The 114,094-nt window shown below is 42.3% G+C and carries 121 protein-coding genes, 4 tRNA genes and 7 pseudogenes (2 of these 132 cut by a window edge); 80 read left to right on the top strand and 52 right to left on the bottom strand.

The window, feature by feature from the left end:
* The 4 genes in view from fliI to fliF are tightly spaced (each overlapping or abutting the next) and all read right to left on the bottom strand, a layout consistent with a single transcriptional unit that may run on beyond the window.
* Positions 1-614, bottom strand: partial view of a flagellar protein export ATPase FliI gene (gene fliI / locus KZ793_RS05340; RefSeq protein ID WP_225814123.1) — the start only. 751 nt of this gene lie to the left of the window's left edge; 614 of the gene's 1,365 nt are visible here — the first part of the coding sequence; it begins with the start codon at positions 612-614; the stop codon falls past the left edge of the window.
* Positions 614-1,318, bottom strand: a complete 705-nt coding sequence (gene fliH, locus KZ793_RS05345) for a flagellar assembly protein FliH (protein ID WP_225814124.1) — start codon at positions 1,316-1,318, stop codon at positions 614-616. Before fliH ends, fliI begins: the two co-directional genes overlap by 1 nt.
* Positions 1,311-2,303: a flagellar motor switch protein FliG gene (gene fliG, locus KZ793_RS05350; protein WP_118984318.1), complete on the bottom strand. Its 993-nt coding sequence runs from the start codon at positions 2,301-2,303 to the stop codon at positions 1,311-1,313. The genes fliH and fliG overlap by 8 nt, the downstream gene beginning before the upstream one ends.
* Positions 2,300-4,003, bottom strand: coding sequence for a flagellar basal-body MS-ring/collar protein FliF (fliF, locus tag KZ793_RS05355; protein WP_225814125.1), 1,704 nt, complete (start codon positions 4,001-4,003; stop codon positions 2,300-2,302). Before fliF ends, fliG begins: the two co-directional genes overlap by 4 nt.
* A 284-nt stretch (positions 4,004-4,287) precedes the next feature.
* Between fliF and fliE the strand changes: the two genes are divergently transcribed.
* Positions 4,288-4,599: a flagellar hook-basal body complex protein FliE gene (gene fliE / locus KZ793_RS05360; protein WP_225814126.1), complete on the top strand. Its 312-nt coding sequence runs from the start codon at positions 4,288-4,290 to the stop codon at positions 4,597-4,599.
* Positions 4,600-5,110: 511 nt separating this feature from the next.
* Here fliE and fliT read toward each other — a convergent pair.
* From fliT to fliD, 3 genes are read right to left on the bottom strand one after another with little or no spacing between them, the layout of a single operon-like run.
* Entirely contained in the window at positions 5,111-5,485 is a 375-nt protein-coding gene (fliT, locus tag KZ793_RS05365) for a flagella biosynthesis regulatory protein FliT (protein WP_225814128.1), read from the bottom strand.
* Entirely contained in the window at positions 5,485-5,895 is a 411-nt protein-coding gene (gene fliS / locus KZ793_RS05370) for a flagellar export chaperone FliS (protein ID WP_118984314.1), read from the bottom strand. Before fliS ends, fliT begins: the two co-directional genes overlap by 1 nt.
* A 12-nt stretch (positions 5,896-5,907) precedes the next feature.
* On the bottom strand, positions 5,908-7,341 hold the full coding sequence (fliD, locus tag KZ793_RS05375) for a flagellar filament capping protein FliD (RefSeq protein ID WP_225814131.1): 1,434 nt from the start codon (positions 7,339-7,341) through the stop codon (positions 5,908-5,910).
* Between the two features lie 274 nt (positions 7,342-7,615).
* Here fliD and KZ793_RS05380 point away from each other — a divergent pair, with 274 nt between their 5' ends.
* The 3 genes from KZ793_RS05380 (at position 7,616) to fliZ (ending at position 10,223) form a co-directional block, all read left to right on the top strand.
* Positions 7,616-8,689: a FliC/FljB family flagellin gene (locus tag KZ793_RS05380; RefSeq protein ID WP_225814133.1), complete on the top strand. Its 1,074-nt coding sequence runs from the start codon at positions 7,616-7,618 to the stop codon at positions 8,687-8,689.
* Positions 8,690-8,936: 247 nt separating this feature from the next.
* Positions 8,937-9,659, top strand: coding sequence for an RNA polymerase sigma factor FliA (locus tag KZ793_RS05385; protein ID WP_036775524.1), 723 nt, complete (start codon positions 8,937-8,939; stop codon positions 9,657-9,659).
* 51 nt (positions 9,660-9,710) lie between these two features.
* Positions 9,711-10,223 (top strand): flagella biosynthesis regulatory protein FliZ, encoded by a 513-nt coding sequence (gene fliZ, locus KZ793_RS05390; RefSeq protein WP_011146218.1) that lies wholly within the window; start codon positions 9,711-9,713, stop codon positions 10,221-10,223.
* An 80-nt stretch (positions 10,224-10,303) separates the two neighbouring features.
* Here fliZ and putA read toward each other — a convergent pair whose 3' ends face one another.
* Entirely contained in the window at positions 10,304-14,284 is a 3,981-nt protein-coding gene (gene putA / locus KZ793_RS05395; RefSeq protein ID WP_225814135.1) for a trifunctional transcriptional regulator/proline dehydrogenase/L-glutamate gamma-semialdehyde dehydrogenase, read from the bottom strand.
* Positions 14,285-14,770: 486 nt separating this feature from the next.
* On the opposite strand from putA, the gene putP reads away from it, so the two are divergent.
* Positions 14,771-16,255 (top strand): sodium/proline symporter PutP, encoded by a 1,485-nt coding sequence (gene putP, locus KZ793_RS05400; RefSeq protein ID WP_225814137.1) that lies wholly within the window; start codon positions 14,771-14,773, stop codon positions 16,253-16,255.
* Positions 16,256-16,332: 77 nt separating this feature from the next.
* Here putP and KZ793_RS05405 read toward each other — a convergent pair whose 3' ends face one another.
* The 3 genes from KZ793_RS05405 to cycA form a co-directional block, all read right to left on the bottom strand.
* Complete coding sequence (locus KZ793_RS05405; RefSeq protein WP_225814354.1) at positions 16,333-16,545, bottom strand: hypothetical protein; 213 nt, start codon at positions 16,543-16,545, stop codon at positions 16,333-16,335.
* 3 nt (positions 16,546-16,548) lie between these two features.
* Complete coding sequence (locus KZ793_RS05410; protein ID WP_225814139.1) at positions 16,549-17,577, bottom strand: NAD(P)-dependent alcohol dehydrogenase; 1,029 nt, start codon at positions 17,575-17,577, stop codon at positions 16,549-16,551.
* 232 nt (positions 17,578-17,809) lie between these two features.
* The gene (cycA, locus tag KZ793_RS05415; protein ID WP_118984301.1) at positions 17,810-19,216 is read right to left on the bottom strand and encodes a D-serine/D-alanine/glycine transporter; all 1,407 of its coding nucleotides are present in this window, start codon (positions 19,214-19,216) and stop codon (positions 17,810-17,812) included.
* A gap of 255 nt (positions 19,217-19,471) precedes the next feature.
* On the opposite strand from cycA, the gene KZ793_RS05420 reads away from it, so the two are divergent.
* A tRNA-Lys gene (locus tag KZ793_RS05420) sits at positions 19,472-19,547 on the top strand.
* A 414-nt stretch (positions 19,548-19,961) separates the two neighbouring features.
* Here the strand turns inward: KZ793_RS05420 and KZ793_RS05425 are convergent.
* On the bottom strand, positions 19,962-20,516 hold the full coding sequence (locus KZ793_RS05425) for an Ail/Lom family outer membrane beta-barrel protein (protein ID WP_225814142.1): 555 nt from the start codon (positions 20,514-20,516) through the stop codon (positions 19,962-19,964).
* 503 nt (positions 20,517-21,019) lie between these two features.
* The gene (gene dsdC / locus KZ793_RS05430) at positions 21,020-21,958 is read right to left on the bottom strand and encodes a DNA-binding transcriptional regulator DsdC (protein WP_225814144.1); all 939 of its coding nucleotides are present in this window, start codon (positions 21,956-21,958) and stop codon (positions 21,020-21,022) included.
* 241 nt (positions 21,959-22,199) lie between these two features.
* Here dsdC and dsdX point away from each other — a divergent pair, with 241 nt between their 5' ends.
* Positions 22,200-23,537 carry a D-serine transporter DsdX gene (dsdX, locus tag KZ793_RS05435; protein WP_225814146.1) on the top strand — a complete coding sequence of 446 codons (1,338 nt, stop codon included), beginning with the start codon at positions 22,200-22,202 and terminating at the stop codon, positions 23,535-23,537.
* 432 nt (positions 23,538-23,969) lie between these two features.
* A complete protein-coding gene (locus KZ793_RS05440) occupies positions 23,970-25,301 on the top strand; it encodes a D-serine ammonia-lyase (protein ID WP_225814148.1) in 1,332 nt (443 codons plus the stop codon).
* 242 nt (positions 25,302-25,543) lie between these two features.
* Here KZ793_RS05440 and KZ793_RS05445 read toward each other — a convergent pair whose 3' ends face one another.
* On the bottom strand, positions 25,544-27,265 hold the full coding sequence (locus KZ793_RS05445; RefSeq protein WP_225814149.1) for a phospholipase D-like domain-containing protein: 1,722 nt from the start codon (positions 27,263-27,265) through the stop codon (positions 25,544-25,546).
* A gap of 411 nt (positions 27,266-27,676) precedes the next feature.
* Between KZ793_RS05445 and KZ793_RS05450 the strand changes: the two genes are divergently transcribed.
* The 5 genes from KZ793_RS05450 to KZ793_RS05470 all read left to right on the top strand — a co-directional run bounded on the left by KZ793_RS05450 (position 27,677) and on the right by KZ793_RS05470 (position 30,889).
* The gene (locus tag KZ793_RS05450; protein WP_118984295.1) at positions 27,677-27,913 is read left to right on the top strand and encodes a TA system antitoxin ParD family protein; all 237 of its coding nucleotides are present in this window, start codon (positions 27,677-27,679) and stop codon (positions 27,911-27,913) included.
* On the top strand, positions 27,882-28,211 hold the full coding sequence (locus KZ793_RS05455) for a type II toxin-antitoxin system RelE/ParE family toxin (RefSeq protein WP_225814150.1): 330 nt from the start codon (positions 27,882-27,884) through the stop codon (positions 28,209-28,211). The genes KZ793_RS05450 and KZ793_RS05455 overlap by 32 nt, the downstream gene beginning before the upstream one ends.
* 361 nt (positions 28,212-28,572) lie before the next feature.
* Complete coding sequence (locus tag KZ793_RS05460; protein WP_225814151.1) at positions 28,573-29,628, top strand: alkene reductase; 1,056 nt, start codon at positions 28,573-28,575, stop codon at positions 29,626-29,628.
* A 180-nt stretch (positions 29,629-29,808) separates the two neighbouring features.
* The gene (locus KZ793_RS05465) at positions 29,809-30,210 is read left to right on the top strand and encodes a nuclear transport factor 2 family protein (protein ID WP_225814152.1); all 402 of its coding nucleotides are present in this window, start codon (positions 29,809-29,811) and stop codon (positions 30,208-30,210) included.
* 205 nt (positions 30,211-30,415) lie between these two features.
* Positions 30,416-30,889: an Rrf2 family transcriptional regulator gene (locus tag KZ793_RS05470; protein ID WP_225814153.1), complete on the top strand. Its 474-nt coding sequence runs from the start codon at positions 30,416-30,418 to the stop codon at positions 30,887-30,889.
* A 62-nt stretch (positions 30,890-30,951) separates the two neighbouring features.
* Here the strand turns inward: KZ793_RS05470 and KZ793_RS05475 are convergent, their stop codons facing one another.
* Complete coding sequence (locus KZ793_RS05475; RefSeq protein ID WP_225814154.1) at positions 30,952-31,992, bottom strand: LacI family DNA-binding transcriptional regulator; 1,041 nt, start codon at positions 31,990-31,992, stop codon at positions 30,952-30,954.
* Between the two features lie 249 nt (positions 31,993-32,241).
* Here KZ793_RS05475 and KZ793_RS05480 point away from each other — a divergent pair, with 249 nt between their 5' ends.
* From KZ793_RS05480 to KZ793_RS05490, 3 genes are read left to right on the top strand one after another with little or no spacing between them, the layout of a single operon-like run.
* Positions 32,242-32,685, top strand: a complete 444-nt coding sequence (locus KZ793_RS05480; protein WP_225814155.1) for a PTS sugar transporter subunit IIA — start codon at positions 32,242-32,244, stop codon at positions 32,683-32,685.
* A gap of 29 nt (positions 32,686-32,714) precedes the next feature.
* Positions 32,715-33,002, top strand: coding sequence for a PTS sugar transporter subunit IIB (locus tag KZ793_RS05485; protein WP_225814156.1), 288 nt, complete (start codon positions 32,715-32,717; stop codon positions 33,000-33,002).
* 13 nt (positions 33,003-33,015) lie between these two features.
* A complete protein-coding gene (locus tag KZ793_RS05490) occupies positions 33,016-34,272 on the top strand; it encodes a PTS ascorbate transporter subunit IIC (protein ID WP_225814157.1) in 1,257 nt (418 codons plus the stop codon).
* Positions 34,273-34,590: 318 nt separating this feature from the next.
* Here KZ793_RS05490 and KZ793_RS05495 read toward each other — a convergent pair whose 3' ends face one another.
* The 4 genes and pseudogenes from KZ793_RS05495 to KZ793_RS05510 form a co-directional block, all read right to left on the bottom strand.
* Entirely contained in the window at positions 34,591-35,286 is a 696-nt protein-coding gene (locus tag KZ793_RS05495; RefSeq protein ID WP_225814159.1) for a helix-turn-helix transcriptional regulator, read from the bottom strand.
* Positions 35,287-35,341: 55 nt separating this feature from the next.
* Complete coding sequence (locus KZ793_RS05500) at positions 35,342-36,055, bottom strand: helix-turn-helix transcriptional regulator (protein WP_225814160.1); 714 nt, start codon at positions 36,053-36,055, stop codon at positions 35,342-35,344.
* Positions 36,056-36,109: 54 nt separating this feature from the next.
* Positions 36,110-36,475, bottom strand: coding sequence for a hypothetical protein (locus tag KZ793_RS05505; protein ID WP_225814162.1), 366 nt, complete (start codon positions 36,473-36,475; stop codon positions 36,110-36,112).
* Between the two features lie 462 nt (positions 36,476-36,937).
* Positions 36,938-37,072: pseudogene (locus KZ793_RS05510) on the bottom strand (MurR/RpiR family transcriptional regulator); the annotation flags it as partial.
* Between the two features lie 711 nt (positions 37,073-37,783).
* Here KZ793_RS05510 and KZ793_RS05515 point away from each other — a divergent pair.
* The gene (locus KZ793_RS05515) at positions 37,784-37,942 is read left to right on the top strand and encodes a hypothetical protein (protein ID WP_225814164.1); all 159 of its coding nucleotides are present in this window, start codon (positions 37,784-37,786) and stop codon (positions 37,940-37,942) included.
* 100 nt (positions 37,943-38,042) lie between these two features.
* The gene (locus KZ793_RS05520; RefSeq protein WP_225814166.1) at positions 38,043-38,663 is read left to right on the top strand and encodes a tyrosine-type DNA invertase; all 621 of its coding nucleotides are present in this window, start codon (positions 38,043-38,045) and stop codon (positions 38,661-38,663) included.
* A 72-nt stretch (positions 38,664-38,735) separates the two neighbouring features.
* On the opposite strand, the gene KZ793_RS05525 is transcribed toward KZ793_RS05520, so the two are convergent.
* Positions 38,736-39,014, bottom strand: a complete 279-nt coding sequence (locus tag KZ793_RS05525) for a hypothetical protein (protein ID WP_225814168.1) — start codon at positions 39,012-39,014, stop codon at positions 38,736-38,738.
* A 355-nt stretch (positions 39,015-39,369) separates the two neighbouring features.
* On the opposite strand from KZ793_RS05525, the gene fruB reads away from it, so the two are divergent.
* The 9 genes from fruB (at position 39,370) to KZ793_RS05570 (ending at position 48,848) form a co-directional block, all read left to right on the top strand.
* Positions 39,370-40,497: a fused PTS fructose transporter subunit IIA/HPr protein gene (gene fruB, locus KZ793_RS05530; protein ID WP_225814170.1), complete on the top strand. Its 1,128-nt coding sequence runs from the start codon at positions 39,370-39,372 to the stop codon at positions 40,495-40,497.
* Positions 40,498-40,569: 72 nt separating this feature from the next.
* Positions 40,570-42,237, top strand: a complete 1,668-nt coding sequence (fruA, locus tag KZ793_RS05535; RefSeq protein ID WP_225814342.1) for a PTS fructose transporter subunit IIBC — start codon at positions 40,570-40,572, stop codon at positions 42,235-42,237.
* A gap of 152 nt (positions 42,238-42,389) precedes the next feature.
* On the top strand, positions 42,390-43,295 hold the full coding sequence (gene yhfZ / locus KZ793_RS05540) for a GntR family transcriptional regulator YhfZ (RefSeq protein ID WP_225814172.1): 906 nt from the start codon (positions 42,390-42,392) through the stop codon (positions 43,293-43,295).
* Positions 43,296-43,319: 24 nt separating this feature from the next.
* Positions 43,320-43,679 carry a PRD domain-containing protein gene (locus tag KZ793_RS05545; RefSeq protein ID WP_225814173.1) on the top strand — a complete coding sequence of 120 codons (360 nt, stop codon included), beginning with the start codon at positions 43,320-43,322 and terminating at the stop codon, positions 43,677-43,679.
* Between the two features lie 115 nt (positions 43,680-43,794).
* On the top strand, positions 43,795-44,973 hold the full coding sequence (locus KZ793_RS05550) for a YhfX family PLP-dependent enzyme (RefSeq protein ID WP_225814175.1): 1,179 nt from the start codon (positions 43,795-43,797) through the stop codon (positions 44,971-44,973).
* A 43-nt stretch (positions 44,974-45,016) separates the two neighbouring features.
* Entirely contained in the window at positions 45,017-45,907 is an 891-nt protein-coding gene (locus KZ793_RS05555) for a phosphotriesterase-related protein (protein WP_225814177.1), read from the top strand.
* 11 nt (positions 45,908-45,918) lie between these two features.
* Positions 45,919-46,278 (top strand): DUF2620 domain-containing protein, encoded by a 360-nt coding sequence (locus KZ793_RS05560; RefSeq protein WP_118984277.1) that lies wholly within the window; start codon positions 45,919-45,921, stop codon positions 46,276-46,278.
* 10 nt (positions 46,279-46,288) lie between these two features.
* Positions 46,289-47,647 (top strand): YhfT family protein, encoded by a 1,359-nt coding sequence (locus KZ793_RS05565; RefSeq protein WP_225814179.1) that lies wholly within the window; start codon positions 46,289-46,291, stop codon positions 47,645-47,647.
* 88 nt (positions 47,648-47,735) lie between these two features.
* Positions 47,736-48,848 carry an aminotransferase class V-fold PLP-dependent enzyme gene (locus KZ793_RS05570; protein ID WP_397443577.1) on the top strand — a complete coding sequence of 371 codons (1,113 nt, stop codon included), beginning with the start codon at positions 47,736-47,738 and terminating at the stop codon, positions 48,846-48,848.
* Positions 48,849-49,194: 346 nt separating this feature from the next.
* On the opposite strand, the gene KZ793_RS05575 is transcribed toward KZ793_RS05570, so the two are convergent.
* The 9 genes from KZ793_RS05575 to KZ793_RS05615 form a co-directional block, all read right to left on the bottom strand.
* The gene (locus KZ793_RS05575; protein ID WP_225814181.1) at positions 49,195-49,890 is read right to left on the bottom strand and encodes a helix-turn-helix transcriptional regulator; all 696 of its coding nucleotides are present in this window, start codon (positions 49,888-49,890) and stop codon (positions 49,195-49,197) included.
* 147 nt (positions 49,891-50,037) lie between these two features.
* On the bottom strand, positions 50,038-50,709 hold the full coding sequence (locus tag KZ793_RS05580) for a LuxR C-terminal-related transcriptional regulator (protein ID WP_225814183.1): 672 nt from the start codon (positions 50,707-50,709) through the stop codon (positions 50,038-50,040).
* A 30-nt stretch (positions 50,710-50,739) separates the two neighbouring features.
* Entirely contained in the window at positions 50,740-51,420 is a 681-nt protein-coding gene (locus KZ793_RS05585; protein WP_225814186.1) for a helix-turn-helix transcriptional regulator, read from the bottom strand.
* Between the two features lie 29 nt (positions 51,421-51,449).
* The gene (locus KZ793_RS05590) at positions 51,450-52,130 is read right to left on the bottom strand and encodes a LuxR C-terminal-related transcriptional regulator (RefSeq protein ID WP_225814188.1); all 681 of its coding nucleotides are present in this window, start codon (positions 52,128-52,130) and stop codon (positions 51,450-51,452) included.
* Between the two features lie 29 nt (positions 52,131-52,159).
* Entirely contained in the window at positions 52,160-52,840 is a 681-nt protein-coding gene (locus tag KZ793_RS05595; RefSeq protein ID WP_225814190.1) for a helix-turn-helix transcriptional regulator, read from the bottom strand.
* Positions 52,841-52,869: 29 nt separating this feature from the next.
* A complete protein-coding gene (locus tag KZ793_RS05600) occupies positions 52,870-53,553 on the bottom strand; it encodes a helix-turn-helix transcriptional regulator (protein ID WP_225814192.1) in 684 nt (227 codons plus the stop codon).
* A gap of 29 nt (positions 53,554-53,582) precedes the next feature.
* On the bottom strand, positions 53,583-54,263 hold the full coding sequence (locus KZ793_RS05605) for a helix-turn-helix transcriptional regulator (RefSeq protein WP_225814193.1): 681 nt from the start codon (positions 54,261-54,263) through the stop codon (positions 53,583-53,585).
* A 55-nt stretch (positions 54,264-54,318) separates the two neighbouring features.
* Complete coding sequence (locus tag KZ793_RS05610) at positions 54,319-55,011, bottom strand: PAS domain-containing protein (protein ID WP_225814195.1); 693 nt, start codon at positions 55,009-55,011, stop codon at positions 54,319-54,321.
* A gap of 1,262 nt (positions 55,012-56,273) precedes the next feature.
* The gene (locus KZ793_RS05615) at positions 56,274-56,948 is read right to left on the bottom strand and encodes a PAS and helix-turn-helix domain-containing protein (protein WP_225814197.1); all 675 of its coding nucleotides are present in this window, start codon (positions 56,946-56,948) and stop codon (positions 56,274-56,276) included.
* Between the two features lie 1,120 nt (positions 56,949-58,068).
* On the opposite strand from KZ793_RS05615, the gene KZ793_RS05620 reads away from it, so the two are divergent.
* The 4 genes and pseudogenes from KZ793_RS05620 to KZ793_RS05635 all read left to right on the top strand — a co-directional run bounded on the left by KZ793_RS05620 (position 58,069) and on the right by KZ793_RS05635 (position 62,180).
* Positions 58,069-58,950, top strand: coding sequence for a phage tail protein (locus KZ793_RS05620; RefSeq protein ID WP_225814201.1), 882 nt, complete (start codon positions 58,069-58,071; stop codon positions 58,948-58,950).
* A gap of 675 nt (positions 58,951-59,625) precedes the next feature.
* Positions 59,626-60,255 (top strand): annotated as a pseudogene (locus KZ793_RS05625) (phage tail protein); the annotation flags it as partial.
* Positions 60,256-60,480: 225 nt separating this feature from the next.
* Positions 60,481-61,107, top strand: coding sequence for a tail fiber assembly protein (locus tag KZ793_RS05630; RefSeq protein WP_225814346.1), 627 nt, complete (start codon positions 60,481-60,483; stop codon positions 61,105-61,107).
* A 323-nt stretch (positions 61,108-61,430) separates the two neighbouring features.
* A complete protein-coding gene (locus KZ793_RS05635; protein WP_225814203.1) occupies positions 61,431-62,180 on the top strand; it encodes a phage tail protein in 750 nt (249 codons plus the stop codon).
* 281 nt (positions 62,181-62,461) lie between these two features.
* Here KZ793_RS05635 and KZ793_RS05640 read toward each other — a convergent pair.
* A pseudogene (locus KZ793_RS05640) lies at positions 62,462-63,515 on the bottom strand (phage major capsid protein).
* Between the two features lie 332 nt (positions 63,516-63,847).
* On the opposite strand from KZ793_RS05640, the gene KZ793_RS05645 reads away from it, so the two are divergent.
* Positions 63,848-66,334 (top strand): BsuBI/PstI family type II restriction endonuclease, encoded by a 2,487-nt coding sequence (locus KZ793_RS05645; protein WP_225814206.1) that lies wholly within the window; start codon positions 63,848-63,850, stop codon positions 66,332-66,334.
* 400 nt (positions 66,335-66,734) lie between these two features.
* On the opposite strand, the pseudogene KZ793_RS05650 reads toward KZ793_RS05645, so the two are convergent.
* From KZ793_RS05650 to KZ793_RS05670, 5 genes and pseudogenes are all read right to left on the bottom strand, one after another.
* A pseudogene (locus tag KZ793_RS05650) lies at positions 66,735-68,572 on the bottom strand (primase-like DNA-binding domain-containing protein); the annotation flags it as partial.
* Between the two features lie 223 nt (positions 68,573-68,795).
* On the bottom strand, positions 68,796-69,014 hold the full coding sequence (locus KZ793_RS05655) for a helix-turn-helix transcriptional regulator (RefSeq protein WP_225814208.1): 219 nt from the start codon (positions 69,012-69,014) through the stop codon (positions 68,796-68,798).
* Between the two features lie 164 nt (positions 69,015-69,178).
* The gene (locus KZ793_RS05660) at positions 69,179-69,562 is read right to left on the bottom strand and encodes a phage integrase (protein ID WP_225814209.1); all 384 of its coding nucleotides are present in this window, start codon (positions 69,560-69,562) and stop codon (positions 69,179-69,181) included.
* 6 nt (positions 69,563-69,568) lie between these two features.
* Positions 69,569-69,775: a hypothetical protein gene (locus KZ793_RS05665; protein WP_225814211.1), complete on the bottom strand. Its 207-nt coding sequence runs from the start codon at positions 69,773-69,775 to the stop codon at positions 69,569-69,571.
* 408 nt (positions 69,776-70,183) lie between these two features.
* The gene (locus KZ793_RS05670) at positions 70,184-70,525 is read right to left on the bottom strand and encodes a helix-turn-helix domain-containing protein (protein WP_225814213.1); all 342 of its coding nucleotides are present in this window, start codon (positions 70,523-70,525) and stop codon (positions 70,184-70,186) included.
* A gap of 53 nt (positions 70,526-70,578) precedes the next feature.
* Here KZ793_RS05670 and KZ793_RS05675 point away from each other — a divergent pair, with 53 nt between their 5' ends.
* The 10 genes from KZ793_RS05675 to KZ793_RS05720 all read left to right on the top strand — a co-directional run bounded on the left by KZ793_RS05675 (position 70,579) and on the right by KZ793_RS05720 (position 77,113).
* Complete coding sequence (locus KZ793_RS05675; protein ID WP_225814215.1) at positions 70,579-70,764, top strand: hypothetical protein; 186 nt, start codon at positions 70,579-70,581, stop codon at positions 70,762-70,764.
* Positions 70,765-70,771: 7 nt separating this feature from the next.
* Positions 70,772-70,975 (top strand): DNA-binding protein, encoded by a 204-nt coding sequence (locus KZ793_RS05680; protein ID WP_225814217.1) that lies wholly within the window; start codon positions 70,772-70,774, stop codon positions 70,973-70,975.
* Positions 70,976-71,296: 321 nt separating this feature from the next.
* Positions 71,297-71,656, top strand: a complete 360-nt coding sequence (locus tag KZ793_RS05685) for a DUF5347 family protein (RefSeq protein ID WP_225814219.1) — start codon at positions 71,297-71,299, stop codon at positions 71,654-71,656.
* A gap of 72 nt (positions 71,657-71,728) precedes the next feature.
* A complete protein-coding gene (locus KZ793_RS05690) occupies positions 71,729-71,923 on the top strand; it encodes a DUF2732 family protein (protein ID WP_225814221.1) in 195 nt (64 codons plus the stop codon).
* On the top strand, positions 71,916-72,137 hold the full coding sequence (locus tag KZ793_RS22645; RefSeq protein WP_225814223.1) for a TraR/DksA family transcriptional regulator: 222 nt from the start codon (positions 71,916-71,918) through the stop codon (positions 72,135-72,137). Before KZ793_RS05690 ends, KZ793_RS22645 begins: the two co-directional genes overlap by 8 nt.
* Positions 72,138-72,141: 4 nt before the next feature.
* Positions 72,142-72,957 (top strand): DNA adenine methylase, encoded by an 816-nt coding sequence (locus KZ793_RS05700; protein WP_317987443.1) that lies wholly within the window; start codon positions 72,142-72,144, stop codon positions 72,955-72,957.
* A complete protein-coding gene (locus KZ793_RS05705) occupies positions 72,954-75,089 on the top strand; it encodes a replication endonuclease (protein ID WP_397443578.1) in 2,136 nt (711 codons plus the stop codon). Before KZ793_RS05700 ends, KZ793_RS05705 begins: the two co-directional genes overlap by 4 nt.
* Positions 75,090-75,091: 2 nt before the next feature.
* Positions 75,092-76,201: a DNA cytosine methyltransferase gene (locus tag KZ793_RS05710; protein ID WP_450091397.1), complete on the top strand. Its 1,110-nt coding sequence runs from the start codon at positions 75,092-75,094 to the stop codon at positions 76,199-76,201.
* A 262-nt stretch (positions 76,202-76,463) separates the two neighbouring features.
* Complete coding sequence (locus KZ793_RS05715) at positions 76,464-76,799, top strand: type II toxin-antitoxin system RelE/ParE family toxin (RefSeq protein ID WP_015836364.1); 336 nt, start codon at positions 76,464-76,466, stop codon at positions 76,797-76,799.
* Positions 76,800-76,807: 8 nt separating this feature from the next.
* On the top strand, positions 76,808-77,113 hold the full coding sequence (locus KZ793_RS05720; protein WP_225814227.1) for a helix-turn-helix domain-containing protein: 306 nt from the start codon (positions 76,808-76,810) through the stop codon (positions 77,111-77,113).
* A 315-nt stretch (positions 77,114-77,428) separates the two neighbouring features.
* On the opposite strand, the gene KZ793_RS05725 is transcribed toward KZ793_RS05720, so the two are convergent.
* Both KZ793_RS05725 and KZ793_RS05730 read right to left on the bottom strand, forming a co-directional pair.
* Positions 77,429-78,475: a phage portal protein gene (locus KZ793_RS05725; RefSeq protein ID WP_225814229.1), complete on the bottom strand. Its 1,047-nt coding sequence runs from the start codon at positions 78,473-78,475 to the stop codon at positions 77,429-77,431.
* A pseudogene (locus tag KZ793_RS05730) lies at positions 78,475-79,686 on the bottom strand (terminase large subunit domain-containing protein); the annotation flags it as partial. The gene KZ793_RS05725 and the pseudogene KZ793_RS05730, both read right to left, overlap by 1 nt.
* Between KZ793_RS05730 and KZ793_RS05735 the strand changes: the two are divergent.
* The 16 genes from KZ793_RS05735 (at position 79,639) to KZ793_RS05805 (ending at position 88,712) form a co-directional block, all read left to right on the top strand.
* Positions 79,639-80,487 (top strand): phage major capsid protein, P2 family, encoded by an 849-nt coding sequence (locus KZ793_RS05735; protein WP_225814230.1) that lies wholly within the window; start codon positions 79,639-79,641, stop codon positions 80,485-80,487. The pseudogene KZ793_RS05730 and the gene KZ793_RS05735 sit on opposite strands and share 48 nt — an antisense overlap.
* Positions 80,480-81,145, top strand: coding sequence for a phage terminase small subunit (gene gpM, locus KZ793_RS05740; protein WP_225814231.1), 666 nt, complete (start codon positions 80,480-80,482; stop codon positions 81,143-81,145). Before KZ793_RS05735 ends, gpM begins: the two co-directional genes overlap by 8 nt.
* An 84-nt stretch (positions 81,146-81,229) precedes the next feature.
* Positions 81,230-81,694, top strand: a complete 465-nt coding sequence (locus KZ793_RS05745; RefSeq protein WP_015836357.1) for a head completion/stabilization protein — start codon at positions 81,230-81,232, stop codon at positions 81,692-81,694.
* The gene (locus tag KZ793_RS05750; protein WP_132345239.1) at positions 81,694-81,897 is read left to right on the top strand and encodes a tail protein X; all 204 of its coding nucleotides are present in this window, start codon (positions 81,694-81,696) and stop codon (positions 81,895-81,897) included. Before KZ793_RS05745 ends, KZ793_RS05750 begins: the two co-directional genes overlap by 1 nt.
* Positions 81,898-81,900: 3 nt before the next feature.
* Positions 81,901-82,224, top strand: coding sequence for a phage holin, lambda family (locus KZ793_RS05755; RefSeq protein WP_015836355.1), 324 nt, complete (start codon positions 81,901-81,903; stop codon positions 82,222-82,224).
* Entirely contained in the window at positions 82,217-82,612 is a 396-nt protein-coding gene (locus tag KZ793_RS05760) for a structural protein (protein ID WP_225814232.1), read from the top strand. The genes KZ793_RS05755 and KZ793_RS05760 overlap by 8 nt, the downstream gene beginning before the upstream one ends.
* Positions 82,609-82,989, top strand: a complete 381-nt coding sequence (locus tag KZ793_RS22650; RefSeq protein WP_317987444.1) for a hypothetical protein — start codon at positions 82,609-82,611, stop codon at positions 82,987-82,989. Before KZ793_RS05760 ends, KZ793_RS22650 begins: the two co-directional genes overlap by 4 nt.
* Positions 82,961-83,137: an Rz1-like lysis system protein LysC gene (gene lysC / locus KZ793_RS22655; protein WP_317987445.1), complete on the top strand. Its 177-nt coding sequence runs from the start codon at positions 82,961-82,963 to the stop codon at positions 83,135-83,137. Before KZ793_RS22650 ends, lysC begins: the two co-directional genes overlap by 29 nt.
* Entirely contained in the window at positions 83,130-83,546 is a 417-nt protein-coding gene (locus KZ793_RS05770) for a phage tail protein (RefSeq protein ID WP_225814234.1), read from the top strand. Before lysC ends, KZ793_RS05770 begins: the two co-directional genes overlap by 8 nt.
* Position 83,547: 1 nt before the next feature.
* Positions 83,548-84,213, top strand: a complete 666-nt coding sequence (locus KZ793_RS05775; protein ID WP_225814235.1) for a phage virion morphogenesis protein — start codon at positions 83,548-83,550, stop codon at positions 84,211-84,213.
* Between the two features lie 37 nt (positions 84,214-84,250).
* Entirely contained in the window at positions 84,251-84,889 is a 639-nt protein-coding gene (locus tag KZ793_RS05780; protein WP_225814236.1) for a phage baseplate assembly protein V, read from the top strand.
* On the top strand, positions 84,886-85,227 hold the full coding sequence (locus tag KZ793_RS05785) for a GPW/gp25 family protein (RefSeq protein WP_225814237.1): 342 nt from the start codon (positions 84,886-84,888) through the stop codon (positions 85,225-85,227). Before KZ793_RS05780 ends, KZ793_RS05785 begins: the two co-directional genes overlap by 4 nt.
* A 2-nt stretch (positions 85,228-85,229) precedes the next feature.
* Positions 85,230-86,138, top strand: coding sequence for a baseplate J/gp47 family protein (locus KZ793_RS05790; protein ID WP_225814239.1), 909 nt, complete (start codon positions 85,230-85,232; stop codon positions 86,136-86,138).
* Positions 86,131-86,739, top strand: a complete 609-nt coding sequence (locus KZ793_RS05795) for a phage tail protein I (RefSeq protein WP_225814241.1) — start codon at positions 86,131-86,133, stop codon at positions 86,737-86,739. The genes KZ793_RS05790 and KZ793_RS05795 overlap by 8 nt, the downstream gene beginning before the upstream one ends.
* Positions 86,736-88,259 carry a phage tail protein gene (locus KZ793_RS05800; RefSeq protein WP_225814243.1) on the top strand — a complete coding sequence of 508 codons (1,524 nt, stop codon included), beginning with the start codon at positions 86,736-86,738 and terminating at the stop codon, positions 88,257-88,259. Before KZ793_RS05795 ends, KZ793_RS05800 begins: the two co-directional genes overlap by 4 nt.
* Entirely contained in the window at positions 88,260-88,712 is a 453-nt protein-coding gene (locus KZ793_RS05805) for a tail fiber assembly protein (protein ID WP_225814245.1), read from the top strand.
* A gap of 100 nt (positions 88,713-88,812) precedes the next feature.
* On the opposite strand, the gene KZ793_RS05810 is transcribed toward KZ793_RS05805, so the two are convergent.
* The gene (locus KZ793_RS05810) at positions 88,813-89,070 is read right to left on the bottom strand and encodes a helix-turn-helix domain-containing protein (protein ID WP_225814247.1); all 258 of its coding nucleotides are present in this window, start codon (positions 89,068-89,070) and stop codon (positions 88,813-88,815) included.
* A 104-nt stretch (positions 89,071-89,174) separates the two neighbouring features.
* Here KZ793_RS05810 and KZ793_RS05815 point away from each other — a divergent pair, with 104 nt between their 5' ends.
* Both KZ793_RS05815 and KZ793_RS05820 read left to right on the top strand, forming a co-directional pair.
* Positions 89,175-89,429 carry a helix-turn-helix domain-containing protein gene (locus KZ793_RS05815; protein WP_225814249.1) on the top strand — a complete coding sequence of 85 codons (255 nt, stop codon included), beginning with the start codon at positions 89,175-89,177 and terminating at the stop codon, positions 89,427-89,429.
* 88 nt (positions 89,430-89,517) lie between these two features.
* Positions 89,518-89,766 (top strand): helix-turn-helix domain-containing protein, encoded by a 249-nt coding sequence (locus tag KZ793_RS05820; protein ID WP_225814251.1) that lies wholly within the window; start codon positions 89,518-89,520, stop codon positions 89,764-89,766.
* Positions 89,767-90,157: 391 nt separating this feature from the next.
* Here the strand turns inward: KZ793_RS05820 and KZ793_RS05825 are convergent, their stop codons facing one another.
* Positions 90,158-90,496 (bottom strand): helix-turn-helix domain-containing protein, encoded by a 339-nt coding sequence (locus KZ793_RS05825; RefSeq protein WP_225814253.1) that lies wholly within the window; start codon positions 90,494-90,496, stop codon positions 90,158-90,160.
* Positions 90,493-90,852: a type II toxin-antitoxin system RelE/ParE family toxin gene (locus tag KZ793_RS05830; protein ID WP_015836339.1), complete on the bottom strand. Its 360-nt coding sequence runs from the start codon at positions 90,850-90,852 to the stop codon at positions 90,493-90,495. Before KZ793_RS05830 ends, KZ793_RS05825 begins: the two co-directional genes overlap by 4 nt.
* A 237-nt stretch (positions 90,853-91,089) precedes the next feature.
* On the opposite strand from KZ793_RS05830, the gene KZ793_RS05835 reads away from it, so the two are divergent.
* The 9 genes and pseudogenes from KZ793_RS05835 (at position 91,090) to KZ793_RS05875 (ending at position 97,742) form a co-directional block, all read left to right on the top strand.
* Positions 91,090-92,262, top strand: coding sequence for a phage tail sheath protein (locus KZ793_RS05835; RefSeq protein WP_225814260.1), 1,173 nt, complete (start codon positions 91,090-91,092; stop codon positions 92,260-92,262).
* A 10-nt stretch (positions 92,263-92,272) separates the two neighbouring features.
* The gene (locus tag KZ793_RS05840) at positions 92,273-92,788 is read left to right on the top strand and encodes a phage major tail tube protein (RefSeq protein WP_225814262.1); all 516 of its coding nucleotides are present in this window, start codon (positions 92,273-92,275) and stop codon (positions 92,786-92,788) included.
* A 46-nt stretch (positions 92,789-92,834) separates the two neighbouring features.
* Complete coding sequence (locus tag KZ793_RS05845; protein ID WP_225814264.1) at positions 92,835-93,152, top strand: phage tail assembly protein; 318 nt, start codon at positions 92,835-92,837, stop codon at positions 93,150-93,152.
* Positions 93,153-93,166: 14 nt separating this feature from the next.
* On the top strand, positions 93,167-93,286 hold the full coding sequence (locus tag KZ793_RS05850) for a GpE family phage tail protein (RefSeq protein ID WP_036773160.1): 120 nt from the start codon (positions 93,167-93,169) through the stop codon (positions 93,284-93,286).
* A complete protein-coding gene (locus KZ793_RS05855) occupies positions 93,279-93,998 on the top strand; it encodes a phage tail tape measure protein (protein ID WP_225814266.1) in 720 nt (239 codons plus the stop codon). The genes KZ793_RS05850 and KZ793_RS05855 overlap by 8 nt, the downstream gene beginning before the upstream one ends.
* A gap of 35 nt (positions 93,999-94,033) precedes the next feature.
* Positions 94,034-95,902: pseudogene (locus tag KZ793_RS05860) on the top strand (phage tail tape measure protein); the annotation flags it as partial.
* The gene (locus KZ793_RS05865) at positions 95,899-96,363 is read left to right on the top strand and encodes a phage tail protein (protein ID WP_225814268.1); all 465 of its coding nucleotides are present in this window, start codon (positions 95,899-95,901) and stop codon (positions 96,361-96,363) included. The pseudogene KZ793_RS05860 and the gene KZ793_RS05865, both read left to right, overlap by 4 nt.
* Positions 96,360-97,469, top strand: coding sequence for a phage late control D family protein (locus tag KZ793_RS05870; RefSeq protein ID WP_397443581.1), 1,110 nt, complete (start codon positions 96,360-96,362; stop codon positions 97,467-97,469). Before KZ793_RS05865 ends, KZ793_RS05870 begins: the two co-directional genes overlap by 4 nt.
* 54 nt (positions 97,470-97,523) lie before the next feature.
* Complete coding sequence (locus KZ793_RS05875) at positions 97,524-97,742, top strand: ogr/Delta-like zinc finger family protein (protein ID WP_225814270.1); 219 nt, start codon at positions 97,524-97,526, stop codon at positions 97,740-97,742.
* A 143-nt stretch (positions 97,743-97,885) separates the two neighbouring features.
* Here the strand turns inward: KZ793_RS05875 and KZ793_RS05880 are convergent, their stop codons facing one another.
* On the bottom strand, positions 97,886-98,146 hold the full coding sequence (locus KZ793_RS05880; RefSeq protein ID WP_225814272.1) for a helix-turn-helix domain-containing protein: 261 nt from the start codon (positions 98,144-98,146) through the stop codon (positions 97,886-97,888).
* Here KZ793_RS05880 and KZ793_RS05885 point away from each other — a divergent pair.
* A complete protein-coding gene (locus tag KZ793_RS05885) occupies positions 98,145-98,360 on the top strand; it encodes a helix-turn-helix domain-containing protein (RefSeq protein WP_225814274.1) in 216 nt (71 codons plus the stop codon). The two genes, KZ793_RS05880 and KZ793_RS05885, sit on opposite strands and share 2 nt — an antisense overlap.
* Positions 98,361-98,437: 77 nt before the next feature.
* Here KZ793_RS05885 and KZ793_RS05890 read toward each other — a convergent pair whose 3' ends face one another.
* Positions 98,438-98,713, bottom strand: a complete 276-nt coding sequence (locus KZ793_RS05890) for a helix-turn-helix domain-containing protein (RefSeq protein WP_225814276.1) — start codon at positions 98,711-98,713, stop codon at positions 98,438-98,440.
* A 476-nt stretch (positions 98,714-99,189) separates the two neighbouring features.
* Between KZ793_RS05890 and KZ793_RS05895 the strand changes: the two genes are divergently transcribed.
* Positions 99,190-99,396 carry an ogr/Delta-like zinc finger family protein gene (locus KZ793_RS05895; RefSeq protein ID WP_225814352.1) on the top strand — a complete coding sequence of 69 codons (207 nt, stop codon included), beginning with the start codon at positions 99,190-99,192 and terminating at the stop codon, positions 99,394-99,396.
* A 246-nt stretch (positions 99,397-99,642) separates the two neighbouring features.
* Here KZ793_RS05895 and KZ793_RS05900 read toward each other — a convergent pair.
* The 6 genes from KZ793_RS05900 to uvrY form a co-directional block, all read right to left on the bottom strand.
* A tRNA-Leu gene (locus tag KZ793_RS05900) sits at positions 99,643-99,729 on the bottom strand.
* A gap of 6 nt (positions 99,730-99,735) precedes the next feature.
* Positions 99,736-99,809, bottom strand: a tRNA-Cys gene (locus tag KZ793_RS05905).
* A gap of 48 nt (positions 99,810-99,857) precedes the next feature.
* Positions 99,858-99,933, bottom strand: a tRNA-Gly gene (locus tag KZ793_RS05910).
* A gap of 144 nt (positions 99,934-100,077) precedes the next feature.
* Positions 100,078-100,626 carry a CDP-diacylglycerol--glycerol-3-phosphate 3-phosphatidyltransferase gene (gene pgsA / locus KZ793_RS05915; protein WP_049581866.1) on the bottom strand — a complete coding sequence of 183 codons (549 nt, stop codon included), beginning with the start codon at positions 100,624-100,626 and terminating at the stop codon, positions 100,078-100,080.
* Between the two features lie 57 nt (positions 100,627-100,683).
* The gene (gene uvrC / locus KZ793_RS05920) at positions 100,684-102,516 is read right to left on the bottom strand and encodes an excinuclease ABC subunit UvrC (protein WP_225814278.1); all 1,833 of its coding nucleotides are present in this window, start codon (positions 102,514-102,516) and stop codon (positions 100,684-100,686) included.
* Positions 102,500-103,165, bottom strand: a complete 666-nt coding sequence (uvrY, locus tag KZ793_RS05925; protein ID WP_225814280.1) for a UvrY/SirA/GacA family response regulator transcription factor — start codon at positions 103,163-103,165, stop codon at positions 102,500-102,502. Before uvrY ends, uvrC begins: the two co-directional genes overlap by 17 nt.
* A 434-nt stretch (positions 103,166-103,599) precedes the next feature.
* Here uvrY and KZ793_RS05930 point away from each other — a divergent pair, with 434 nt between their 5' ends.
* The 9 genes and pseudogenes from KZ793_RS05930 to KZ793_RS05965 all read left to right on the top strand — a co-directional run bounded on the left by KZ793_RS05930 (position 103,600) and on the right by KZ793_RS05965 (position 110,924).
* Positions 103,600-103,824 (top strand): DUF2594 family protein, encoded by a 225-nt coding sequence (locus tag KZ793_RS05930; RefSeq protein WP_225814283.1) that lies wholly within the window; start codon positions 103,600-103,602, stop codon positions 103,822-103,824.
* Positions 103,825-104,215: 391 nt separating this feature from the next.
* Positions 104,216-104,644: a universal stress protein gene (locus KZ793_RS05935; protein WP_225814288.1), complete on the top strand. Its 429-nt coding sequence runs from the start codon at positions 104,216-104,218 to the stop codon at positions 104,642-104,644.
* Positions 104,645-104,805: 161 nt separating this feature from the next.
* Entirely contained in the window at positions 104,806-105,144 is a 339-nt protein-coding gene (locus KZ793_RS05940; RefSeq protein WP_225814289.1) for a hypothetical protein, read from the top strand.
* 214 nt (positions 105,145-105,358) lie between these two features.
* Positions 105,359-105,796, top strand: a complete 438-nt coding sequence (locus KZ793_RS05945) for a universal stress protein (protein ID WP_225814291.1) — start codon at positions 105,359-105,361, stop codon at positions 105,794-105,796.
* Between the two features lie 366 nt (positions 105,797-106,162).
* Positions 106,163-106,858, top strand: coding sequence for an aquaporin Z (gene aqpZ / locus KZ793_RS05950; RefSeq protein ID WP_225814293.1), 696 nt, complete (start codon positions 106,163-106,165; stop codon positions 106,856-106,858).
* A 430-nt stretch (positions 106,859-107,288) separates the two neighbouring features.
* Positions 107,289-107,372: pseudogene (locus KZ793_RS22830) on the top strand (phage tail protein); the annotation flags it as partial.
* A 2-nt stretch (positions 107,373-107,374) separates the two neighbouring features.
* A complete protein-coding gene (locus KZ793_RS05955; RefSeq protein WP_225814295.1) occupies positions 107,375-108,001 on the top strand; it encodes a tail fiber assembly protein in 627 nt (208 codons plus the stop codon).
* Positions 108,002-108,415: 414 nt separating this feature from the next.
* Entirely contained in the window at positions 108,416-109,720 is a 1,305-nt protein-coding gene (locus KZ793_RS05960) for a phage tail fiber protein (RefSeq protein ID WP_225814297.1), read from the top strand.
* A 205-nt stretch (positions 109,721-109,925) separates the two neighbouring features.
* Complete coding sequence (locus KZ793_RS05965; RefSeq protein WP_225814299.1) at positions 109,926-110,924, top strand: endonuclease; 999 nt, start codon at positions 109,926-109,928, stop codon at positions 110,922-110,924.
* Between the two features lie 607 nt (positions 110,925-111,531).
* Here the strand turns inward: KZ793_RS05965 and KZ793_RS05970 are convergent.
* The 4 genes from KZ793_RS05970 to cydB all read right to left on the bottom strand — a co-directional run.
* On the bottom strand, positions 111,532-112,365 hold the full coding sequence (locus tag KZ793_RS05970; RefSeq protein WP_225814300.1) for a siderophore-interacting protein: 834 nt from the start codon (positions 112,363-112,365) through the stop codon (positions 111,532-111,534).
* Positions 112,366-112,503: 138 nt separating this feature from the next.
* Positions 112,504-113,595, bottom strand: a complete 1,092-nt coding sequence (locus tag KZ793_RS05975; protein WP_225814301.1) for a histidine kinase — start codon at positions 113,593-113,595, stop codon at positions 112,504-112,506.
* A gap of 208 nt (positions 113,596-113,803) precedes the next feature.
* Entirely contained in the window at positions 113,804-113,977 is a 174-nt protein-coding gene (locus tag KZ793_RS05980; protein WP_225814302.1) for a DUF2474 domain-containing protein, read from the bottom strand.
* Positions 113,958-114,094 carry the end of a cytochrome d ubiquinol oxidase subunit II gene (gene cydB, locus KZ793_RS05985; RefSeq protein ID WP_225814303.1) on the bottom strand. Its footprint extends 871 nt past the window's final position, so only the last 137 of its 1,008 coding nucleotides appear in the window; its start codon lies beyond the right edge, outside the window; it ends in the stop codon at positions 113,958-113,960. The genes KZ793_RS05980 and cydB overlap by 20 nt, the downstream gene beginning before the upstream one ends.

Raw genomic sequence — 114,094 nt, forward strand, 5'->3', positions numbered from 1 at the left:
ACGACAATCACATCAGCCTGTGTATAACGTGCCATCATGCCAAGCAGAACACTTTTACCCACCCCGGAACCGGCAAACAACCCCATACGTTGCCCACGGCCTACGGTCAGTAGGGCATTAATCGCTCGTACACCGACATCCAGTACATCACTGATTGGTGTACGTTGCAGAGGGTTGATTGGCGGTGTGGTGAGTGGGGCACGATAGCCGGTATCTGGCGAAGGAAACCCATCCAGTGGACGACCGGCGCCATCCAAAACCCGTCCTAACAGTTCCGGGCCAAGGGGTAACTGGCGTCCACTGCCACAATCTTCACTGTACGGGCGTGCGTATACACGGGCGCCGGGTACAATTCCTTCCAGATCTTCAAGTGGCATGAGGAGCAGTTTTTCGCCATTAAAACCGACAACTTCACTTTCAACTTCTTCAATATTGCTGCCATTTTGTCGTTCAATCAGGCAGGTTGCCCCCAGAGGCAGATGTAAACCCGTTGCCTCCATAACCAGCCCGGTCGCTCTGGTCAGACGTCCATAACGACGCACTGGCGAAGTTTTCGCTAATTTCTGCTCAAAAGCATCCAGTGTCGCCAGCCAGCGTCCGAGTCTTGCTGTCATTACAATTCTCCCGGTGCGGCCAGCCGGCATAACTCATGCCAGCGGGTTGCCAGACTGGCATCCAAATCGCCTTCATCCGCACTGATTTTGCAACCACCAGGATGTAGTTTGTTATCTGCCAATAAGCGCCAGCCGTGTAATGAGAGCGTATTGCCTAATTGTTGTTCAATCATTGGCATATCTCGTGGATGAACCCGCAATTGAGGTTTACCACTCAACATCGGTTCCTGTTGAATAAATTCACGGATCTGATTGAGCAGGGCAGTGCCATCACAAATCGCGGGCTGACCTAGGATCTGTTTTGCTGCGGTCAGTGACAGTTGCATCAAGCGGGATGCAATGATCGTGTCAAGCCCTTCCAATGAGTGTTGGAAATCGGCTAGCAGATTTTGCCACTGCTCTGTGATAGGTTTCTGTTGCTGAATGGCATCTTTTAGCCCCTGTTCCAGACCGGCCTCTAAGCCGGCTTGGTAACCTTTTTCATAACCTTGTGCTTGGCCCTCGGTAAATCCTTGTTCATGGCCTGCCTGGCGAGCCTGCTCTTTCAGGTTATCCAGCATTGCCGCCTGTTCAAGGATTTCATTGCGCTCAGAGTCTTTCTGTGAGTCATCAACGGGCTCCGGTTTGGCCCGTAGTTTTTCCCACTGTGTCAGTTCGTTTGGTTTCCAGGGTTGCCAGTCAGCATTGTTTAACTTATCAGACATAGCTATCGTCGCCACCATTCAGGATAATCTCACCGCTTTCCGCCAGACGACGAACAATAAGCAGAATCGCTTTCTGTTCGCTTTCCACTTGCGACATCCGCACCGGACCACGGTTTGCCAGGTCATCGCGCATAATCTCTGCGGCACGCTGAGACATGTTGTTGAGGAAATGATCGCGCAGTTGCTGGTTACAGCCTTTCAGTGCAATGAGCAGGGAGTCAGTTGTGATTTCCTGCAACAGGCGCTGGATACCGCGGTCATCCACATCGATAAGGTTTTCGAACAGGAACATTTCATCGATGATTTTTTGTGCCAGTTCGTTATCGTAGGCACGCATGGCTTCGATAACATTCTCTTCTTGCTGACTTTTCATCAGGTTGATAATTTCAGCTGCGGTACGAACGCCACCCATTTTGCTACGCTTGAGATTTTGACCGTCTAACAGGTTATTGAGCACTTCTGTGAGTTCAGCCAGTGCAGCCGGCTGTACACCACCGAAAGTCGCGATACGTAGCATGATGTCGTTGCGTAATTTATCATCAAACAGCGCAAGGATATCGGCTGCTTGTCCGCGATTTAAGTGAACCAGAATGGTGGCGATAATCTGTGGATGTTCTTCACGGATCATATCGGCTGCCATTTGAGGTTCCATAAAGTTGAGGGTCTCCATACCGGTAGTGGTTTCACGGGATTCGAGAATATCCTCAAGCAGACTGGAAGCGCGTTCTTCACCCAGCGCTTTAATCAACACCGAACGCAGATAGTCACTTGCATTGATACTCAGTGCCGCATATTGGCCGGCATCCTCTTCAAACTCGGCTAAGACATCGACCAGTTGCTGGTTGGAAACCTGGCGCATACCCGCCATGGTGATACTGAGTTGTTGGACTTCCCTGGAGTTCAGGTGCTTAAACACCTCGGCCGCCTGATCTTCTCCCAGGGTCATTAACATGACGGCGCTTTTTTCTGTTCCGTTCAGGCTCATTGTTCGTTACTCATCCATTGACGGATCACCAGCGCTACTACGCGAGGATCTTTTTCTGCCAGTTCGCGGATACGTTGGCTTTGAATTTCAGCACTGACCCGTTGACGTGTCAGTCTCTGGCGGGTTTTTTCATCCATTTCCGCACTCGATTCAGTCACTTGTTTTTTCTGCACTTTCCGTGCTTCAAGGGCGGCTTTTTCTGCGGCACGTTTTTTGGCGAGTTGAGGAACCACCATTTTGCGCCACAGAAGCCATGCCACCAGTATCAACAGAAGGTAGCGACCAAAATCAAAGGCTTTTTCCAGCAGAACCGGATTCTGCCATACAGGAATCACTTCGATATTTTCTTTGCTTTCAGTAAATGGTGTATTAACCACATTCAAACTGTCGCCACGCTCTTTGGAAAAGCCCATTGCTTCTCTGGTCAGCGCTTCTATTTTCGCCAATTGTTCCGGTGTTAGCGCCTGAGTTTCCGGGCCATTTTTGCCTGCTATCGTGGCATAATTGACGACAACGGCGACAGATAAGCGTTCAACACCGCCAGCTTGCTGTTGCACATGGCGAATAGTCCGGTCCACTTCATAGTTTGTGGTTTCGTCACGGCGGTTATTGCGATTACTGTTGACCATGCGCTCGTGACTACTACCAGCGGATGATGCTTTCTTATCGCTCTTGTCGTTTTTATTGTTCTCTTTGGTGTTGGGTTTATCAATCGGTGCACTCGGTGGAGGGCTTGGTTGATTGGAAAGCGCACCGGGAATACCGCCAACCTGAGGGCCGCCACTTTGTTCGCTTTCACTTAACTGTTTTGAGCGAACCGCCGCCTGATTTGGTGGCTGATTAGGTTTATATTCTTCCGCTGTCTCTTCGCGGCGTGAAAAATCCACCTGAGCTGTCACTTGTGCGTGAACGTTACCACGACCGACAACCGGAGTCAGAATCGCTTCAATACGATGCTGGAAACGGTTTTCTACTTCTTGAATGTATTTCAGTTGACTGGTGTTTAGGTCGCGTCCGGTGGCGTCGGCTTGGGTCAACAGACGTCCGGTCTGATCAACGATAGTGACATTGCCCGGTGGTAAGCCAGCGACACTGCTGGAAACCATATGGACAATGGCATTTATCTGGCCTTCATCCAGGGTACGGCCTTGCAGTAATCCCACAGTAACGGAAGCTGAGGGCGATTTCTGTTCACGAACAAACAGCGAGGGTTTGGGGAGTGCAAGGTGAACACGGGCATTTTGCACCGGCCCCAAAGATTCAATGGTGCGTGACAGTTCACCTTCCAATGCCCTTTGGTAGTTAACTTGTTCACTAAATTGGCTGATCCCAAACTTTTCTTTATCGAGTAGTTCGAATCCAGCAGCTCCACCTTTAGGTAGCCCTTGTTGTGCCAATCTTAGCCGTGTCTCATGCACCTGTTCGGCAGGGATCATGATAGCCGCACCATTTTCGGCAAAACGGTAAGGGATATTTAATTGGGTTAGTTGTGTGACAATATCGCCACCATCTTTATCGCTCAGATTACTGTAAAGCACCCGATAATCGGGGCTGCGTAACCACAGGAAAAGGGCAATGACAATCGCAATGGCTGCGCTGCCGGCAACTAATAATGGCACTTTAGGATCAGCTTTTATCTGATTAATGATAGCACTGAAACCTTTAGTTTGATTTTCAACGTCAGTTGTTGCGGCACTCATAGACGATCCTTGCCTTGCTGTTCAACATGAATACTAAAAGCGTGGCGTAACAAAACAGACTCCCCATACGCAAGCGAAAAAATTCTTCCTATTTTCATTCTTGTCATTATTCGCTGTTCACTCATCTTTTAATGGCACAATAAGCCCTGACTTTTTACTTTAATTACCCGCTTTAGATTGAGGGGGCTATGTTAGGGTGGCAATCTAAAAATATGCTGTATAAATCTCAGGTTAATATGGCATTGAATTGCGTAGGGTATAGGGTGGTTTAACACGAGGTTTTTATGTCAATTCAGGCAATTGAAGGTGTGCTGCAACAGATGCAGGCTCAGGCGCTACAGGCAGCAAGTATCGCAAAACCAATACCGTTGCAGGGGGGATTTGCCAGTCAACTAACGGCAGCCATTGGTAAAATTAATCAGACACGTTTGAATGCTACAAAACAAACTCAGGATTTTACCCTAGGTGTACCCGGTGTTGAATTGAATGATGTTATGGTGAATATGCAAAAATCCAGTATCGCTTTGCAAATGGGTGTCCAGGTAAGAAATAAGCTGGTGGCTTCTTATCAAGAGATTATGAATATGCAGGTGTAGGTATTAAGTTATTGATGTCTATTGTCATAAACCTTTTGTATTTCCTGTTTTGGGATAGCCACCCGGATTTGCAGGTGGCTTTTGATTTTATGGATGTGCAACTATCGGTTTTATTTCTGGTTTGTCGTGCTGAGAAGCAATCCATAGCTCATACTGAGATTGCATTTCTGCCCATGTTGTTATTCTATAAACCAATAACAATATGATATATAACAGCTTATTGATACCCATTAGTCACGATGGGGAATATGAGGATGAAGGACAATCCTGATTTGTAAATCGGGATACTACAAGGTTTTAAAGACGCTTATCTTCATTTTTGTCAGAAATGTAAAGTACCTTTCATTGGCGTATAAGATATTAAGAATGAAAAGCAGAACACTATTTTATTAATAAATTTTTATTATCTATTTATTAAGATTAAAATTAAAATCAAAATCAATAAATTCTAAACCAAGCTTACAAAACGAGTAAATAATGGTGATGAAGATACATCACCTTTATTTCTCAATTACTTTTGTTCCGTAGAATTCATAAGAGTATGATAAGGTTCAACAGGAAATTGGCCGTAGCTATCATTTAATAATTGCTGTCGGCCTGCTTGTTTGATGAGTTTACTTAACTCATCAAGTCTTTTCTGTAGTAGTTTTTTAATCTCATTTTCATTATCTAAAATTATCTGCAAGATGTTGGTCATTTTTTGCTGTAACGAAAGAGAAGTTGTCGATGATATTGAAGAGTGGCTGATCACTTCTACTGCCTTGAGGTAGGTGATTTCCATATCAACAAGTTCATCCCATTTTTCATTTTTGGCTAAATTAAGCATTTGCTCACTTAAACTTAGGATCCGTTGGTAAGCTGACAAAAGATCCATTTCATTATCCATTAAACAATATCCTGACTGCCGTTGTAATGAGGGCCAATTTGCCGCCAAGCGTCTGAAATCTCGGTGAGTAACTTGATTACTTCGGTAATGGCTGATTCATCATTACGTAAATTAGCGTGGAGTAAACGTTGGGTCATATAGTCGTAAAGGGAAGCGAGATTGTGTGCCAGCTCTCCACCTTTTTCGTTATCTAACCCCTGTTTGAGGCCATTATCAATGATATTGATCGCTTTGGAAATAGCTGCACCTTTTTCTGCGATATTACCTTGTTCCATCAGAATAATTGCTCGACGTAGGGCGCTAAGCGCCCCGTTGAACAAAATCTGAATCAACTGATAGGGGGAGGCATTCATAATTTCGCTCTCCACATCTATCTGGGCATATAATTGACTTGCCGAACGTTGATACATAATTTCCTTTAATTATCTCATCTGCTGTAATAGGAAGTTACCGGTCTGTGTCAAGGAAGTGACCATTTTATCCAGTTGTGAAAATTGGCGTTTATAACGTTCAACCGTTTGGTTAATACTGTCTTTCGTCCTGTCCACTTGTCTCTCAAGGGTTTTTAGGCGCTTGTTAATACCATTGGTGGCGGTAACTAAGGTACCTTCATGGCTATCCAGAGCATCTTTTAATAGCTTATGGGTCTGAGTGGCAAAACCTGTTTCTTTACCGTTACCCATAAAGAATGCTTTCACATTAGCCGGTTTTTCTTTTAGATTCTTTTCTAGTTTTTCGTTATTAATTTCTAGTTTACCGTCAAGCTTTTGTTTAATGCCCAGTTTATTTAGGGTTGGAATATCATTCGCCGCTTGAGAGCTGAAAATCTGGCTTTTTAGTTGATTCTGTATTCCACGTAATGTACTGTCACCCAATAAAGCACCATTATCTTTCGAGGGTTCTTCACCCTGTTTTACTGGCTTGTATTTGGTCAGCGAATCAAATGTCGTTTGCAACTCATTGTAAGCATCAACCCAGTTTTTAATTGCCTCTTTCATCGGCTCGATATCACGGGATACGACCAACATTTCTGGCTTATGTTCCCCAGGTTTATCCTTATCTTCGGTCGTTTTTTTCAGATCCAGTTTAACGCCTTCGGGTGCATCGGTAATATGGTTTGTCTGACGCTCAATTTCGATATTGTTAACTTTCAAGATTGCATTTTTTGCTTCAATTCTTTGAATTAACCCACCTGTGCCTTTATTGCCATCTGTGCCTGGAGTGTAGTCCAGAAACTTACCAAGTTTATCGTCACCTTCAACCTTGATTGTCATTTTTGATTCAGTGCCAGCTTTTTTAGCCGTCAGCACTAAATAATTTTCGCCATCTTTTGCCTTAATAATACTGGCGTTGACATTACCTTCCTGTTTATTAATCGCATCACGGATCTCAATGATGGATGTTTGGTTGTATGTCAGCTCGATTTTCATCGGCTTTTTTTCGCCAGGCTGAGTAATGGTGATTGTCCGGGTTTTACCTTCACCCAAATCTTCCCCTATAGGGTTTGTGATATTACTGACTTTTTCTGCCTGTAATGATTGTGCCTGCGCTAATTGCTTAACTTCAATACTGTAGTTACCTGGGCTGGCTTTAGAATCAGTACTAGCAACGAATGCATCATGTTTTTCGCTGGCAGTGGTGGTGTTAAGTTTATCGAACTTTTTCAGTGATTCAGACGCGGTTTCCAGTTTTTCTAAACTGCCCTTTAATGTACCAAAAGCGGTTAGCTTACCTTTATAACTGGTTTGTTGCTCTGTCAGCGGTACTAAACGTTTTTGTTCTGCTGCCTGAAGTTTATCCAATATAGAGCCCAGATCCATCCCCGACCCGGCGCCTAATGAAGAAATGCTAGCCATTTATTGACTCCTTTATTAGTAAAGCTTTATTGAACCGGTTATCGGTAAGTTTTTAGAAAAGTTTACTAATAAAAATAATTTTTCTATGGTAAGAATAGTCGTGAAGAACCGACGCTGTTTGGCTTATCAGGGCAATGTGATAAAAAAGAAAAAGTTTTTTCAAGAAAAATTAAAGGTTCTTTGAGGGGCGCCGATAAAACTGTTGGCGGTGATGAACACCGTGGGCAAAACCCAAACTTATATATCGACTTGATTTTAAAAAGGAACTCTAATTATGGCACAAGTCATCAACACCAACAGCCTGTCCCTGCTGACTCAGAATAACTTGAATAAATCCCAGGGTGCTTTGGGTAACGCTATCGAGCGTCTGTCTTCTGGTCTGCGTATCAATAGCGCGAAGGATGACGCGGCTGGTCAAGCGATCGCTAACCGTTTCACTTCAAATGTTAGAGGTTTGACTCAGGCAGCACGTAACGCTAACGACGGTATCTCTATTGCACAGACTACCGAAGGTGCTCTGAACGAAATTAACACCAACTTACAACGTATTCGTGAACTGACTGTTCAGGCGCAAAACGAAAGCAACTCTAGTAGTGATATTAACTCTATTAAGGACGAAGTTACTCAGCGTTTACAAGAAATTGATCGTATTTCTAAGCAGACTCAATTTAATGGTGTCCGTGTTTTAAGTGAAAAGAACGAAATGACCATTCAGGTTGGTGCTAACGATAACGAAGTTATCAAAATTAATCTGGAAAAAATTAACAGCGAAACTCTGAAACTGGATAAATTTGATGTTAGCTCATTAGGTGGCGTACGTGTTGGTACTGACGTGGGGTCTGTTACAGGCGGAGCTGATGGTAAAACTGATACTAAGGTAAATTCGCCAACTATTGCTGATGTTACTGATATCAAAGTTAAGGCATCTAACGATAAAGATGGTAAAGCAATTGCTGGCGAATATGTTGTAACGGGTAAAAATAAAGGTGGTGAAGAGGTATTTTATAAAGCCACTATTGATACTAAAACTGGTAACGTTACAGTAGGTGACAAAACATCCAAATCTGACGGTGATGCTAAACCATTAAAATCTTTAGACGATGCTCTTGCACAAGTTGACAGCCTGCGCAGTTCTCTGGGTGCTATCCAGAACCGCCTGGAATCTACCGTTAACAACCTGAACAACACGGTTAACAACCTGAGCGCTGCTCGTAGCCGTATTGAAGATGCTGACTACGCAACTGAAGTATCTAATATGAGCCGTGGTCAAATTCTGCAACAGGCAGGTACTGCGGTTCTGGCTCAGGCTAACCAAGTTCCTAATAACGTAATGTCTCTGCTGCGTTAATTGCTCAGCTTAGGGCAATATGTGAACCTAATTCACATAAAAATCCAAATAAATCAAGGATCGGTTCGCCGGTCCTTCTTTTTTAGGAGTTTATCGGGAACAGCCTAAAATTTGTGATACTATTAGGCGGACAATAAATTTCGCATAGGTGAAAAAGAAGCGTTTTTACTACATTGTTCAAACGATTGCCCTTGTTAGGGGATTGGATAATGAGGGTTAGTCTCTTTTTCCAAAGGTGTCTGTTGTTGTGAGCGATTTGTATACCGCCGAAGGCGTGATGGACAAAAACAGCCTCTGGAAGCGCTACGTACCATTAGTTCGCCATGAAGCGTTAAGGCTACAAGTTAGGTTACCCGCGTGTGTGGAGCTGGATGATCTACTTCAGGCCGGGGGAATCGGCTTACTAAATGCGGTGGAACGCTTTGATTCCTTACAGGGAACCGCGTTTACCACTTATGCGGTACAACGCATCAGAGGTGCAATGTTGGATGAGTTAAGGAGCCGCGATTGGGCTCCGCGTAGCGTGCGCCGTAATGCGCGCGAAGTGACGCAAATCATCCGTAAACTTGAGCAAGACTTAGGCCGTCCAGCCAGTGAGCAGGAAGTTGCTAAAGAATTAAAGATTGATCTGGTAGAATATCGGCAGATACTGTTAGATACGAATAACAGTCAGTTGTTTTCGTATGACGAATGGCATGAAATTCATGGTGAAAGCTGTGAACCTGTCATTGAAGAGGGGCATGAAACCAATCCCTTACAACAATTGCTGGAGAGTGACGTTCGTCAGCGGGTAATTGAGGCAATCGATTCGTTACCTGAACGAGAAAAAATGGTTCTGACGCTGTATTATCAGGAAGAACTTAATCTGAAAGAGATTGGCGCAGTACTTGAAGTCGGGGAGTCCCGTATAAGTCAGCTACACAGCCAGGCGATTAAACGCTTGCGGGCACGCTTAAATCCGGAAAAGTAACTTTTTGCTTATTTGTTTTTTGTTTAAGACTACACACAGGGCTTATCTCTTATGTCTGTTACAACACAAAAGAAACGGCCGCTCAGCCGTTACATTAAAGACTACAAACATAGTCAAACTCATTGCTTGCATTGTCACAAAGCTCTTGACCGTATCTCTTTGGTTTTTAATGGCCAAGTGATCAACAAAGAGTCCATCTCCGAGATGACGGAGTTGATTGATGACAAGACTTGGGATGAGCTGCAAGATAAATTTGTCGCGTTATGCCGTTTTTGCAGTGAGATTTATTGCAATAGCGAGACAGATTATTTTGACATCATGTCGTTCAAACAATACCTGTTTGAACAGACTGAAATGAGTCATAGTACTGTTCGTGAGTATGTGGTGCGTTTACGACGTTTGGATGAATTGCTCACTTCAAGCAATTACCCTGTAAAAGAGTTCACAACAGAGAAAATTCAGGAAAAACTGAGTGAGAAGCTGTCACAGTCGGCATTCAGTAACTACAACATTGCTTTGCGCAAGTATGAACAGTATTTGAGCTGGCAGCAGGGCGGTCACTAAGCTGGAAGTATAAACAGCAAAGAGATGATTAATTTGGGGGGAACACATTTTTGATGTGTTCCCCTTAGCTACAGACGAAATTAACCGATAGTCATCAGACTAGCATTACCCCCCGCTGCCGCCGTGTTAATGCTCAGTGAACGTTCATGTAGCAGACGTTCTAACAGCAGATTAGTTTCTCCACGGGCAAAACCTTGTACGGAAATGATAACGCCTTTACGTTGAGCGACTTGTTCGCAAACTTGACGCAGTTGATCAGAGTCGCCGTGGTAAATAACCGCTTCGAATGCCGTATCTTCACTTTGCCAGTCCTGAACCAAATGGATTGATTTACGGACGCTATCTGGCAATTGACGAAACAGTTGCTGATGTAATTCATCATTTTGCCATAGCAACTGACAGCCTACAGACAGTGTTGCTGCCAGTTGAATGAATGTATCTTGTTGATTATCTGCCAGACACAGTACCTGACCACGAGGTAACAGGGTGTAAGTATTGCGTTCGCCTGTTGGCCCCGGTAACAGGCGAGTGGTACCACCTTGTGCCAGCAATTTATATTGTTGAACTAACTGATTTAGTTCTTCGTTGTGCTGATTGGCAGTCCATTCTGTCAATGCATCAAAGGGTGCCATCAGTGCTGAACGGGCATTGGCATCCAATGGATATTCAGCATCCTGACGTTCCAATGTTTGGTTGATCGCATTTTGAGGACGGCAAGAGAGCAGACGATACAGATAGAGCGGGCCACCTGCTTTTGGTCCGGTACCGGACAAGCCTTCACCACCGAATGGTTGTACGCCAACAACAGCGCCTACCATGTTGCGGTTGACATACAGATTACCGACTTTCGCCTTAGCCGTAACTTGTGCAATCGTTTCATCAATACGGGTATGGACGCCCAGAGTCAGACCGTAGTTAGAGTTGTTAATCTGTTCCAGTAACTTATCCAGCTCGTTACGTTTAAAACGGACAACATGCAGAACCGGACCGAAAATCTCCTGTTTCAATTCATCAAAGCTTTCCAGTTCAATCAGTGTCGGTTTAACGAAAGTACCGTGATCCCACTCTTGATTGTCGACCACATTATCTTGTGCTGCCTGATAAATCGTGTGCCCTTTGGTACGCATTGCTTGAACATGGCGATCAATACCCGCTTTGGCTTCCGCATCAATGACTGGGCCGATATCGGTAGACAGGCGTTCAGGATTACCCATCCGGCATTCAGACATGGCGCCTTTCAACATAGTCATGGTGCGTTCTGCCACATCATCTTGAATGCAAAGGATACGCAAGGCAGAACAACGTTGACCTGCACTGTCAAAAGCAGAGGCGACCACATCCGTAATAACTTGTTCTGTCAGCGCGGAAGAGTCGACAATCATTGCATTCAGGCCACCGGTTTCGGCAATCAGAGGAGTTGGACGCCCTTGTGCATCAAGTCGTCCGGCAATGTTACGTTGTAACAGGCCGGCTACTTCAGTGGAGCCAGTAAACATTACACCTCGCACTCTCTCATCACCCACCAGAAGCGAACCAATGGTTTCACCTTGACCGGGTAATAATTGCAATGCATCGTGGGGAATACCTGCTTGATGCAGTATTTTGATCGCTGTTGCCGCAATTAATGGGGTCTGTTCCGCCGGTTTTGCTAATACACTGTTACCGGCGGCCAATGCAGCCGCTATCTGTCCGGTAAAAATAGCTAATGGGAAGTTCCACGGGCTGATACAGACAACCGGCCCCAGTGGGCGATGAGTATCATTAGCGAAATCATGGCGAACTTGTCCCGCATAGTAATGGAGGAAATCTACCGCTTCGCGTACCTCGGCAATCGCATTATTAAAGGTTTTGCCGGCTTCCCGAACCAAAATACCTAATAGCGGTTGCATCTGGTTTTCCATTAATTCCGCCGCACGAACCAGAATAGCAGCCCGTTCTGATGGTGGTGTTGCAAACCAAATTGCGCCAGCTTCTGTTGCGACATCCAGCGCATGACTGACTTCCTGCTCAGTTGCTTCACGAACATAGCCGACAATATCCGAAGGTGCCGCCGGGTTAATAACCGGTTTAGTGGCCGGTAACTCACCTTGATGGTGATAATTGCCGCCCAGTAGTGGCTCGCTATGCTGCTCTTCGGTAGCAGAACTTAGTAGCGCACTGGAAAGAGAAGCCAGACGATGTTCGTTGGCAAGATCCAAGCCGGCTGAGTTTGCGCGATCTTTGCCATACAGATTGTGAGGCAGAGGGATTTTAGGATGTGGAAGACCGATTTGGACGCCGGTTTCGGCCAGCTTTTGGATCTTTGTCACTGGATCGGCAACCAGTTCATCCAGTGGTAATGTGGTATCGGCGATACGGTTGACAAAAGAGGTGTTAGCGCCGTTCTCCAACAGACGACGGACTAAATAGGCCAACAACGTTTCGTGAGTGCCTACTGGCGCATAAATACGGCATGGGCGGTTTAACTTACCATCAGCAATTTTCCCGACCACTTGTTCATACAGAGGTTCTCCCATGCCATGCAGGCATTGGAACTCATATTGACCGGGGTAATAGTTTTGGCCCGCCATATGATAAACGGCAGCTAAAGTATGGGCGTTATGGGTAGCGAACTGAGGATAAATCAGATTAGGTACTGACAATAGTTTGCGGGCACAAGCCAGATAAGAAACGTCAGTATAAACTTTGCGGGTGTAAACTGGGTAACCTTCCAGCCCATCGATTTGAGCACGTTTAATTTCGCTATCCCAGTAAGCGCCTTTTACCAGTCGCACCATTAATCGACGGCGGCTGCGCTGTGCTAAGTCAATGACTGCATCGATAACAAAGGGGCAGCGTTTCTGATAAGCCTGAATCACGAAACCAATGCCATTCCAGCCAGCCAGTTGTGGTTCAAAACAGAGTTTTTCCAACAAATCGAGAGAAATTTCCAGACGATCTGCTTCTTCGGCATCAATATTGATACCAATATCGTATTGGCGTGCCTGTAATGTCAGGGAAAGCAGGCGTGGATATAGCTCATTCATGACGCGTTCATATTGAGCGCGGCTATAACGCGGGTGCAGAGCAGAGAGTTTAATGGAAATTCCAGGCCCTTCATAAATGCCGCGGCCGTTAGATGCTTTCCCGATAGCATGAATCGCTTGTTGGTAGGAAACCATATAATCCTGAGCATCCTCCTCAGTTAAAGCGGCTTCACCTAGCATGTCGTAGGAGTAACGGAACCCTTTTTCTTCCAGCTTACGTGCACTTGCCAGCGCTTGAGCGATGGTTTCTCCTGTCACAAACTGTTCACCCATCAGGCGCATTGCCATATCTACGCCTTTACGCACTAATGGTTCGCCACTCTTACTGATAATGCGATTCAGCGAAGTGGAGAGTTTGGCCTCGTTATGGGTAGAAACCAGTTTGCCGGTAAACAGCAAACCCCAGGTTGCCGCATTGACGAACATGGATGAACTTTGGCCCAGATGAGAATGCCAATTGCCGTTACTGATTTTGTCGCGGATCAGCGCGTCGCGAGTGGCTTTATCAGGGATACGGAGCAAGGCTTCCGCAAGACACATCAGAGCAACGCCTTCCTGAGATGAAAGTGAGAATTCCTGCAATAGCCCTTGAACCAGACCTGAACGACCAATGCCGTTTTTCTGGTTACGCAATTTTTCTGCAATGCTGTAAGCCAGCTTATGAGTTGCTTGAGCCTGATCTTCTGGCAATTGTGCCTGTTGTAACAGCATGGGAATGGCTTGTGTTTCTGGCAGGCGATAGGCAGCAGTAATTGCAGAACGTTTTACTGATTGCGGTAGGATATGTTCTGCGAAGTCGAGGAAAGGTTGATAAGAAGAGTTTGTTACCGTTTCTTCTGCGATTATTTTCTCTTCTTTAACATCTTGGTTAGCGGAGAGTTCAACTACCTGTTCATCATTTTCAAGACGTTCAAGATAATTAAAAATAGCTTGTTTAATCAGCCAATGTGGAGTGCGGTCAATCCGTTGTGCAGCAGCCTTAATGCGATCACGCGTTGCTTCGTCAAGCTTCACGCCCATTGTTGTACTACCCATCCTTGCTCCTTAATAGGTAAGGTTTATCTAAAATTGCATGATAATATCTGACATGTTGCAACTTTGTGCAACCTTATGAGAATCGCTTGTTTTGTTTTTGTGAAATTAATCTAGTTATTATAATTAGGTGGATATATTTATTTTTGTGATTTTATCTGGTTGATACACATTGGTTTAACATTTTATAGCTAACATAGGGGTGTAACCCTGAAATGGTTAAAAAGTATAATTTTTAAATCAAATAAATGTGATTCAGTAAACGTTTTTTGTAAAAAGTGGCGTTAATTAGTTGTTAAATTACCTGATGCTAATCTAGGATTCACTGTAACTTTCTAATTGGTTACAAAAATAATTATTTCAATTTAGAATTATGGACCATTTTTAGGTGCAATCAGGTGCAACGTTCCTGAACCTGACAGGGAAAACTCTGTGTACCCGGGAGAACTGCGGATTTGCAAAACACAGATAACACTATGGAGAACTTGCATGACAGTAAATACACCAATGCTAATCACCTTTATTGTCTACATTACTGGAATGTTGTTGATAGGCTTTTTGGCTTATCGTTCAACTAAAAATTTTGATGACTATATCTTGGGGGGAAGGCGATTAGGTAGCGTGGTAACGGCTTTGTCCGCCGGTGCTTCGGATATGAGTGGCTGGTTATTAATGGGCTTACCTGGCGTGGTCTATTTTGCGGGGATTTCAGAAAGCTGGATAGCCATTGGACTTGCCTTGGGTGCTTATCTGAACTGGAAATTGGTGGCAGGCAGGCTACGGATCCAGACGGAAATCAATAATAATGCGCTAACATTGCCGGACTATTTCACCAGTCGTTTTGACGATAGCAGTAAAATCCTACGTATTATTTCTGCGCTGGTTATTCTGATCTTCTTCACTATCTATTGTGCTTCTGGCGTCGTTGCCGGAGGATTGTTATTTGAAAGTACGTTCGGTATCAGTTATCAGAAAGCCATGTGGCTCGGTGCGGCAGCAACAATTGCCTATACTTTCTTAGGCGGCTTTCTGGCGGTTAGTTGGACTGATACGGTTCAGGCTTCATTAATGATCTTTGCGCTTATCTTGACCCCGATTATCGTTATTTTCTCTGTGGGGGGTATTGATACCTCTATGGCTCTGATCGCAGCAAAAAGTCCGGCTTATATGGATATGTTTAAAGGGTTGAACTTTATTGCCATTATCTCGCTGTTGGGTTGGGGGTTAGGTTATTTTGGTCAACCACATATTCTCGCGCGTTTTATGGCGGCAGATTCCCATCATACTATCCGCAAAGCTCGTCGTATCAGTATGACCTGGATGGTGTTATGTTTGGCAGGCACAATTGCTGTCGGTTTCTTCGGTATTGCTTATTTTGAAATTCATCCTGAACTGTCTGGCCCGGTCACAGCCAACCGTGAGCGTATCTTTATGGAATTGGCGGTTGTACTGTTTAATCCGTGGGTAGCGGGCATTTTACTCTCTGCTATTCTGGCTGCGGTGATGAGTACCTTAAGCTGTCAGTTGCTGGTGTGTGCAAGTGCTTTGACGGAAGATCTTTATAAACCCTTTATCCGTAAATCTGCCAGCCAGAAAGAGTTGGTGTGGGTGGGGCGTTTCATGGTGTTGCTGGTGGCGGTCATCGCGATGGTGATAGCAACCAATCCGGACAATAAAGTACTGGCTCTGGTAAGTAATGCATGGGCTGGATTTGGTGCTGCGTTCGGCCCGGTCGTACTGATTTCTGTTATCTGGAAACGTATGACACGTAATGGCGCATTAGTGGGGATGTTGGTAGGGGCCGTCACGGTATTGGTGTGGATGAAATACCAGTGGTTTGCGTTGTATGAAATTATTCCTGGCTTTATCTTAGCTTCTATTGCGATCGTGATTGTGAGTCTGTTGGGTAAAGCGCCGAGCAGCGCAGCGCAACAGCGTTTTATTGATGCTGAGGTGCAATACAAAACTAAATGAGTTGAAATAAGGTCAATTGAAATAAACCGACAAACCTCGTTTAAAATAGCGAGGTTTGTTTTTTTCATCATGAGAAATTATTGATCATTTTTCCCGGTTTTGTCCCTGCTGCACGGGAGTCGCTTCCACATTAAAGATTTTTGGATGCCAGTGACTTTGAGTCGTTCACCAGGAGAATTATCGGCGAGCAATATCGTCATACCTTCACCCAATATATGCGTTTTTTGGCTATCGACAATAATGACCTTAGTACTTTGTGTACCGCAATCGATACCAGCATAGAGCGCCATGTGTTACTCCATTTCCAACATAATTTTGATATCTGTCGGGCGACCCTCCGCGGCTCGTTCGTAAGCTTTAACGCTGTCTTTAAATTTATAGGTTGCGGATAATAACGGGGTTACCTTGAGCTTGCCAGAGCTAAGTAAACGGATAGTACGAGGGTACATATTTGCGTAGCGGAAAATAGTTTTGAATGTGATCTCTTTAGCTTGAGCCGAGACAATATCAAGTGGCGTTGGATCGATGGGCATACCGACCAGAACAGCGATTCCTCCCGGTGCAATGTGCTCTGAAATAGTGGCAATGACTGATTTTGCTCCACTACATTCAAAGAGAGTATTGACGCCATTACCATTGGTTAATGCGTTAACTTTTTCAGCGAGTACTTTGCTATTAACCGGGTGGAGACCTGGATACTGTTTCGCAATTTCTAATTTTTCATCGAACACATCACAAATAATAACATCAGAACAACCACCGGCTAATGCTGCAAGTGCGGTAACAACTCCGATCGTGCCAGCGCCAACAACTAGTGCGATATCTCCGGGTTTAATTTCTGCTTTTGTGGCTGCTTGCATACCGATAGCTAAGGGTTCAACCATTGCACCTTCGGCAAAACTGACATTGTCAGGTAATTTGAACGTAAATGCTGCCGGGTGAATAACTCGTTCACGTAAGCAACCATCAATAGGGGGCGTTGCCCAGAAACGGACTTCTGGATCTAGGTTATAAATACCTGCCCGTGATTGTGGTGATTGCAGATTAGGAATTCCAGGTTCCATACAGACACGATCGCCACTTTTTAAGTGAGTCACATTTTTACCTACTGCTGTGATTACACCTGATGCTTCGTGCCCGAGGACCATCGGTTTTTCGACAACAAATGGCCCAATACGCCCGTATTGGTAATAATGCACGTCGCTGCCGCAAATCCCCACCGAGTGAATTTTTATCTCAACATCATTTTCACCCAGTATTTCGGGGGCTTCCCAATCTTGAATTGAAATCTGACCTGCTTTTTCTAATACTAATGCCTTCATATCACTTTCTCCTATAAGTTTAAAAAGTGGCTGCGAAGTTTACAGTAACGGCAGCCTGTTATTTGAATTGATCAATATTATTGATGTAATAAGGTGGGTGACCCTATTTTGTAAGAAAGATTTTCTTAACCAGTAGAGTAAGTGTAGCGGTAGTTCGGTGGCTTGCAGCAATAAAAAAGACCTGTAGAGTATTATTCCAACAGGTCATATAAATATTAAAAATTTAAATAGATTAGCTGTGCAAACGTGTTCTACGTTTTTTTACAATTTGAAAACCGATAATTAAAACCAGAAACCAAACAGGCGTGATGATTAATGCCTGACGGGTATCATCCCGTAAAGTGAGTAATATCAGAACAAATGCAAAAAATGCCAGACAGACCCATGACATGATAATACCCAATGGCATTTTATAGGTTGAAGCTTTATGTAATGCCGGGCGACGTTTCCGGTAAACCAAATATGAACATAGGATCATGCTCCAGATAAACATAAACAGAATGGCTGAAACGGTGGTTACCAGGGTAAATACATGCATAACATCAGGAATTAAATAAATCAGCACCACACCACAGGATAAACATAAACAGGTGAAGATTAACCCCGATGCAGGCACGGAACGGCGTGAAAGGCGACTGAATTGCTGTGGTGCATCACCTTCTTTTGCTAACCCAAATAGCATGCGGCTGGTGGAGAAAACACCGCTGTTTGCTGACGAGGCGGCAGAGGTTAATACCACAAAGTTCACGATACTGGCGGCGGCGGGTAAACCAATCAGAACAAACAGTTCAACAAAAGGGCTTTTGTCTGCAATGATTGAACGCCACGGTGTGACTGACATAATAATTATCAGCGCCAGCACGTAGAAGGTGATAATCCGAATCGGGATGGCATTAATGGCTCTGGGAAGCGATTTCATTGGATCTTTAGTTTCCGCGGCTGCCGTGCCTACTAATTCAATGCCCACAAAGGCAAATATAGCTATCTGAAATCCAGCAAAAAAACCACTTAACCCTGTGGGAAAGAATCCACCATCATTCCATATATTTGCCAGTGAAGCGGTATGACCGGCTGGAGATTGAAAATGCATGCCAATCAGAACAGCACCTGTCACGATTAAAGCGATAATGGCAACGATTTTTATCATGGCGAACCAGAATTCCATTTCCCCGAATAATTTCACTGTAGCCAGATTAAGGGACAGCAGTAGTGAAACGCAGAGTAGGGAAGTGAGCCATTGTGGAAAATCTGGTTGCCAATAGCCGATATAGGAAGTGATTGCGACTACATCGGCGATACCGGTAATGACCCAACAGAACCAGTAAGTCCAGCCGACGAAAAAACCTGCCCAGGGCCCGAGCAAATCGGCGGAGAAATCACTGAATGATTTATAATTGAGGTTCGAGAGCAGTAGTTCTCCCATTGCGCGCATTACGAAGAACAGCATGAAGCCGATAATCATATAAACGAATATGATCGAGGGTCCGGCGAGAGAGATTGTTTTCCCTGATCCCATAAACAGACCCGTGCCAATGGCACCACCGATCGCGATAAGTTGTATATGCCGGTTACTTAGATTGCGTTGTAGTTGTGTTTCCCCAGTTTTAGCGGAAAGCGAAGTGTGTATATTTTCTGCCATAGAATAGTGTCCAATATTTTTATTTTCTTAGGTAAATTGTTACGGCTCTTCAAGTAGCCTTATATTGACGGTGTTTGCAAAAAATATTGTGACACAGATGACTATCACAATAACAGTCTGATCTCACTTTAAAAACAAATTGGCTACAATTTAGCTTGTCAGTGCTGCTGGAATTGAATATGAATTATTCATTCAGAAAAAAATGGTCATAATATATTGACTATAACTTTGTATAGGTGAATAATTACTCACATTGGGTTGTTAGCTCAGTCGGCAGAGCAGTTGACTCTTAATCAATTGGCCCGGGGTTCGAGCCCCCGACAACCCACCAATCAAATGAATGAGTTGTAAATATTTCACTGGTAACTGATTCTTCTATGTAACTTATTCGTGCCATAATCATACCAAGTCTGATTTAATATTCTCTGTATGTTCTTAAGATGATTTAGTGATAAATACACATATCTTCTGAATCTCTTTTGTAGTGGTTATTTCTTGTTTTATATCGTTGATAGAAATAAAAATCAAAAATATTGTAACCAGAAATATATTTAAACTATTTACATTCAACATTTGGAAGTTATTTTTCTTTCATCCCTTTAATTTATTTCTATGATTTTTTCTGATAATGCTTACTGGATTTATTATAAATAGTCATGGCGATTTAATATTTCGAAAAACCACCAAGATTGTCAATTAAATAAAATATTCAACCTTGGTGATGATACATTGCTCGTTGATTAAGTTAGAAACGATAGCCGACAGTTATATTAAAACCGTTAGTAGATAAGTGATCTTTCTCGTTCCCGTCTTTAATACTAAAACGGCTGCCTTCATAACCGGCGGTAATTGAGGTGTTGGTTGTTGGATTGATAATAAAACCCGCTCCCCAACCTAAAGTGTTTTTGCTTGCTTCATCCTTTTCGATATCTCCAGTACTATAGTGAGTAGAAGATTTTGCATTAATCCTAGATAATCCCAGTTGACCATATAAGCTAATATAATCATTAACCCTATAGGTTGGGCCCGCCATTAGGGAATAGTATTTAATATCACTTTTTGAGTGATAATCCTCTGTTGTCTCTTTTTCATCTCCTTTAGCAAAGGTAAATGATGATAATAGCCCCCATTGATCATCAAGCTCATATCGGTAACTTAATATTGCGCCATTTAGCGCACTCGCATCTTGTGGTTTCACATAGACGTATCCGATTGAAGCTGTATGTTGTTCTGCTTGAGCAGGTAAAGTTATCGCAGATACAGAAAAGATAACTCCACAGCTTAATAATAATTTTTGCATTTCATTACACTCTATATACTTCTAAAATAAATGACTTTATACGCTTCATCTTTCAAGCTGCTGCTTTGTTGGCTACTTTCACTCACCCCAGTCACATAGTTATCTATGCTCCTGGGGATTCGTTCACTTGCCGCCGCGCTGCAACTCGAAATCTATTAGGTATATAACTCATTTAAACGATTTGCTTACCAGCAGTTTTGATGAATATCATAACTTACACCATTAGTATATATTTTTTGATTAAATTTAGATGTTATTTTCAAATAATTACATTATCACTAAATTTTTAAGGATAGAAATAGTGATAAAGAAAATCTAGTATTAAAATCATCGTGCATTAAAGGTAAAACGGTATTTGACGGTGGTAGGCAATATTTTCCTAGAGCCAATAAATGATGGGATTGAAAGTAGGGTAGAATCCGTTGTTAAATTCTGTGGCGACTAACTATCGCCACTTAAAATAGAGCAGGTTTGTTATATCCGCGTAATGGTTGGCTATATGTTTATTCGTTTATAGTTGATTTCAGCCATTGGATAAAGGCATTGACTTTCTCATTCTGTTGTTGAGGCAAGGTACAGGTATAGTAATATTGTTTACATAATACTTCAGTGTTGGGAAAAGGGGCGACTAATTCATTGTTTTCAATTTTTTCCCAAATCATATTTTTTCTTCCCATTGCAACACCCGCGTGGTGTATTGCGGCAACGGCAGCTAAATCGGAGCGATCAAAGACGATACACTTTTGTGATGGATCCAGTGTAATGTCAAAGTGTTCTGCCCAAGTATTCCACTCTTTGGTATCAGAATCGTAGCTCCATGCTTGTTTATCATGTAATAGCGTGCAGTATCGTAGATTATCAATATTTCCCATTAGATTATGTTTTTCGGCATACTGCGGGCTACAGACCGGGGTAATATACTCACTCATCAGATATTGATGTGATAACTCGTTGGATATAATATCATCAAAATAGATCGCAAGATCGATACCATAACCGCGGAAATTCACATTTTCGTTACCGACTAAGATGTTCAGGTTAATGGATGGATATCGCTGATTAAAATCAGCCAATTTAGGCACTAGCCAGCATTGAGTAAAGGTCGGACGGGAGTAAATAGTCAGGTTACCCGATAACTCTTGACTTTTTATTTCCAGAATTTCCTGATTTAGGTGTTCCAGCGTTGATTTAATTGTCCAAAATAAACGCTTTCCTTCACAAGTTAATTCAATTTTTCTGTGAAAACGTTGGAAAAGTTTGAATCCTAACTCTTGTTCCAGAGAACTGATTCGATGGCTGACCGCACTGGCAGTGATAGCTAATTCGTCAGCAGCCAGAACAAAAGAGCAGTGGCGAGCGGCTATCTCAAATGTATGCAGCTTTGATAACTGGCTTCCATTGAGTAACTTATTTACAACCATGAAATTATCATCTGTGTACATATTTATAGTGTTTCTAGTTCATCGACGACGGATAATATAACCGTATCATTAAGGCGGTATGTTTCAGATAGTTTTAGTGATTTAAATCGCAAATAAAGTGAAAATTTTGATCGGTATCACTGAATTGGCTCAATCTGATTCATGCATGACTATGTATTAATCATTTGTCAAAAATTGAATATTCATATTCAATAATGAAAATTCGTGTGATGAACAGAGGCTAACTGCGGGGAATGATTAAGTGGATTCACAACCTTGGGTGATTGGTACGTTACTCACAAGTATTGTGTTAATTGTATTTACGATAATTAAATTAAAAATTCACCCTTTTCTTGCGCTATTATTAGCCAGTTTTTATGTCGGTGCCTTAATGGGAATGGACCCTGTTGAAATGGTGAACGCCATTCAAGGGGGAATCGGGGATACGTTAGGTTTTTTGGCCGCAGTGATTGGTCTGGGGACCATTCTTGGTAAGATGATGGAGATATCCGGCGCGGCAGAGCGTATTGGTATCACATTGCAAAAATGCCGATGGCTGTCACCTGATATCATTATGGTACTGATTGGTCTGGTTTGTGGTATTACGCTGTTTGTTGAAGTCGGGGTAGTATTGTTAATTCCACTGGCGTTTTCTATTGCCAGGAAAACCAATACGTCACTGCTGAAATTAGCGATTCCATTATGTACAGCATTGATGGCGGTTCACTGTATTGTTCCTCCACACCCGGCTGCATTATTTGTGACGAATAAACTGGGTGCGGATATTGGCTCGGTGATTGTTTATGGGCTAATAGTGGGCCTGTTTGCAGCTTTGGTGGGGGGGCCATTATTTCAGAAACTTCTTGGTAGCCGTTTGCCTTTTAAATCGGTTCCGGCTGAATTTTCTGAAATTGCCGTGCGTAAAGAAGAGGATTTACCTTCTTTAGGCGTGACATTGTTTACCGTGTTATTGCCAATTGGGTTAATGTTGGTTAAAACGGCTGCTGAATTAAATATGGAAAAAGGCACCATGTTTTATACGGTGCTGGAATTTATTGGTAATCCTATTACAGCTATGTTCATTGCTGCGTTTGTTGCCTATTATACCTTGGGCATCAAGCAAAATATGGGAATGAGTACGCTGTTGACGAAAACAGAAGATTGTTTCTCTTCTATCGCCAATATTTTATTAATTATCGGCGCGGGTGGAGCATTTAATAGTATTTTAAAAGTCAGTGGCCTTAGTGAGTCGTTGGCCGTTGTTTTGTCGAGTCTGGATATGCATCCAATTCTTTTGGCTTGGTTGGTTGCCATTATTTTGCATGCGGCGGTTGGTTCAGCAACAGTCGCAATGATGGGGGCAACAGCGATTGTTTCGCCTATGTTGCCGTTATATCCAGATATTAGCCCTGAAATCATTACATTGGCTATTGGTTCTGGTGCTATCGGCTGTACTATTGTGACTGATTCACTGTTTTGGTTGGTTAAGCAATATTGCGGGGCAACGCTCAGTGAAACTTTTAAGTACTACACAACCGCAACATTTATTGCGTCTGTGGTTGCGTTGATTGGGACGTTTCTTCTTTCTACCATTGTGTAATGGCTACCATTGTGTAATGGAAAGAGGCAACAGCTCAGCTTGAAAAATAAGAATAAGAAGTGCGAAGTGTCAATACCAGGGAAGCCTATAAAGTAGGCAGCTTTTATAGCTAAAATAATAAACAAAATAAACATTAACGTAGTAATTGAAATAAGGGGAAGATAAAAATAAATAAAATATGATGTGCTGATATTGGTAAGAAGTTGTAGTAAACATAAAATATTGAATATAATAAAATTCTAATAATCAAAAAAGCAACAGTTGTTTTTATATACCTAATAGATTTCGAGTTGCAGCGAGGCGGCAAGTGAACGAATCCCCAGGAGCATAGATAACGATGTGACTGGGGCGAGTGAAAGCAGCCAACAAAGCAGCAGCTTGAAAGATGAAGGGTATATACCAGGGAAACACTCATATTGGGTTAACACATACATGAAAAGTACTGAAATTCAACAATTACTAAATGAACATCCGTTAGTAAAAAATTTAATGGAATTAGAGGAAATCTTTTGGTTTAACCCTTGTAATACCACCTTGAAAGAGGGATTACCTTTTGTCGGTTTGGGCGCTGATGATGTTGGGGATGCTGAAGCACGCCTGGATCGTTTTGCGCCTTATTTATGTAAAGCTTTCCCGGAAACAGCCGCCATGCATGGCATTATTGAATCAGAAATAGTGGCTATTCCTGCGATGCAGAAAACACTGGAACAACATTATGGTGTGGATATCACAGGGAGAATTTTGCTTAAAAAAGATAGCCACTTGCCAATTTCCGGTTCGATTAAAGCACGTGGTGGAATTTATGAAGTGTTAACTCACGCGGAAAAATTGGCATTACAGGCAGGTTTGCTTTCTGAAAACGATGATTATAGTAAATTGTTTTCGGAAGAGTTCAGGCAGTTCTTTAATCAATACAGCATTGCTGTAGGTTCTACCGGCAATTTGGGGCTGTCCATTGGTATTGTCAGTGCAAAACTGGGCTTTAATGTCAGCGTGCATATGTCTGCCGATGCTCGTGAATGGAAGAAGCAAAAACTACGTTCACATGGGGTCAATGTCGTGGAACATGAACTAGATTATGGGGTAGCTGTAGCCCGAGGGCGTAAAGAAGCCGAATCTGATCCTAACTGTTTCTTTATTGACGACGAAAACTCCCAAACATTGTTTCTGGGATATTCTGTTGCAGGTGGACGGGTAAAGACGCAGTTTGAGCAGATGAATATTGTGGTTGATGAAGATCACCCATTATTTGTTTATTTGCCGTGTGGCGTTGGTGGCGGTCCCGGTGGTGTTGCATTTGGATTGAAACTGGCTTTTGGCGATCATGTGCACTGCATTTTTGCTGAACCGACCCATTCTCCTAGTATGTTGTTGGGAGTATATACCGGTTTGCATGACAATATTTGTGTACAAGACATCGGGATAGACAATATCACTGCTGCTGATGGTCTTGCGGTAGGCAGGGCTTCCGGCTTTGTTGGGCGTGCGATGGAACGCTTGCTGGATGGATTTTATACTGTCCAAGATCAGGAAATGTATAATCTGTTGGGCTTACTGGATCGTGATGAAGGTATCCGGTTAGAGCCTTCGGCGTTAGTTGGGATGGCGGGTCCTGCTCGTGTGGGTGGAAACCTCGATTATCTGAATAATAAGAACCTTTCAGCAGAGAAGATGAAACAGGCTACGCATTTGGTTTGGGCAACCGGCGGTGGTATGGTGCCCGCTGATGAAATGACAAAATATCTGGCTACAGCGAAAATTTAATCGTAAACAATTTAACGGGCTTCAAACCCAGATTATTTGAAAATAAAAATGGTGTTTTTCACAGGGGCAATCGGGTTGCCAGTATCTGGTTTCTCAGGTTCAATGTCCCGCTGGTTTCCAGGCTATTACTGAAAAACGCTTTGATTTGGTTTTCTACCCTGAAAAATCATCTCCTTGATGCTTTTCAAGTTATATACCCGTCAAATGCTGGCGGGTATATATCAATACACTTGTTACTTACATCAAACATTTTTGTAATTAAATGAATGTGTTCCTGAGTATTTCCACAACGGTTCCCAGTAGGATTCTATGAAAGCTTTCACCGCATCTTCTCCCTCAATAAGATAGTTGAACTCTGAAAGATACCCCGGATAGAGATTATCAGAACCAACCACGTATAGTTCATCATCAATTATTGTTACTTTTGCATGATTGCCAGGAGCAGGGGGGACTTTGGGATATACCGGACCACTTGCTTTAATTAAGGATCGGAATGGGCGTCCTATAGCGCCTTCCTGTGGAGGTCTTTCAAAAAGAGACGGTTCTTTTAGCGTAGAAGTATAAGAACTTTCTTCCGCGGCTGGCCATTTGTATGTAGTACCTTCAATCGAAAGAGCTTCAGGGACTTTGTCTGTAAAGAAAAAAGGGGCAACTTCTATTCTTTTCAGTGCGGCTTGCCTGATTCCATGCGGATCTTCCAGCTGCTCATTGGTGTGCTCATCATGTGTCAAATAGTATTTAAATAATTCAAACGTTCTTCTGGCTCCAGAACCAAAAGAATATTGATCACCAGCAGCACCTGCTGCTGCATCAAGTGGCGATACAACAATTTGAACTTCCAGTTTGGGGTTGGCAAGTAATGCTTCGATCAACCATCGGCACACATGATGATCTCGCCATTGTTTTTTCCATGCACTGACGAGATCCTGTTGGGACATGCGAATTTTTCTCTTTGCATTCTTTATTATAAACTCTTTCATTATTTCAGAGCCTTTTTTGTAATCTGTTCGCATATCAGGCCCTGCCCAATATTTACCTACGGATAATATCCTGCTTGCTTTCTTATATTCTGGGTCCTTAGGTGGATTTTTTCGGCATTCTTCTTTTTTTCTGTTTATATATTCAGTAATGTGCCTTCTTTTTAATGGATCTTCTGGCTTTCCCACAATACCATTTGCATTAACCCATCTATTTTCATTTATATCAAAGAATTCTTTAGTTAAGAGATCTGTATCAGCCTTCCACATGTTATTTAAAAATAATTGTGAGCTTAATGATGCCGATCCTATCACTTTCACAGAGACATCATGAACTGGAGGGTAATTTTTAAATAAATCCATATTTAAATTATGGCCGCCGACAAATGACTCAATTCCATCAACTGCGATAATTTTTGTATGATTCCATGTCATTCTGGTATCAGCTTCTGGAAACATTTCCTCTGGCAGCACTTTCTTCTCTAATGATACTTTAAGTCCGTCTACTATCCTGTAAAACCGACCAATCCATATTTCAGGTATACACTCCCAATTATCTCTCCTTGCTTGAATTAATTTAATAATATCATCCTTCAATGCCAAATATTCAGGAGTACCTTCAAAGTATGAATCCACACCGTTTAACAAAGATGTCGGTGTTTGAGCGAATAAGAACCTTATCTGGGTTCTGTCCTTCCTGTTTATTTTTTTGGTAAATGCGCGATCAAGAGCTGATAGGATAACTTTTCTCCACTCTGCATCCGGGGCATTTAAGGAGGAAATATCACAGCGATAACGCATGTTTTCCAGAATGCTTACAATAGCATCTTCAAATTCTGCTTCTCTTTTAATTGCCTGGGGCATTATCTCTTTTCCAAAAGGAAACCCCCATATTTTTGGAGTATCAAATATTTTTACATAGTTGATTCCACTTGTTTTATGAAAGTAACCGTCCAGTTTTTTTTGTAAACCATCCAATAAATTCATATACATATCCTCCGGGTAACAATTTTTTTACATATCAACCAACAGCCTCCAGCATCAGGCAAGCTATACCCTTCATCTTTCAAGCTGCTGCTTTGTTGGCTGCTTTCACTCACCCCAGTCACATAGTTATCTATGCTCCTGGGGATTCGTTCACTTGCCGCCTCGCTGCAACTCGAAATCTATTAGGTATATTTATAATCATAACCAATTTTTGAGGAGGGGAGGTTAAAAAAGATAAAACTGGGCTTACGCATTTTCAAACGTAGGTTATTGCATCTATCTATTAAAGAATGTTTCAAGGCTGAGTATTGCTTGGCTTTTTAAATTGCATAATGCGACAAAATGTTGCATTTTATACACATGCGTTTTATATCGCATGTAGTATAAAATCCCAGAGGGGCAAACTAAACTATGGCTATCAGTATACGTTTGGATGATGATTTCGTGAATGATGTAAAAATTCATGCAGAAGCTTCAAGTAGAAGTGTACCTAAGCAAATCGAGCATTGGGCTAAGATTGGCCGTATTGCGGAGGATAACCCTGATTTGTCGTACTCTTTTATCCTGGATTCTTTACTGGCAAAAAGCGAAGTCAATAGCGGTAAGGTGTCGCGTTATGTCAGAAGGACAAAAAGATCCAAAGATTGATGTTTATGAAACAAGACGTTTCTCTAAAGCATTATCTAAGTTATCTGAGGATCTTCTTACGATAGTAGAAGATGAGATTGATAGAATAATTGATAACCCTGAAATCGGTGAGCAGAAGAAAGGTGATTTAAGTTTCCTTCGCGTTCATAAATTTCAGTTAAATAACCAGTTAACATTGCTTGGTTATTGTTGGGTTGAAGGGAAAATAGAGTTATACCTGCTGAACTTTGGCTCACATGGAAATTTTTATCAGGAACAAAAGCGACACAGAAAAGCGGATTTAAAACTCATTGGATAGGGGCTCTATCCATGAAAGAGCGTTTCAAGGCTGCGTATTGCGTAGCCTTTTTTATACCACTCATTCAACGAATCCCTATTCACTTAAATCAAAGATTACAAGCGGCCTATCTCGTTCTTAAACAAAGTCATTGTTGTGTCATAGCATTAATCTTGCAGATATCCTGACATCTGGTATCAGATCCCTCTTGTTTAATGTAACTGTGTAAGTTACATTAATTCATAGGAACGAATCGCCTGTTATTACAGGTTCGAGAGTGAGAAAAGTAGCCTACATTCCCTGACGGGTGTTGTTATCTGGTGATGTACCTATTGATGATTTGCAACGAAGTGCATTTATTAATCTAAATGAGAGAAAAAATATGCCTACACTTTTTGACCCAATTCGCATTGGTGATCTCGACTTGCCAAATCGCATCATTATGGCTCCTCTGACACGCAGCCGTGCAGTAGGAGAAGGGCGTGTCCCTAATACGCTGATGGCGGAGTACTATGTTCAGCGGGCTTCTGCCGGTTTGATTATCAGTGAAGCGACTTCAGTAACCCCACAGGGAGTTGGCTACGAGAATACGCCGGGTATTTGGTCGGATGAACAAGTTGCTGGTTGGCGGTTGGTTACGGATGCAGTGCATGCTGCCGGAGGGCGTATTTTTATACAGCTTTGGCATGTGGGGCGGATATCGGACCCTGCTTTCCTTAATGGAGAACGGCCTGTGGCGCCAAGTGCAATTGCGGCCGATGGTCATGTCAGCTTATTACGACCAAAACGTCCTTTCGTGGTTCCTCGAGCACTTGAGTCTGAGGAAATTCCTGGCATTGTCGAAGCATTCAGACGTGGAGCGGAAAATGCGAAAGCGGCAGGATTTGACGGAGTAGAAATACATGGCGCCAATGGATATTTGCTCGATCAATTCTTGCAAGATAATGCTAATCTGCGCACAGATCAGTACGGGGGTTCGGTAGAAAATCGGGCTCGGTTGCTGCTGGAGGTGACAGACGCTTGTATTTCAGTTTGGGGGGCATCGCGTGTCGGTATGCATTTGGCGCCACGTGGTGGACATTACTCTATGGCGGATTCTAATCCGGTGGTGACATTCGGATATGTAGCAGGTGAACTGGGTAAACGTGGTATTGCTTTTATCTTCTCGCGTGATGCCATCGTTGATGGTGACTTAAGTAAGGTGATAAAAGAGGCTTTTGGGTCAACCTATATTGCTAACGAGGAACTTACTAAAGCGAGTGCCGAGCAAGTTCTTGCTGACGACTGGGCTGATGCAGTGGCTTTTGGTCAATTGTTCATCTCTAATCCAGATTTACCTCACCGGTTTTTAGTTGAAGCACCATTTAATGAACAACAACCGGAAACTTTTATGGTTCCTGGTGCTATAGGCTATACTGATTATCCAGCGCTTACCTAGGTAAGGGGATATCTTACCCGCAATGGATAGCCTAACATGAAAGATATTCGAGTTATTTTCCGGGGATGTTAATTTAAAGCGCCAGTGGCGCTTTTTGTTGAACGTCCCAAGATATCCGGCCGGCTCATTTTATAAGAGCCGGTCATATTTCATTGCAGGATAATTTGAAGGAGAATGATAATGTCAGATTCATTAAATGTATCTATTGTTCGGCGTTTTTACGACGCTATGGGGGATGTTGATGTTCTTCGCCAGATCATGGCGAGTGATATTATTTGGGATGTTACCGAAGGATCTCGGTATGGTGGGGTTTATGAAGGAATTGAAGATGTATTAAATAATTTCTTTGTGCCATTTTTAAATGATATTGATGAGTTTGTTGTAGACAGTTCTGAATATTTTGAGTCAGATGATCATGTCATTATTCTGGGTAATTATTTAGGGCGGGTGAAGCGTGGCAAACGATTTATTTCTCGTTTCGTTCATATATGGACAGTGCGGGATGGGCGGTTAGTGAAATTACAACAAACTGCCGATACGCTTCAGATTGAGCGTGCTCATGCAGATTATTCCATTCGGTAGCATTGGTTATCATGCTTGTAACCTTAACTGAGCCAAATAATAGCATACGGTGGCAAAACGGGAGGAGTAGGAATGTTAATCAGACAAGTTAACATTCTGAATTTCATTTCTTGTTATGTGACGAAATTGGTGACACACTACACGGCCTTTTTGTTCATACTCTGCTATTCTTTCATAACATCCTTAAGGTATATAGGATCTTCCAGTGCCAACATCTACCCGTTTTGCTGTCGCTATTCATATTCTCACCGATATCGCGCTTCACCACGGACAAGCCGTGCGTTCTGAAGATATCGCAAAAAGTGTGAATACTAACCCGACTGTTGTTCGTCGGCTCTTAGGCGCCCTTGCGGAAGCTGGCCTGACGTATTCGCAAATGGGGCAGGGAGGGGGAGCATTACTCGCCCGGTCGTCGAAGCAAATCTCATTATTAGATATTTATCGTGCAGTTGAAGACCCTCTGTATTTTACATTGCACCGCTCTAAACCTAATCCCAAGTGTTATATTGGGCACAATATCACCCCAGTATTAGAAGATGAATTCTCGCGTGTTACCGGTGTGCTGGAAGCCGCCTTGGCTGAAACGACAGTGGCTGACATAGTAAATAGGGTTGAAGATTATGCGGGTTTTTCTTTTACGCCACATGGTCTAAGCCAGCAGGTAAAGCAGGTAAAATAGTTACCACGGTTGGCTATAGGCTTTAATCACAATTGATGTCTCGTCATGGTGTTTTTATTTTGTTAAGCACTTTGTCTAGGCTCGAATTTATATGAAAACAGGTGATATGGGTTGTTTTGATATTTTGTTTCATCTTCACCTTGTTGAGCGAGCAATTTTATCAGCAATTTTCCGGTGTCCCTGCCTATTTGGGGATAATCAATGCGAATTGATGTCAGTGTTGGCTGTGTGTGGTCACAGTTATCTGAACCTTCCAGACAAGCAACAGCCAAATCAGTGGGTATCTTAAGCAGACGCCGCTGACATTCAAACATGACACCTAGGGCAATGACTTCATGACTGCAAATCACACCTTCCAGTTCAGGTTGACGTAATAACATCTCAGTCATTGCCTGGCGACCAAATTGCATGCTAGCAGTATCCGAGGTCGTGATACTTTGGTCAGCATTCTGATAGTGATGCAGCATGGCTTTATGCCAGCCATTAATTTGCTGATTGCGTAAACGGCTGTCCATTTGGGCGCTAATATAACCGATATGTTTGCGGCCATTATTCAACATATGTTCAGTCAACGTATAGGCAGCCGCGGAAAAATCGGTTTCTATATTAATAGTCGTCTGCTGTTGATGAGAGCCCGCAACATTAATAATGGGAATATTGATATGAGAAATGTTACTGTAGGTTTTATCCGCCAATTGCGAACCGAAAATCACCAGTGCTACTGCATTGCTTTGCAGTAATGTCATGATAATTTCAGCTTCTTTATGATGGTCATATTCATGACATCCAAGCAAAACTTGAAAGGCATGTTTATTCAGCACTTGTTGCAGTGACTGTATAAATGTAGCGCTGGCTTTATCTGTCAATGAAGGCACAAGCACCGCGATAATATTACTTTGGCCCGAAGCAAGTACGCCGGCAGCACCATTTGGGATATATCCCAATTCTTGTATAGCTTGTTCAATTTTTTCTCGTAATTTATCCGATACCATTTCTGGTGTTCTCAATGCGCGTGAAACTGTCATTGAACCGACACCGGCATACTTAGCAACATCTTGTAATGTTACTCGCCCTGTATTACGGCGTTTTCGTGTCTTTTTCATCAAAATATTTTTCTATTTTTTTAATTAACGGCTATAAATTTGACGATGGGATTCTACCTGATCTCAGGCAAGTCGTGGGAAAAAACCATGATGTACTTTCGCTTTCTGGTGAATTAATCAAATAACAAATGATAGCGCTATCACAATTATGAATTACCATCATAGATAGCGCTATCATTTGTGACTAATATCACTAGCAGAAGAGAGAAGGTAGATAGAGCGGAATGAGATTTTAATTAGGGGAGATTGATGCTAAAGACGTTACTCACCCAAGATGTGATCCAAGTGATATCGGGTGTTAAAAATTGGCGCGAAGCGATCGCGATTGCTTGTCAGCCTTTGGTGGAAAATGGCGCCATTTCTTCTTGTTATATTGATGCTATTTATCGTTCGCATGAGGCAATTGGTCCCTATTATGTTGTCGGCCCAGGAATTGCTATGCCACATGCCAGACCGGAAGAAGGGGTCAACAAATTAGCTTTAGCGTTAACTGTGATTAGCAAAGGAGTGGAGTTTGGTTCTGAAGAAAATGATCCGGTTAACTTGTTGATTGTCTTAGCAGCAACTGACAGCAACAGCCATATCGAAGTGATCGCTCAACTTGCCGAACTATTTGATAATCAAAAAGATGTTGCATTACTGATGAGTGCCAAAAGTAAAGAAGAGATTCTTGCCGTGATTAACAAGTATTAAGTCGTTATTTTTTGCTATGGGGAAATTGTATGAAAATCACTGTCGTTTGCGGACATGGGTTAGGTACCAGCTTGATGATGGAAATGAGCATCAAAAATATTCTGAAAGAGATGGGAATCGATGCTAGTGTTGATCATGTCGATCTGGGGTCAGCAAAAGCAACTCAAAGCGACATTTTTGTCGGTACTAAAGATATTGCAGAACAACTGGTTGTTCAGGCAGTCGATGGCAAAATTGTTTCGCTGGACAATATGGTGGATAAATCGGCAATGAAAGTACGTCTGTCCGTGGCATTAGTTGAACTTGGTGCACTGTAACCGGGAGGTCGCCATGGAATTTTTTCATTTTCTGATGAGTGATGTCCTGTCAGAACCTGCGATTTTGGTTGGGTTTATCGCGCTTGTTGGTTTGATCATGCAAAGGAAACCGGTGACTGAATGTATCAAAGGTACCATAAAAACCATTATGGGTTTTGTGATCTTGGGTGCCGGTGCTGGATTAATCGTCTCTTCACTGGGGGGTTTTGCTGAAATTTTCCAACACGCTTTTGGTATTCAGGGAGTCGTACCAAACAACGAAGCAATTGTTTCCATTGCGCAAAAGAGTTTTGGTAAAGAAATGGCAATGATCATGTTCTTTGCTATGGTGATCAATATTTTGATTGCACGTTTTACCCCGTGGAAATTTATCTTTCTGACTGGGCATCACACATTATTTATGTCCATGATGGTCGCGGTGATTCTGGCAACAGCAGGGATCAAAGGCTCGATGCTAGTGGCTATTGGTTCTGTGGTTGTTGGCGTTGCTATGGTTTTCTTCCCGGCGATTGCTCATCCATATATGAAGAAAGTAACAGGCTCTGACGACGTTGCCATTGGGCATTTTTCCTCGCTCTCCTATGTTCTATCTGGTTTTATTGGCAGCAAACTAGGAAATAAGGCCCACTCAACCGAAGAGATGAATGTTCCGAAAAGCTTGCTGTTTCTGCGTGATACACCGGTTGCCATCTCTTTTACGATGGCGATTATTTTCATGATCAGTTGCTTATTCGCTGGCGGTGATTTTGTTAGAGAAGTCAGTGGTGGGAAAAATGGATTTATGTTCTCGCTAATGCAATCTATTACCTTTGCCGCGGGTGTATACATTATTCTGCAAGGTGTGAGAATGGTAATTGCAGAAATCGTTCCCGCGTTTAAAGGAATTTCTGACAAACTGGTACCCAATGCTAAACCTGCGTTAGATTGCCCGGTTGTCTTCCCTTATGCTCCTAATGCCGTATTGGTAGGGTTCTTGAGCAGTTTTGTGGCTGGTGTTATCGGTATGTTTGTACTGTATGCACTAGGTATGACGGTCATTATTCCCGGCGTTGTGCCACACTTTTTTGTTGGTGCGGCGGCCGGGGTTTTTGGTAATGCGACCGGGGGGCGTAGAGGCGCTATTATCGGGGCTTTTGCTCAGGGCTTTCTGATCACCTTCTTACCGGTATTTCTGTTACCCGTTTTGGGGGATATCGGTATTGCCAACACGACATTCAGTGATGCTGACTTTGGCGCATTGGGCATTCTGTTAGGTATTATTGTTCGTTGATTGTGGAGTATCTGGATCTTGGCATTGAAACAGGGTTATAAACACCCTGTCTCTTGCCAAAATGTTGATGTAAACCATTCGACCATGATAAAGCACCAGTCGGTGCTCAGGGAAATCTCTTGGTTTCATCGTTTTTATATAAAGTCTTCAACAGAAATAGAAAAGTAAATTTTCAAAAAAATGATTATTTAGTCACGTTTTTAGCCCTTTATTTTGATTTATCAAATTGTTATCCATATATTAGTTAGGGAAAATTTAAGCAAAATTCAGGTTAATTAAACAGGTCAGAGAGAAATATGTAATCATGAAATCGATTATTTATAGCAAAATATGGCCTATAGATTGAAGGTATTTGGGGTGAATATAAAGATCATAACTATTCTCTTTGCAAAGTGTTCTTAACTCAATTGCTGAGCTAACTGATAATTTCTCATAGATACTTTCGAAATATTTTTCCACAGTGCGATATGAAATTTTCATTTCATCAGCTATATATCTATTATTAACGCCCCGGCAGAATAAAAAAATGATTATCCATTCTTTCTCTTTTAATATATTGTTAGGTTGTTGAAATCGAATTGATATAGGAATATTGTTCTCCATGTAATGAGATACAGTAAAATTATGTATTTCTCTTGCGTGAGCAATTATGCCAATACACTGTTTATTTTCATCCATTAACGGATATTTATCACAGAAATAGGATGTAGCTTGTTCATTTTTTGCTTGAGGGTAAGTGCTAAGAGATGATATTCGTTGCATACCCTGTAACACCTTATGATCATGTTCCTCAAAAAGATGAGAAAATTGATTAACTGGCGAAGGTAATTCTTTATCGGTATACCCAATAATATTAAAATTTTCAGGTAGCTTATTAGCTTTAATAAACATTTTATTTGCATAAATAAAGCGGAACTCCTTATCTTTTACAAACCACGGTTCTGAGCTTTTATCCCACATATTAGTTAATTGAGGAGTAATAAAAGGGACTTTTTTACATCCTGATTGACTCATATTTGACCTTTATAACATTATTACCCTATAAAAAATTTGAATAAATAGACGATATTTATAAGTAAGACAATAAGAACCTTTTTGGTGCATAGAGATCAAAACTATTTAGTCGGCAATATTCCTCCAATTGTGCGTCTGAGTTAACTTTCAATTTATTATAAATCTTTCTTATATATTCCTCTATGGTTTTATCTGAAATTTTGAGTAATTGACAGATTTGTGTCCTACTATATTTTTGCAGAAAAAGAAAGACAATTTCCCATTCCTGTTCAGTAAGAAGATGAGTTGGCGATTGAAACATAATAGAAGCAGGTAGTTTACTGTGAAATAGCCGAGTCAGTGAATTATCCTGAACTTTCCAGGAATGGAGAAGAATACCGATGCATTCACCTTTATCATCATGGAGTGGAAATTTTTCTTGGAAATAAGATGATAAAACTTTATCTCGTCCAAATACATGCGTCTCTAATGATAAAATACTTTCTCTATTTTTTATTACCTGCAAATCATGTGTAATAAAATCTTTGGCAGATTTATTGCCACTCCAGGGAATATCACTATCATATTTACCTTCATAATCATAGTTGGCATTTATATTTTGGAGTTTAATTAATGCATCATTACCATAGAGAAAACAGGAAGACTTATCTTTTATTCCCCACGGTTCATTGCTGACTTCCAAGGTATTGATTATTTGTAGTGAAGTAGTCGAATTTTTTCTAGTCATATTTATGTAATATTTTGATTTAGGAAAACATATACCCTTCATCTTTCAAGCTGCTGCTTTGTTGGCTGCTTTCACTCACCCCAGTCACATAGTTATCTATGCTCCTGGGGATTCATTCACTTGCCGCCTCGCTGCAACTCGAAATCTATTAGGTATAATGCTTTCTTGTTGTAAAAATTTTTCTGGTGTGTTGAGAGCAAAATATTTTGCTTTATTTGCATGAAAGAGAGTATCAATAAAATACCGTGAATCCTCATATTCTGCAATAGGTGAGGGTAATTCATTTGTTGAAAGTTCGGTAATATCAGAACTTTCAGATAAATTGAGTCGTTGGTAAAAAACCGGATTGGCATAGATAAATTTTGGCTGGCAATATTTAGCTCTCCAAAGATCATGGCTTTTTTCCCACATGTAAACTAATTGCGGAGTGATATTATTCTGTTTATTTGTTATATTTAACATGGCAACTCCTTAATGAGTATTTAAATCATTATCTGAAGAGTTTTTCTACTTATTTCATTTAAAATAACCTGATTATATAACAAATTGCAATAATTAATTTATAGAAAAATAGAATTTATCGATTTTTACCTATATCTGTTAATTGAATAGTTTATTATTCTATGTAAAAATACCTTTATGTGAGAAAATCTATACCTAATAGATTTCGAGTTGCAGCGAGGCGGCAAGTGAATGAATCCCCAGGAGCATAGATAACTATGTGACTGGGGTGAGTGAAAGCAGCCAACAAAGCAGCCAACAAAGCAGCAGCTTGAAAGATGAAGGGTATAAACATTAATATTGTTTAATGCTAAAATTATTTAGATAGTTTTATGCAGGTTTGATTTAATACTTAACATCTCTTCCTGTGTTTTTATTTTCCTTGGCTGTCGAGATCATATTGTATGGTTTGTACTCAATGAATTAAGACGTTGCCTGTAATAATAGTAAATCGATGAGCATGATCAGATTAGACTCGAATGAAGTTATTTCGTTGATTTCTGCATCGAAATAAATTGCCTCGTCATACAGTGCAAAGTGCACATCAGCCGTATTTGCCTGTGGAGGAAGGGTGCATTTGGGCCGTCCGTTGAAGCAGGAACCAGACACTGAGCGATCAGCAGTTACCCACTAACGGGAATCCCCTTCCTGAGTCACGAAGTGTGAAGGTGGGGGAGGATGATTCTTTTCATTAAATTTCTGTTCCTTGCGATGGATATTATTTGATTATATAAAACTAAAGATACAGATTAATAATAGCAGCACAGGAAGGTAAGATGACACTTATCCGATTGTTTTAAATAACAAATAACAGGAAAAGTAACATGTAAATTTTAAACATGTGAATACACCCGCAAACCAATTTTGTTTCAAATGATTGGCGGAGGAGGGCAATAATGAGTCATAATATTGAGGTTTAAAAAATTTATAAAAGGCATCATTGATGACGGCATGGATAAAATCTGGTAATGGCTTGGAAAGCTGAATATTATATCTAGCTGATATACCGGATCATTCTGCATAAAGGATCGTCTACTCGTGTTACCAGTTTGTTAAATTTGCTGCTTGCCGGTCTCTCTGGCAAAGATAGAGAGATTAAATGTTTATCGGAAGCTGGCAAACATTGCTGCATCAACACCCTTCCTTAGTGATTTGAACCAGAAATCAATCTGATTGACATGCCCTTTTGTTAAAATAGTTATTGGGCCTATCGCAGCGATTTTTGTTGGTAATTCTAGCCAAAAAGCCTTGTTTGGCGGGGTCGGTTAATTGAATCACTATTTTTCTTTTGACCTTGTGATGGTAAGAATAGGGGGGATTACCGGAGAACAGACATTGAATATCTATCCATTACGCGGCTTGAGCATAGATCAAGTACAGAAACAGGAGTTTATACAGTCATCTGCCGCTATTCCGGCGCAGGTTTAATTACTATGGGGGATTTAGGGTTGGTTCCGGGTCTTAATCAGTTACAGATAACGCAGTGTGTTACATGCGTTGAAATAAAGAATATTTGGGATAGACCATAATGGGTCAACGAAGACATCTAACGCAATACGAAGTGGAAAGAATGCTGGAAATGGCGAAAAAGAGCTCCAATGGGGAGCGCGACTATTGTCTGGTATACATGAGTTTTGTTCATGGCTTACGTGTTAGTGAAGCCAGGTATTTACGGTTATCTGATCTGGATTTGGAAGATGGAAGTTTGTACATCCGGCGTTTAAAAGGTGGATTTTGTACTAATCACCCTCTTTTGGGTTATGAAATCCAGGCGATCAGGGAGTGGCTTAAAGTCCGTAAAACCTTTAAAGGGGCAGAAAGTGATTGGTTGTTTCTGTCACGTACTGGGAGACCGCTGACGCGCCAGCGCATTTATCAACTTGTTAGTCAATTAGGGCGATTGGCTAATATTGCCGTAGATTCGCATCCACATATGTTGCGCCATGCTTGCGGTTTTGCCCTTGCGGATAGGGGGATAGATACTCGGTTAATACAAGATTATCTTGGGCACAGCAATATTCGCCATACTGTGCGGTATACTGCCAGTAATGCAGAGCGTTTCCACGGTGTTTGGGGTGTAAAAAGGAACCGGGATCGAGAATTACACTTTGATTATGTCCCAAAGGAAAATGCTTGTTCAATTGAATAAGCGATTCTGATGTATGCGCCTGTTAAGGCGCATATATAAAAGCTATCTTAAACAGTGTGACTTTTAATATTTTCATACGGATAGTTTCTTACCATGGTCGTAGTACTGTAGGGCTAGTTTATCTTTTTCTTGTTGGCTTAACTGATTAAACAACGTATTTTGCTGCTCACCTGCATGAGTGAAAGCTTTCTCTGTTTCTTGGTCCAACTCAGGCACTAAATAGAGCTTAGTGGTATTATTTAATATCTCTTTGGCACTCAATCTGGTTATCAGCAATATATTACTGGCGGCAATCAGCCATTCCGGACGAACACTGGCTTTAAAAAAATAAACAACCTTACCGTGATGCAAATAGATTTCTTTACTCGCTATCGCCTGTTTAATTGTCTGATATGACTTAATTTTTGTTCATAATGGCACAATAATCTGTACCTGTATCAATTTGGGAAGGTTGATGAATGGCAAGCGAGTTATTGGTTTACCAAATCCCTTAAACCGGAGGTAGGCAACAGACGATGGCAGGAAAAATGTGAGTAATCTCAAAAAATTGCGATTTTATTTCACATAAGTATTGAATAAAAATTAGTCATATCCCACACTCATTGAAACGTTTCAGTTTTTTATCTCTTTTCTTTTTATTGGACCTAATGCTTTTTTTCTCTGCGTAAACTGAAACGATTCTATTTTCGGTAATAGGGAGAAAATGATGTTCCAGTTGGCTCTGCAAAATATCCATACTGGTGCAATTGCGACCAGTAAAGAGGATGCCATTCGCCAGGTGGCGGCCATGCTAGCCGCGAATGGTAACGTCGGTGATACCTATGTTGACGGCATGTTGCAACGTGAAAAGCAAATTTCCACCTACCTTGGCAACGGTATCGCCATGCCTCATGGCACGCTAGATACCCGTGATCTGGTACTAAAAACCGATGTACAGGTATTTCATTTCTCACAGGGTGTTGAATGGGATCAGGGAGCGATGTGTTATGTGGTTATTGGTATTGCCGCGCGTTCCGATGAGCATTTGGCACTACTGCGTCAGTTAACACACCTACTGAGTGATGATCGTATCGCCGAACAGCTAAAAACTATTGAGTCAGCACAGTCACTGCATAGCTTGCTAATGGGAGAAGTTCAGCAGGCTGAATTTAAATTCGATACTAGCCTGATTACGTTAGATGTTAATGCTCGCGATCTGATGACACTACAGGCATTGAATGCCGGGCGGTTACAGCAAGCGGGGGCAGTGGATACGACCTTTGTCAGCAAAGTGATTAACAGTAACCCACTGGATCTTGGGCAGGGCATTTGGCTCAGTGATAGTCCCGACGGTAACTTAACCAGCGCTGTGGCAGTGAGCCGATTATTCACGCGGGATAACGAACCGGTAGTGATGTTGCTGACTGTTGCGGTTGCCGACGACCAGCCGCTACATGTATTGCATCACCTAAGTAACTTGTTATTAGCACAAAAAGCGGAATGTTTGCTGAAAGCTGATGCGCCGACAGTGCTGGCATTACTGACCAGTGGCGTACTGGCGCAGAGCACAATATCCAGCGGAGAATTTGTCCTGTGTAACGAACATGGCTTACATACTCGCCCTGGTGCTGTGTTGGTTAATGTGATCCGGCAATTTTCCAGTGGAATTACCATCATTAATCTTGATGGTACCGGTCAACCGATAAGCGGTCGTAGTCTGATGAAAATCATGGCATTGGGCGCTAAAAAAGGCCATCGGCTTCACGTTACTGCCAATGGTGATGATGCGCAGCAGGCGATAGCGGCCATTGGTGAAGCGATTACTTCTGGTTTGGGGGAGGGGCCGCGTGAGTAGCAATCCCTAATTCGCCGTGATAATGGCGCACGTCGATCCACAACCCTTTTAGCTAACAGCAGGAGAAGTATGATGAAAATGCTGCTTATCGTTGATCCTTCACTCGGACTTGCCGGAAGTTATCTGGTGAAAACTATCCTTAGTGCCGCGGCGGCGGAAAACGGACTGATACTAACAGAAGATCCAGCAGAGGCCGATTTGGTGGTGGTGACCGGCGGTCGCATCCCCACCGATAACACATTGAACGGTAAGCTTGTTTATCTCGGCGACACAGAACAGGCATTGCATGCACCAGAGAGTTTCTTTCAGCGGGCAAAAATCGATGCACAGCCGTACCAGTTACCGGCAACTGACATCAGTTGTGATACAAAACGGATTATCGCGGTTACTGCTTGTCCTACAGGGGTAGCACACACCTTTATGGCCGCTGAGGCCATCGAAACCGAAGCCAAAAAGCGCGGCTGGTGGGTAAAGGTGGAAACGCGCGGCTCAGTAGGTGCGGGCAATGTTATTACGCCGGAAGAGGTGGAAAAAGCGGATCTGGTGCTAGTCGTTGCAGATATTGACGTAGATCTGGCGAAATTTGCTGGAAAACCTATGTACCGTACCTCCACCGGGCTGGCGTTGAAGAAAACAGCGCAAGAATTTGATAGAGCGTTAGCCGAAGCCAAGCTTTTCGAGCCGGAAGGGCAAAATGTTAAAACTGACCAGAGGGAAGATAATACAGGTCTCTATCGGCACTTGCTGACGGGCGTCTCTTATATGTTACCGATGGTGGTGGCGGGTGGACTGTGCATTGCATTGTCATTTGCTTTTGGCATCACCGCATTTAAAGAATCGGGTACATTGGCGGCGGCGTTAATGCAAATCGGTGGTGGCTCGGCTTTTGCTCTGATGGTCCCTGTATTGGCAGGTTACATTGCTTTCTCGATCGCTGATCGCCCCGGCCTGACACCCGGTTTAATTGGCGGCATGTTGGCAACTAGCACGAACGCGGGATTTATTGGTGGAATTATTGCGGGTTTCCTCGCCGGTTACGTAGCGAAGTTGCTTAATACCCAAGTGAAATTGCCGCAGAGTATGGCAGCGTTGAAACCGATCTTGATCATTCCGCTATTTGCTAGCCTGATCACTGGTCTGATTATGATTTACGTTATTGGCAAACCCGTCGCCGGTATCATGGCGGGGCTAACGTATTGGCTCTCTCATATGGGGACAACCAACGCACTCCTGCTAGGAGCCATTTTGGGCGGGATGATGTGTGCTGATATGGGGGGAGCGATAAACAAAGCTGCCTATGCGTTTGGTGTCGGCTTGCTTAGTTCGCAAACCTATGCGCCAATGGCTGCCATTATGGCAGCGGGGATGGTTCCCCCGCTGGCTATGGGAGTGGCGACACTGATTGCCCGGCAGAAGTTTGATAACGTTCAGCGGGAAAGTGGTAAAGCCGCATTGGTGTTGGGCTTATGTTTTATTTCCGAAGGCGCGATTCCCTTTGCTGTCCGCGATCCGATGCGGGTGCTCCCATGTTGTATCGTTGGTGGTGCGGTGACTGGAGCGATCTCTATGGCAGTGAGTGCGCAGTTGATGGCACCGCACGGTGGCCTGTTTGTGTTGTTGATTCCAGGTGCTATCACACCAATACTGGGTTATTTGATGTCGATTATTACCGGTACCTTGTTGGCGGGATTGATCTATGCACTGCTTAAGCGTCCAGAAACGACCACGACTAAAACATAAAAACAGAAATTATTAGTTATCAAGCTAAAATCATTGAAATTGCAGAAAATTACCTATTTATTCGTGACCTCATTCGCATTTTTGCTATTTTCCGATTGTTATTTGCCTGCTTAAATTGGATATAAATACATTCAAAAAAATGAAGAATTATTATGAGTCATGGGCTGCTTAAAAAAGAGGGGGTTGCTCAGGCGTGTCTGGCACGTTATCTGCTAGGTGAGCGCTGTGGTAATCGGTTGAAAACGATTGAAGAGCTGTCATCTGACTATGGGTTGTCTGTTGGGTTAGTTCAATTTGCATTAAAAAAATTGGAGAGTTCTGGTGCGGTTTACGTGGAACGGCGGGGGCGCAATGGCAGCTATCTGGTCAGTATGGATCACAAGGCACTGTTAGCCCATGCTGATATTAGTAACGTGGTTTGTGCAATGCCGCTGCCTTATACCCGATTGTATGAGGGGCTGGCGAGCGGTTTGAAAGCGCAATTTGAGGGCATTCCATTTTACTTTGCCCACATGAGAGGTTCAGATGCTAGGGTGGAATGCTTGCGTAAGGGTATTTATGACTTGGCAGTGGTATCACATTTGGCGGCGCAAACTTATCTGGCACAAGGTGATGTTTGTACCGTGCTTGAATTGGGGCCACATACCTATGTTGGTGCACACCAACTGATTTATCGTAAAGGAGGTGAACATAATATCCGTCGTGTTGGGCTGGATCATCGTTCTGCCGACCAGAAAATCATGACAGAAGTGTACTTTGCCGGGCAGGATATCACGTTGGTGGATATTTCTTACCACGAGAGCCTGTATAAGGTAGCGAAAGGTGACATTGATGCAGTGATCTGGAACGTTAGCAGAGAAGTTGAACTCAGTTCTAGGGAGCTTATTGCAGTACCGCTGCGTGGAAGTGCATGTTTTATCCAAGCCTCTGAAGCGGTAGTTTTAACCAGAGCTGATGACATTCTGATTCAACAACTTTTACGTACTATGGTGAATAAAACAGAGTTGTTGGCTCATCAACAACGTGTACTGGCAGGCCAGCAGGACCCAAGTTATTAATTTGGCATGGATGGAGTTAACGAAATGGAAAATCGACTGAATCTGCTCTGTCAGGGAAATGTCATTGATCAGGATATCTGTGATGGCCTGTTACAAGTTGTGGTACAGCTTGAAAATGATTGGGAAATCCCTGTCAGGAATGCGCTAGGGGAAATAGTAATAACACATATGGCTAATGCGTTGATGCGCTCACGCCGGGGAGAACAAATCGGTTCAATGGATGTTGAACTGCTGATGGAAGTACGTCAATCGGGTGTCTTTTCTCATTTGCAAGCGATTAACGCTTCGCTGTTGGCACATTTTGACGTGCAATTACATCCCTGTGAGGAGGGTTATCTGCTAGCAAACTTGTTTAGCCTTTGGGCGGCAAGGGGGCAGTGGTAGCACAACAACAGAGATGAAGGGAATTTTTTTTCCATCAAATATTCAAAAAAATGATGATTTAACATCTAGCTTATTGCAATGGCATTGATCGCCGAAGGAGTACAGGAGGTACAGCATGTTTATGCATGCGCTGAACAAACAAAATCCGGCACTGATTGAGGCAGCCCAGATGTTGTGGGCGCGAGGGGTCTTACTGCCTGATACTTATGTTATCGACGTTGATCAGGTTTTAGAAAATGCCAGACGATTGCTTGCGGTAGCGGAGCATCATGGTATTGCGCTCTATCTGATGACCAAACAGGTTGGGCGTAACTCTTGGTTGGCACGTAAACTGATAGAACTGGGTTATCAGGGTGTCACCGTGGTGGATTTTAAAGAAGCCAGAGTCTTGATGAATGGCAAGATCCCGGTAACTCATGTAGGCCATCTGGTACAGATCCCTCGAAATATGGTCTCTTCAGTGATGCAGCAACATCCGGAAGTGATCACAGTATTTTCTTTAGAAAAAGCGGAGGAAATTTCCAGTCTGGCGCAGCGTGAGGGAAATGTGCAACGCATTATGCTGAAAATCTATGATGATCATGATCATTTATATCCAGGTCAGGAAGCGGGTTTTCACTTGTCGGCATTGCACACCATCGTTCAGCGCATTATGGCAATGCCCGGTGTAAAACTGACGGGGTTGACACATTTTCCTTGCTTGCTGTGGCAAGAGGATCAGCAGCAGACACTGCCGGCGCCAAACTTATTTACTTTACTAAAAGCAAAAGACATTTTACGCCAAACTGGGGTTGAGGTGACGCAGATAAATGCGCCGTCGGCGTCAAGCTGTAGCACACTGCCGTTACTGGCAAAGTATGGAGTTACCCATACCGAGCCTGGACATGCGCTAACAGGAACAATCCTTGCCAATTTTCGGGGAGAGCAGCCAGAACGCATTGCTATGCTCTATCTGACGGAAATATCCCACCGATTTAACGGTAACAGTTACTGCTATGGGGGCGGTTATTACCGTCGTGGACGGGCGCATAACGCGCTGATATTCCTGCCAAACGGCCAGATCACCGCCACTCACCTGTTACCGATGGATGACACCAGTATTGATTACCATTTTCCTCTGAGCGGTGAATTTCCGGTCGGCTGTGCTGTCGTATTGTGCTTTCGCACCCAGATATTTGCTACTCGCAGTGATGTGGCGTTGGTTAGCGGTATCCAGTCAGGGCATCCGGTCTTGGAAGGGCTTTATGACAGCCAGGGAAATCCTATCCCGATTAATGGAGAAAATAGCCTGTGACTAGATGCATCTCCACTCTGTTCGTCTTCGGACCGTCTTACTCATGACTCAGCAAAACAGAATTGACGCGTCCGGCTATACCTATGCACATGAGCACCTGCATCTCGATTTATCGTCATTTAAAAACAGCATTGACTGCCGGCTGGATCAGTACGACCTGATTTGTGAAGAGATGAAAACACTGGTCAGCTTGGGTGTACACAATATTGTGGAAATGACCAATCGTTACATGGGACGTAACCCACAGTTTATGCTGGATTTGATGCGGGACTCTGGCATTAATGTAATAGTTTCAACTGGCTATTACCAATCTGCCTTTTTTCCTGAACATGTCGCACATACCACAGCTCGACAACTGGCGGATGAAATGATCGCTGAGATTGAGTGGGGTATCGACGGTACGACGCTGAAAGCTGGAGTGATTGGGGAAATTGGTTCCAGCAAGGGGGTGATTACGCCTGATGAAGAGAAAGTATTTTATGCTGCGGCTATAGCCCATCTGGAAACCGGGCGTCCTGTTTCGACCCATACGACATTAAGCACGATGGGTCTTGAACAACTGACGTTACTGAAAAAGCACGGTGTAGATGCTGAACGGGTGGTTATTGGTCACTGTGATCTTAAAGATAATCTGGACAACATCTTGCGCATCATTGAACAGGGGGCCTACATCCAGTTCGACACGATTGGCAAAAACGATTACTACCCGGATGAAAAGCGGATCGCTATGTTACAGACCCTGGCCCAACGTGGCTTACTTAACCGCGTCATGTTATCGATGGATATTACCCGCCGTTCTCACTTAAAAGCCAATGGTGGCAATGGTTTTGCCTATTTAATCACCACCTTTGTGCCGATGCTAAACCGGGCGGGATTAACGCAAACCGATATTGATTTGATGTTACGTGATAACCCAACGCTATTTTTCAACTAAAGGAAAAACATATGAGATTTGTTATTGGAGGACAAATTGAGAAAGAAAAAATTGCTGAAACTTTACGCCGTCTGGCCGGGGATAAAACCTCATCCATTACCGTGATGGGCGACATAGATGCCGCTATGGCGCTTAAGAGTGGTCATGCGGATTACTATTTGGGAGCCTGTAATACCGGTGGAGGCGCTTTGGCAATGGCAATTGCTATTGTTGGTATTAACAAATGCGCCACCATCAGTATGCCAGGCAAGATCCTGCTTGATGAAGAAATTATTGCCCATGTTAACGCCGGGAAAACCGCATTTGGTTTTACGGGTCAGGATATAGACGCGGTTATTCCGGTGATTATCAAGGCTATTTTTTCTTCATGAGGACAGGAAAATGGAATATGAATTTTTCAGCCGTTTAATGGAAATTGATCCGTTTAAAGCGGGTTTGTTGGCGGTGATTGGTGGGATATCTGCCATGATGGCTAACCGTGGTATTGCAGTATTTCATGATGGGCTACGTCCTTTAATGCCGGAGCATCTGGAAGGGCGTATGAATCGTAAAACCCTGGCTGCTACCAGTTTTGCGCTAAGTTTTGGGCTGGTTATCGGCTTTGGTATTCCGTTCTCGTTGACCGCCCCGATTATTCTGGTGCATAGCTTATTATTGGGAACCGATGTCATTGGTACTTGGTGTGCAAACAGTAAAAAAGGTTTCATACTTTCTGCTGTTTTGGGGGCGCTGTATGCCGTTGCTCTAATGACCGGTTTACGATCTGTGGTCGATATCTTTGCCCATTTGCCGGTTAATTTCATGGGCAACCTGAGTAAAGTTGGCGATCCTATCGTAGCCTGCTTTGCACTGTTTCCGGCGATTGTTGTGGCCTATCAATACGGATATGGCAAAGGAATATGGGTGCTGATTGCGACATTGGTGGGGTATATCGCGACGAAAGCGGTAGGATCATTGAGTTTTGGTGGGGCTCTGAGCAAACCGGTGCAATTAGATCCTAACGGGATAGCCCTGCTGATCTCGATGATTGTGATGTTTTACTTTGCTATGAAACAGCGTGCTCCCAAAGCCGATGAGGGATCTGCTCCGGCCAAAGGCGCGAATGAGATGCTGGTTGGACTATTCTCCACGCGTATACAGCGTATTCAAAATAACATCTGGTTGCTGGTATTAAGTGGTGGTTTGACTGCGGTAGCGGCTTCGATGTCACTCAGCCTGTTGGCGGAAGGTCCGGTATCACTGCAACTGATGGCGCAGGGGGAAGGGGCTAATGCTATGTTGGTGGCGCTTGCCAGGGCGATCAGCTTTGTGCCGTTAGTCGGTATGACCGCCATTGCTACTGGGGTTTATAGCCCGGTCGGCATGAAGTTCGTGTTTGTCGCTGGGTTAGTCACGAATAATCTGTGGATTGCCTTCATTGCCGGTAGTTTGATTATGTTTGTGGAAATCAAACTGCTGGCAAGAATTGCTATCTGGTTGGATAAATATCCCGGAGTCAAAGCTTGTGGTGAGCATATTCGTACGGTTATTACCCGCATGTTAGAAGTTGCCTTATTGGTGGGGGGAATGATGGCTGCCAACGCCATTCTGCCGGGCATGGGATTTATGGTGGTGGCGGGTATTTATCTACTCAACCGTACGGCTAAACGTCCTTTGGTTGAAATGGCGATTGGGCCGATTGCAACGATTGTGGTTGGTGTGCTAGCTAACGTCATCTATCTGGTATCTAGTGGGCATTAGTTAATTGAATAAAATTTCCCCTTTATTTTGTGATGATAAAAATAGAGGGGAAGTGCGGGAGAACAGATAGTTCAGGAGAACAGATAGTATGGGAGAGCAGATATTGAACACCTATCCATTACCTAGTCTGAGCATGGAACAGGCGCAGCACAAGCAATTTCGTTTAGTTGATATTATCTGCCGCCATTTTCCCGGTGCGGATTTTCTCACTACCGGAGATTTAGGGTTGGTGCCGGGATTGAACCGGCCACAGATAACGCAACGTGTTGAACAGGTCGTTGCCGATTTCTTTTCTGCTGAGGCTGCTGTGTTAGTGCAAGGGGCGGGAACTGGGGCAATACGTTGTGGGCTGGCGGCATTACTTAATGCGGGTGGTAGCCTGCTGGTTCATGATGCGCCGTTATATCCCTCGACAGCGATGATTGCTGAGCAGATGGGTTTGCATCTGGTGCGGGCTGATTTCAATCAATCCGAACAAATACGGGCTGCGATTTTGCAACATTCGCCGGTGGCGGGGTTGGTACAACACACACGACAGAAAATTGATGATGCTTATGAGTTGGCAGAAGTCATATCACTGCTGAATGCCGCATCACTATCGGTTCTGGTTGACGATAACTATGCTGCCATGAAAGTGGAACGTATCGGTTGTGAATGGGGTGCTGCGTTATCGGCCTTCTCTAGCTTTAAACTGTTTGGCCCGCAAGGTGTCGGTGTTGTGGTCGGTCAACAAGCGGCAATAGAGCGCATCCGGCGTAGTATGTATTCCGGTGGCAGTCAGGTACAGGGATTTCAGGCATTGGAAGTATTGCGTGGATTGGTATTTGCCCCGGTGATGCATGCTGTGCAGGCTCAGGTGAGTGAAACATTAGTGTCTCAGCTTAATCAGGGCGCTATTCCTCAAGTAAAACAGGTGGTTATCGCCAACGCGCAATCGAAAGTATTGCTGGTGGAGTTTTACGATGAGATTGCTGAACAAGTACTTCATGTTGCTCATAAACTTGGTGCGCTGCCATATCCGGTGGGCGCTGAATCGAAATTTGACATTCCACCACTGTTTTACCGGTTGTCCGGTACATTCCGTCAGTCTGATCCCTCGTTAGAGAGACGGATGATAAGGATAAATCCCAATCGAAGCGGTGCGGAGACGGTAATAAGGCTCCTGAGTCAAAGTTGTGCACAAGCCGTCGCCTTACGATAATGAAAGGCTAAGAAACAAGCAGAAAATTATTCTGGATGCAGTGACATCCGCCACAATGGGCGGTATACCCTTCATCTTTCAAACTGCTGCTTTGTTGGCTGCTTTCACTCACCCCAGTCACATAGTTATCTATGCTCCTGGGGATTCATTCACTTGCNNGAAATCTATTAGGTATATATCGTCTGTCATCCAAAATGTGTGCAATATTTTCTGAGTATGGGGAAATCGATATCAAGGCTTATCGATCCTGAATTAATGTAAAAGTCGGTGATATCATTAGTTGTATTCCTAATTATTAACAAAATTAATCAATAAATAAGTCGCAGTTAATAGTAAAATTAATTAGCTATAATATAAAATGGCCTATGGATAGAAAATACCTGGGTGGAATATAGAGATCATAACCTTTTTCTTTGCAAAGTAATCGTAACTCTGTCACTGAGTTGACAGATAATTTTTCGTAGATACTTTCAAAATGTTTTTCCACCGTATGGAATGAAATATTCATTTCAGTGGCCGTATCATTATTATTCATACCACAGCAAAATAGAAAAATAACCACCCACTCTTTCTCATTTAGCAAATCATTAGGTGGTCTGAGGCAGGCTGACGTTGGTATATTGTTCTTAATATAATGATAAACCGTAAAGTGCTCTAATTCTCTGGCGTGAGAGATAATGCCGATACAGTGATTATCCTCACTCATCAATGGATATTTTTCGCAAAAATAGGATTTAGGCGGTCGACCATTACCTTGAGGATAAGTGCCGACAGAGCATACTTTCTGCATACTTTCTAAGACCCTGCGATCATGTTCTTTAAAGTGATGAGCAAAACCATTAACGGGTATTGGTAATTCATCAACAGTATACCCTATAATATTAAAGTTTTCCGGTAACTTAATGACTTTAATAAAATTGGTATTTGCATAAATAAAACGGGATTCCTTATCTTTTACAAACCAAGGATCGGGGCTTCTGTCCCATATATGTGTTAATTGAGGGGTAATAAAAGGGACTTGTTTTAATCCTGATTTATTCATAAATATCCTTTAAGATAATTATTGCTTTTTTAAATTATTGAATGTAAATTTTTCATTGAAAGAAAAGCATATTTCCATAGGGTTGTATATTTTATCAATAAATAATTAACAAAGGTAGTATGTAGAAACTGGGAAATAATACGTAATCTAAGACAATAAAAACCTTTCTGGGATATAGTGATCAAAATTATTGGCTCGACAATACTCTTCCAACTGTTGACTAGAGTGAATCCCGATTTTACGGTATATCCTTGTCATATGTTCTTCAACCTCACGATAGACGATATTCAATATTTTCTCAATTTGTTTTCTGGAGTGTTTCTGTAAGCAGAAAAAGATGATATCCCACTCCCGTTGAGTAAAAAGATCGGAGGGTGGTTGGAGTAGTATGGATGGTGGTAATTTATCATAATATTGATATAGGCAGGTCAATGAATACTCTTTGGCTTTCCACAGATGGTACATAATTCCCATACAATTACCGTTGTTATGATAAAGAGGCAATTTTTCACAGAAATAGGATGACAAAGTTTGCTCTTGCCCAAATACATGGGTTTCGAGTGAACAGACTCTTTCGCCTTTAGTCATGACATTTTTATCGTGGATAATAAATTCTTTGGCGAACTCAGCGCCATCCCAGGGCAATTCATGATCATAAAGTCCTTCATAATCAAATGACTCTTTAAAATTATGAATAAACTTCTTTGTGGCTGAATTACCGTAGATAAAGTTTGAAGAACTATCCTTTATTCCCCACGGTTCATTGCTTATTGCCATTGTATTAATAATTTGAGGCGATATTGCATAGTTCTTCTTCATTTTAGTAAAAACTCCTTTGTAATCTAAGGGCTATAGAAATGTTCTGTTGCCAGGTTGCACAAATCTTTTTGGTACATAGAGATCATAATCATTGGTGCGACAATACTCTTCTAATTGGTAACCAGAGTGGACACCAATCCGTTTATATATACGCGAGATATGGGTTTCAACCGTACGATAGGAAATATTTAACATTCTACCGATTTGCTTACTAGTATATTTGTGTAACATCAGGAAAATAACATCCCATTCCCGTTGAGTAAAGAGATCAGTTGGTGGTTGGAACATAATATTGGCTGGCAGTTTTCCACGAAATAGTCGGGTGAATGAGAAATCCTGAACTTGCCAACCGTGATATATCGTTCCTATACAGCTTCCGTCTTCATGATAGAAAGGATATTTTTCAAAGAAGTAGGATGACAGAATTTGTTCTTTAAAAAATTTATGTGTTACAAGTGAACATATTCGTTCTTCCTTTTCCATCACTATCTTATCATTGTCCATGTAATCTTCAGCAAATTCGGCACCATCCCAAGGAAGATCATAATCATAAAGACCCTCATAGTCAAAGGAACGTGAAATATTTTGAACGCGATTACATGCTTGATTAGCATAAATAAAGCATGAGCTTTTATCTTTTATTCCCCAGGGCTCATTACTTTGCTCCATTGTATTAATAACCTGAGGGGAGATTATATAGTTTTTGTTCATATTAGTGAGACTCCTTTTTAATCTAAGGGCTAAAGAAACATTTTGCTTTCTGGATGTACAAATCTTTTTGGCACATAGAGATCATAATCATTGGTGCGACAATATTCTTCTAGTTGATAACCGGAGTGAACACCAGTCCGTTTATATATGCGTGAAATATGGTTTTCAACCGTACGGTCGGAAATATTTAACATTCTACCGATTTGCTTATTGGTATACTTGTGTAACAGGAGAAAAATAACATCCCATTCCCGTTGAGTAAAGAGATCAGTCGGTGGTTGGAACATAATAGATGCTGGCAGTTTTCCACGAAATAGTCGAGTGAATGAGAAATCTTGAGCTTGCCAACCATGAAATATCGTTCCTATACAGCTACCATCTTCATGGTAAAGAGGGTATTTTGCGCAAAAATAGGATGACAGAATTTGTTCTTTCCCAAATGTATGTGTTTCAAGTGAACATATTCGTTCTTCCTTTTCCATCACCATTTTATCTTGAGTCACATGTTCTTTAGCAAATTCGGCACCATTCCAAGGAATATCAGAATCATAAAGGCCCTCATAGTTAAAAGAACTTGAAATATTGTGAAGACGTTTACATGCCTGATTGACATAAATAAAGCATGAGTTTTCGTCCTTTATTCCCCAGGGCTCATTGCTTTGGTTCATTGTATTAATAATCTGAGGTGATACTGCATAGCTCTTATTCATATTACTAACAACTCCTTTTAATCTAAAGGCTAAGGGAACATTCTGCTTTCTGGATGCACAAATCTTTCTGGTACATAGAGATCATAATCATTGGTGCGACAATACTCTTCCAATTGGTAACTAGAATGAACACCAATCCGTTTATATATGCGTGAGATATGGGTTTCAACCGTACGATAGGAAATATTTAACATTCTACCGATTTGCTTATTGGTATATTTGTGTAACAGGAGAAAAATAACATCCCATTCCCGTTGAGTAAAGAGATCAGTCGGTGGTTGGAACATAATAGATGCTGGCAGTTTCCCACGAAATAGTCGGGTGAATGAGAAATCCTGAGCTTGCCAACCATGATATATAATGCCTACACAGCTTCCGTCTTCATGATAAAGAGGGTATTTTGCAAAAAAGTAGGATGACAGAATTTGTTCTTTTCCATGTACATGTGTCTCGAGTGAACATATTCTTTTTTCCTGTTCCACCACTTTTCTATCATGGGTCATGTATTCTTTGGCAAATTCGGCTCCATCCCAGGGCAATTCATGCTCATAAAGTCCTTCATAGTCAAAAGAGCTTGAAATATTTTGAAGACGCTTACATGCCTGATTGACATAAATATAGCGTGTATTTTCATCCTTTATTCCCCAGGGCTCATTGCTTTGCTCTAATGTATTAATGATTTGAGGTGATATTATATAGTTCTTCTTCATGTTAGTGAGAGCTCCTTTTAATCTAATGGCTAAGGGAACATTCTGCTTTCTGGATGCACAAATCTTTTTGGCACATAGAGATCATAATCATTGGTGCGACAAAACTCTTCCAATTGGTAACTGGAATGAACACCAATCCGTTTATATATGCGTGAGATATGGGTTTCAACCGTACGGTAGGAAATATTTAACATTCTACCGATTTGCTTACTGGTATATTTATGTAACAGGAGGAAAATAACATCCCATTCCCGTTGAGTAAAGAGATCGGTCGGTGGCTGGAATATAATATTTGCTGGCAGTTTTCCATAAAATAGCCGGGTTAATGAAAAATCCTGGGCTTGCCAGCCATGATATATAGTACCTATACAGCTTCCATCTTCATGATAAAGAGGTTGTTTTTCAAAAAAATAAGATGATAGAATTTGTTCTTTTCCAAATGTATGTGTTATAAGTGAATATACTCTTTCTTCTTTTTCCATCACTTTTCTATCATGAGCAATGTATTCTTTGGCAAATTCTGCCCCATCCCAAGGCAATTCATGATCATAAAACCCTTCATAATCAAATGATTCTTTAAAATTATGAATAAGCTTTTTTGTTGCTGAATTACCGTAAACAAAACATGAGTTTTTATCTCTTATTCCCCAAGGTTCATTACTTTGCTCCATTGTGTTAATAACCTGAGGAGAGATTATATAGTTTTTATTCATATTACTAACAACTCCTTTTAATCTAATGGCTAAGGGAACATTCTGCTTTCTGGATTCACAAATCTTTTTGGCACATAGAGATCATAATCATTGGTGCGACAATATTCTTCCAATTGGTAACTCGAATGAACACCAATCCGTTTATATATGCGTGAGATATGGGTTTCAATCGTACGGTAGGAAATATTTAACATTCTGCCGATTTGTTTACTGGTATACTTGTGTAACATTAGGAAAATAATATCCCATTCCCGTTGAGTAAAGAGATCGGTCGGTGGCTGGAACATAATATTGGCTGGCAATTTTCCATGAAATAGCCGGGTTAATGAGAAATCCTGAGCTTGCCAGCCATGATATATAGTACCTATACAGCTTCCATCTTCATGATAAAGAGGGTATTTTTCAAAAAAATAAGACGAAAGAATTTGTTCCTTTCCAAAAGTATGTGTTAAAAGCAAACATACTCTTTCTTCTTTTTCCATCACCTTTTGATCATGAGCGATGTACTCTTTGGCAAATTCGGCCCCATCCCAGGGTAATTCATGATCATAAATCCCTTCAAAGTCAAAAGAACATGAAATATTGAGAAGACTTTTACATGCCTGATTGACATGAATGTGGCATGAGTTTTTATCCTTTATTGCCCAGGGGGCATTACTCTGCTCCATTGTATTAATAACTTGAGGTGAAATAATTAATTTATTGTCCATGTCATCACTCCTCTTTCTAGTCTTAAAGTTAGATTATTGATATTTAATCTTATAATCAATTTAACTCTAAACTACCAATAGTGACGAATCTTGCCGGAATATAAAGATCAAGTTTATTTTCTTTACAGAAATCTTTTAATTCTTCGTGTAATGGCAAATTGAACTTTTGGTAAATTGATTGAATATGATTAACTACATCTTCGGGACTTATCATTAACTCTTCACCGATTTTTTCTTCATCTAATGAGCGCAGAGTTAGAAAGAGAATTTCCCATTCAGTTTGTGTTAATTTGTCATTAGGGGCGGTAAATTCCAACGTCGCCGGAAGGGTTTTTTCATAATAGTAAGCAGTAGAAAAGTTTTTGGTTTTGCACATATGAAAAGTGAGCCCAATACAATTGCCATCTTCATCACAAAGTGGGTATTTATTACAAAGATAGATTTGTTTAATCTTATGCTCTTCAAATGGATGCGTTTCTAGTGAACTAACGCGTTGCATTGTTTGAAGAACTTTTTGATCCTGAAGGTGGAATTCTTTTTCATATTCTGCAATAGGTGAGGGTAATTCACCTGTTGAAAGCCCGGTAATATCGAAATCTTCAGGCAAATTGAGCAGTTGATAAAAAGCAGAATTGGCATAAATAAATCTTGATTGGAGATCTTTAGCTCCCCAAGGTTCATCGCTGTTTTCCCACATATGAATTAATTGTGGGGTGATATTATTAGGTCTGTTTTTCATATGTTGCATTGGTGACTCCTGAACGATTATTTCAATTGTTATCTGACATATTTGTTAACTAATTATACTCAAAATGCCTTGGTAATATAATAGAATATAATAACTTGCTCGTCAAAATACATATATTTATTAATTAAACCTTTTATTGTTATATAATGGAACTTTTAACATTAATGGATATAACAAAAAATACTATTTTGTATAAAAACATTTTAGATCACTTACTAGATAGTAAAATTAATGAATAATCTTTTTAAGTCATGAGTAATTAAGTGACGTAGATCAAAAACTTTCTGTCATTAACTGAAGAATGAGGGAACGGTTGTCATAACGATGATAGGTAATAGAATGAAAAAGAAGGTGTTATTTTTAGAGCGGAATAATGGCGAAAAAATGGCATTTAATCAGAATAATATTCGATCAATTAAAGAATACTTTTTAAACGGCACATACAGGTCATTGTAATTCGGTAAACTATATTTTGGAAATGTCAGAATAATCAACTATATGAAGTTTTCAGTCTAAAAGCTGTGTCTGAATTTGCCTGCTTCTGACAATAGCTATTATTAAATAAAATTAAGGTTAGGTAAATTCTATGAAATTAAATTATTGAAGAATAATTAAATAAAAAACTTACTTAAAATGGTATAGTCCGAGATATAAAGTTGTATTTCAAGTTCCACTTAGATGTTTGTCACAATCACATTCTTACCCCATTTTCCGAAGTTTTTATCAATGATTTTCTGTTTTGGCAGTGCCAGCGAGATAACGTCGGAGGCAAAAAATTGACCTGATTTTCATCAATTTCAGAATATTCCTGTATTTTTTAACGCAAATTGATTGCATTGTTGATCATCTATTAATACTTAAGTGGTAATAATATGGTAAAAATTTCGATTAAACCCACGCCATTGTAGATTTAATTTTGGGTATATTTTATCGTTGACATGACACCCTTTGATTATTTCTCCAAAAAATTAAATAAGTATTAAGTTGTTTATGTAACTGATATTTTTAATATCTATACCCAATGGATTTCAAGATGCATCGCGACGGCAAGGGAGCGAATCCCTGGGAGCATAGATAACTATGTGACCGGGGTGAGTGAGTGCAGCCAACAAAGAGGCAACTTGAAAGATAACAGGTATAAAAGCTCTGTCGGTATAATTCGAGATAATATCACTATCCATTGATGGTAGGATTGCATCATACCGACAGAGATAAACTATTTAATCATGTTTTTTATGACTAGAAAATACTAAATGGAATTATTAAAATAGTAAAAATTTTTCGGGTACATAGCGTTTAAAATTGTTGATGGTACAATATTCTTCCAGTTGTTGATTGGAGTCAACACCTATCTTGTGATATATATTGGTCATATGGGATTCAACTGTACGGTAAGCAATATTTAATATTTTTCCAATCTGTTTCCTGGTGTATTTTTGTAGAAAGAAGAAAATAATATCCCACTCACGTTGGGTGAACGTATCTGTTGGTGGTTGGAATATAATAGATGTGGGTAGATCGTTATAATATTGATATAGGTTAATTAATGAAAAATCTTTGGCTTTCCATCCATGAAAAAAGATGCCTATACATTCCTTTGCATCGTTATATAGTGGTGATTTTTCTTGGAAGTAAGACGATAAGATTTTTTCTTTTCCATACGTATATGTTTCGAGTGAACAGACTCTTTCTCCTTTTGTCATTACAATTTTATCATGATCAATAAATTCTTTCGCAAACTCTGCTCCATTCCAGGGAAGTTCGTCATCAAAAAGCCCTTCATAATCAAATGGAGCTGGAATGTTTTGAATAGATTTTAGGGCCAGATTACCATAAATAAAGCGTGAATTTTTATCTTTGATTCCCCACGGTTCATTGCTTGCTTCCATCGTGTTTATTATTTGTGGTGAAATATATGTTCCATTAATTTTGTTCATGATTAATCCCTATATAGCTGATGATAAGTTTATAATACTCTGCGACCCTAAATGATCAATATTTATAGGGTGTAAAAGAGGATAGCTATTTTTCTTGCAGTAGCCTTCGAATGAGTGAGTTTTTAGTAAAATAACTCTGTATCGTTTCAAAATATATTTTATCTTGGTGGAGGAATCCTTGTTCATATTCTAAGATTATCCAATATAATTTATATGTTTAAATGACTATATTTTTATTCTTCGTACAAGTTAAGATTAAAGTGATGCTGTTTAGTCTACTTTTTATATTTTGCATAGTAAATCCTTGGTGATTACTTAAGACATTATCTGAATGATTTAAGTAATAATTCCACTTAAAATAACTTAATTCTATAGCATAGAGCAACAATTTGTTTTTCAAGGGAAAATACACTGTTAATTAAATTCTTTATTGTTTAATAAAGAAAATTTAAATACACGCAAATATATTTATAGATATTATTTTAAAATAAAATTATTTAATAATGATATTTTTTATGAATGTTCAATGATAGCTGGTAATGCTTATTTTTTCGATGGTAATTATTGATGAATGGTTGTCAATAGTCTCGGCATATTGTATCGATCAATAGATTTAACGTTTCTGTAATTAATAAAAACTCCTTAATTGAAAGTATTATTAGTAAGACTAGGTGAAATGTCACTGTGATTATTTTAACTTTTTGTGAAATTATGATGGTTAAAATTGCTGAGATAAAAAATAAATCAATCTGAAAATATGAAAAATTTAGGGAATTATTATTAAACCTTAATGATTTATACCTAATAGATTTCGAGTTGCAGCGCGGCGGCAAGTGAATGAATCCCCAGGAGCATAGATAACTATGTGACTGGGGTGAGTGAAAGCAGCCAACAAAGCAGCAGCTTGAAAGATGAAGGGTATATTTGTATAATAGTAAATACAGACACAACTTCAATTACTGCTAATTATATAAAAATAATTAACCTTATAAGTAATAAGAACGCTGCATTATTTTTTTTCTGAACTAGACTTGATTGGCGTGAATTGCAAGGAGGGTGTTTTACAATAATTCAATATATTGATTATAAAATAACATTATTTAATTTCAGGAGAAAATACATGAGTTATAAAAATGATTTTAAGGCTTTTTCTATTAGTGATAATGCGAATGTGGTAAATCAAGAAAAATATGAAGAAAACCAAAGTTTGAAGACTGGATTTTCACCAGATAATGTTCCCACTCACTTGTTAAATAAGGTATTACGTCAAGCGTCAACCATATCATCTGTCGTGGCTGATTTTATCGCGACACGATCTGGCAATGATGTTTTGGATGATGGAAATATAGCCAAACTCACCACTCAATTAAATAAAGCGTTAGAACAAAAAATTACAACAGACATTCCTAGCGCCTCATTAACACAAAAAGGTGTTGTCCAGCTTACAAATGTGATTGGCAATAGCGATACATTAGCGGTTACACAAAAGCTTGTTCAGGAAGTAATAAATTCATTACGCGAATATACTCGCGAAGAGATAGATAACCGGATTAAAACAGCCAATGAAATTCCTGTTGGTTCTCCTATTCCGTGGCCGTTATCCTATCCACCTATCAACTATCTCGTTTGTAACGGTGCATTTTTTAATAAGTTGCAGTATCCAAAGTTAGCAGAAGTTTATCCTGATGGCAGATTACCCGATCTAAGAGGCGAATTTATCCGTGGCTGGGACAGTGGTCGAAATGTGGATCCATCTCGTTCAATATTGTCGTGGCAGGAAGGGGCTTATTTGGTACAGAATGTTGATCAGACTGATAATTTTATTATTACCCCCTCGCGTAATGAGTTCACAAAATTGCAATGGGATATTCCCCAGAATAACAATATTTCGGTAAAAGCTGTACATTATGAAGTTAAGACAGACTGGACTGCGAATTCTGCATTTATAGGGGTATCAAGGCCCCGCAATATAGCATTTAACTACATAGTGAGAGCAGCATAATGACTGAACAAAATACCCTTTAAATCAGAAATAGCAGTAGAGATTGTTCTACTTGGATGGAGGGAATTTTGACCCTTTTTTAAAGGTAAATTTTAATTTATTGATTTTTAAGTAAATATTATTTGTCTCGTAAAAAAGGGTTTTTTATTTTTTATAATGATTACTCTTCAACATTCAATAGCTTGGGGTTAATATGTAACAAAAGGTGTACTGCCGTGCAGGCAGCTTAAAAAGTCAGCACTCTCATTTACCGACTCGTTTTCAGAACTGGTGATTTAAGTTGTATTGATGAGAACAATGAATGTATGTTTTATGAAGATAGAGAATTCTGTGGCATTTCAGAATACTATCGTTTAGATGTTCGTGTCCAAATTCCGGAAGATTCATCTTGGAACTTAAAATAGAAGGAGTTACAAGAAGAGATAGAAGGAATAAGAGCAAAATAGTTTTCAGATATTAAATATAAATGGTTTGGATATGTTTTCGATTCTAAAATATTTAATTACTTATTGCGGTTAATTATATAAAAACAGTCAATCTCCTAATAAATAGGAATGCTGTATTACTCTTCTTTCTGAACTAGACTTTAATTTGAATGAATTACAGGTGGATTGTTTTTACAGTAATTAAATATGTTGATTATAAAAAATATTATTTTGCTTAAGGAGTAAGTGCATGAGTAAAAAAAATGATTTTAAGGCTTTTTCTATTAGCAATAATGCTAATGTGATTAGCCAGGAAAAATATGAAGAAAGTCAGAGTTTGCAAACTGGATTTCCACAAGATGGTATTACCACTGATATGCTAAATAAGGCATTACGTCAGTCTTCCACGATATCCTCTGTAGTCGCTAATTTTATCGCCACACAATCGGGCAATGATGTTCTGGACGATGGGAATATAGGTGAACTCACCACCCAATTAAATAGAGCGCTGGAACAGAAAATGACAACAAAGGTTCCTGATGCCTCATTAACACAGAAAGGTATTGTTCAGCTTACCAATGTGATTGGCGATAGCAATACATTGGCTGTTACACAAAAGCTTGTTCAGGAAATAATAAATTCATTACGTGAGGAAATTAATGTACCTGTGGGTTCTCCCATTCCGTGGCCGTTACCCTATCCACCTATCAACTATCTCGTTTGTAATGGTGCATTTTTTAATAAGTTGCAGTATCCAACGTTAGCCGAAGTTTATCCTGATGGCAGATTGCCCGATCTAAGAGGCGAATTTATCCGTGGCTGGGACAGTGGTCGAAATGTGGATCCATCTCGTTCAATATTGTCGTGGCAGGAAGGGGCTTATTTGGTACAGAATGTTGATCGGGCGAGTAATTTTATAATTACCCCCTCGCGTAATGAGCTCACAAAATTGCAATGGGATATTCCCCGAAATAACAATATTTCGGTAAAAGCTGTATATTATAAAGCTCAGACAGATTGGACTGCGAATTCTGCATATATAGGAGTATCAAGGCCCCGCAATATAGCATTTAACTACATAGTAAGAGCAGCAGCATGTAACATCATGACAGAACAAAAATACTCTTTAGAACATGAAACAGCCGTATTGGGTAAAGATGGTTTAGCTATTCAACCCGGTTGGATAAAAGTTTATCACACGAATCAAATTACCCGAGAATTCATAAACTCTGATATCGAATATGTCATGCTCGGTGTCAGTCTGTCAGCCGGAGCTTATCCCGACGCGCCAGAGCTTTCCGATTCTCACGATAAGGCTGTTTGTCGCAGTGTAGATGGTCAGTGTTGGGAAATTGTCCCTGATTATCGGGGAAAAATAGCTTACGATACGTTAACACGAACTCAACAGGAAATTACTGAACTGGGTGAATTACCTAAGACTCTGACCTTAAAGCAACCTGCCACCGATTTTGATAAATGGGATGGCACAAAATGGGTCACTGATAATGTAGCCCTAAAAGCAAATCAGATTGAACAAGCGGAGCAGCGGCGTGTAACTCTGTTGCGACACGCGAATGAATCCATTGCATTACTGCAAGATACTGTTGATTTAGATATCGCTACCGAAGTAGAAAAATCTGCTTTACTGAGATGGAAAAAATACAGGGTAATGCTCAATAGAGTAAATATTTCGCTGTCTCCCGATATTGAATGGCCGGAACAGCCGAGGTAATGAAAAAATGACCTGAATAAACAGGTCATTCATACAATGATTTTGTTGATGTTGGAATTAGGATACGGAAAGAAATTCAGTCTATAACTTGAAATAGAAAAATTATAGTAAGAAATGAAAGAGGGGAGAGAATAGTAACTTATTGATATTGAATTGCCTATTATAACCAATTATACAAAAATAGTTAATATTCTCATTGAGAATAAAGTCCTATTATTATTTTTTTGAACTAGACTTTGATTGATGTGAACTGCGATAAATCATTTTTACAATAATTGAATATATTAATTGTAAAATAATGTTATTTAATTCAAGGAGGACATATGAGTCCCAAGCATGATTTTAAAGATTTTTTTATTAGTAATAATGCAAATGTAGTGAGTCAAGAGAAATATGAAGTAAGTCCGGATTTGCAGACAGAATTTCCGCCAAATGATATTCCTTCTCATTTGTTAAATAAGGTATTTCATCAATCATCAACTATATCAGCCGTCGTAGCTAATTTTATTGCCGAACAATCTGGCGAGGATGTTTTGGATCATGGTGATATAACCAAACTTACTGCTCAATTAAATAAAGCATTAGAGCAGAAGATTTCAGATATCTCTAACATTCCTGTAGGTATTCCTGTTCCTTGGCCGACTGCCATACCGCCTGCTGAGTGGTTGCAGTGTAATGGGGCGGTTTTTGATAAGTCAAAATTTCCAAAATTAGCAGAAGCTTATCCTGATGGTAAATTACCTGATTTGAGAGGGGAATTTATTCGGGGTTGGGATGATAGACGAGGTGTTGATAGTGGCCGTAGAATTTTAACTGATCAGGGGGATGCTATCCGAAATATTCAGGGTTCATTCGCTGGCATGATAGCCCCAAACTATCATTTGGCAACAAGAGGGGCTTTTTATGCTAGTCAAGTTCTTGGAATAGCTACAGATGGCAGTTTCAAATCGGTAAATATTTCTGACACGGATACTCCATACGGCTTTGGATTCCTGGCGTCAAGAGTTGTTCCTGTAGCCTCAGAGAATCGCCCTCGTAATATCGCATTTAACTACATTGTAAGGGCAGCATAATGATGTGTCCGTTTGGCCCTTATTGCTATTAATAGATAGTTATACCCGTTATCTTTCAAGCTGCCTCTTTGTTGGCTGCACTCACTCACCCCGGTCACATAGTTCTCTATGCTCCCGGGGATTCGCTCCCTTGCCGTCGCGATGCAACTCGAAATCTATTAGGTATATAAGGATGAATGTTTATTCAGTTTTGAAAAAACATATTCTGAAATGATATTCTGAAAATATTCCGAAAGTGATTTGTGTCATAAAAAAAGCCACCTAACGGTGGCCTTTTATTTCTAACCAACTGTTTTACAGCAAGTTTTCATTTGGTGCCCAGGGCGGGTACGAATACCGGTTTCATGGTCAACAATGAAATAGACACGCTTGAAGTCACCCAGACCGATCACACCTTCTGGCATAAATTCGAGATAGTGGACAGGCAACCTCAGCAGCATATCCGGATCACCCTCCTGTAAACGTTCCCGCCAGATATAATCACCATTGCCGTTTTTCAGCTTCTGCACCTGAGCGGCTGTGCAGGAGTTCATCACCCAGACGGCATTTTTACGGTATTTGTTCTTGAGTAAGAATTTCAGGTCAATCAGGCCGCGGTAACTTCCAGTTTTTGCAATGTGCCAAACGCGCGAATCTTGTCAGTTTGGGTATCACGGGGATAAGACAGGAAGCCTTTCGCTTTTTTACTGCCGTCACCGCTGACGAAATCCGTTTCTTCGGTATCAACAAACGTGTCGGCAATTTCAGCGGTCAACCAACCTAAGATACCCACATCGCTAAAATCGATGATTTCTTGGGTGGTTTTAGGGTAGGCGTAGATGGGGAATAGCTTAATGCTGACTTCTTCCATCTTCGGTGTAGCAGTCTCACCGCGTGCCTTACCTTCTTCGCCGTGTGCTACGGCTGCGAAACAAGCTGTTTATATTCATTGCTGCGTGTGGTTTTCACTGAACAGATCCGGCGCATAACCGACTCATCTGTCAGTTGTTGCATGATTTGTTTGTTCAGTTCTGGAATAACGGTATAACCACCGTCTGATGGAACACCCGTAGATAAGGCGCGGGTTTCGCCAGTCAGAACATAGTGGCGCAGTTCGTCATTGCTAAGTTTTTTGCTGGTCGGCTGGTTTTTTGCCTGACTGCGTTCTTCATCAGCCAGCGCTTCATAACGGGCAATTTCAGTATTCAATGTGTCGGACTAGCTGCGCAATTCGTTGAACTGTTTGGCTTCATCGGCATTGAGTGAGCGCTTTTCGTTTTCGGCTTTGGTGAGTAGTGAACGCATTTGTTGGGTTAAATCGGTTTTTTGTTGGCGTAATTTGAGTAATTTTTTCATAGTGTTTTGATATAAGGTATGTCGGATTAAATTAGCTATAATTTTTAACGCTATGAAAAATAATGTGAAGTTATCTATTTATGATGGATGATTACACAAAATTAGAAACAGGTCTAAACAAAGGCCTATTATTTGTGTAATCTGACAGCCTGCTTGGTTCCAAAAGTGGACATTACTAATTGAGCGTTGTATCTAATCTTGGGTCAGATCAATCTTCTTCTATTATCTATTTGTAGTAACATTGCCATCCAGTGAAGCGTTTTGATTCTCAGGATCATCTCTGGGAAAGAACAATTTGTAGTTTTGAACTTTTGTAACTAAGTAGGAATATGATGCGCCTGTTGGAATTGGCTGAACAAAACAGAAAAGAAGCGAGTAAGCTGCTCAATCCTAAGACCAAATCAGCGTTCGGTCAATTTATGACCCCAGCACCAATTTGTTTGTTCTTGGCAAGTCTATTCGACAACATCAAGAGTAACGTAAAGCTACTTGACCCCGGCTGTGGGGTGGGGTCGCTTTCAGCTGCATTTATCGATCGAGCTTTGTGCCTGGGAGTCGAAAGGATAGAGCTTGATGTCTACGACATCGAAGATGTGATGTTACCGTTCCTAGATAAAACATTGGAAGCCTGTAGTAAGGAGTTTGGGGAAAATTTTTCATATAAGGTTAACAAAACAGACTACATTATTGATACAAGTCTACTCGTGGAAAATCTTTTCAATAGTGAAGAGATTGAAACGTATAGCCATGTGATTATGAACCCACCATACAAAAAAATTCTATCTTCCAGCGCTCATCGAATTTCGCTGAGCAATGCAGGTATAGAAACGGTTAATTTATACTCAGGATTTGTTGCCTTAGCTTTAAAACAGTTGAAGCAGGGAGGCGAGTTGGTGGCAATCATTCCACGGTCTTTCTGTAATGGCCCGTATTATCAACCTTTCCGTGAACAATTACTTTCAGAAACGTCCATCAAGCACATCCATATTTTTGACTCTCGTAATACTGCTTTTGCAGAAGATAAAGTTCTTCAAGAAAATATTATCGTTCACTGTATCAAAGGTGTTTCACAGGGTGAAGTAACAATCACTTCAAGCCCAACGTCCGATTTTCATCTTGATGAAGAGACAGGGCAAATAACAGCAACGGATATGACTCAACGTAAGGTTTCCATCGACAAGATAGTAAATCCTGCGGATAAACAAAAATTCATTCATATCGCAGTAAGTCCAAGAGAACAAGGTATTATTGAAAGATTGTCACCTTTCACATCAACTTTAGATGATCTAAAAATTCAGGTTAGCACAGGGCCGGTAGTCAACTTCCGACTTCGAGACGACCTCCGCGAAAATTTGGACTCTGAATCAGTGCCGCTTATTTTCCCCCAGCATTTAAATGGGAAAGTTCATTGGCCTCTCGACGGGAAAAAACCAAATGCTATAAGGGTCTCCGATTCATCGCGGTCATGGCTTTGGAAGAATGAAGGTTACTTCTTGATTATAAAAAGGTTTAGTAGCAAGGATGAAAAAAAGCGAATCATGGCTACATTGTATGATTCATCCCTTCCGGGTGATTTGATCGGTTTTGAAAATAAAACCAACGTTTTCCATATTAAAAAAGCTGGTATGGATGCAGATCTTGCCCGTGGGCTTTATGTCTATTTGAATTGCACTTTACTGGACAAATATTACCGCCAATTTGGGGGGCACACCCAAGTAAATGCCTCAGATTTGAGATCGATTCACTATCCTTCACTGAAAGTTTTACGGAAAATGGGCCGTGAGTTGAGCGATGAAATTCTTAATAGTAACCAAATTGATGAAATCATTAATAGGGAGTTAGACTTGATGACAGAAGGAAAAGCTACTGATCCACTTAAAGCGCAAGAAAAAATCGAGCAATCTCTTGAAATATTGCGCTTGCTGGGAATGCCTCGTGCTCAAATAAATGAACGTTCAGCTCTGACCTTACTCGCGCTACTTGACCTTCACCCTGATGGGAGTTGGGAAGAAATTCAAAGGCCTATGATAGGCGTTACTCCGATTATGGATTGGTGCAGAGATGTATATGGCAAAGAATATGCGCCGAACACACGTGAAACTTTCCGCCGACAAACACTTCACCAATTCTGCGATGGCGGAATCGCTTTATACAATCCTGATGAACCTGATCGGGCTGTTAACTCACCTAAATCCTGCTATCAATTAGCGCCTGAATTACACACTGTATTGTTAACTTACGGTACTCCTGAATGGGATATATCAATCAAGGAGCATATGGGCAATATTTCCACCTTGGTTGAACAATATGCCATGGCGAGAAAAATGGAAATGCTCCCTCTAAAGCTGAACGATGGTACAGATCTAATCTTAAGCCCTGGTTCCCATAGCCAGCTGATCAAGGATATCATTGTTGAGTTTGGGCCTCGCTTCGCCCCAGAAGCCGAAGTTATATATATCGGAGATACCGGTGAGAAAGAAGCTCATTTCCGTAAAGAGCGACTTGCAGAGTTGGGTGTCATTGTTGACCGCAAAGGAAAATTGCCTGATGTTGTTCTTTATTGGAAAGAGCGTAATTGGTTGCTGTTAATCGAGTCTGTTACATCTCATGGCCCAGTTGATGGAAAACGCCACGGCGAATTAGCAAAATTATTTGCGAATGCTAAACCCGGGTTGGTATATGTCACCGCATTCCCTGACCGTAAAGTGATGGCAAAGTATCTTATGGATCTATCGTGGGAAACGGAGGTTTGGGTCGCCGATGCTCCGACTCACATGATACATTTGAATGGCGATCGATTCCTTGGCCCACACACTTAAGCAAACGAACTAATCATACAATGAGTAATGGAGCCCGAACATCGGCTCCATTTTTTTACTGTACTTACATGCTTTTTTGTCTGGGGCGTTCTGCCAGAGCAAGTGATAGCTAATGCAACAAGTTCTTAAATAATAGCTTTTTTCCTACCCCTTAAAAATCTTTTTCACCTCCTCTGTTATACACCCTCTGCACAATACCCTGAAAGCCTTGTTACATCTTGGTTTGATGCAATTAATATGATATTCACTGACTGTATCATCTGTTCACCCACTTTTTAGATTAATGAAGAGAATGTATAGTAGATGTATGGTTAAAAAATAACTATACATCTATTATTTTTTTTAAATACAGTTAGATACTTGAAATGGTGTATGGAATGCAGACCTAAAGCCAAAAGTTTTATGTAGATGACTTGAAATCTCGACACTTAGGCACTGACGGTAGCCATTCTTCGGCTTCTTCCGATAACTCAACGTTATAAGAATAACCTTTCTTGGTGCGCACTTTCCGATATTCCTTCCGGTATTCCAGCATAATTTTGGGGATAGATTCACCAAACTTCGTCACGGACGTTCAAAGCCGTGCGCTTCCATAAAAGAAAGATAGGCGTGATACAAGTACAATCTCGGTGCGCGCGGGCTGATATTCTTATTACCCATCTTCATGCCGGTAACATCATTGACAGACACCAGATAACCGCAAAAGCGATACAACGGATCGGAATGACTCTTTACCGTTAACGCTTCGTTAGAATCGCGTTGCGCCTGTAGCAGTTTCTTAGCCTTATTCTGGTCGGCAAATTCGTTTAATAAGTGACGAATAATCACCGGCAGTTCACGACTGATTTTCTCCGGCAATTGTGAGTCCTTCTCGGATTCTTTGACCGGAATATTAAACGGGAATATCATCCGCCGCCGTGCAATGCCACCATTACGTTCTGTAAAGCTCATGGGTTCGTTATTGGTGGCTAATACCACGGCTTTGATGATAGTAGAAAATTGCTTCTCGTATTTTCCGTCAACTTCAATCAGGTCGCCGCCGGTAATGGCCTTAATGCCTGCGCCTTCACCGACATATTTAACCTGATCGGGCAACGTAATCAGGTTCTTGCCAACAAACTGATAACGGCCTCTCGCTTCATCCAGCGCTCTCATATTGTCACTGGCGGTATTATGTTCTCCTGCCAGCAAGGTGGCGATATAAGTAAACACGCTGTTACCGCTACCGCCTTCGCCGGTGACTTCAATAAATAGCTGCCAGTCATAACGGTTTGCCAGAATCATAAAAAGGGCAGCTTTGATACGATTCACCTTGTTTTCATTCTGTCCCGCTGCATGGGATAACCAACGGTAAAAATCAGGGGCATGATCCGGCAGGTTTTCACCGACAGCAGGCGGGGTGAATGCAATGCCATTATGATTCATTAACTAGTGTTCCGGCTGGTGCGGGGTAAATTGCTGTGTCGATAACGCATACACGCCATTGCTGAAGCCGATCAAATCCTGCCGCTGTTCGCCAATAACTGGCACCTGCAATTTCATGGCACAGATAGCGTTGTTTATCCCGTTTGGGCTGTAAGGGGTGTCGTGCTGGTCGAAGATTGCCACCATTGCGCGACGCAGCTCATTATCCGATACGGTTGCCCATGTTGTGCCGTTATAGTGATAGACCGTTTCGCTTTCAGAATGTACCGCGACTTTTCTATAATGCTCAACCAGCAATGCCCCGCGTTGACTAGCTGCCATTTGTGCCAGATTATTATTGGCCTTTTGGGGCTTAGTTTCGTGGATCACTACCGCTTCTGCTTCCATGAGTTTTTTCTCCCCAACCTGATATAATCCGTTGCTGAATGCCCGCTTTGCTGCCTCTATGCCGTTATGCTGGCGATAATCGTCCCAATCGGCTTTATGCTCTGTCGGTGGCAGTGTTACCCATCCATCAATAGCTTTGGCGGCTTTCTTTGCGGCAATTTTGCCCACGTTCTTTTTTAGCTTGCCGTTTTTGTCCCGTTCGTCTTGTGCGTGCCAGTCATTGTCAGCAGCAAGAATGATTTTCGATTCAGGCCATTGCTTTCTGACTAACTCAGCCACAGTCAGTAAATTATCTTCATCAATCGCAGCCAGTACTATACCATCATGTAACTGGCTGACAGTGAGAGCGGTCGCGTAGCCTTCGGTAATGATGATGGTGTCAGGCGTTCCGGTAATCTCAGAGATAGGAATAACATTCCCACTTTCCAAATTAGAATAACACCAGAATTAAAAGCACAGTTTGAAGATGCTGCGTCCGATGCCGGAATGACTTTAGGTAATTGGTTAAAAACATTAGGCCGCAAAGAATTAGAAAGGCTGGGTGTAGAGCCAAAAGGCTGAACCAACCAACAATAAATCTGATGGTTAACTAACTCTCTAAAAGATAGCAAGTTAAGGGTAGCATTCGCTGTGCTACCCTTTTCTGCTTTCATTGTGTTACCACTCCGCGAGATTCAGCGATACGTTGATCTATCCAGCCATCAACTTCTGATTCAAGAAAAGCAACTGAGCGAGTGCCAATTTTAATTTGCTTCGGGAACTTATCTTCTCCGATAAGTCTATAAATCCACGCCTTGCTGTAACCTGTTCTGCTCTGAACTTCTGATAAGCGAATAAGACTTTCTTTAGGTGTGGTCATTATTGACATGTGAGTTTTCCTGTTAATTTATCTATATTTGATGTTTCTAGACGTTATTAGAACAGGGATATTTAAACCGAAGTTACAATATGAGATCATTACATTAGAATAGTAATTTATTTCATAAAAAGAATGTATTTAGACTGATAATTTTGATTGTTAACTGTATTTAGTTATAAAAAGCCTATCGATAAAATATATTCCAGTCCATACCATTTGCCGTTTAATCTATCTTCACGATAAACAGCAAACATATTTTTATCAAAATCCGTAGCGAGTGGATTATTTAATCTCTCACATACAGCTTCTAATTTTGTTTTACGGGCTGAGCCATCTCGTAACGTTTTTCCGTGTAATTCATACCATCGGTTGACCAGCTCACTTAATTTCTGAATATTAGATGTATCAACATTGATAACTTGTTTTTGTTGCAATTGTCTTTCATATGCCATCGCCTCACCTTTTGTTGTGAATTGGTGTCTGACACGACGGCCATTACGACCGTCAGGGAAGCATTGACATAACCATTTACCGTTAGGGAGTTTACTAATTGCCATAATTAATTATTTTTCCTCATCTAGTGCTTTTATAAGGCCATCAAGATATTTCAGATTATCTTTAAGAAAAGTAAGAATAGGTTTGATAAAAGCGGGAATCGCTAATAAGTACACTATTGAATCAACTGTTATTTGAAACTTATCAAATTCAATAAAAAGTTCTTTTAACAAAGCTTCGTCTGTATATAAGGCAATAACGCCTATGTGACTCATTTTTGTCGTTTCTCATCTATACTGAAATGAATTAAATTGTTTTTTACTCAAAAATCGCTTTTTCTGTTACCATAGGTAAATATATTGTTGTTAGGAACGCTATATTCTCAACAATAAGGGATATCAAGAACAGGAATGGTTTTATTTTTCTTATTGAAGGAAAAAAGTAAACAGTAATCCACATTAATTATTGTTTTCATATAATTTAAGAGTTTCATCCGCAAATAGGTTGAGGTTGTTTTTTTGCTTGTTTTCGAGTTGTTTTTCCAAAAATAAGAGCCATTGATATTTTATGCTTAATTTTCACTATTGGTTTTATTCTCTATGTAATTAATTTTATATAGAAATAATAAAAATACTTACGACTCTAAATATTGATAAATTCAATCATATGGTTTAGAGTCGTAACTATTTGTTTCCTACATTTCTATTGGGGTTTGATTGCGCGAACGAATCGCCAACCGCCTGTATGTTTAAACGTGCCGCATCGTTCATAGCGCGGTAATTCTCAATGAGGTTTCTTTCTTCTGCTGACATATCAGACTGAACAGAACGTACCCCTGTAATTATGTATAAAATATCTATCCCTAATATTGCTATTCGTTCTAGATATTTGGCATCCGGGGACTTTTGATCGTTTTCATAGTTACCTTGGGTGTTCTTATGTATTCCCCCTATATCGGCTAACTCAACTTGGGTTAGATTAAATTTCATTCTTTCTTCACGTAGTCTAGAACCAATGGTGGCCATTTTTTTGTGTCTAATGATTGTTAAGGTAACTTAGTGGATCACAATATAACATTATGACACAAGATAAGCATGCTAAACGGTCACGATTGCCGAGAGGGATTGCCTCTAAAAACCCGGTTGTTATGCGGTTATCCAGCTATGAACACGAAGAATTGAATACTATTGCAGCCAGAGAAAGCCGTTCAGTATCTAGCATGGCTCGCATTATTTATTTAAGTGCTGTAAAGAATTTTCAGTGAGATGTATATGGGAGATGTAACCATTAACATCCAAGTCGAATCGGCATACGTTTCATTAGAAAAATATTCCAAAATTACAGAAATCCCTTTCAATACATGCCGTGCAATGGTTGCCGATGGTCGGATCATTATCAGACCAAAAGCAAGGGCTAAAGATAGAGTCGAAGTTAATATGATTGCCATGTTGAAAGATGCAGTTGCTAATAGCTAAGGCGAAAAGGCGGGTAAAATTTGGAAAATTACTTATTCGGCCTTTACGCAAGAACGCAGTCATTCGCATTACTCGATATCAGGTCAGTGATGGCGAATATTCTTATGGCCGGTTCGATTCAAAAAAACAAGCCATCAGTTTCGCAAGGCAGCTTTACAGGAGAAAAATAAATGAACGAGTTAATAAGAATCCAGAATAAATATAAATTAACTGGCGATGATTTCAAAAAAAAGAATCATTACAGATATTTCGTAATTTCGGTAATTGGTTTGGCAACTGTGATATTAACTCCGTTATTAGTTTTTATTTACAGGTGATGAAATGGCGAATACAGAACCGTGCCGTGCGGTTGTCTTAACACTGGATGAGAAAATCGATGGTCTCAATAAAGCATCTGAGGCGCGTAATTGGTATTTTTGTGATAATAAAGGAAATAATAACAAATTAGCAGATTTCATTGAAACTATGCGCGATCGCACAAATAATCGCGTTAGAAATAATGAACGGGTTTTGCATTTAATTTTTCACTTGGCAGGTTTTGATAAAGAACGTTATCACGTCGAGTTTAAGGAATTAACAATAGAGGAGCGGCGCTCATTAATACTGGCAATTAATCAACTTCGGGCTGTGGCGTCTATATTGCCAGATAAATTGGCATTGCCAAAATCAGCCCAATATTAATTTAAAGCATAATTTAAGAAATTAATGCGTAAATTCGCAGGGTTTTTATTGCCTAAAAATAGGAAATAAAAAATGAATATAGAGCAATTAATTAAAAGAAATAGAGAAGATGAACGTAAGATATTAGCAGAGCGTTCTTCTTCTCGTCTGTTAAAAATCGCAGCGCATATTGTGGCAAATAAATTGGATTATGCTGCTTCATCTGCATTGCTGAACAGTGAAGCCGAGAAAATAGAACACGAAGCACGGGAGTTGGAGAGTGTCTAGGGAAATTGACCGTGCTTGCCAACATGCTGAGGAAACGCTAGAGCGCAGAATATCAGAGCATGTAAACCGCTTTGTCGGTGTCTCTGCGTTTGAATGTGAAGAGTGCAACCAACCCATCCCCGTGGAACGCCGGATGAATATCGCTGGAGTCATCCGCTGCGTCGCATGTCAGGAAGTTTTTGAACTGAAACATAAGCATTATCGGAGTATATGAATTGGTGAATAAAACTATCTTGAAGTGGGTAGGTTCCAAAGTCCGCATTATGGATAAATTGCTGCCCTATTTGCCAGCAGGTCAACGATTGGTTGAACCGTTCGCAGGTTCATGTTCTGTGATGATGAATACTCAATATGATGCGTATTTAATTGCGGATGCCAACAGCGACTTAATTGATATGTATCAGTGCATCAAAGATAATTGTGATGGGTTTATAAATTCTGCGCAAGACTGGTTTTCGTATTTTAATAGCGAACATGGGTTTTATTGTCTGAGAGATTTATTTAATTCTGACGATGTAAAATATAAATCACAGATATGGCACGCATCGGTATTTCTATTTCTAAACCGGCATTGCTTTAATGGCCTGTGTCGTTATAACTCAAAAGGTGAATTCAATGTACCTTTTGGGAACTGTAAAAAACCTTACTTTCCCGAAGTAGAAATACTGGCGTTTGCTAAGAAATCCAAGATTACTTCTATCCATTGTGCCGATTGGCGCGAAATACTGAAAATAGTTGATTTTTGGGATGTGGTTTATTGCGATCCTCCCTATTTCACCAAAGGCGTTAATTTCACTCAGTATTGCAAAAATGGTTTTTCTCATAATGACCATCAGGAGCTTGCTACTTCTCTGAAACAGCTCAATGAATTATTGGGTGTTCTTGTTACCGTTTCCAATTCCATTGAAGCTAAAGAACTTTATGCCGATCTGGGGTTCACTATCCATGATATAGAAGCACCGCGCACCATTGCCGCTAATGGCGACTGTCAGCCAGCAATAGAGATTATTGCGACGTTAGAGGCGAGTGCATGAGTGAGTTAATCGACTTGTTGCAGGAACACAACAGCGATTGCCAGAAGTCAAAATGCCTGCAATATGAGATGTTCAAGCCCGGTTTGCCCCGCGAATCAACGTTAGCTGAACAGATTATGTGGCAGGTGAACCCTGACGATCATGACTGGCGTCATAAAATTATCGGTGATATGCCTGATTTTTTGGCGCTCTATTTTGCTACCCGGTACAAAAAAATATTTACCCAGTCGGGATGCAATGGTCGTCGTCGTGCTAATGCGTTTTTGCGTCAGTTTAGTGAGAACGTATTACCACGGCTAAATAAAGTCACTGAACGTTATCAATTCAAACATCATGTATCAGGTGTTACTCCATTTCCTTTTATTGAGCAGTTGGAAAAACTGGTCACACTGGATCGTAGAGATATCAGGCAGCTTGCGTGGGAAATTGCCCGTTTCATGGCTGAAAGCTATGAAAATGCATCTGCACAGTATGTTGACCAGCAACCTGTAAACGAGGAGGAAGCTAACCAGCGCTTTATCCGTGTTTATAAGTTACTAGCGAAACTGACTCAACAAGTCGGCACTACAGCACCTTACTGGCAGCAGTTCACCAAAGGCAGGGAAGGCGCCACAATCGATCAGTTATGTGCTGGTCTCCTGCGCATGATGTCGGATCAATGGTGGTATGCCCGCTTGAAAAGAATGCGTGACATTCGCGCCGAGCATATGGCTATCGCGGTAGGTCAAGTGCAGAAATCAGCTTCTCCCTATGTTTCCCGTAGTACGCTGCGTGAGTGGTTAGAACAGAAGCGCCGCAATTGGGATTTTATCAAACAGTTTGATGTTGAGAATGAACAGGGCGACAGGGTGCCGCTGGAAGATATGGTACTCGGTAGTGTGGCTAATCCCGCTGTCCGCCGTAGTGAATTGATGGTGAGAATGCGCGGTTTTGAAGATTTGGCCGACGAACTCGGCTATGTCGGTGAATTTTATACCATCACGGCCCCATCAAAATATCACGCTGTCCATAATGTCGGTGGCTTTGTTTCAAATTGGAACGGGGCCAGTCCCCGTGATACACAAAAATATCTGTGCAACGTCTGGGCGAAAATCAGGGCGGCTTATTCCCGTGCGGGGATCAGCGCCTTCGGTTTTCGTGTAGTTGAACCTCACCATGATGGGACGCCGCATTGGCACATGTTGCTGTTTATGTGTCCTGAACATGTCGATGAAATGCGTGACATCATGTGTTATTACGCCCGGTTGGAAGATTCAGAAGAATTACAGGGGCAAAAGGCACTTAAAGCACGATTCCATGTGAAGCCTATCGATAAGACAAAAGGCTCGGCCACGGGCTATATCGCCAAGTACATCTCTAAGAATATCGACGGTTACGCACTGGACGGTGAAAAGGATGGGGAAACAGGTCAACTTCTTAAGGATATGTCACGGTCTGTTTCTGCCTGGGCGAGTCGCTGGCGTATCCGGCAGTTTCAGCAGATCGGCGGTGCACCGGTTTCCGTCTGGCGAGAATTGCGTCGTTTGAGTGGTGATGAGCAAATCTTGTCTGATGCAGATATGGATAATGTCCGATTTGCTGCGGATGTGGGGGATTGGTTCGCTTACACCGAATTTCAGGGTGGGCCATTGGTGGCACGGAAAGATTTAACAGTGCGTCTGTCCTATGAAATCACCGAACAGGGCAATGACTACGGTGAGGATGTACAACGTATTTCAGGTGTCTACTCACCCCGTATCGGGGAATCCTCTTCTTATCTTACTCGTGAGATCAAATGGCAAATTGTGCCGAAGGTTAACGCTGATGTTAAAGGGAGGGGGTTGGGGGTTTCTGCCCCTTGGAGTTCGAGTTCTGTCAATAACTGTACGGGGAGTTACGGTACGGTCAGCGGGGGTGAGCGGTTAGTCGAAAAAATTATCGATTATGTGGATTCAATCGGGATGGATTTTTGCCGGGCTATGGCGAAGTCATTAATCATTGGGGGAAAAATTAACATTGGTGAACAGTCGTTCAAGTTACGAGCGGATGGAAGTTTTATTCCGATAGAGACGGAGCGGCAGAGGGAGGAACGCCGCGATGTGTTGCGGCAGCGGATTAAGAATATTGGTGAAATGAGGAAAAACCTATCGTGAATATGCGTTTCGGCTCGGTTTGTTCCGGTATTGAAGCAGTCAGTGTGGCATGGGAACCGCTGGGTATGTCTCCGGCATGGTTCAGTGAAATCGAAAAATTCCCCAGCGCGGTACTGCAATATCACTGGCCTTATGTCCGAAATCTGGGGGATATGACTGAAATCTCCGCTATGATTACCGAAAATCAGGCCGATGCGCCGGATATTCTGGTTGGTGGTACACCCTGTCAGGCGTTCAGCATTGCAGGTCTGCGTAATGGGTTGGACGATGAGCGGGGAAAACTAACATTATCATTCGTGGAGTTGGCAAATGTCATTGATTTCGTCAGAGCAGCAAACGGCGAACAGCCTTCAATTATCGTCTGGGAAAATGTCCCCGGAGTTCTATCCAGTAAAGATAATGCCTTTGGTTGTTTTCTTGCGGGGCTTACCGGAGAAGATGAACCATTGCAGCCGTCAAGGAAGAAATGGACGAACTCAGGTTATGTGTCTGGACCACAAAGAGCCGTTGCATGGCGAGTGCTGGATGCTCAATATTTCGGAGTGGCCCAACGACGTCGCCGTGTGTTTGTTGTCGCAAGTGCTAGAACAGACATCTGTCCCGCAAAAATACTTTTTGAGCCAGGCAGCATGCGCCGGGATTCTGAACCGCGCAAAACGGCGAGGGAAACAGTTACCGGAAATGCTGGAAGCCGTGCTGTTATCGGCAGTCACTGGGAGTCAGGACTAAACCCACATCCGACATTAAACCAGAGCCACGACGTTAGCGGTATTGGAATGAGCAATCAGGAGCTGTTTTCTCAGCGTGGCAGTGGGCTGATATCAACATACCGGCTGTTTTCGTTTGGTGAGTACCGAACGGATGATATTTTCTCAACCCTGAGAGCCAGAGACGATAAAAGCGCCACTGATCTGATCGCAACGCAGGGTGTCGTGCGCCGTTTAATGCCTGTTGAGTGTGAGCGGTTGCAGGGTTTTCCCGATAATCACACCCAAATTCCGTGGAATGGCAAGGCTTCGGCTGATTGTCCTGATGGTCACCGTTACCGGGCAATCGGAAATTCAATGGCTGTGCCTGTAATGGAATGGATTGGGAAACGAATTTTAATGTAAGCGAGGAATAAATAATGATGCGCTACAACGGAGTATCACTCTAGGAAATGACGAATTATCTCGTTAAATCGAAATTGTTCACTGAAACGACCGGGGCACGATCCCTATGAGGTGGTTGCATATCTGGCGTTGCTGATCCGCATCCGGTGACGGAATGCTGCTTCTTTGGCGAGGCTAGAGATTATTAGCGCAAGGGCTAACTTAGCCCTTGCGCTAATTTAGCTAAAAGACTATTATTTAGGCATTAATAGGGGATTGCCGAATGTTTGAAATTAAGTTTCATGATGCTTTTAAGGAAGAATTAAAATCACTGCCTGACTCGCTGGAATTGCGCATGGTCGCGTTAATTAAGCGTTTGAGGGAAAACCCAACCAGCCTGAGAGAGCCGCATTCAAAACCGATAGAGGGATATAAAGGGCTGTTTGAGTTGAGAGCAAAAGCCAAAGACGGAATAGCCAGAAGTTTTTTTTGTTATGCCACAGGGAAGAAAATCTATCTGTTACGATGCTTTGTGAAAAAAACTAATGCTACTCCCCTGAATGAACTCAGGATAGCGATTGCGCGGAAAAATGAACTGACAGAACCATCAAGAGATTAAGAGGAAATATGATGCGTGATGACTTAGACCTCTATATTGAGGAAAGAACTAAAGAAAACCTCCGATTTAAAGCCATGTTAGCGGAAGAGGAGAAAGAGCTTGAGTTAGCGATTGAGATGCAGAATATGCTGACTGAATGGCGAAAACATGCTGGGCTGACCAGCGCTCAGGTTGCTGAAAGAATGGGTATCAAACCACCGACTGTATCAAAAATAGAAAGAAATATCGTTAAGGCATCCATTGATACGCTCAGTCGCTATGCGCGTGCCTGTGGTGTTAACGATATCAAAATATCCTTATCATTAACAAAGTGATCGTTTTTTATTCTTTTGTTGCGGGTGCGCAAAGGGTGCACAATCCCCCCATTCCCCGCACCAATCCGCAAGATCAAACAAGGATCTCATGCTCCACCAAGCACCAGTACTGCTGCGCTTTTAACGATTCCTTACAGGTGCATAAAAAGCACTATATTTAGTAGGCAGGCGCGGCGGGGTCACGACTGTGCGCGGTGGCGTCTGGTAGCTGTGCTGGTCTCAAATTTCATAATGTAATAATTATTTATTGAAACTATATTTCTTCCAGACAAAAAAAGACTGCTCAGTAGGCGGCCTCACAATCAATAACGCGGGCTATTCGTCTTCATCCAGATCCAACGAATACCGTTCAAACCGGATCACGTCTTCCCCTATCCAATCATTTAATTGTTTCATCTTACTTTGCAATGGCATTAGTTCATTACGCACGAACACCTTGGCCGCCTTCTCAACATCGCCAAAGCCACCGGTATTCTGTGGAATAATCCCCATCATCTGCGGTGGTACGCGGTGCGCGGCCAGTATGTCGTCGCGGCTGGCATTCTTGATATTTAAAAATTCATCCTTAGCTGCTGCTTCAGACAGTGGAATAGTTTGGATACCGTCTTTTTTGCCACCGGGGGCATACAGAAACAGATTACGGAAATTACCTGGCCCTTTGGAATTTTTCAGCGCATCGCGGATATTGTCGATATCGGACAGGTTTTGCGACGCGTCGCTGATATACAGGATATAACCTGCATGGGAACCGTTCAGGTAATACTTGCGGCGAAAAAGCGTAGCCGATTCATTCAGTAATGCCGACGGCAGTGCGGCTAGATATTCCGGCAGGCCGTAGAGTTCCTGATTAATATCAGGTTCAATCAAATGAAACACTTGCCCTGTTGGGAACGGGTATGGTTGGCTGTTGTAGCCATATTTTACAAACCAGTAGGTGTCCAAGTCGTTACCGCGTCGGGTGAATTTGGCCGGGCAGTGATTCAGCTTTAAAGGCTGGCCGAGGCGATTCTTGCGTTGTTCAAGGTAAGCATTACCAAACAGCATAAAGTCCAGCGCCCATGAGTCGAACGCCTGCCGACTCAGTAAGCGATGCGGAATAAACGTGCTGGTTAAAATATTGCGTTTCACATATACCGCGCTGCTGTGGTGCGGTGCAGAGCGAAACGACAGTGCTAGCCCGTTAAAACTAATCGGGGGTTCATACCAATTATCGACCAGCACACATTCCAGATAATCAAACACCTCGCGCCGGTCAAGGACGGGGATCGGGTCGCCAAAAGTAAATGCTTCAATAGATGTGGACGAGCTGGCGGTGGCTGTGGTTTTCACCGCCGGGCTGCGTTTTCTGCTTTTACGGCTCATCAGTAAACCTCAACAATATTTCTATGGTGGGGAGTGTCACCAGTAATTGGTTCATTAAACAGGGCGTGCATGGTGGCCCATGCCAGATCTGCGTGACTGGCTTCCTCACTGCGGCTGGTTTCATAGGTCGGGCGGTTGCCGCTGGCGGTAGTAGAACGACGGATAGCCATAAAACTTTGTGCAATGTCGGTCTGGCCGGCGTCAAACTCCAGCCGGCGATGGTTGATAATGTCCCATGCTTTAAGTACCAGGGCGTTTTTAACTGTGGGGTTATAGACAAATTCCCGCACGGATGGGAAAAACTCTTTGACGTTTTGGTAAACTCCATGTCCGACGCCAGTCGAGTCAATGCCGATATACTCGACGTTATACTGTTCCGTTAGTCGCTTAATGGCGTCAGATTGGGCGCGAAAGTTCATTCCACGCCACTGATGACGTTCAAGGATGCGGAACTTGCCGCCTGGTACTAGCGGTGGAGCGACTACGACACAGCCGGCACTGTCGCCATTCTCGCCACCTTTAGCGGGGTCATAACCGATCCAGACAGGGTAATAACCATAGGGGCGTAGCATCAGGGGTTGCACATCGTCCCAGATTTCCCAGCTATCAACCATGCAACCCTGCATCAGTTGCAGTGAGAAAATGGATTCGATATCGTCCATAAACTCACACATCAGCAGGTTCTGGTACTCGTCCGGGCTGTATTCCAGCCGTAACTGGTCAATATCAAACAGGTTACAGCCGCCCCTGACTGCATCTTCAACCGTGACAATCTGCCGCCACTGACCATCGGCACATAGCAGGCCATTAGCTAATGCTTGATGGCTAATATCAATGTCATTGCGATCGGCCTTGGCGCGGCCACGGTTAAACAGTTTGCCCGACCAGTATGGGTAAGCGCTGTGGGTTAGGCTGGACGGGGTAGAGAAATAGGTCTGGCGCCATTTTTTATGCATCGCCATACCAGACGCTACTTTGCGCAGTTCTTGAAATTTAGGTATCCAGAAATATTCATCTAGATAAAGATTACCGTGATAGCTTTGTGCGGTGCGGGCATTGGTACCGAGAAAGTACAGCGTGGCGCCATTGCTCAAGGTGATTGGATCGCCTTTTAGTTCGACGTTTACTTCCCGTGCCATTTCCAGAATGTACTGCTTAAAAACGTGGGCCTGAGCCTTACTGGCAGAGAGAAAAATCTGATTGCGTCCGGTAGTTTTGATACAAGCCTAACTTATAAAAAACTGGACTTGTGGGCGAAGTTCAAGGATTTCCAGCTACGTATCCGTAACGCCATTATCCGACGTCAGGCACTGGATCGCATTATGATCGGCTGGAACGGGGTGAAGCGCGCCAAGACCTCAAACAGGATGCAGTATCCGATGTTGGAAGATGTGAATATCGGCTGGTTGCAAAAAGTCCGGCAGGATGCCCCCGATCATGTGATGAGCAGTATCACCGACGATAACGGCAAAGTGATTGCCAAAATTATCCGTGTCGGCGATGGCGGCGATTTCAATAATCTTGATGCATTGGTCATGGATGCGGTCAACAATGCCATTGATCCGGAATATCAGGACGACACCGAACTGGTGGTTATCTGTGGTCGTAAATTGCTGGCTGACAAATATTTCCCGCTGGTCAATCAGGTACAGCCTAACACCGAGAGAATGGCGGCGGACGTGATTATCAGCCAGAAACGCATTGGTAACTTGCCTGCGGTGCGGGTGCCGTACTTCCCGCCTAAAGCGCTGTTTATCTCCCGTCTGGATAATTTGTCCATTTACTATCAGGAAGGCACTCGCCGACGTTCGATGTTGGATAACCCCAAACGTGATCGCATCGAAAACTACGAATCGGTGAATGAAGCATATGTCGTTGAGGATTATCGCGGCGTGGCCCTGATTGAAAATATCGAAATGCTGGCGGCGAAAAGCCAGACTGGACAGCCGCAATCTATCAATATTGTGACCAAGCAAAACACAGTTTTTGATAATGAGAGCCAGAATGGCTAGCCCGTGGCAACGTCACCGGATGCACTTGCAGGCGAAAGAAGCGGCTCAACTGAATGGCCCCGGCTTGCAGAATAACGGTGGTTATAACCAGATGCTGCTGATGTTGGAGCAAGACCGCCGACAGCTTAAGCGTATTCAGTCGATGGAACGCAAGGCCGAACTGAAACGGCAGTTTCTGCCCCGTTATGCGCCGTGGGTAGCGGGCGTTTTACAGGGTGGCCGTGGTGGGCAGGATGATGTACTGATGTATATCTTGCTGTGGCGTATTGATGCCGGTGATTACGACGGGGCGCTGGACATCGCAGAGTATGCTTTGCGGTATCGGCTCTCCATGCCAGAAACGCATTCGCGTACAACAGGCTGTGCTATTGCCGAGGAAATTGCCGATGCAGCCAAGCGTTGCTATACCGCCAAGTCACCGATGTCCCTTGCCACGCTGGAGCGAGCGATATACCTGACTCACGATCAGGATATGCCCGACAAGGTACTTGCCGAGTTGTATAAATGGTTCGGTTACAGTCAGCGGGATAATGGCCTGCCACAACCGGCTTATTGTTCACTGAGTCGGGCCTTAGAACTGAACCATCATGTTGGTGTGAAGAAAGATTTGGAGCAACTCGCCAGAGCACTTTGCAATCAAGATCACGCCAACAGTTAACGGGACGTGCCAACGCGCTGGGGCGGCACGGAGTGGCGATTCATTCAAAACTTCGTCCACCGCCCACCTATTCAGGGGAACTGTATGGATTTTATTTCAACCGAACCCGTAACGGATGCCGACACCACTATGGCCGGCGATGACTTTTTCCCCGCGATCAAGATCAGCCGCTACCGTGACGAGATGCGCACCGATGGCACTGTAACACTAGAGCGCTTAAAGCAGGCCATCACCAACGCTATTGTCGAGGTCAATCGCGAGCTGAACCGTTGGCGATTGCTCAATATTGCTAAGGGATACCACACATTAAACGCCATTCCCTCAGCCTGCATTAATGAAGAAAGCGAGCTGGTTTATCTGTATTACCGCGCCATCTTTAGCCTGACTAAAGTCAATTTGACTGAGCATTACCGCGATATCGACACCACCCAGACTGGCAGTAAAAAGGCTGAGGCGATGGAAACCACTATTGACGACTTGTGGCGAAATGCGCAATGGGCGATGCGCCGGATACAGGGACAGAATCATGTGATTGTGGAGTTGATCTAATGTGGGTAAGGGCACAACAGTATGACACCGTGGATTCCTTATGCTGGCGCTACTATGGACGAACACAGGGAGTCACTGAACTGGTATTAGAAGCCAATCCCGGTTTGGCCGATTTTGGGGCCATCCTGCCGCATGGTACCGAGGTTGAATTGCCTGAAATCACTCCTTCCCCTGTCATGCCCATCATTCAATTATGGGATTAGAAAATGGACAAACAACCGGATTTATGGGCCGATTTATTGAATGGCCTGAGAAATTTATGGCCGCAAATATCCGGCTCTTTGCTGGCTGTATTGATCTGTTATGGCCGTCTGATTTATGACGGCGTAGAGCGGAGAAAACGCTGGGTTGAACCGTTGCTATGTGGCGCGTTGTCGTGGGGTGTTTCCAGCGGGCTGGAACTGTTTGGCATTCCTAGCAGTGTTTCACCGGCTTTGGGGGGCGCCATTGGTTTTATTGGTGTTGAAAAACTACGTGAATTTGCCCTTCGTGCAATCAATAAACGTTTGGGAGACAAATCACATGACTAGAGGTGTTCGCAACCATAATCCGGGCAATATCCGCCACGGCGATAAATGGCTGGGATTGCACGACATACAAACAGACCCGTCATTTTGTCAATTTGTATCACCAGAATACGGCATACGGGCCATTATCAAGATTATCCGCAATTATGAACGAAAATACGGATTGAACAGTATCCGGCAGATAATTTCTCGTTGGGCGCCCCCGAATGAAAATGATACCGAAAGTTACATTGCATATATGAGCCGGTCGGTTGGTATTCCCTGTAACGTGGTAATTGATGTTGATAACCCGGTGATCATGACCCGATTGGTTTGCGCCATCATTCAAATGGAGAACGGACAGCAACCATATTCCGATACGATCATTAAACGGGCGTTTGAGCTGTTATGAGGTTCAATCTGCACATACTCACCTTGAGTATGCTGGCGGCAGTGTCTGGCCTGCTCTGGTTCTATTACGGTGAGTATCAGCAGAAAAGCGATGAATATCAAAAACTGAGCCAGCGGTATGAACAACAGCAAACCATTACCGATAACGCATTCCAAACCATCAGGATAATCAATGATATCACACGGGTTAATAACGAAAATCGCAAGCGATCAGCGGTGGATTCTGCACAAATTCAGGCGGCTATCAAAACTGTTGTTGTCGGTAATGATTGCGCTAGTCGTGCTGTTCCTGATAGGGCTGTTGTCCGGTTGCAGCAGCACGCGAACCGAATACGTTCAGGTACCGTTGATGCCGATTCCGACGCATCTGCTCGCTGACTGTCTGCCCCCGGTCATATCCGACCCAATGACATGGGGTGATAGTTTGTTGCTGAATGCACAGTTACTGGCGGTTATTGAACAGTGCAATCTGGATAAACAGGCCATTCGACAAATAGAACAGACTAGAGAAGTGACACATGAATAAGCCTAACGCCTTGCGAAAAGTTCTGACAGAAAAGATCTCCTACTTGCGTGACAACCCTGAATACCTGCACTTGTTTGTTGAAGATGGCGCCGTGCTGGCGACATTGGCACTCTCCTTGTCTTACGAATATGAATACACGCTAAACCTGATTATTGAAGCCTATCCCGATGATCAGGATGTGCTCATGGCGGTTATCGTGTACTGGATACGTGAGCACCAGCCAGATATTTTCGCTAATCCTGACAATCGCCGCAGCGGCTTTACCTTTGACGTGAATATTCTCAATGATGATACCGCTGATATCAGTATTGATCTGAAACTGACCGAGTGTGTACTGGTCACCCAGCAAGGGCAGGCCAGCACAGTGAGCGCCATTCCTGAGCCTGAAAACCCATTTGACAGGTGGTGAGATGAACAGTGACGCATTGCAGCCTTTGGATACCGCACTAACCGCCTTGTTGAATCAACTTTCTCCCATCAGTCGAAAGCAACTGGCCCGTGATATTGCGCGAGACTTGCGACAGAGCCAAATGCAGCGTATCCGATCCCAGCGTAACCCTGACGGTAGCCGCTTTACCCAACGTAAGGCACAAGCCCTCACTATACAGCATGGTATGAAGTTCATCTGGCGCGGTGAACCTCGCACCCTGAAAGGTTGGCAAATCCGCAAGGGCAAGAAGGGTGAAACGATTACCGGCTATGATGCCGAGCGTAAAGGTCAGCGTACTTTTTACAAATGCGATATCCAGCGTTTCCTGGACGTCAAAACCGATCGGATCAGTACCCGGAAATCCAATAAAAAGGCCCGCATGTTTAAGAAACTGGCTACCGCGCGTTACTTACGCTTGTCTGCTAATGACCGGAAAGCCGTGATCTTTTTTGCTCCAAAGGTAGCTGCTATCGCCCGTGTGCATCAGTTTGGGTTAAGGGAACGCATGAAAGGGAAAAACATTGAAGTCAAATATCCATCGCGGCGACTTTTGGGACTGACACAGAGCGATATTCAACATATTGAAGATCAGATACTTTTTCACCTCACCCGTGGATGTGTGCTAGCTAGCACACAAACCCGATGACGTGCAGGTAGGGGTATTGGGTGACATTGTTGTCTGCATGAACACACAATTAACTGAACTGTTGCGCCGACTGCGCAACCTGATCCGAATCGGCGTCATCACCCAAGTAGATACTACACGGGGCATGTGCCGGGTTATGACCGGCAATCTTGAAACCGATTGGTTGCACTGGTTGACATCCAGAGCGGGAAACTCCCGTACATGGTGGGCGCCCAGTGTTGATGAGCAGGTTTTATTGCTATCCATTGGTGGTGACTTGACCACAGCCTTTATACTGCCTGCGATTTTCTCTGATGAGTTTCCGGCCCCTTCGGCATCGCCGGAAGCGGTGTGTGTCGCTTTTCCTGATGGTGCTGTGATGGAATATGAACCACAGACCAGCGCCTTAACTGTCACAGGCATTAAGACCGCCATGATTACCGCGTTGGCTTCCGTGCATGTTACTGCTCCAGAAATCACTTGTATGGCTGGCAATCAGATTACATTAGATACACCGACCCTCATTTGTACCAACCATCTGATTACGGGCAGTCTGGAAGTGAAAAAAGGCGGTACTATGCGCGGTAATATCACCCATATAAACGGTGAATTCAGTTCTAACGGGGTTGTGGTGGATTCGCACCGACACAATGGTGTACGCTCCGGTGACAGTACATCGGGAGTCCCCATATCATGATGTACCTTGGTATGAATCAACAGACGGGTGAGGCTATCAGCGATATCGCCCATGTTCGCCAGTCAGTCAGCGATATCTTGCTAACGCCGATGGGTAGCCGTATTACTCGCCGCCAATATGGTTCGTTGTTATCCGAACTGATTGATGCGCCCCAAAATCCTGCTTTACGTTTGCAAATTATGGCTGCGTGCTATACCGCCATCCAGCGATGGGAACCCCGCATTACCCTGACCGCTATCACTATCCATCAGGGTGAAGCCGGACACATGACTGTTGATATCAGCGGCCAATATCAGCTATCCAATGTCCCGGTTGCTTTTTCTGTGCCTTTGGGGTGACCATGCCGCCTATCGACCTTAGTCAGTTACCGCCGCCGGAGGTTGTCGAACTACTGGATTTCGAAACCCTACTGGCTGAGCGAAAAGAAAAACTGATTTCACTGTATCCGCCAGAGTATCGCGATGCTATCACCCGCACGTTGGCGCTGGAATCCGAACCTATCACCAAGCTATTGCAGGAAAACGCCTATCGGGAATTGCTCTTGCGTCAGCGCGTCAATGAGGCAGCGCGGGCGGCAATGGTGGCGTATGCCACAGGCCGCGACTTAGACCAACTGGGGATGAATAACAATGTGCGGCGTTTAGTATTGCAGCCCGCTAACAATCTCGCCATACCGCCTATCTCTACGGTGTTGGAATCTGACGCTGATTTTCGGGTACGCATTCCGCAAGCGTTCGAGGGGTTAAGCGTCGCCGGCCCTGTGGTGTCCTATGAATACCATGCGCGCAGTGCTGACGGACGGGTTGCCGATGCGTCGGTGATAAGTCCATCGCCTGCCTGTGTTACAGTCAGTATTTTGTCACGTGAGAGGAACGGTGCGGCCAGTGATGAATTGATTGCGGTCGTGAATACTGCTCTGAATGATGAGGATGTTCGCCCCGTAGCGGATCGCCTGACCGTACAGTCTGCGGAGATTGTTGATTATCAAATTGATGCCGTGCTGTACCTGTACCCAACCCCGGAATATGAGCCGATATTGCAGGCTGTGCGTGAACGGCTGGCGCGTTACACTGCCGAACAACGCCGGATTGGCCGCGATATCGTGCGCAGTGCCATTTTTGCTGTCTTGCATATGCCTGGTGTTCAGCGTGTTCACCTGAAATCTCCAGTGCAGGATGTGATTCTGGATAAAACTCAAGCGAGTTTTTGCACACGTGCGCAGGTAGTGATTGGGGGATCGGATGAATAACCGTTTGTTGCCTGTCGGATCATCACTGTTGGAAGTGGCCGCCGCTGAAGCCCTCGCCAGTCTGTCAGATGTGCCGGTTCCCCTTCGTGACCTGTGGAGTCCTGAACGGTGTCCAGTGAAATTACTCCCCTATCTGGCGTGGTCGTGGTCAGTTGATCGCTGGGATATGGACTGGCCGGAGAGTACTAAACGCGAGTCAATTAAGGCGTCGATGTTTGTTCATAAGCACAAGGGAACAATAGGCGCTATTCGCCGTGTGGTGGAGCCATTCGGTTATCTCATCCGTGTTATCGAATGGTGGCAAACCAATGATGCCCCCGGCACTTTCCGGTTGGATATTGGCGTCATGGAAACGGGTATCACCGAGACCACTTATCAAGAACTAGAGCGATTGATTTTTGATGCCAAGCCCGCTTCACGGCATTTGGTTGGAATGTCTATTCAGTTGGAGACCGGAGGCGAAAATTATTGCGCGGTCGCCAGTTACAGCGGTGATGTATTAACCGTTTACCCCTATATCCCGGAATTAATCACCGTCACTGGTTCTGATGTAGTAGGGGTTGGAGTGCATATTATTGATTATGTGAGGATTGAGTCATGAGGACCAAATATTTTGCCCTGTTAACTCGATTGGGCGCGGATAAGCTGGCAAATGCTGCCGCGTTGGGTACCAAGATTGAAATCACCCATATGGCTGTTGGTGATGGTGGCGGAAGTTTGCCGACACCAGATACTACACAGACTAGGTTGGTTAACGAACGCCGCCGCGCGGTGATTAACGTCCTGAACGTTGACCATAAGAACGCTAACCAGATTATTGCCGAGCAGGTAATCCCCGAAAACGAGGGCGGTTGGTGGATTCGGGAAATTGGTCTGTTTGATAAAGATGGCGTGCTGATTGCAGTCGGGAATTGTGCGGAGACTTACAAACCGCAGTTACAGGAAGGCTCTGGGCGTACACAGACTATTCGCATGGTATTGATTGTCAGCAGCACCGACATAGTAACATTGAAAGTTGATCCCTCCGTTGTACTGGCAACACGGGAATATGTGGACGAGTCGATTCAAACTCATGTGAAGAGCCGTAACCATCCTGACGCTACGCTAAAAGATAAAGGTTTCGTTATCTTAAGCAGCGCGGTAGATAGCAGCAGTGAAACCTACGCGGCAACCTCGAAGGCGGTTAAGGCGGCATATGACTTGGCAAATGTCGCGGATAATAACGCTAATAGCCGTGTGCCTGCTAATCGTAAGGTGAACGGGAAGGCGCTTTCCTCTGATATTTCACTGAATGCGGGGGATATTGGAGCGTATACCAAAGGGGAAATCGATTTTCGTGTGAATGAAGTCAACATACTGGCAAGCACGGCAAACCAGCATGTGATTGATGCTAATGACAATGCTAATAGTCGATTGTCCAGGAAGGAGAACGGCGCTGACATTTCTGACAAAAATGCTTTTGTGAAAAACCTCAATTTGTTGGAAACGGTGGTGTTGGCTAAAGGCGCAGTACCGAGCAACCGGAAAATCAACGGTAAGGCGTTGACCGGGGATCTTAGTTTGGGTGCTGGAGATGTAGGGGCATATACGCGAGCAGAGAGTGATAATACTTTCTTGCGTATTTTTAGCGATAAAAGCGCCACTGTTGGGAGTTTACTGATTGATAGCAAAACGCCCTTTCCTGAATTGCGTTTCAAATCGAAAGATGGGTATGTGGTAGGAATTAACGGCTCAGAAGGAAAATTGTTGCATATTTATTCTAACGATCCGAGCAATCGGCGGCGTTACAATATATTAATACCTGAGCGAAGCGGTACCCTTGCGCTACAAAATGCAGCTATAAAATCTGAAAATGGTTGGTGGCAATGTGGGGATACGGGAATAATGATTCAATGGGTTAAAGTTGCATCCCGTCAACAATCATGGGTAAAAGTCAATTATCCAATTTCTTTTAAAAATAAATTCTTTGGCTATATCGCAAGTATGTCGAGTGTTAATACATCAACAGGCCATACATTAGTACGTAATGCAACATTATCGACATTTGAATATCAAGCTGGCACTCCTAACAGTAATGAGAATCCAGACAGAGTTGTATATATATTATTTTGGGGGGTATAAATGGTTTATTTCTCCAGAAAAGAATGCGCTTTTTATAATGAAGCTTATAAAGAATGCGTTGAAATAACAGCAGAAAAACACAATGAATTACTCGCCGGGCAATCGCGCGGTTTATCAATTGTCAGTAATAAAGAAGGTTATCCAGTACTCATTGAACGTGCTCCGTCCGTTTATCATAAATATGATGGTGAAAAGTGGATAATATCAGAAAATGATAAAATAAAGCTTAGACGGGAACAGCAGCAACAAGCAGAACATAAGAAACAGCAACTTATGCTCACGGTAAGTAAACAGATTGCTCCGTTACAAGATGCGGTAGATTTGGGGATGGCGAGTGATGAGGAAAAATCGCTGCTAGCAGCTTTGAAAAAATATCGGGTATTACTGAACCGCGTTGATGTTAATTTAGTGCCAGATATTAATTGGCCTGAAAAACTTAGAGTAATAGAATAAGGGTTACAATAAACTGGCTCCAATAGTTAGACAGTCTAGGCAGCTAACATGGCCTAGGTTCGATATTATACCGAACTTAGACCATTTAGTTGAGAATTAGTCACATTGATGAATTATTTCGGGTAACTCGTTCAATAGGTTGTCCATTCTCATCAAAATATCGGCTTGGCCAAATTTCTGAGGGATGTACTCCGAGATTGTTAGCAATAATCCATTCTCCTTTAGGCCAAGGTCGTGATAGAGCATTAGCTAATGTAGATGAACTAAGTCCCTCCTTACGCAATACCGCTGCTAAGGTAGTGCCGAGCTTACGTAAGGCAGCGATAATGTCGGCGGTATGCCAATCTTTTTTATTCATTTTCTTTATATCTCCATATAACAAACGTAATGAATTATCCTGTTTTGGGATATTTAAGTAAATGATTGATATTCGATTTTGGGATATTAATCAAGGTTAAAGAAATGGCATCGATTTATTCATATGAATATCAACTAGTTATAAATGCTCTTCGTAAAGCTAGGATAGAAAAAGGTATTACTCAAAAGAGCTTGGCTCAAGCCTTAGATCGACCTCAATCATTTATTGCTAAAATTGAAAATGGTGAAAGAAGGTTGGATGTGGTTGAATTTGTGCATATAGCACATTTGCTATCTGTCGATCATGGACTAATTCTAGGAAAAATACTGTTCAAAAAACTACCTAACAAGCTAAAATGATCAAAGCTTATAAAATAAAAAATCCCATTTTGGTATAAATCAACAATCGATTGATATTTAATCCTAAATGTTTAGTAGGATTGAATATATGGTTTCAATTTACTCTGATGAATATCAAGTAGTTATCAAAGCACTCCGTGAGGCTCGTATAGCAAAGGGAGTTACACAAGAGAATTTAGCTCAAGCGCTAGATCGCCCTCAATCGTTTATTGCGAAGGTTGAGAATGGTGAAAGAAGATTGGATGTTGTGGAATTTGTTCATATAGCACATTTGTTATCATTAGAGCCAAGTATTCTCATAAAAAGAATCCCAAGAAGATATTCCTCAATATGCTGATAACTTTCTATCTATACTAGTTTCATCAGATAGCGTAGCTAAAGAGGGATTCACATAGTTAACCATGTGGTAGAACAATTAGGGTTTTAATATCCCTGAAATTGTTTTTTTATACTCTGTGTTGTGTAGTGTCTATACACGTTTTACTTGGCTAACGCTACAATTGGACTATCTGCGCTCCTTTTGCGTAGATAAACGTTCCGATCTAGGTTGGAGCGGGTGCCGGTTTATGAGGTCGGCCTTTTCAGCTATATGGATCAAGCGGATTTTGCGTAAGGAACTACGGGAACGAGGTATTGAACCGAAAGGTTGAATCTTTTGAAATGCCAAGAAGCACCCATTCTAGGTGCCTCTTGTTTTGAATTGCTTTAACACCTTTAATATGTGGGTCTTAGCCTACCGTAATTTGAACAGGTTTTCCTATACGGGTTAACATATTAACCAATGCGTCAATGGTGAATTTATTTACCTTTTTATTCACAACGTCAGATACTCTTGGACGAGAAATGTGCAACACCGTTGCTACTTCAGTTTGTTTCATTTTTTTATCTGCAATCCATAAAGTAATTTCTTCCATTAACTGCTCTTTGATTTGCAATGTGTTTTCTATTTCTCGTAAAGAGGTTGCATGAAGTTGCTGAGCGTCTTGCTCAGTAAAACCTAACTCAGAAAATATATTATGTCCGGTTGGAGTTACCCTACGAATTTCAGTGTCAATTTTAGTGGTCATTTGATATTTCTCCGCTGCTGGATAACTGCGTTGTATCGTACTTTAGCGATATCCTTATCATGTTTATTCGTTTGTTGAGTTTTTTTCTGAAAACTATGCAATACATAAATAGCTTCATCGAATTTAGCAACATACATAATACGATAAATACCTGTACAGTCTCTTAGCCGTATTTCTTTTACGCCAGAACCGATGTCAGAAAAGGGTTTCCAATCTTCAGGATCTATTCCATGCTGTATTCTATGAAGCTGATAGCCTGCGTCTTTACGTGCATCTGTAGGAAAAGCTAACAAATCTTCATAAGAAGAGCCGATCCAGGCAATTTCTTTCTCTGTACCGCTCCTGATTTTCGTCATAGTTTCCCTTCCTTACCTGATTGTATAAAATTTTATACAATTCTGTGCAAAGTTACAAGAATTGTCGCTTCATTTATCGTGCGCGGCATGAGTCTTTTGATTACTCAAGGATGAACATCTCTAATACTCCTTATTATACCCTCCACTTTGTGCCATTCCTGATACTTACCCAATCAACTGAATTTTATTGTCACAGCGCTCACCATAGCGAAATCACCATCACTGGAGTCTTTCGCTATGGCACAAGATTATCATCATGGCGTCCGCGTGCAGGAAATCAACGAGGGAACGCGCACTATTACCACTGTCAGCACCGCTATTGTCGGGCTAGTCTGCACAGCGGATGATGCTGACACCAAAGCTTTTCCCTTAAACACGCCAGTCTTGTTAACCGACGTTTTGACTGCCAGTAGTAAGGCCGGCAAAACGGGCACACTGTCTCATGCTCTGCGAGCGATTGCCGACCAGTCCAAACCCGTGACTGTTGTTGTGCGCGTGGCCCAAGGGGAAACCGAAGCGGAAACCACGTCGAATATCATCGGTGGCGTTACCGACGAGGGTAAAAAAACGGGAATGCAGGCGCTACTTGCGGCACAAGGGCAGCTCGGTGTTAAACCACGCATTCTAGGTATACCCGGTCACGATATCCAACCCGTAGCAACAGCCCTTGCTGACATTGCTCAAAAGCTGCGGGCAATGGCTTATGTTAATGCCTATGGCTGCAAGACCATTGCCGATGCTATCAAATACCGCAACAACTTTAGCCAGCGTGAACTGATGTTGATTTGGCCGGACTTCCTCAGTTGGGATACGGTCAAAAATAGCGAGTCTATCGCATACTCAACTGCTCGTGCGCTGGGCCTGCGTGCCAAAATCGACGAGGAAACCGGCTGGCACAAAACCCTGTCCAACGTTGGTGTCAATGGTGTGACAGGGATTTCTGCCGATGTCTTTTGGGATTTGCAGGATGTTGTCACCGATGCCAACCTGCTTAACCAGAACGCCGTTACAACCTTGATCCGCAAGAATGGTTTTCGTTTTTGGGGTTCTCGCACCTGTTCGGATGATCCGTTGTTTCAGTTCGAGAGTTACACACGCACGGCGCAGGTACTGGCTGACACGATGGCTGATGCGCATATGTGGGCAATTGACAAGCCGCTGACGCCTTCATTGGTACGCGACATTATCGAGGGCATCAATGCCAGGCTGCGCGAACTAAAAGCCAATGGTTACCTGATAGACGGCCAGTGTTGGTATGACGAAAGCGCCAACACCAAGGACACCCTGAAAGCAGGCAAGCTGTTCATCGATTATAACTACACACCGATCCCGCCATTGGAAAACCTGCTGTTGCGCCAGCGCATCACTGACCAGTACCTGATGAATTTCGCCAACAGCATTAACAGCTAAGAGGCTACTCATGGCATTACCTCGTAAACTTAAGTACCTGAATTTATTCAATGACGGTAACAATTACATCGGTGTTGTGGAAGAAATGACGCTTCCTAAACTGAGTCGTAAGCTTGAAGCCTATCGCGGTGGTGGCATGAATGGTGCCGCCTCGGTGGACTTGGGGCTGGATGATGGCGCACTGGATGCCGAATTTACCTTGGGCGGCGTGGAAGCCCAACTTTACCGCCAGTGGGGCATTGAGAAAGTGGACGGCGTTTCTCTGCGCTTTAATGGCTCCTTTCAGCGTGATGATACCGGGGAAGTGATTGCGGTCGAAGTCGTAATGCGTGGCCGCTTTTCGGAATTTGACCACGGCAGCTATAAACAGGGCGACAACAGCCAGACCAAAGTCAGCGCCAAAAACACTTACTTCAAATTGACGTGGGACGGAGAAGTCCTGGTCGAAATCGACACCGTTAATATGGTGGAAATCGTTGGTGGTGTTGACCGTCTGGAAGCCCACCGACGCGCCATCGGTTTGTAACAATTGAACGCTTATCATCTGATAAATCACTATAGGAACATTCACCATGACTGAACAAACCCCCATCGTCCAGCCGGAACACGCTACAGTGACACTGGAAGAACCTATTAACCGTGGTGCAACCACCATCAGCGACGTCGTTGTGCGTAAGCCTAACAGTGGTGCGCTGCGTGGTGCCCGCTTGCAGGCACTGATGGAAATGGACGTCGATTCAATGATGTTGGTTTTGCCTCGTGTCACCGCACCGGCACTGACTAAAAATGATTTATTGCTAATGTCGCCCGGCGATCTGATTAACCTCTGTATTGAGGTAGTTAATTTTTTGTTGCCGAAGTCGGTAAAGTCCGATTTCCAGCATCAATAACCGTTGATGAACTGGTGGCGGACATTGCCACCGTGTTTCATTGGCCGCCTGCTGTGACAGCAGAGATGGGCCTGCCTGAATTATTGGCATGGCGTTACCGGGCCATGAAACGGAGTGGGGCCGACAATGAGTGACCGAAACTTACGCCTGCAAGTTATCCTGAATGCTGTTGATAAAATTACCCGTCCTTTCAAGAATGCACAGGCTTCTAACAAGCGGCTGGCTGGAACCCTTCGCCAGTCGCGCCAGCAACTCCGGGAACTGAACCAGCAGGCCGGACGGATCGATGGTTTTCGCAAGGTAAAGCTCCAATTGCTAGAAACCCGGCAGGTTTACCGCAGCGCTACTGAACGCGTGGCAGCACTGAACCGTGAAATTAACGCCAGTCAGAACCCGACACAGGCCCAAATCAACCAGCTACAGCGGGCAAAAAACGCAGCCAAGCAGTTCGAGGAAAAAAATCAATCCCTGAGCCAGTCCCTGCAACGTCAGCGTGATGCCTTGCGCGCCAGCGGTATCTCAACTAACCAGCTTGGACAGGCGCAGAGACGGATAAACGCGGACATCAACCACACAACTAGTATGCTCCAGCAACAGGAGCAGAAGCTTGGGCGTCTGAGACAGCAGGAACAACGGTTGGCGAATGCCCGTTCTCGCTACCAAAAAATGAAAGATGTGCGTAACCAAATGACGACAACCGGTGCTGCGGCAACGGCAGCGGGTGTTGGTACGCTCTATGGCGCTAAACGGATGATGATGCCGGGTTATGACTTTGACGTGGGGATGTCGAAAGTGCAAGCGCTGACCCGTCTGGATAAGCATTCTCCCGACAGGCTCGGCACTTAGGCGCGACAACGGCATTCACCGCCAATCAGGTCGCGCAGGGACAGAGTTTTTATGCAATGGCCGGCTTTACTCCAGACCAGATACGATCAGCCATGCCTGGTACATTGGCGATGTCATTGGCGGGTGATACCGATTTGGCCGCTACGGCGGATATTGGTTCCAATATCCTGACGGGTTTTAAGCTAAAATCCGAAGAAACGGGGCGGGTGAGTGACGTACTAGTGGGTGCCTTTACTCGTTCTAACACTAATCTAATGATGCTGGGTGACACCATGAAGTATGTCGCCCCTGTAGCGGCAGGCTTAGGGGTTGATATTGAAACCGCCGCTGCGGCGACGGGTAAGCTCGGTGATGCCGGTATTCAGGGTAGTATGGCGGGAACTTCCTTGCGATCTATTTTGGGACGGTTGGCTGAACCGCCCGCCGCCGCCGCGAAAGCGTTGGCAAAACTGAACATTCAGACTAAAGATGCCAAGGGTAATCTCCGCGCATTGCCGGATATCCTGACTGAGCTGGACAAGAAAACGGCCAAGATGGGTAACGCTCAGCGTGCCGGCATTTTCAAAGCCATTGCCGGAGAGGAAGCCTTTTCCGCGCTGTCAGTATTGGCTGAAAGAACCGGTACGGGGGAATTGCAGAAACTCATCAAAGAATTGAAGAACGCCCAAGGTGAGGCTAAGAAAGTCGCCGATACTATGACTAATAACCTTGACGGTGACCTAAAAAGTCTGTCATCGGCATGGGAAGATATCGGTATTCAAATTTTTGGCGGTGTGGATAGTCCCTTGCGTGGGATCACCCAGCGTATCACCAAAATTATCAGTAAAACGGGTGAGTGGATGAAGGCCAACCCTGAACTGACCAAAACGTTAACGATGGTGAGTATTGGGCTGGGTATTATTTTGACGGTTTTTGGTGCGATTACGCTGGCATTGGTTGCTCTGTTGGGACCACTGGCAATCGTTAAATTTGGTCTGTCAGTGTTGGGTATCAAGGGAGTAGGCTCAATGCTACGTCTTGGTAACGTGTTTTCCTATATTGGGAAAATGGCGATGTGGCTGGGGCATGTTATGTGGACAAACCCCATTTTAGCGGTTATCGGTTTGATTGCTGTGGGCGCTTACCTGATCTGGCGATATTGGGGCAAACTCGGCCCGTGGTTCCAGAACTTATGGAACAACATTTCGAACTATGTTTCCACCACATGGGAAAACATCAAGCAACGGGCATTAGCCAAATGGAATGAGCTGGTCGCTGATACGAAAAAAATTCCGTCCGAATTTAAGAAGATTGGCGGTGAATTTGTCGAAAATCTTAAGGCAGGCATTGAGGAAAAATGGGAATCCCTGAAAAAGAAATTCTCCGAACTGGGCAAGATGGTTAAAGACGCCTTGACTCCCGACTTTATGCAGGAAGAAAACCAAGATCCCAGGCAAAAGGCGGCATTGAATGCTTATAAGGAAGCAACCAGTCCGATTAGCGGCATACTGGCGGGTGGATTCGATAAAGGTGGTTACATCCCGACGGGCAAGATTGGCATCGTGGGGGAATATGGCCCGGAGATCATCAACGGCCCCGCCCGTGTCACCAGTCGCCGTCAAACGGCTGCACTGGCGACAATCGCGGCCCTATCTGTAGGGGCAGTCTTGCCAGTCAGCGCCCAAAATGCTCCGTTGCATCCATACAGTTTGCCTGCGTCACAGTATCAGACATCGGCAGTTTCAGTTGCTAACCAGAGCCAGGACAACAGACGATCTGTTTATGAAATTCATATACACGCCGTTCCTGCGCAATCCGTACAGGATATCGCGCAGGCGGTGGCGCGTGAACTGGATCGCCGTGAGCGACAACAACGCGCCCGTGCCCGTAGCTCATTTTTTGATAGCGAGGACTTTTATTCATGATGGCCGCATTGGGTTTATTTGTCTTTATGCTGAAAACCACGCCATATCAGAGCCTGCAACACCAACAATCATGGCGCTATGGATTTAACAATCGTATAGGTGCCCGTCCTGCTTTCCAGTTTATGGGGCCAAATAACGATACTATTACACTGTCCGGTGCCCTGTACCCTGAAATCACCGGCGGCCGGTTGTCCTTGCTGGCCCTGCAATTGATGGCTGAGAGTGGCAAGGCTTGGTCATTTCTGGATGGTAGCGGCACGATTTACGGCATGTTTATTATTGAAAGTATCGACCAGACCAAAAGTGAATTTTTTACCGACGGTACCGCCCGTAAAATTGACTTTACCGTCACGTTGCGCCGTGTGGATGACAATTTAGGGGAGATGTTCGGCGACCTTCGCACCCAAATGACTGACTTAAAAACTCGTGTCACACACAAATTGGGCGGGCTATTCTCATGATTTCTTTACCTGATATGCTAAAACTCGATTGGGTAACTGGCAAAACTAATACACCTGTGTATGTTCTCAGTGCTGGTGACAAAAATGTCAATGCCCGCATTCAGTCACGGTTGATTTCCCTGAATCTAACCGATAATCGGGGCTTTGAGGCTGACCAGTTGGATATTGAGCTGGATGATAGCGATGGTCTGTTATCTCTGCCCCGTCGTGGGACTGAGCTGTCCTTGCATCTGGGCTGGCAGGGGGAACCGCTGATCCACAAAGGTAAGTTTATTGTGGATGAAATCGAATACAGTGGTGCGCCGGACAAGATAATCATCCGTGCTCGCAGCGCAGATTTTCGGGCGATGCTTAATATCAATCGCGAGGTGTCCTATCACCAGAAAACGATCAGCGATATTGTGCACACTATTGCTGTACGTAACGATTTGACGCCGAAAGTGGACAAAATGCTAGCTAACATCACCCTCAGTCATATTGACCAGACCAACGAATCCGACTGCAATTTTCTAACCCGGTTGGCAAAACAGGAGGGTGCCATTGCCACTATCAAGAGTGGCTATTTGCTTTTTATCCGACAGGGGCAGAACAAAGCCGCCAGCGGGCAGTCCCTGCCTTCGGTTATCATTACCCGGCAATCTGGAGACGATCACCGTTTTTCACTGGCTGACCGGGGCGCTTATACCGGCGTTTCCGCCAATTGGCTTAATACCCGTAATCCGAGGAAAAAAGGGAACGTCACCGTCAAGCGCAAGCGGAATAAGACCAAATCGAAGAAAAAAGAAGAAAAACAGGGAGATTATCTGGTCGGCAGTGAGGGAAATGTATTGGTGCTGAAACATACTTATGCTAACAAGGATAATGCCGAGCGTGCCGTCAAAGCAGAATGGGAGAAAATTCAGCGCGGTGTGGCGTCATTCTCTATTCGACTGGCGAAGGGAAGGCCAGAGCTATTCCCCGAAATGAAAGTCAGGGTGAGCGGCTTCAAGCCCGAAATTGACATGGCAGACTGGACTCTGGTTACCGTCACTCATACCTTGGATGACAGCGGATTAACGTCATCCTTGCAATTGGAAGTGAAAATTTCTGATTCAGATATGGTATAGTTGCTTTAGCGCCAGTTTCAGCTATGGCAACCTGTTTGTTGAGGTACTCGCGTTATGATGAGATGCCCCTTATGCGGTCATGCCGCCCACACCCGTAGCAGTTTTGAACATACGACTCAAACTAAGGAACGTTACAACCAGTGCCAGAATATTAATTGTGGCTCAACGTTTGTTAGTCATGAAACCTTTGTGCGGTTCGTCACCAAGCCGACATTGATTGAAGCGGTACAGCCGCATCCTGATAACGGACAACAGACGGTGCTGGTATTCTGATCGAAGAGTTGCCGATGAGTAACTAATTAAAAAAGCGTTCCATTATTTATCGTGGTGCGCTTTTTTTATGTGAAAAATATTTTTTCTGAGGATCTTCGGTGTGGTGGGGAAAGGATTTATCCCATAGTCGCCTTAAACTATATTCAATTTTCAGACGCGTGTCTGTAATTCACTAAAATCTGATGAATAGCTAAAACAGCATCAGAAAAATCATCATCTACAATATAAAAATAACATTCAGGAACGTTTAACACCTTGGAAAATGCGCACATTATTTCAAAGGTTGGCTGATGAGTTCCATTTTCATACTGAGACACTCTCGCTCGTGCTGACTTTTCATCTATGCCAGCCGCAATTCCGAGTTTTTCTTGCGTGATATTTGCACGTAAACGAGCGGCTTTCATGCATAAAAAAATCTCTGATGACTGGCATCCGGCAGACATTATTGCAGCTCTAAAAAAACAAGGAACAAATCTTTCAGCTGTTTCACGTAAAGCGGGATTAGCATCATCCACATTAAGTAACGCGTTGTATCGTCCGTGGCCAAAAGGAGAAGCTCTGATTGCCACCGAGCTAGGTTTATATCCATCCGATATTTGGCCATCACGTGAAAGGTAGAAAAGGGTGAATTTATGCCAATGGCGCTGAATACGGTTAGCGCCATTATTAGGTGTCAGAGTTATCTCAAACAGTATTCAATTTTTAGAAGTGTGTTTGTAATTTGCTAGAATTTGATGAATAGCTAAAACAACATCAGAAAAATCATCATCTACAATATAAAAATAGCACTCAGGAACGTTTAATACTTTGGAAAATGCACACATTATTTCGAAGGTTGGCTGATGGGTTCCATTTTCATACTGTGATACTCTCGCTCGTGCTGACTTTTTATCTATGCCAGCCGCAATTCCGAGTTTTTCTTGCGTGAGTTTTGCATGCAAACGAGCGGCTTTTAAACGTTTGTTAATCATAAATTTAACCGTCAGTTATTAAAAATGTAGTTGATAATATATTTAACATTTCTTAATACTTTTTTTGTCAAAATTTACTTAACAAGAATCACTAATCGGTAGTGAAGGGAGTGTATTGGTGCTGAAACATACCTGTGTAAATAATGCCAATTCTGAGCATGCCGCCAAAGTCGAATGGGAAAATTCCATCTGGGGTTGTGTCATTTTCAATCCAACTGGTAGAGCTGTTTCCCAAAATAAAAATCAATGTGTGTGGCTTCAAGTTTCAAATTGACCCGTCAGAGACTGGACACCGACCATCAACCCATCCCTAAGTGACAGTGGGTTAATGTCTTCTCTGCAATTGGAAGTGGAAGTAAAGATTTCTGATTTAGATATGATGTAGTCATGTTTAGTGTCAGTTCCAGCTATGGCAACCCATTTGTTGAAGTGTTTGCCGATGATGAGATTCCTCTCTATGTGGTCATGCCGCTCACATCCGCAGCAGTTTTGGACATACAACCCAAACCAAAGAGTGTTACAACCAGTGCCAGAATATCAATTGTAGTACGATGTTCGTTAGCTATGAAACCTTTGTCCGGTTCGTGACTACACCAACATTGATTGGGATGGTTCCGCCTCATCCTATTAATCTACTAATGATCAGTGAGCCTTATGTCTTTTTAATTAGATCCGTTGAATAAATAATCATAAAAAGTACATCATGATTCGTTCAGATGTGCTTTTTTATGTGAAAAATATTTTTCTGATGATGCTTCGAGAGGGGGAGAGATTGCCTGAAATAGATAGTGTGGATTTATACAGTGGTGCCAAAGTGCCGCCATTCTGCCGCCACTTCTTAATTTTCGTGCAATCGCAGAAAGCAAAAAAGCCACCTTGCGGTGGCCTTTTCTTTTCCCTAACCCACTGTTTTATCAGTGAATTTTATATGGTGCCCAGGGCGGGACTTGAACCCGCACAGCCTTACAGCCGAGGGATTTTAAATCCCTTGTGTCTACCGATTTCACCACCTGGGCTGAATTTGGAGGCGCGTCCCGGAGTCGAACCGAGGTTAACGGATTTGCAATCCGCTGCATGGCCACTCTGCCAACGCGCCTTAATTATCAGCTACTAAGTTACCAATCATTTATCCTGACTAGTAATTTGGAGCGGGAAACGAGACTCGAACTCGCGACCCCAACCTTGGCAAGGTTGTGCTCTACCAACTGAGCTATTCCCGCACCACTCTGAACTGGCTGATTTACTTATTTGTTTTCGTAAATCTCATGTGCCGTTCGATGCGTTGCATTCTACTTACTTCACGTATTGAGTCAACACAATTATTGTTACGCTGTGATTGTTCGATGGTTTTTACGTCATTTCGATCAAGCTTCACGCAAATCAGACCAGGCCGCGTTTACATATTGAAACATTGACCAAAATGTCATCACCGTAGCAACATAAAGTAATATGAATCCGCCCAATTCGAATTCAAAATTAGGGCGCCATAATAAAGCAACTAATGCCGCCATCTGCGCTGTCGTTTTTACCTTACCCATCCAGGAAACGGCAACACTGCTGCGTTTGCCTAATTCAGCCATCCATTCTCTGAGAGAAGAGATGATAATTTCACGCGCTATCATAGTTGCAGCAGGGAGGGTTATCCACCATGTATGATAGTGTTCGGAAACTAAGACTAATGCGGCAGCAACCATGATTTTGTCTGCGACAGGATCAAGAAATGCGCCAAAGCGAGTTGTCTGTTTCCAAAGGCGGGCGAGAAAACCGTCAAACCAGTCTGTCGCCGCAGCGACAATAAAAATTATGGCACAAACCATCGGCGCCCATGTGAATGGCAAATAGAATGCCAGGACAAAAAATGGGATCAGGACGATACGAAATAGAGTGAGCCATGTTGGTATATTTAATTGCATAGTGCTTCTTAACTATCTGGCTATAGTGGAATTTATAAGTATGGTGCATCAATGTACCTAGTGTTTCAATGCATTATAAATTTTTTCTGCTAATGCATAGGAAATAGTCGGTACTTTTGCGATCTCTTCGACACTTGCGTTACGTAAAGGCTGCAAACCTCCCATGTATTTCAGTAACATTTGTCGGCGTTTTGGTCCAACGCCTTCAATAGATTCCAGTGTACTGGTGTTTCTAACTTTAGATCTACGTTGGCGGTGCCCGGTTATTGCATGATTATGTGATTCGTCACGAATATGCTGAATCACATGCAGAGCAGGAGAGTCCGGCGGTAATGCGATACCTTTATCCTCCGTTGCGAAAAATAGTGTTTCAAGCCCGGCTTTGCGATCACTGCCTTTGGCAACACCTATTAATTGAGGGCGCGTTTTATCCCATTCAACATCAAGAGACTGAAAGACATCTATTGCCTGAGCTAATTGCCCTTTACCGCCATCAATGAAAATAATGTCGGGAATTTTTGACTCATCTAATGCTTTCCCGTATCGACGGCGTAGTACTTGATTCATGGCAGCGTAATCATCACCGGGAGTAATACCACTGATATTATAGCGCCGATATTCAGAACGTAGTGGACCATTGCTATCAAAGACGACACAGGATGCAACAGTTTGTTCCCCCATAGTGTGACTAATGTCAAAACATTCTATTCTCTGAATTTTTGCTAACTTAACTAATTTGGCGAGAGAGTCTAATCTTTGGTGAATAGTTGATTGTTGTGATAAGCGGGTCTCTAGGGCGATTGTGGCATTTGTGCGGGCAAGTTTTAGATAACGAGCTTTATCTCCGCGGGGACGGGTTTGAATATGAATTTTTCGCCCGGATATTTCAGATAAAGAATCAGACAAAATGTCTTTCTCTGGCAGAGTAAAATCCAGCAAAATTGCTGAGGGCAAAGTCCGATTTTGGCTGCCCTGTAAATAAAATTGGCCAAGGAATGTTTGTACAATTTCATCAAGCTTTGTCCCAGTCGGGACTTTAGGGTAGTAACTTCGGCTACCCAGGACTTTGCCCTGACGTATAAACAGTACATGCAGGCAAGCCATGCCCGCTTCAAAGGCAACACTGATAACATCTAGGTCATCGTCTGTTCCTGAAACAAATTGTCTTTCAGTGACCTGACGAACGGCCTGGATTTGATCACGGTATCTTGCTGCATCTTCAAATTTCAGTTGCTGGCTGGCTTGTTCCATTCGGTCAATTAATCTGGTTAAAACTTGCTGATCTTTGCCTGAAAGGAACAGGCGAATATAATCAACTTGTTGCTGATATTCTTCTTCACTTACCAGCCCTTTAACGCAAGGCCCAAGGCAGCGACCAATTTGATATTGCAGGCATGGCCGGGAGCGATTGCGGTAGACGCTATCCTCACATTGTCGGATAGGAAAAAGTTTTTGTAGTAAGGTTAATGATTCTCGTACCGCATGAGTGTTTGGAAATGGGCCAAAATATTCACCTTTGGCATGTTTGGCTCCCCGATGCATTGCCAGCCGCGGGTGTTTATCTGCGCTGAGAAAAATATAAGGGTAAGATTTATCATCTCGCAGTAAAACGTTATATCGGGGCTGATAGAGCTTAATGTAATTATGCTCCAGTAACAGTGCTTCGGTTTCGGTATGCGTGACAGTAACATCTATTTGAACAATATTTTTAACCAGAGATTCGGTTTTACGACTGGCAACCTGTGCACGAAAGTAGCTGGAAAGCCGTTTTTTTAAATCCTTGGCTTTACCGACATAAATAACCGTGCCTGAGGTGTCATACATACGATAAACACCAGGCTGACTGGTTACTGTTTTTAAAAATGTTTTTGAATCAAATTGTTCCGTCACTATTTAATAGACTCTCTGTGTCGAATAGCCCATAACGTATTGCCATATGTGTTAATTCTACATCACCGCTGATATTTAGTTTACTAAACATTCGGTAGCGATAGCTATTGACGGTTTTTGGGCTAAGATTAAGTTGCTCAGAGATATCGCTCACCTTTTGTCCTTTCGTGATCATTAGCATAATCTGTAATTCACGATCAGACAGACAACTTAATGGATTGTCTTGCTGTGGGCTAATTTGGCTAAGGGCCATCTGTTGAGCAATATCGGGAGCGATATAGCGTTGGCCGGCATTAACTGCACGAATTGCATTAACCATGTCCTGAGAGGTAGAGGCTTTACTGAGATATCCTCTGGCGCCAGCCTGCATCACCTTCATTGGTAAAGGATTTTCAGTATAGATAGTCAACATGATGACACGGACATCGGGACAATAACGTAGGATTCTTTTTGTTGCCTCCAGGCCACCTATGCCTGGCATGTTCATATCCATTAACACGATATCTACTTTATTAGCTCGGCACCATTTTATCGCATCTTCACCACAATTAGCTTCTCCTACTACTGTTATCCCTTTTATGTCATCAAGAATACGTTTTACACCAACTCTGATCAGCTCATGATCATCGACTAACAAAACATTTATCAAAAAAGTGTCTCCAACTGGCTCTATGCTCATACATGAGCTTCATTGATATTGCTTGTGTATTGAATGTGTTTCAGAAGAATTAACTTCAATTGTCTATTTTTTGACTTTTAGTAAAGATTATATAAAACAATAGAATAGATAAATTATCCTAAAAGTTCATCAGGAATATGAATATTATACTTATCTCTTCCAAAGACAAAAGAGAATTATTTTATACGATAGCAAGTATTATTTATTTACAATAATAACATTCTATATATTCTGATTATGATGAAATTAATAACTAAATAAATATTTATAAAATAAATGGTTTTAACAATAATTTAACGTTTTTTAGCGTGGATCTATTTGGAAAATGTATAAAAATAGGGGATGAATTATGTGGTATAATTATTATTTTCATGACGTAATTAATACGTAAACAGGTAACGACTATGAACAAAATCGATTTAATTCCTTCATCCGATACTGAAACCTTGGCTACGGAGGTGACATGTTTGAAAGTTCTGTTGGCTTCTATGCTTAAAACTATGGGACAAGCTAATGCAGGGAGAGTTGTACTGAATCTGGAACGTGTTATTGCAGAAATGGGCGATGAAAAACAAGCCAGGATATTTGAAAATACCGTTCAGCAAATAAAAGCGTTATATCGGCAGTGAGGTAGGTCTCAGGGGTTAATGTTATTGCCCCTGTACATATCCCACTTTTACTACGTAGTGAAATGAACAGCATCTATTTTCATAATATTTTTATTTGTAAAAATATATTATTATATGTATTAAATGATCATAACTATATGAAATTAAAGATGTATGCTCCTGGGGATTCGTTCACTTGCCGCTGCGCTGCAACTCGAAATCTATTAGGTATATAAATGTTAATTCTATGTGAATGGTATCGGTAATATCTTTATATCGATATGAAATATAAATGATTTATTTGATTTTTATCATTGCATTTATATGGTTGAATAACTCATAGTAATTAACAGGATATAGAGTATACTAAATGTAGTAGTCTGGTTTGGTATGTAAATATAGGAGCGTGCGTATGTACAAAACTATTTTAGTACCGGTAGATATTTCAGAAGATGAACTAACGAGTAAAGCAGTTAAGCATGCATTGTCTTTAGCAAAAGAAACAGGTGCGAAGCTCCATATTCTCCATGTACTGCCAATTTCATCCGCGATTGTTAACGTATATTCGTTGGGATATGAGGAAATTAAGGATAAAGCAACAATTAAAGCCGAAGATGATTTGAAAATGCTGCTTGATACCATCGATTTTCCTGATGACAGGTTATCCTATTCCATTGCATTTGGGTCGCCAAGAGATGAAATAACAGCAGCAGCAACAGAAATTAATGCTGATCTTATTGTTATTGGCTCCAGAAGGCCCAATATTACAACACACTTACTAGGATCTAATGCATCAGGTGTTGTCAAATATTCGACAACATCTGTTTTGGTTATTCGATAAGGTGAAACATGATGAGAAAGATTGGCTAGCCATCTTCGGATGGCTTGCTTGATATATTATTTAGCTAACGCTGTGTTGCTATATTTTTATTAAATTTGCTCTGGTTTCATTTTCATTAAGATTGCATAAGGTTTCATAGAGTTGTTGAGGATGCAATAATTATGGAAAAATTTACTGATAAACTGATTCGTTGGGACCATTTTTTATGGCGAGTGGTACGTTTTTACCTCATTGCTGCAACGTTTTTCTTTATTGGAATAATTCCGGGTGTCCTTGGGTTTTACCTGATAGAAGGGCATACATTTCCTGAATCTTTGCTTAACGCTTTGTCCATGCTGGGATCTCAGGGGTTAGATCCTGCTCCTGTTAGTTTATCCGGTAAATATTTTATTGCGATATATGGGGTATTTTTGGAAAGTGTGTTCTTTATTACTTTGGGGCTTGTTGTAACACCTTTCATTCATCGAATATTACATAAGTGGCATCTTGACTCTGAGTGATTGAAAATAGAGCTATACCGTAATTTATTTGATTTAGTTAAATAACTCACAACAAATAATGGAATATTCTATACCCTATGGATTTCAAGATGCATCGCGACGGCAAGGGAGTGAATCCCCAGGAGCATAGATAACTCTGTGACTGGGGTGAATAAAAGCAGCCAACAAAGCAGCAGCTTGAAAGATGAAGGGTATATAAATAATAGGAGTGCGTATGTACAAAACAATTTTAGTACCAGTGGATATTTCAGAAGATGAGTTGACCGATAAAGCGATTGCACATGCAGAGTATTTGGCGAAATTATCTGATGCTAATATACATCTTTTCCATGCCGTTCCTGATATATCAAGATTTTCAATTAGTTATAGTTACCAATATGAGCTGATCAATTCTTTTGCCAAGAAATCTATTGCAAGATCAGAAGAAGAATTGGCAAAAGTGGCTGAAAAAATAGATTTGCCAAAAGAGCGAATCTCTTTCTCCGTAGCCTTTGGATCACCGAGGGATAAAGTATTATCGACAGCAGATGAGATTAAAGCAGATTTAATTGTTATTGGTTCCCGGCGGCCTAATATTTCCACCCATTTATTAGGTTCAAACGCTTCAGGAATTGTCGGATATGCGAATATTTCAGTTTTAGTAGTCAGATGAATGATTTATTTAGTAATGAAATAGCCAGCTTTCGTATAGTACTTATCGCTTAATAGGTGTTGTGCTATTCAATACTGATGTGATAATCCGGTGCAGGTATTTTGCATCGGATTTTCCTATTTTTAAACAGAATATTGAACTTATTTTGGTGATAATTGATTTTAAGTTATCCATTTTTCACTGAAAAGTTGATCTGCACGGGATAGATGATGCATTAAATCCCGGTTTAAAGTGAGTATCAGGCAAAGATGCTACAAAAATCAGTTGGTTATGCGGTTATAGTAAAAATAAGCATGATTTTAATTTATTGGCTATAGTTAATTTCAGCAAGGTAACTCGTTTTGAATAACTGGATGAGGACAAAACATGTTAAGAAAATTAGCAGCTGAATTACTTGGAACTTTTGTTCTGGTTTTTGGGGGATGTGGTAGTGTTGTATTCTCTGCGGCATTTCCTGAATTAGGGATTGGTTTTGTTGGTGTATCTTTGGCATTTGGTTTAACAGTATTGACGATGATATATGCTGTTGGGCATATTTCTGGCGGGCATTTTAATCCTGCTGTAACAATTGGTCTTTGGGCTGGTGGTCGTTTCAGGGCAGTAGAAGTTATTCCTTATATTATTTCTCAAGTTATAGGTGGTATTCTTGCTGCGGCGGTACTGTATGTTATTGCCAGTGGGCAGGCGGGTTTTGATGCGACCACGAGTGGCTTTGCATCAAATGGTTTTGGTGAGCATTCACCGGGTGGATTTTCACTTCAATCAGCTATTGTGGCTGAAATTGTTTTAACGGCTATTTTCTTAATTGTCATTATTGGTGTGACAGATAGACGAGCACCTGCGGGTTTTGCACCATTAGCAATCGGTTTGGCGCTGGTTTTAATTAATTTGATTAGCATTCCTATTACCAACACGTCAGTCAATCCGGCACGAAGTACGGCTGTTGCGATATTCCAGAATACCTGGGCTTTAGAGCAATTATGGTTTTTCTGGGTGATGCCAATTATTGGTGGGATTGTTGGCGGGGGAATTTACAGGTTATTGTTCGCTGAAAAACAATGATTTTTACTGGTGAGTTACCTTGCTTAAGGCCACGCTATAGTGTGGTCTTTTTTGTCGCTGTTATTTTTTCATTTGTTTTAATAAAGATGGGAAACATTATCATGAAAATTTTCAGCTATAAATAGTAAAGATAAGGTAACGGATGGTAAATGCAAATAATTTGGATGTGTTTTATTGCGATGAATTTGATTTTTTATTACTGCTAATTATACAAAAATAATTAACCTCATAAGTTATAAAATAAATCCCATTATTCTATTATTAAACTAGACTATAATCTTCTCCGATTGAGAGAGGCTATCTGTACGAAAACTTAATATATTGATTACTGAGCGATATTATTGAATTTAAGAGGGATATATGAGTCAACGAAATGATTTCAAAGCCTTTTTATAATTCTGTGGCTCAGGATCGATTTAGTCTACTAGGAATTGATGTTTCTCGCACTGTACCTACTGCGAATGAAAATCGTCCCCGCAATATCGCATTTAACTACATCGTAAAGGCAGAATAATAATGACACAAGAAAATATCTTAGATACTGAAACCGCTATATTAGGTGAAGACGGATTAGCAATTCAAGCCGGCTGGATAAAGGTTTATCATGCTAATGCCTATTCGAGAGAATTCTCTGGTTCTGATTTCGAATATGTGGCGGAAGGCGTAGGTTTGTCAGCGCACTCTTATTTAGACGCGCCAGACTTGCCCGATTCTGATGATATGGCGGTGCGTCGCAGTGAGGACGGAAGTTATTGGGAAATGGTTCCTGACCACCGTGGAAAAATAGCTTACAACAAGCAAGCGGGTGCACAGGAAGAAGTGGCTGCACTGGGTGAATTACCAGAAACATTAACATTCGAGCAACCGTCCACCGATTTTGATCAATGGGATGGTGAAAAATGGGTAACGGACTTTGAAGCTCAAAAAGCCGGTCAAATTGAACAGGCAGAACAACAACGTGCTATTTTTCGTCGACAAGCCGATGAAGCCATCACTGTATTGCAATATGCGGTTGAAACTGAAATGGCATCGGAAGCTGAAAAAACTTTATTGCTAGATTGGAAAAAATATTTGGTATTACTGCGTCGGGTTGATATTTCATCGGCACCAGACATTAATTGGCCTGAAAAGCCGCAAGAATAATACCATTAAAGTTTTATAATTCTTAAATATTAACGAAGCGCTGGTTTTTAATCAGTGCTTTGATTGGAAAAAATTCGTATAAAAGTTCATATAAAAATAAACTCTGATTCGTAAAGTTGATTTGGTTATCGACTTTAAATTTATTTTTGCTAAAAGTGGAGGGCGGTCAGTAAGGATATTTTTATTGTTTTTCAGAATTAGACTATACCTAATAGATTTCGAGTTGCAGCGAGGCGGCAAGTGAACGAATCCCCAGGAGCATAGATAACTATGTGACTGGGGTGAGTGAAAGCAGCCAACAAAGCAGCAGCTTGAAAGATGAAGGGTATATAACTGATGTAAATTATGGGGAATTATTTCTAATAATTCGACTTATTGACTGTAAATGAACGTTATTCAATTTGGGGAAGGTATATGAGTAAAAATGATTTTAAAGCTTTTTCTATTAATAGTAATGCTAATGTAGTAAGTCAAGAAAGATATGAAGAGAGTAGGGATTTGCTGAGTGGGTTTCCACCAAATGATGTTCCCACTCATGTGTTAAACAAAGTATTACGCCAATCGTCAACCATAGCCTCTGTCGTGGCTAATTTTATTGCGACACAATCTGGTAATGATGTTTTGGATGATGGTGATATAGCTAAACTTACTGCGAAATTAAATAAGGCATTAGAAAAGAAAATCATAACAGGAATTCCCAATGCCTCATTAACGCAAAAGGGCATTATTCAATTGACCAATAAGATGGGTAATAATGACACACTAGCCGTAACGCAGAAGCTGGCTCAGGAAATAGTCAATTCGTTGCATGAAAATATTAATGCCAGAGTACTCAATAGCCGGAAAATAAACGGTAAGGCGTTGACTGGGGATATCAATTTGACTGCGGCGGATGTGGGCGCAGTATCAACTAATGATGCAATGCATTCAATGGGTTTTGCTCGTTTGTCTGGATCGGAAAATCTATACAATGGTTGTGCTGGATTTGTACCGAAAGCGCCGTTCCTTACTAAATATGGATTGCCACCTAATTATTTTGGAGTTCAGTTAAGATTTAGCAATGTAAATGGCCTATCAAGTGAAGGAGTGGATGGTGTATGGAGTCACCGACTCGTTTTTTTACATCAAGGCGATACATACCGTACAGATCATATAAACGTAGGTTATAAAATTACCCGTAAGTTTTGGGACGATAAGAACGCTAAACCAGACACCAACGGATACCTCAAGAAAGCCTCTCCGGTAATAGAAATCTCCCCTGATGGCACATTCTCGACTAATAAAGAATCAGAGGGTGCTGAAGTGACAAAAGAAGGGACCGGTATATATCGTATATTAAATATCTTGGGTTATAACGCTGATGGTGCTTGGGGTGTGCATGGGGGAATTTCTGTTCCCTGCGACAACAATAATCTCGAACTGATTTTTGTTGATGATCAGGTTCAACCTGACGGCTCTATTGTCATTAAGACTTTCCATCGCCAACATGTGCATTTACCTGAGAGATTCCAAAATTGGCGACTCAAATCTATAGATGACAATGGCAACAAGATTTTCTATCAAGATGGGGAATCCTGTGATATTCCCGATTCTTGCCGTTTAGATATTCGGGTCCAAATGCCAGAAGATTCACACTGGAACTTGAATCGAAAGAAGTTACAGAAAGAAATGGAACAGGAAGAAATGGAAAATACCAGCGCTTTTGGTAATAAATTGTAATAACACGGGGCCGTATATCGGCCCTGTAACTTATTGGAATAACTACCCTCTTGTGATATCTCAACCTGTTTATTGAGTAGCCTTTCTTTTTAAACGAGATGCTAAGAAGAAATGCAAAGAAATAATGTTTGTCTTATAGGTCGATTATGAGGCAACATAAAAGGTTAAAATCAGAATGATATTTTTATATAAGTAGGGTTTATCATTGAAACGTAAAGTTATTTTTTGGGCAATTCATATTGGGTGTTTCAGTTTAATTGCTCCTTTATCTTCTTTTGCCGCCCCGGCTACCTTTGAACAAGCTAAAGTTGAATTGCGTAAACGTATTTATCATGATCAATTTAAGTCAGAGACTGGGACATTTTATTGTGGTTGTCATTGGCAATGGACAGGTAAGAGCGGTGGACGCGTAATCCTTTCTTCCTGTGGTTATCAAGTCAGGTCACAACAGAGTCGTGCTGAACGAATTGAATGGGAACATATTGTTACTGCTTGGGTTTTTGGTCATCAGCGGCAATGTTGGCAAAATGGAGGGAGGAAGAATTGTGTCTCTGCCGATCCTGTTTTCAGGACAATGGAATCCGATATGCATAATTTGGCTCCATCAATTGGAGAGGTTAATGGCGATCGTAGTAATTTCAGTTATGGAATGTTACCGAAAAATATGCCGAATGATTATGGTCGTTGTACCAGTAAAGCCGATTTTAAATCTCGAACGTTTGAACCTAGAAATGAAGTAAAAGGGCAGGTCGCTCGGATTAATTTCTATATGCATGATCGTTACAATCTTTCCATGTCCCGCCAACAACAGCAATTATTTATCGCTTGGGATCGTCAATATCCACCGAATAAATGGGAACGGGAAAGAGATAATCGAATTGCCGGCATTATGGGGCATCACAATCCTTTTGTGACGGGTGAGCAGAAATGGCAATTGTGGCATAAAAACTCCGCCTCTGGCATTCCAAAAAGCGAGCAAAGAAAAGGGCAGAGAAATAGCCAAACTGATACCCAGAGACAACGGGTGTTATCTGAAGCCTCCTCTACAGGATTAATTAAAGGGAATAACAACAGCAAAATCTATCATTTTTCTCATTGTTCAGGTTATAAGATGATTCAGGAGAAGAATGCGGTCTATTTTAAAACAGAAATTGAAGCAAAAAATGCGGGTTTTCGATTGGCTGGAAACTGTAAGGGTACTTAACAAAACAGATAATTAACTATTTACTCTGTTGTCATTAGTAATCATATTGTTGCCATTCGGTGGAGAAGGGAAGTTGTCATTATACTGTCATAATAATTCGTTAGTTTTTACTAAATAGAAATAATGGTGAATAACGTTAATGATTGATATCCGATGATATGCGAACCAGTGGGAATATCAGGGTCATTAATATATGTGGCGGTTCCACCACCGTTTTTCCATGGGGCTAAATAAGCGGAAAGGAGGCGCCTATCTATTTGAAATAACGTATACCCTATGGATTTCAAGGTGCATCGCTCCCTTGCCGTCGCGATGCAACTCGAAATCTATTAGGTATATACTGCCCATGTGATGGAACTTAAATTAGGATTATTAAATCATCAGAAAATAGCAAGGAAAATTTTCATTTTTTTAATTTACGAAGAAATAAATTTGTAAGAAAGTGTTACAAACTCAATAGGGATTAAGTTATCGTCAATCTCATTTCTTCGATTTTAAAAACCTCGTTTTAAGTGATCTGGCTGATAATATTAGTATCGCTGATTCCCTCATCCTCTGATTTCAATAGGAGGAGAGGGGATCAAACGAGTATAAATATGTAAGGCTGTTAATCGGCGCTATCCATCACTTCGTGACGCAGGACATGAGAACCTTCCTCATCAAAGCCATGTATCCAGTAGGGGATGGCATATAGCTGGTGACGTTCATAGCCTTTTTCTCGGCGAATATAGCGACGAAGTTCTTTTACCAGCTTATCTTCACCGGCAAGCCAGAAAGTGACATCTTCTGTTGGTAATGACCAGGATTTAAATTCAGATACGATTTTGTCAGTTATTTCAACATCACCGGTGATCCAGTGAACCGCTATTCCAGCCGGTTTTTTTAATTCCTGAATATCTTGCTCATTTTCGATACGAATAATCACTTGCCCGGTCGCATCTGGTTTTATTGTTTCCAATAGCGCGGCAATAGCCGGTAGGGAGCTTGGGTCGCCGGCCATATAATAATGGCTGACTTTTGGCAATAATGGATCTGGGCCGCCGGGGTTAGTGATGCCGATCCAGTCACCAATTTGGGCTCTATAAGCAAATTCTACCGCAGGGCCGCCATTGTGGTGTAGCGCAAACTCAATATCGATCTCTTTTTGTTCGGTGCGGATGGCCCGAACGGAGTAAGTGCGAGTCATTGGACGCAGTTCACTCGGCGGCCATATTGGGCCTTCTGGGGATAAAGTAGGTAATACGGGTTTGGTCTGCCCCGGAAGCGGTAAGAATATCTTTAAGTGCCCGCCTTCACATTCAGTGGGATAACTATCCAGGCACTCGCTGGTGAAAGTAATGCTGCGCATATTAGGTGTCACGTCGAAAATGTTTTTCACCTGCACCAGTCTAGGTGGTGCAGGCCGGTAAATATTTTTTTCTTCAATTGTTCTATTGGTCATGTAAAATTCCTCTGGAAAATTTACCGAAGGTTATTATCTGATAAAGCCAAATTTAGTGTAACAGCAATTAACGCAAATGCTAATTATTATCATTCAACAAATTGCGCTGCCGTCGATAATGGGATTTATCCGCCTTTTTCAATCCACTGAAAATTGAATTTCTACTTCTGTACCACCATGTTTACGGTTTTTTATCTGTAATTGTCCACCTAGGATAGAAACTCTGTCTTGCATAATAACCAGCCCAAATTTGTTTTTATTAGCGGAGTCCAGATTGATACCCTGACCGTTATCACTGACAACCGTAATGATTTTGTCATCGATAGGATAAATACGGATACTGATCCAATTGGCATTGGCATGCTTATAACAGTTGTTCAAACATTCCCTAATGATTTGTATCAAATGTTTGCTGTAACTGTCAGGAATGTGCTGATGATGTGTCAGGCGGTAATTGAATTCAATGTTAAAGCCTAGACGGTGGTTGAATTCATTAATCAAGGTCTGTAAAGATTCTTGTAGATTACATTGAGGTTGTTCATTCCTAAAAGTTGCCAGTAATTCTCTGAGCTGGCGATAGGCAATATTCAACTCATCTTTAATCATATTCAGCGAGGTTAAGCTTTGCTTGGGTAAATTATCACTGCCGATATATAGGCAATTAACTTGAATCTTAAGGAAAGAGAGGGATTGGGCAATGGAATCGTGGAGTTCACGGGAAATAGAGGCTCTTTCTGCGGCCAACATACTCTGGTGTTGGCATTGGAGCTGATTTTCCCGTAATAGTTTATTTGTCATTAAAGTCACCACATCCTGGACCAGGCTTTTTTCATCAGGAGTGAGATCACTATTTCTGTGTGTTTTTATCCAGAGTGTCCCATAGCTATCAATATTATCATCTAGATTCCATCTCATAATCAGCGGCATATCGAAATAGGGACATTGGTGGGGATTGCGGAAGAAATATTCTTGTTGTGATGGATAAAAGATGATTTTGGCTTCACAGAAAGGGATCAGGCGATTGAGGTGGGAAAAAATCTCCTGAAGCTTTTCAGGTAGCAGCTTACAATTTTGTAGTTTGAAATGGCTTTGACAGAGGCAATCCAAATAGCTATTTTTTTGTTTCAGTGCGTTAATTTCTGCTTTGTATCTTGCATGTTGCCATTCTTTGACAGGAGCAGAGTTATGTACCACTTTTATCAGGAAGTAGATATTTGTAATGCTTAACATTATCAATAACGGTAAAATCAAATCTGGAATAGACGGTTTATTAATCAATAACAGTATAAAAAGTAAAAATAAATTTATAATAGAGTTGATTACAAACAGTTTTTGGTTTTTGAAGATGGTGTTATTTGAACTTGTTTTCATCAGGTTAAGATTCCGTTCTGCAATACTGATGAAAACTTTAGCTCAATTTGTTAAATAGTGTTAATAATTACTTCAATTTCATACCTGCCGCTGTCATCAGAAGGCGAAATAGCGTGGAAACAGCAAAAAGAGCCATCACACTGCATAACCAGATCATTGCCATCCAGCCTATCCGTTTCCATACAGAAGGGGGTGGGATGTTTTGATCAGTGGTAGCTTGATTAGTGGTAGCCTTGTTCATGGTTAACTTTCCCCCGAAAAACGTAGTAGCTCCAATAGGTGTAAACCAGGATCACTGGGATGATAAGTAGGGCGCCGACCAGCATAAAACCTAAACTTTGCTGTGGTGCCGCCGCCG

The sequence above is a fragment of the Photorhabdus antumapuensis genome (assembly GCF_020387775.1).
Lineage (GTDB): Bacteria > Pseudomonadota > Gammaproteobacteria > Enterobacterales > Enterobacteriaceae > Photorhabdus > Photorhabdus antumapuensis.

What these genes read in the sequence shown, in the direction of transcription:
- fliH (WP_225814124.1), bottom strand. Translation starts at nt 1,318, where the DNA reads ATGTCTGATAAGTTAAACAATGCTGACTGGCAACCCTGGAAACCAAAC.
- fliG (WP_118984318.1), bottom strand. Translation starts at nt 2,303, where the DNA reads ATGAGCCTGAACGGAACAGAAAAAAGCGCCGTCATGTTAATGACCCTG.
- fliF (WP_225814125.1), bottom strand. Translation starts at nt 4,003, where the DNA reads ATGAGTGCCGCAACAACTGACGTTGAAAATCAAACTAAAGGTTTCAGT.
- fliE (WP_225814126.1), top strand. Translation starts at nt 4,288, where the DNA reads ATGTCAATTCAGGCAATTGAAGGTGTGCTGCAACAGATGCAGGCTCAG.
- fliT (WP_225814128.1), bottom strand. Translation starts at nt 5,485, where the DNA reads ATGGATAATGAAATGGATCTTTTGTCAGCTTACCAACGGATCCTAAGT.
- fliS (WP_118984314.1), bottom strand. Translation starts at nt 5,895, where the DNA reads ATGTATCAACGTTCGGCAAGTCAATTATATGCCCAGATAGATGTGGAG.
- fliD (WP_225814131.1), bottom strand. Translation starts at nt 7,341, where the DNA reads ATGGCTAGCATTTCTTCATTAGGCGCCGGGTCGGGGATGGATCTGGGC.
- KZ793_RS05380 (WP_225814133.1), top strand. Translation starts at nt 7,616, where the DNA reads ATGGCACAAGTCATCAACACCAACAGCCTGTCCCTGCTGACTCAGAAT.
- fliZ (WP_011146218.1), top strand. Translation starts at nt 9,711, where the DNA reads ATGTCTGTTACAACACAAAAGAAACGGCCGCTCAGCCGTTACATTAAA.
- putA (WP_225814135.1), bottom strand. Translation starts at nt 14,284, where the DNA reads ATGGGTAGTACAACAATGGGCGTGAAGCTTGACGAAGCAACGCGTGAT.
- putP (WP_225814137.1), top strand. Translation starts at nt 14,771, where the DNA reads ATGACAGTAAATACACCAATGCTAATCACCTTTATTGTCTACATTACT.
- KZ793_RS05405 (WP_225814354.1), bottom strand. Translation starts at nt 16,545, where the DNA reads ATGGCGCTCTATGCTGGTATCGATTGCGGTACACAAAGTACTAAGGTC.
- KZ793_RS05410 (WP_225814139.1), bottom strand. Translation starts at nt 17,577, where the DNA reads ATGAAGGCATTAGTATTAGAAAAAGCAGGTCAGATTTCAATTCAAGAT.
- cycA (WP_118984301.1), bottom strand. Translation starts at nt 19,216, where the DNA reads ATGGCAGAAAATATACACACTTCGCTTTCCGCTAAAACTGGGGAAACA.
- KZ793_RS05425 (WP_225814142.1), bottom strand. Translation starts at nt 20,516, where the DNA reads ATGCAAAAATTATTATTAAGCTGTGGAGTTATCTTTTCTGTATCTGCG.
- dsdC (WP_225814144.1), bottom strand. Translation starts at nt 21,958, where the DNA reads ATGTACACAGATGATAATTTCATGGTTGTAAATAAGTTACTCAATGGA.
- KZ793_RS05440 (WP_225814148.1), top strand. Translation starts at nt 23,970, where the DNA reads ATGAAAAGTACTGAAATTCAACAATTACTAAATGAACATCCGTTAGTA.
- KZ793_RS05445 (WP_225814149.1), bottom strand. Translation starts at nt 27,265, where the DNA reads ATGAATTTATTGGATGGTTTACAAAAAAAACTGGACGGTTACTTTCAT.
- KZ793_RS05450 (WP_118984295.1), top strand. Translation starts at nt 27,677, where the DNA reads ATGGCTATCAGTATACGTTTGGATGATGATTTCGTGAATGATGTAAAA.
- KZ793_RS05455 (WP_225814150.1), top strand. Translation starts at nt 27,882, where the DNA reads ATGTCAGAAGGACAAAAAGATCCAAAGATTGATGTTTATGAAACAAGA.
- KZ793_RS05460 (WP_225814151.1), top strand. Translation starts at nt 28,573, where the DNA reads ATGCCTACACTTTTTGACCCAATTCGCATTGGTGATCTCGACTTGCCA.
- KZ793_RS05465 (WP_225814152.1), top strand. Translation starts at nt 29,809, where the DNA reads ATGTCAGATTCATTAAATGTATCTATTGTTCGGCGTTTTTACGACGCT.
- KZ793_RS05475 (WP_225814154.1), bottom strand. Translation starts at nt 31,992, where the DNA reads ATGAAAAAGACACGAAAACGCCGTAATACAGGGCGAGTAACATTACAA.
- KZ793_RS05480 (WP_225814155.1), top strand. Translation starts at nt 32,242, where the DNA reads ATGCTAAAGACGTTACTCACCCAAGATGTGATCCAAGTGATATCGGGT.
- KZ793_RS05485 (WP_225814156.1), top strand. Translation starts at nt 32,715, where the DNA reads ATGAAAATCACTGTCGTTTGCGGACATGGGTTAGGTACCAGCTTGATG.
- KZ793_RS05490 (WP_225814157.1), top strand. Translation starts at nt 33,016, where the DNA reads ATGGAATTTTTTCATTTTCTGATGAGTGATGTCCTGTCAGAACCTGCG.
- KZ793_RS05495 (WP_225814159.1), bottom strand. Translation starts at nt 35,286, where the DNA reads ATGAGTCAATCAGGATGTAAAAAAGTCCCTTTTATTACTCCTCAATTA.
- KZ793_RS05500 (WP_225814160.1), bottom strand. Translation starts at nt 36,055, where the DNA reads ATGAAGGGTATATGTTTTCCTAAATCAAAATATTACATAAATATGACT.
- KZ793_RS05505 (WP_225814162.1), bottom strand. Translation starts at nt 36,475, where the DNA reads ATGTTAAATATAACAAATAAACAGAATAATATCACTCCGCAATTAGTT.
- KZ793_RS05520 (WP_225814166.1), top strand. Translation starts at nt 38,043, where the DNA reads ATGGGTCAACGAAGACATCTAACGCAATACGAAGTGGAAAGAATGCTG.
- fruB (WP_225814170.1), top strand. Translation starts at nt 39,370, where the DNA reads ATGTTCCAGTTGGCTCTGCAAAATATCCATACTGGTGCAATTGCGACC.
- fruA (WP_225814342.1), top strand. Translation starts at nt 40,570, where the DNA reads ATGAAAATGCTGCTTATCGTTGATCCTTCACTCGGACTTGCCGGAAGT.
- yhfZ (WP_225814172.1), top strand. Translation starts at nt 42,390, where the DNA reads ATGAGTCATGGGCTGCTTAAAAAAGAGGGGGTTGCTCAGGCGTGTCTG.
- KZ793_RS05545 (WP_225814173.1), top strand. Translation starts at nt 43,320, where the DNA reads ATGGAAAATCGACTGAATCTGCTCTGTCAGGGAAATGTCATTGATCAG.
- KZ793_RS05550 (WP_225814175.1), top strand. Translation starts at nt 43,795, where the DNA reads ATGTTTATGCATGCGCTGAACAAACAAAATCCGGCACTGATTGAGGCA.
- KZ793_RS05555 (WP_225814177.1), top strand. Translation starts at nt 45,017, where the DNA reads ATGACTCAGCAAAACAGAATTGACGCGTCCGGCTATACCTATGCACAT.
- KZ793_RS05560 (WP_118984277.1), top strand. Translation starts at nt 45,919, where the DNA reads ATGAGATTTGTTATTGGAGGACAAATTGAGAAAGAAAAAATTGCTGAA.
- KZ793_RS05565 (WP_225814179.1), top strand. Translation starts at nt 46,289, where the DNA reads ATGGAATATGAATTTTTCAGCCGTTTAATGGAAATTGATCCGTTTAAA.
- KZ793_RS05570 (WP_397443577.1), top strand. Translation starts at nt 47,736, where the DNA reads ATGGGAGAGCAGATATTGAACACCTATCCATTACCTAGTCTGAGCATG.
- KZ793_RS05575 (WP_225814181.1), bottom strand. Translation starts at nt 49,890, where the DNA reads ATGAATAAATCAGGATTAAAACAAGTCCCTTTTATTACCCCTCAATTA.
- KZ793_RS05580 (WP_225814183.1), bottom strand. Translation starts at nt 50,709, where the DNA reads ATGAAGAAGAACTATGCAATATCGCCTCAAATTATTAATACAATGGCA.
- KZ793_RS05585 (WP_225814186.1), bottom strand. Translation starts at nt 51,420, where the DNA reads ATGAACAAAAACTATATAATCTCCCCTCAGGTTATTAATACAATGGAG.
- KZ793_RS05590 (WP_225814188.1), bottom strand. Translation starts at nt 52,130, where the DNA reads ATGAATAAGAGCTATGCAGTATCACCTCAGATTATTAATACAATGAAC.
- KZ793_RS05595 (WP_225814190.1), bottom strand. Translation starts at nt 52,840, where the DNA reads ATGAAGAAGAACTATATAATATCACCTCAAATCATTAATACATTAGAG.
- KZ793_RS05600 (WP_225814192.1), bottom strand. Translation starts at nt 53,553, where the DNA reads ATGAATAAAAACTATATAATCTCTCCTCAGGTTATTAACACAATGGAG.
- KZ793_RS05605 (WP_225814193.1), bottom strand. Translation starts at nt 54,263, where the DNA reads ATGGACAATAAATTAATTATTTCACCTCAAGTTATTAATACAATGGAG.
- KZ793_RS05610 (WP_225814195.1), bottom strand. Translation starts at nt 55,011, where the DNA reads ATGCAACATATGAAAAACAGACCTAATAATATCACCCCACAATTAATT.
- KZ793_RS05615 (WP_225814197.1), bottom strand. Translation starts at nt 56,948, where the DNA reads ATGAACAAAATTAATGGAACATATATTTCACCACAAATAATAAACACG.
- KZ793_RS05620 (WP_225814201.1), top strand. Translation starts at nt 58,069, where the DNA reads ATGAGTTATAAAAATGATTTTAAGGCTTTTTCTATTAGTGATAATGCG.
- KZ793_RS05630 (WP_225814346.1), top strand. Translation starts at nt 60,481, where the DNA reads ATGACAGAACAAAAATACTCTTTAGAACATGAAACAGCCGTATTGGGT.
- KZ793_RS05635 (WP_225814203.1), top strand. Translation starts at nt 61,431, where the DNA reads ATGAGTCCCAAGCATGATTTTAAAGATTTTTTTATTAGTAATAATGCA.
- KZ793_RS05645 (WP_225814206.1), top strand. Translation starts at nt 63,848, where the DNA reads ATGCGCCTGTTGGAATTGGCTGAACAAAACAGAAAAGAAGCGAGTAAG.
- KZ793_RS05655 (WP_225814208.1), bottom strand. Translation starts at nt 69,014, where the DNA reads ATGTCAATAATGACCACACCTAAAGAAAGTCTTATTCGCTTATCAGAA.
- KZ793_RS05660 (WP_225814209.1), bottom strand. Translation starts at nt 69,562, where the DNA reads ATGGCAATTAGTAAACTCCCTAACGGTAAATGGTTATGTCAATGCTTC.
- KZ793_RS05665 (WP_225814211.1), bottom strand. Translation starts at nt 69,775, where the DNA reads ATGAGTCACATAGGCGTTATTGCCTTATATACAGACGAAGCTTTGTTA.
- KZ793_RS05670 (WP_225814213.1), bottom strand. Translation starts at nt 70,525, where the DNA reads ATGGCCACCATTGGTTCTAGACTACGTGAAGAAAGAATGAAATTTAAT.
- KZ793_RS05675 (WP_225814215.1), top strand. Translation starts at nt 70,579, where the DNA reads ATGACACAAGATAAGCATGCTAAACGGTCACGATTGCCGAGAGGGATT.
- KZ793_RS05680 (WP_225814217.1), top strand. Translation starts at nt 70,772, where the DNA reads ATGGGAGATGTAACCATTAACATCCAAGTCGAATCGGCATACGTTTCA.
- KZ793_RS05685 (WP_225814219.1), top strand. Translation starts at nt 71,297, where the DNA reads ATGGCGAATACAGAACCGTGCCGTGCGGTTGTCTTAACACTGGATGAG.
- KZ793_RS05690 (WP_225814221.1), top strand. Translation starts at nt 71,729, where the DNA reads ATGAATATAGAGCAATTAATTAAAAGAAATAGAGAAGATGAACGTAAG.
- KZ793_RS05705 (WP_397443578.1), top strand. Translation starts at nt 72,954, where the DNA reads ATGAGTGAGTTAATCGACTTGTTGCAGGAACACAACAGCGATTGCCAG.
- KZ793_RS05710 (WP_450091397.1), top strand. Translation starts at nt 75,092, where the DNA reads ATGCGTTTCGGCTCGGTTTGTTCCGGTATTGAAGCAGTCAGTGTGGCA.
- KZ793_RS05715 (WP_015836364.1), top strand. Translation starts at nt 76,464, where the DNA reads ATGTTTGAAATTAAGTTTCATGATGCTTTTAAGGAAGAATTAAAATCA.
- KZ793_RS05720 (WP_225814227.1), top strand. Translation starts at nt 76,808, where the DNA reads ATGATGCGTGATGACTTAGACCTCTATATTGAGGAAAGAACTAAAGAA.
- KZ793_RS05725 (WP_225814229.1), bottom strand. Translation starts at nt 78,475, where the DNA reads ATGAGCCGTAAAAGCAGAAAACGCAGCCCGGCGGTGAAAACCACAGCC.
- gpM (WP_225814231.1), top strand. Translation starts at nt 80,480, where the DNA reads ATGGCTAGCCCGTGGCAACGTCACCGGATGCACTTGCAGGCGAAAGAA.
- KZ793_RS05745 (WP_015836357.1), top strand. Translation starts at nt 81,230, where the DNA reads ATGGATTTTATTTCAACCGAACCCGTAACGGATGCCGACACCACTATG.
- KZ793_RS05750 (WP_132345239.1), top strand. Translation starts at nt 81,694, where the DNA reads ATGTGGGTAAGGGCACAACAGTATGACACCGTGGATTCCTTATGCTGG.
- KZ793_RS05755 (WP_015836355.1), top strand. Translation starts at nt 81,901, where the DNA reads ATGGACAAACAACCGGATTTATGGGCCGATTTATTGAATGGCCTGAGA.
- KZ793_RS05760 (WP_225814232.1), top strand. Translation starts at nt 82,217, where the DNA reads ATGACTAGAGGTGTTCGCAACCATAATCCGGGCAATATCCGCCACGGC.
- KZ793_RS22650 (WP_317987444.1), top strand. Translation starts at nt 82,609, where the DNA reads ATGAGGTTCAATCTGCACATACTCACCTTGAGTATGCTGGCGGCAGTG.
- lysC (WP_317987445.1), top strand. Translation starts at nt 82,961, where the DNA reads ATGCCGATTCCGACGCATCTGCTCGCTGACTGTCTGCCCCCGGTCATA.
- KZ793_RS05770 (WP_225814234.1), top strand. Translation starts at nt 83,130, where the DNA reads ATGAATAAGCCTAACGCCTTGCGAAAAGTTCTGACAGAAAAGATCTCC.
- KZ793_RS05775 (WP_225814235.1), top strand. Translation starts at nt 83,548, where the DNA reads ATGAACAGTGACGCATTGCAGCCTTTGGATACCGCACTAACCGCCTTG.
- KZ793_RS05780 (WP_225814236.1), top strand. Translation starts at nt 84,251, where the DNA reads ATGAACACACAATTAACTGAACTGTTGCGCCGACTGCGCAACCTGATC.
- KZ793_RS05785 (WP_225814237.1), top strand. Translation starts at nt 84,886, where the DNA reads ATGATGTACCTTGGTATGAATCAACAGACGGGTGAGGCTATCAGCGAT.
- KZ793_RS05790 (WP_225814239.1), top strand. Translation starts at nt 85,230, where the DNA reads ATGCCGCCTATCGACCTTAGTCAGTTACCGCCGCCGGAGGTTGTCGAA.
- KZ793_RS05795 (WP_225814241.1), top strand. Translation starts at nt 86,131, where the DNA reads ATGAATAACCGTTTGTTGCCTGTCGGATCATCACTGTTGGAAGTGGCC.
- KZ793_RS05800 (WP_225814243.1), top strand. Translation starts at nt 86,736, where the DNA reads ATGAGGACCAAATATTTTGCCCTGTTAACTCGATTGGGCGCGGATAAG.
- KZ793_RS05805 (WP_225814245.1), top strand. Translation starts at nt 88,260, where the DNA reads ATGGTTTATTTCTCCAGAAAAGAATGCGCTTTTTATAATGAAGCTTAT.
- KZ793_RS05810 (WP_225814247.1), bottom strand. Translation starts at nt 89,070, where the DNA reads ATGAATAAAAAAGATTGGCATACCGCCGACATTATCGCTGCCTTACGT.
- KZ793_RS05815 (WP_225814249.1), top strand. Translation starts at nt 89,175, where the DNA reads ATGGCATCGATTTATTCATATGAATATCAACTAGTTATAAATGCTCTT.
- KZ793_RS05820 (WP_225814251.1), top strand. Translation starts at nt 89,518, where the DNA reads ATGGTTTCAATTTACTCTGATGAATATCAAGTAGTTATCAAAGCACTC.
- KZ793_RS05825 (WP_225814253.1), bottom strand. Translation starts at nt 90,496, where the DNA reads ATGACCACTAAAATTGACACTGAAATTCGTAGGGTAACTCCAACCGGA.
- KZ793_RS05830 (WP_015836339.1), bottom strand. Translation starts at nt 90,852, where the DNA reads ATGACGAAAATCAGGAGCGGTACAGAGAAAGAAATTGCCTGGATCGGC.
- KZ793_RS05835 (WP_225814260.1), top strand. Translation starts at nt 91,090, where the DNA reads ATGGCACAAGATTATCATCATGGCGTCCGCGTGCAGGAAATCAACGAG.
- KZ793_RS05840 (WP_225814262.1), top strand. Translation starts at nt 92,273, where the DNA reads ATGGCATTACCTCGTAAACTTAAGTACCTGAATTTATTCAATGACGGT.
- KZ793_RS05845 (WP_225814264.1), top strand. Translation starts at nt 92,835, where the DNA reads ATGACTGAACAAACCCCCATCGTCCAGCCGGAACACGCTACAGTGACA.
- KZ793_RS05855 (WP_225814266.1), top strand. Translation starts at nt 93,279, where the DNA reads ATGAGTGACCGAAACTTACGCCTGCAAGTTATCCTGAATGCTGTTGAT.
- KZ793_RS05865 (WP_225814268.1), top strand. Translation starts at nt 95,899, where the DNA reads ATGATGGCCGCATTGGGTTTATTTGTCTTTATGCTGAAAACCACGCCA.
- KZ793_RS05870 (WP_397443581.1), top strand. Translation starts at nt 96,360, where the DNA reads ATGATTTCTTTACCTGATATGCTAAAACTCGATTGGGTAACTGGCAAA.
- KZ793_RS05875 (WP_225814270.1), top strand. Translation starts at nt 97,524, where the DNA reads ATGATGAGATGCCCCTTATGCGGTCATGCCGCCCACACCCGTAGCAGT.
- KZ793_RS05885 (WP_225814274.1), top strand. Translation starts at nt 98,145, where the DNA reads ATGCATAAAAAAATCTCTGATGACTGGCATCCGGCAGACATTATTGCA.
- KZ793_RS05880 (WP_225814272.1), bottom strand. Translation starts at nt 98,146, where the DNA reads ATGAAAGCCGCTCGTTTACGTGCAAATATCACGCAAGAAAAACTCGGA.
- KZ793_RS05890 (WP_225814276.1), bottom strand. Translation starts at nt 98,713, where the DNA reads ATGATTAACAAACGTTTAAAAGCCGCTCGTTTGCATGCAAAACTCACG.
- pgsA (WP_049581866.1), bottom strand. Translation starts at nt 100,626, where the DNA reads ATGCAATTAAATATACCAACATGGCTCACTCTATTTCGTATCGTCCTG.
- KZ793_RS05930 (WP_225814283.1), top strand. Translation starts at nt 103,600, where the DNA reads ATGAACAAAATCGATTTAATTCCTTCATCCGATACTGAAACCTTGGCT.
- KZ793_RS05935 (WP_225814288.1), top strand. Translation starts at nt 104,216, where the DNA reads ATGTACAAAACTATTTTAGTACCGGTAGATATTTCAGAAGATGAACTA.
- KZ793_RS05940 (WP_225814289.1), top strand. Translation starts at nt 104,806, where the DNA reads ATGGAAAAATTTACTGATAAACTGATTCGTTGGGACCATTTTTTATGG.
- KZ793_RS05945 (WP_225814291.1), top strand. Translation starts at nt 105,359, where the DNA reads ATGTACAAAACAATTTTAGTACCAGTGGATATTTCAGAAGATGAGTTG.
- aqpZ (WP_225814293.1), top strand. Translation starts at nt 106,163, where the DNA reads ATGTTAAGAAAATTAGCAGCTGAATTACTTGGAACTTTTGTTCTGGTT.
- KZ793_RS05955 (WP_225814295.1), top strand. Translation starts at nt 107,375, where the DNA reads ATGACACAAGAAAATATCTTAGATACTGAAACCGCTATATTAGGTGAA.
- KZ793_RS05960 (WP_225814297.1), top strand. Translation starts at nt 108,416, where the DNA reads ATGAGTAAAAATGATTTTAAAGCTTTTTCTATTAATAGTAATGCTAAT.
- KZ793_RS05970 (WP_225814300.1), bottom strand. Translation starts at nt 112,365, where the DNA reads ATGACCAATAGAACAATTGAAGAAAAAAATATTTACCGGCCTGCACCA.
- KZ793_RS05975 (WP_225814301.1), bottom strand. Translation starts at nt 113,595, where the DNA reads ATGTTAAGCATTACAAATATCTACTTCCTGATAAAAGTGGTACATAAC.
- KZ793_RS05980 (WP_225814302.1), bottom strand. Translation starts at nt 113,977, where the DNA reads ATGAACAAGGCTACCACTAATCAAGCTACCACTGATCAAAACATCCCA.